The organism is Microbacterium shimangi (genome assembly GCF_043556445.1).
Classification (GTDB): Bacteria; Actinomycetota; Actinomycetes; order Actinomycetales; family Microbacteriaceae; genus Microbacterium.
This window is the reverse complement of the sequence record NZ_JBIGII010000011.1, coordinates 1-100,706: the sequence shown is the minus strand read 5'-3', so window position 1 is coordinate 100,706 and position 100,706 is coordinate 1. Positions and strand designations below refer to the sequence as shown.

Here is a 100,706-nt window from a genome sequence, read left to right as displayed (position 1 = left end):
GACACCGACGCGGTCAAGAGGGAGATGACCCTGCCGGAGAACATCCGTGACCTGGGCATCGACGAGGAGAAGCAGCTGCTCTACGTCGGTCAGCAGAACAAGAACTGGATCGTGGTGTCCATCGCGGATGCGACGTTCGGTCAGGTCGTGCGTGGTCCGTTCCCGATCATCGAGTCGCAGCGGTCGATCGATGTCGACCCGGTGAACGACTACGTCTACGTCGCCGTTCCGGCGCGCGGTGTGGAGGTCTTCCGGGCCTCGACGGGCGAGTCGCTCGGTGTCATCAACGGCACGAAAGACGCGTACTACGTCGCCGCTGACCCGGCGACCGGCACGATCGTGACGACGAAGTTCCAGGGCGTCGCGGGCAACCCCGACCTCCAGGCCTTCGCCGCGAACGACGGCTTCGACCTCCTCTGGGAGAAAGAAGTCCGAGCCGGAGCACGCCAGGTCGACATCGACAGCGAGCGCGGTCTGCTCTACGTCGGCTACACCGGCACGTCGAAAGAGAGCGGCGGATTCTCGGTGCACGCGCTGAACAGTGGCGCCCTGCTGGCCGATAAGGCCGGCCCGGAGTTCGGCAAGGACGGGTACGGCATCGCGATCGATGAAGAAGACCAGCGGGTCTTCGTCGCGAACCGCGACTTCCGCCTCAACCCCCCGGGAGAAGAGCTCGTGCCGTTCGCGGTCACCGAGAGCACCCGGGTCGCCGAGCCGGAGGCAGAGACCTTCGCCTACGAGAAGCTCGCCGACCTCGACTCGGTCATGCCGAACACGTCGACGGATGCTGCCTACAAGGCCGCTCTTCCGGCTGGTGTCGCCTACGACCAGGCGCGCGACGTGCTCTATCTCGGTGATCAGAACTCGCGTCAGATCTTCGAGATCGACCCGGACACCGACGCGGTCAAGAGGGAGATGACCCTGCCGGAGAACATCCGTGACCTGGGCATCGACGAGGAGAAGCAGCTGCTCTACGTCGGTCAGCAGAACAAGAACTGGATCGTGGTGTCCATCGCGGATGCGACGTTCGGTCAGGTCGTGCGTGGTCCGTTCCCGATCATCGAGTCGCAGCGGTCGATCGATGTCGACCCGGTGAACGACTACGTCTACGTCGCCGTTCCGGCGCGCGGTGTGGAGGTCTTCCGGGCCTCGACGGGCGAGTCGCTCGGTGTCATCAACGGCACGAAAGACGCGTACTACGTCGCCGCTGACCCGGCGACCGGCACGATCGTGACGACGAAGTTCCAGGGCGTCGCGGGCAACCCCGACCTCCAGGCCTTCGCCGCGAACGACGGCTTCGACCTCCTCTGGGAGAAAGAAGTCCGAGCCGGAGCACGCCAGGTCGACATCGACAGCGAGCGCGGTCTGCTCTACGTCGGCTACACCGGCACGTCGAAAGAGAGCGGCGGATTCTCGGTACACGACCTGGCGACGGGCGCGCAGCTGGCCGACAAGGTCGGGCCGGAGTTCGGCAAGGACGGATACGGCATCGTCGTGGACGAGGAGGATCAGCGGGTCTTCGTCGCGAACCGCGACTTCCGCCTCAACCCCCCGGGAGAAGAACTCGAGCCGAAGGCGGTCACCGTCAGCATCCGTACCGGTGACGACCAGCCCGAAGAGCCGGAAGAACCGGAAGAGCCCGAGGAGCCGACGGAGCCCGAAGTGCCCGCGGGTGACCCCTGGACGGCGACCGCGCTTGCGGCGATCCCGACCGAGACCGCCGAAGGCGCCACCGAGATCCGACCCGTCGGCTCGGCCGTCGACCCGGCGACCGGCCTGGTGTACCTGGCCGACGAGCAGCGGCCGGCGCGTGTCCACGTGATCGATCCGAAGACCGACAAGATCGTGCGCACGATGTCTGCGCCCACGACCGATCCGGTGCAGGACGGCCTGCGCGACATCGCCTTCGATGCGGCCACCGGCGACCTCACCGTCGCTTTCGGTGACAGCTGGGTGGTCATGGACGCGACGACCGGCGCCAAGGTGTCGGGCCCGTTCGCCTTCTCCTCGGGCGGGGTTCGTGGCATGGACGTCGACTTCGCTGGAGGCCGCGTCTTCGGTGGCCTCCGTGGAGCCGGATTCGATGTGCGCAACGCGTCGACGGGCGAGCTGATCCGCGCGGTCGAGGGGCCCGCGGACGGCGGAGCATGGCGCACCCACGGTGTCGCTTACGACGCGGCGAACAACCTCATCTACGTCAGCAACAGCGACACGAGCGGTTCGACTGAGGGCATCCGGGTCTACAACGGCACGGACTACTCCCTCGTCAGCAGCCTGGCGTACCCGGCGGCGGACTTCCGCTCGATCGCGGTCGACCCCGCGACCGACACGGTCGTCGTCGGTCACCAGGCCACGACCTTCGATCAGTCGGGGGTGTCGGTGTACCACGCCGACGGGCTCGGCCTGGTCGAACGGCTCGAGGAGCACCGCTACGGCAACAAGGTCTACGGGGTTTCGATCAACCCGAAGACGCACCAGCTGTACGTGTCGGCACGCGACCGCTACCCGGCGGGTCTCGTGCGGGTGACGCTTCCGGCAACGCTCCCCACCCCCGAGGTTCCGGTCGAACCGTGGGTCGCCCGCGGCCTCACCGCTATCCCGACCGAGGGCGAGGAACCGGAGATCCTTCCGGTCGGCACCGCGGTCGATCCCGCCACGGGCGACCTGTTCGTGGCGAACGAGATGCGCCCCGCGCGCATCCACGTCGTCGACCCCGTCGCCGACACGGTGAAGCGCACGATCGTCGTTCCCGAGGGGCTCACCCCCGACGGTCTGCGCGACATCGCGTACGACTCGACGAACAAGGTGCTCTACGTGGCGTACGGCAGCAACTGGGTCGTGCTGAACGCAGAGACGGGCGCCGTGGTTCGGGGTCCGTTCGCGTTCTCCGGCGGGGTGCGAGGGATGGACGTCGACCTCGAGCGCGGGCTCGTCTACGGCGGAACGCGCGGCGCCGGTTTCGACGTTGCCGATGCGACCACCGGCGAGCTGAAGCAGACGGTGGACGGAGTCGCGGACGGAGGTGCCTGGCGCACGCACGGCGTCGCTTTCGATGCCGTCAACGACCTGCTCTACATCAGCAACAGCGATGCGGGCGGCTCGACCGAGGGAATCCGGGTGTACGGCGGCGGCGACCTCGAGCTCAAGAAGCGTCAGAGCGTCGCGAGCGCTGACTACCGGTCGATCGCGGTCGATGGCGGGCTCGTCGTGGTCGGAAACCAGAGCACAACGTTCGAGCAGTCGGGGGTGACGGTGTTCACCGCCGGCGACCTCAGCCTGGTCCAGCGTCTGTCGGCGCACACCTACGGCAACAAGGTCTACGGCGTATCCATCGACGCCGACCGAGACCTGCTCTATGTGTCGGCTCGAGACCGCTACCCGACCGGTCTCATCCAGGTGACGCTGCCGAAGGGCTGAGTCACAGCACCGAACCGCCCTTCCCCGCACCGGGGGAGGGCGGTTCGCGTTTTCACCGGCGCCTAGAATGGGAGCCATGCCCCGGGCCCCGAAACTCGCATCTTTTCCGGCGATCCGCGGTGCCCTGCGGTTCTACACGATCGCGTCGATCATCACGGGTATCGGGTTGCTCCTGCTGCTGACCGAGATGGTCCTCAAGTACACGCCGTTGCACGTCGAACTCTTCGCCGGCGGGTCGGGCGGGTTCCTCTGGTTCGCGCAGACCATCCCGGGCCCGGCCTGCGAATGGTTCTCGCTGTTCATCCCGGGCGGCAACGGCTGCGAGATGGAGTCGGTCGCGCAAGACGGTTTCAACGTCTCGCTGTTCATCCTCGTCGCGCACGGCTGGTTCTACGTCGTGTACCTCTTCGCCTGCTTCCGGCTGTGGAGCCTGATGCGCTGGCCCTTCCCGCGCTTCCTGCTGCTCGCCCTGGGGGGTGTCGTCCCCCTGCTGTCGTTCTTCCTGGAGGTGCGGATCGCCCGCCGCGTCAGGACCTACCTCGCCGAACGCGAAGCGTCCGAAGCATCCGCCCCCGTCCCCGCCCCGTAACGCACATCGTGAGGGAAACCAGCACGTGACCGAACACACAGAGACTTCTCAACGCCCCGTCCTCGTCGTCGACTTCGGCGCGCAGTACGCGCAGCTGATCGCGCGGCGCGTGCGCGAGGCGGGCGTATACAGCGAGATCGTTCCCCACACCGCGACCGCCGCGGAGATCGCTGCGAAGAGCCCCGTCGGCATCATCCTCTCGGGCGGGCCCTCGTCGGTGTACGAGCCGGGCGCGCCTTCGCTCGACGCCGGCGTCTTCGATCTCGACGTGCCCACGCTCGGCATCTGCTACGGATTCCAGGTCATGGCCAAGGCCCTCGGCGGCGAGGTCGCCAACACCGGGCTTCGCGAGTACGGCGCGACGGACGCCACCATCATCACCGAGGGCACTCTGCTCGAAGGCCAACCGGCCGACCAGAACGTATGGATGAGCCACGGCGACCAGGTCTCGCGCGCTCCCGACGGGTTCGACGTGCTTGCGCGCACCGCGGCGACGCCGGTCGCGGCATTCGCGAACGACGCCCGTCGCATGTACGGCGTGCAATGGCACCCCGAGGTGAAGCACTCCGACCACGGCCAGCGCGTGATCGAGAACTTCTTGCACAAGGCCGCGGGCCTCGCCGCCGACTGGAACAGCGGCAACGTGATCGCCGAACAGGTCGACCGCATTCGTGCGCAGATCGGTTCGGCGCGGGTCATCTCGGCGCTCTCGGGCGGCGTCGACTCGGCGGTCTCTACGGCGCTCGTCCACCATGCCGTCGGAGACCAGCTCACCGCGATCTTCGTCGACCACGGTCTGCTGCGTAAAGGCGAGCGGGAACAGGTCGAGAACGACTACGTCGCATCGACCGGAGTACGCCTGATCACGATCGACGCACGCCAGCAGTTCCTCGACGCCCTCGCGGGGGTCAGCGACCCCGAGCAGAAGCGCAAGATCATCGGACGCGAGTTCATCCGCTCGTTCGAAGCGGCCGAGCGCGAGCTGGTCGCCGAGGCTGCCGCCGACGGCGAGCCCATCCGCTTCCTCGTGCAGGGAACGCTGTACCCCGACGTGGTCGAATCCGGTGGGGGCGCGGGCACGGCGAACATCAAGAGCCACCACAACGTCGGCGGGCTTCCCGAAGACCTGCAGTTCGAACTCGTCGAGCCGCTGCGCACCCTGTTCAAGGACGAAGTGCGAGCGATCGGACGCGAGCTCGGTCTTCCCGAGGTCATCGTCGGACGCCAGCCCTTTCCGGGCCCCGGCCTCGGCATCCGGATCGTCGGTGAGGTCACCGCTGACCGCCTCGAGATTCTGCGTGACGCCGATGCCATCGCCCGGGCGGAGCTGACGAAAGCCGGCCTCGACAACGAGATCTGGCAGTGCCCGGTCGTACTCCTCGCCGATGTCCGATCCGTGGGTGTTCAGGGCGACGGCCGCACCTACGGCCACCCCATCGTGCTGCGCCCCGTCTCATCCGAAGACGCGATGACGGCGGACTGGACGCGTCTGCCGTACGACGTGCTCTCGAAGATCTCCAATCGCATCACCAACGAGGTGCGCGACGTCAACCGAGTCGTTCTCGACGTGACGTCGAAGCCGCCGGGGACGATCGAGTGGGAGTGACTCGAGTTCCTTCCTTGCCGCGATCGCGTCGGGTGGGAAGAGGGTAGGAACGCGTGGGGTTTGCGGAGGCGTGGTACGTCATGCTCTCGAGCCGGCTCGTGCCGGGGCTGGACGGGGGATACACCGTGGCGGCGCTCGCGCGGGCGCGGCAGATGGCGGATGCGGGTGCCTCGCCGGTGATCCTGACCGTCGACCCGGGAACCCCCGCGGCCCACGCCGAGCATCGCTCCGAGTTCGTCCGTCGGGGCATGCTCGACGACCCCCGACGGTTGCGGAACCTCTTCGACGAAGCATCCGCCCCCGACGGAGGCGCCGCGACGTGGTTGCGTGCGGCTGCGGCGCCGGGCGACGCCGACCCTCACCTGGAGTATCGACGAGTGACGGATGCTGCCGGCCGCCCGGTCGTATCGCTCCCCGTGATCGCCGGCGACCCCGACTGGCACCTGACCACCGCACCCGTCGTGGTGCATGATGCTGACGGCGGGGCCGTCGGCGTTCTGGAGGGTTTCGGCGCGCTGTACCGCACGTGGCTCGATGTCGTCATCGCGGACCTTCGGGCGATTATCGACCGCCCGGCCGTCGTCATCTGCGAGTCGCGGCAGCTGGGCGAGCTGCTCGCCCCGTGGAACTCGCCGGAGGCTCGTGTCATCCACACGATTCACACGATCCATCTCGAGCCGCCCTTCACCCCCGATGCGCCGGTGAACCCGCTCTGGGAGCGATGGTTCTCGGTCGCCGAACGATTCGACGCCGTGCTGTGGCCGACCCCTTCGCAGCGCGACGACGTCGTCGCGCGCTTCGGCACATCGACGGCACACGCGGTGGTTCCGAACGCGGTCGCGACCGTCGCGTTCGTCGTGCCCGCGGCAGACCGCGTACCCGGACGCGTCGTCGTCGTCGGTCGCCTCGCGCCCGGCAAACGGGTCGACCTGGCGATCCGCGCGTTCGTCCTCGCCGACGTTCCCGGCGCGACGCTCGACGTCTACGGAGACGGCGCCGAGCGCGCCTCCCTGCAGCTGCTCGTCGACGAACTCGGCGCGGGGGCATCCGTGGTGCTCCGCGGATCCACCGATGACCCGGGCGCGGTGCTCGACGCGGCATCCGTCTATCTCTCCACCTCGGCGTTCGAGGGCCAGGGGCTCGCTCTCGCAGAAGCCCTCTCGCGGGGGACGCCCGCGGTCGCCTTCGACATCCGCTACGGTCCGCGCGACATGCTCGCCTCGGGTGGCGGGGTGCTCGTGCCGGACGGCGATCTCGACGCTCTCGCCTCGGCCTTGGCCGTCGTTCTCGGCGACGAGGCCCTGCGCGAGCGGCTGTCGTCCGAGGCTGTCGCCGCGGCGGGTCGGCTCGCGCCCGAGCGCGCGATGGCCGCGCTCGCGTCGGTGGTCGACGACGTTTTCGCCCGCCCTTCCCCCCGCGCGTAGCCCCCGCTCCGTCGGTCGCCCGACCCGCGCCGCACTGACTCAGGCTGAACGGCGCGGCGGGGCCGTTTTCGGGCCGATTCAGGCCGGGGGTGCGCATTCAGCCTGAGTTAGTGCACGGGGGGAGGCTCGACGGCGCCGGGCCGGGCGTTCAGCAGGCCCGGGGATCCTGCCTCAGCGGCGGGACGAAGCCCACGGGTCGTAGTCGACGAGCAGCGGCTCCTGTGCCGGACGCTCGGGCTCTGGTACGTGCTGCAGATTGACGCGCACGCGGTACCACAGCGAGCTCGACCCGCGCATGCCGTCGACCATCACATCCGCGGGGTGCAGCAGCTGCGCCACGGCAGGGTGCGACGCCTTCCAGAGCTCGAGCGCCTCGGCCGCCTCGGGTTTCGTCTTGGTGCGGGCGACCTCGATGAGTGGCATCGTCGATGCCCGGCGTCCCGAGCCGTCCGAGGCTGTCGGCGGCTTCTCCGCCGGGCCGAGATCCTCGGCGAGCTTCAGCAGCCCGTCCAGACGTCCCACGGCCTGGTCGATGCCGCGGTGCGGGTCGCCGATCTCGGCGAAACGCGCCAGCACGCTCGGGACCGTGAACTCCTCGGGTCGGCGCGAGCGCACCTCCTCCCACGACAGCGGCGTCGAGACGCGGGCGTCGGGCAGGGGGCGGATGCTGTACGCCGACGCCACGGTGCGATCCTTCGCATTCTGGTTGAAGTCGACGAACACGCTTTCGCCGCGCTCCTCTTTCCACCAGCGGGCGGTCGCCAGCCCGGGCGCACGGTTCTCGACCTCGCGCGCCAGGGTCTCGGCGGCCAGCCGCACGTCGGCGAAGTCCCACTCCGGCGCGATCCGCGCGAGGATGTGGAGCCCGCGCGACCCGCTCGTTTTGGGCCAGCCCACGAGCCCGTGGTCTTCGAGCACGTCGCGGGCGATCATCGCGACATCGACGATCTGAGCCCATTCCACTCCGGGCATGGGGTCGAGGTCGACGCGCAACTCGTCAGGATGGTCGAGGTCGTCGGCCCGCACCGCGTGGGGATTGAGATCGAGGCACCCGAGGTTGGCTATCCACGCGAGTCCTGCAGCATCCCGCACCACGGTCTCTTCGGCCGAGGTGCCTCGGGCGTAGTGCAGGGTGGCGGTGTCGATGAACTCCGGATGCTTCTCGGGCACCCGCTTCTGGAAGAACGCCTCCTCGTCGATTCCCTTGACGAATCGCTTCAGCACCATCGGGCGCCCTCCGGCACCCCGCAGCGCGCCGTCGGCGACCGCGATGTAGTACCGCACGATGTCGAGCTTCGTCAGCCCGGGCTCCGCGAACACGACACGGTCGGGGCTCGTGACGCGCACCTCGTGGCCATCGACGTCGAGCGTGGCGGCCGGCGTCTTAGAAGGGCTCATGGCAGCGAGGCTAGCCGGGGTGCGGATGCTGCGACCAGGGCTTGCGCCCCTCCCGCCCGCCACCCGACCCGCGCCACTTCGCGTCGTCCGCCGCGCATTTCGTTGGCGCGGATGACGGGAAATGCCGCGGAGGGCGGTGCCCCGGGAACGACGAAGGGGCCGCCCATCATGGGCGACCCCTTCGTGCGTGGTGCGGGCTAGTTGCTGCCGCGGAGGATGGCGATCATGCGCAGGATCTCGACGTAGAGCCAGACGACGGTCACCATGATGCCGAAGGCGCCGAGCCACGCGAAGCTGCGCTTCGCGCCGTTACGGACGCCCTGCTGGATCTGGTCGAAGTCGAGCACCAGCGAGTAGGCCGCCATGATGACGACGAGGACGCCGAGGATCAGGCCGAGGGGGATGCCGAAGATGAGCTGGCTCCGCAGGCCGAAGGCGCCGCCCGCGATCGGAACGTTGAACAGCATCAGACCAACGTTCACGAGGCTGAAGACCAGGTAGCCGATCATCGCGATCATGAAGATCTTGGTGGCACGCTTCGAGGCGCGGATCTTGCCGCTGGCGAAGAGTGCGAGGGTCACGCCGACGACCGAGAGGGTCGCGAGCGTGGCCTGGAGGACGATGCCCTGCCACTGCACCTCGAAGAAGGCCGAGATGCCACCGATGAAGAGACCCTCGAAGGCGGCGTAGGCCATGATGAGGCCCGGACGCACCTTTTTGCGCGAGGTGAAGATCACGACGAGCGACAGCACGAAGCCGACGAGACCGCCGACGAGCATCGGCAGAACCGAGGTGGGGGTGCGCGGGGCGGCAGAGATGCCGCCGAGGGTGGCGACCCAGCCGACAGCGGCGCCGACGAGCAGGATGGCGAAGAGGCCGATCGTCTTGTAGACGGTGTCTTCGTACGTCATGCGGTCGGTCTGCTGCGCGCCGGCCGACGGGGCGACGAACTTGCCCTCGAGCTCGGCCTCGGTCGCAACGGTGGGGGGCGGGGGCGGCGCGTACTGCGTCTGGCGGGCTGCCTGCGACCCGCCGGGGTAGTTCTGCGCCGCGCGGGGGTCCTGGAACGCCGGGTTGTTGAAGGCCGGATTGTTGAGGGCCACTGCTCTCACACTCCAAATTTCGGGGTAGTCGTCACAGCACCGTGCTGTAGATCAACACTAGCCGACACCCTCGTCGGCGTGGCGGGGCGGCGCTGTGAGGACGCCATGAGCGGGTCGGATGCTGCGCGTCGGTGGCGCTAGCGTGGTGCCGTGATCCGCCCTCTCGTCAACGGACCGGTCGTCATCGGGCACCGCGGTGCGCCGGGGTACCGCCCCGAGCACACGCGATCGTCGTACGACCTCGCCATCGCCATGGGCGTCGACGCCGTCGAGCCCGACGTCGTGGTGACCAGGGACGGCGTGCTGGTGGTGCGGCACGAGAACGAGATCGGTTCGACGACCGACGTCGCGCAGCATCCGGAGTTCGCCTCGCGCCGTACGACGAAAGTGGTCGGCGGCGAAGCCCTGACCGGATGGTTCACCGAGGACTTCACCTGGGCCGAACTCGCGACGCTGCGGTGTCGTGAGCGCTTGCCCGAACTCCGGCCGCAGAGCGCGGCGTTCGATGACTCCGAACCGATGCTGCGCCTGAGCGATCTGATCGACCTCGTTCAGCTGCGGTCCCGCGAACGGGGAAGCCCGATCGGGCTGGTCGTGGAGATCAAGCACGCGACCTTCTTCGCCGACGCCGGGTGGCAGGTCGAGACCCTCGCATACGACGAGCTGCATACGCGGGCGGCCGGGTTGCCGCTGGTCGTCGAGTCTTTCGAGTCGACCGTGCTCGACCGGCTGCGCGAGCGTGGGCTCGCGGCCGAATACATCTACCTGCTCGCAGCCGAAGGGCACCCGCACGATCTGCTCATGACCGCAGGGAGCGCTGCTCCGACATATGCCCAGACGGCCGAGCCCGCCGGACTCGACGGGCTCGTCGGGCGGTTCGACGGTATCAGCGTCGACAAGCGGATGATCCTCGCTCCCGACGAAGCCGGTCGAGCGACCGGGCCGAGCCGGGTCGTCGATGACGCGCACCAGCGGGGCCTGCGCGTCTACACGTGGACGTGCCGGCCGGAGAATCGCTTCCTGCTGCCGGGGTTCCGCAACCCGGGGGGAGAAGCCGCGTTCGGTCGGTTCGAAGACGAGTGGGCGGTGATCCGGGATGCCGCCGTCGACGGTGTCTTCGTCGATCACGCCGATCTCGGGGTGGCGTTCTTCCGCGGCGACTGAACCGTGCCGCTCCGGGCCGCGTCTTCGGTCCGGCGGATTCTCACTCCGAAGCGGAGGCTCCGAGCGCGCGAAAAGATGCGAGTCGTTCGACCAGTTCGGCGAGCGTCGCGTCGTCGTGCACGAGCCCGATGCGGAAGAACCCGCGCCCGCCTTCACCGAAGCCGTCGCCCGGTGCCACGGCGACCCGCTGCTCTTCACGGAGCCGGTGGGCGAACGCCCTCGCGTCGCCACCGCCCGGCACTCGCACCCAGACGAAGAACGATCCCTCGGGTTCGACAGGGTCCCACCCGGCTGCACGGAGTCCGGAGACGACCAGGTCTCGCCGTCGCTCGTACACCGCGACGAGGTCGGCCGCAGCATCCTGATCGCCGCCCAGTGCCGCCGCCGCGGCCACCTGGGTCGCGCCGAACATGGTGCTGAACGCGTGCGCCTGGTAGCGAGCCATGGCGTCGATGACCGAAGAGTTGCCGGCGGCGAAGCCGAACCGCCACCCCGCCATGCTGTAGGTCTTCGAGAGGGTCTGCAGCTCGACCGTGCTGTCGAGGTCGTGATCGGCGGTGAGGGCGGAAAGCGGTCGGCGCCCGTCGAATCCGAGTGACGAGTAAGCGAAATCGTGGATGAAGGCGGCCCCGGTGCGCCGGGCGACGGCGAGTGCCCCCTCGAACGTCGCGGCGGTCGCGAGGGCCCCGGTGGGGTTGTTCGGGTAGTTCAGGACGAGCACCCGGGCCGCGGCGACGGCGTCGAGGGCGGCGAAGCGGGGTTGGTAGGCGGGTGCATCGAGCGGGAGGGGGACGACGGATGCCCCCGCGAGGCTCGCCGCCGAGAGGTACAACGGGTAGCCGGGGTCGGGGACGACGACGTTCGTGCCGGGGTCTGCGAGCGCCAGAACGGCCGCGATGATCGCTTCGTGCGAGCCGTGGAAGATCGCGACCTGCCCATCGGGGTCGACCTCGACGCCGTGGTCGTCGCGGTAACGCTTCGCGACGGCCTCGCGCACCGCGGGTCTTCCTGCCGACGACGGGTAGCGGTGATTCGCCGGGTCTGCGACGGCCCGCTGCATGGCGGCCACGATGTGCTCGGGCGTCGGCAGGTCGGGGTTGCCCTTCGACACGTCGATGATCCGCGCTCCCGGGCGGGTCGCGAGGTGCGCGACCTCCCGGTCCATCGCCCCCCAGAAGTTGGGGGGCAGGACCTGCACGCGCTGCGCGGGCTCGAAGTCGACCATGCTCACCGCCGCCTGTAGCGTCGTGCGATCGCCGAGCCCGACATCTGGATGCCCTGGACGAGGATGATGAGCGTGACGCAGGTGAGGACCATGGCGAACCCGTCGTACCGCTGATAGCCGTACGAGAGGGCGAGGTCTCCGATCCCGCCGGCACCGACCGTGCCGGCCATCGCGGTGGCATCGATGAGACCGACCGTCGCGATCGTGATCGCGAGAATCAGCGAGCTGCGCGCCTCGGGCAGCAGGAATCGACGGAAGATCTGGAACGGTGAGGCGCCCATCGACCGTGCCGCCTCGATGACCCCCTGCGGCACCTCCAGAAGGGAGTTCTCGACGAGGCGTCCGATATACGGGGCGATCATGACCGTCAGCGGCACGATCGCCGCCCACACCCCGATGCTCGTCCCGACGAGGAGGCGGGTGAACGGCAGGATCGCGACCAGCAACACGATGAAGGGCAGCGAGCGCGCGAGGTTGACGAAGAGGCCGAGCACGATGTTCACGGGGCGGTTCTGCAAGATGCCGCCGGGCCGTGTGAGCGCGAGGAACGTGCCGATGGCGACGCCGAGGATGGCGCCGAACACGAGGGCGAACCCCAGCATCTGCAGTGTCTCGCCGATCGCCTTCACGAAGATCTCGGGGGTGATGAGGGTCCAGCGGTCACCGTTCATGAACGACCTCCTCGAGCGTGACGACGCGGGTCGACAGGTAGTCGCGAGCCGCGGCCACCCGGTCGGCGGGCCCGTCGACCTTGACGATCATCTGCCCGATGGTGTGGGTTCCCACATCGGTCATGTCGGCGTGCAGCATGTTCACCGTGACGCCCAGGTCGGTGATGAGATGCGAGACCAGCGGCTGGGTGACCTGGTCGTCGAGCAGCAGGAGACGCCACAGGTTGTCGCCTCCCACGTGAGCGACGACCCGCGGCGGAAGCCCCTGCGGCACGACGGTCGTGACGAAGTCCCGTGTGATCGACGCCCGCGGGTGCACGAACGTGTCGAGCACCGTTCCGTGCTCGACCACCTCACCGTCGGCCATGACGGCGACCTCGTCTGCGAGGTCTTTGATCACGTCCATCTCGTGGGTGACGACGAGGATGGTCGTTCCGTACTCGCGGTTGATGCTGCGGAGCAGATCGATGATCTGCACGGTCGTCGTCGGGTCGAGGGCGCTCGTCGCCTCGTCCGACAGCAGGATGCGGGGGTTCCGGACCAGCGCTCGTGCGATGCCGACGCGCTGTTTCTGCCCGCCCGACAGCTCCGACGGAAAGCTGGTGGCTTTCGAGCCGAGCCCGACGAAGTCGAGGACCTCTTCGGCGCGCGCACGGGCATCGGCGTTCGCCACCCCGTCGAGCCGCAGGGGGAGGGCGACGTTGTCGCGCACCCGCACGGTCTCGAGCAGGTTGAACTGCTGGAAGATCATGCCCGTCCGCCGCTGAGCGGTGCGCAACGCCCGACCGCGGAGCGCGCCCATGTCGACGCCCTCGACCATGACCCGCCCGCTCGTGGGCTTCTCGAGTCCGTTAACCGTGCGGATGAGGGTCGACTTGCCCGCTCCGCTGAACCCGATCACGCCGAAGATGGTTCCCGGCGCGACGTCGAGCGAAACGTCGCGCAGTGCGGCGGTGGTCGCCCCTTTCGCTCCGAACGTCTTCGTGACGTTCTCGAAGACGATGCGGCCTTCGGTCGACGGACTCACTCGAACCAGGCCGGCAGCTGGTAGCCGTCGTACTGCGGGTCGGAGGCGATGTAGTCGATGAACTCGGGGGATTCGTACGCCGCCTTGATCGCCTGTGCCCACTCGGAGTCGACGTCGTCTTCGCGGACGGCGACGACGTTGGAGAAGACGACGGGTTGGTCTTCGACGGCGAGCGCGTCGTCGTAGTCGAGGCCGCCCGAGATGATGAAGTTGCCCTGGATGGTCGCGTAATCCACGTCTTGCAGAGCCGGCACCTGCTGCGCGTTCTCGATGGGCGTGATGTTCAGGTTCTTCGGGTTCGACGTGATGATCGACAGGTCGGCCGTGTTGGGATCATCGACGTCGTCGAAGTCGATCCAGCCGGCATCGCGCAGGATGAGCAGCCCCCGATACATGTTCGAGGGGGCATTGGGCACCGTCACCGTCGACCCGTCGGCGACGTCGTCGAGCGACGTCTTCTTTCCGCCGAACAGTGCCATGCGCGGAGTGGGGACCTGAACGAGCGGAGCGTTCGTGATGCCCTCCTGCGCGTTGACGAAATCGAGATACACCGGATGCTGGATGATGTTCGCGTCGAGCTCGCCCTGCGAGACGGCGACGTTCACCACGATGCCGTCGGTGAAGTCGACGGCTTCGACCGTGTAGCCCTCGGCCTCGAGGATCGGCGCGATCCCGCCCTCGAACATCTCGCGGTACGGGCCGGGGTTGAACCCGATCTTGAGGTCGGTCTTGTCGCCCCCGGCGTCCGCGCCGCCCGAGGTGTCGGTCGAGCCGCCGCTGCATGCAGCCGTGCCGACGAGGACGACGGCGGTGAGGGCGCTGACGAGCGCTGCGCGGAAAAGCTTCATCGGGGGCCTCTGTTCGGTGGAAGTGACGCGGGTCGCCCCGGCGTGGAACCTCCGGGCGCTGACACACGGTAGCCAGCATCCGCGGCACACGCGCAGTCGCGGCGTCACAGTCGGCAACAGAGGCGGAAGGGTGGATCATCAGGGCGTGGATGGGAAACCGGACACGGGGTACAAACGAACCTGACCGGAAGAAGGACATCGTGATCGATCGCCCAGGCCTGGCCGCGTTCCTCCGACGCAGACGCGAGTCGCTGCAGCCCGAAGACGTCGGTCTGTCACGCGGTCAGCGACGGCGAACCGACGGGCTGCGCCGAGAAGAGGTCGCCGCCCTGTGCCACATGTCGACCGACTATTACGCGCGGCTCGAGCGGGCCACCGGTCCTCACCCTTCCGAGCAGATGATCGCCTCGATCGCCCAGGGGTTGCACCTGTCGTTGGACGAGCGAGACCACGTCCTCCGTCTCGCGGGGCACAGCCCGCCGCCGCGGGGCTCGGGCAGCGATCACATCAGCCCGGGGCTCCTCCGCATCCTGGACCGGCTCTCCGACACACCGGCCGAGATCACGACGGAGCTGGGCGAGACGCTGCGCCAGACCCCGCTGGGAGTCGCGCTGACCGGCGACGCCTCGGAGCGCACGGGCCCGCAGCGGAGCCTCGGGTATCGGTGGTTCACCGACCCCGCCGCGCGCGAGCCCTATCCCCCCGAGGAGCGTCATCAGCTCTCGCGGCTCTACGCCTCGGGGCTCCGGCAGCTGGTGGCGCTGCGCGGACCGAACTCCCCGGCGGCTCGCCTCGTGGCGGCGCTGCACGGCAACGCGGAATTCCGTGCGGTGTGGGACACCTTCGAGGTCGGTGTGCGCCCTCCCGAACTGAAGCGTTTCTCGCACCCCGCGGTCGGTCAGTTGGAGCTCAGCTGTCAGACGCTGCTCGACCCCGACCAGTCGCATCGGCTGCTGGTCTACACGGCCGCACCGGGAAGTGAGAGCTACGAGAAGCTCCAGCTGCTCGCCGTTCTCGGCCCGCAGTCCGTCGCTCCGTGAACCTCGTCGACGCGGGTAGCCAGGCCCTCGGTAGCCGTGGATCGGCGGGCCCTGGATGCGGGAGCGGTGCCGTTCCAGCATGGTCACACGCACCGTTTCGGTGACGCGAAACTCGACCGAAGGAACCCCATGCCTCGTGCTTACGATCTCTCCATTCCCGACCTGACCGGAAAGCTCGCCGTCGTCACCGGCGCGAGCGACGGGATCGGCACCGTCATCGCCACGCGCCTCGCGCAGGCCGGGGCCGAGGTGATCATGCCGGTGCGGTCGCAGAAAAAGGGCGAGACAGCAGCGCAGCGCATCCGCTCCGCCGTGAGTGGCGCCGCCGTGAGCACGCGGTCACTCGATCTGTCGTCCTTGGCATCGGTGGCCGCTCTCGCCACCACGCTCAACGACGAGGGGCGCCCGATCGACATCCTCGTGAACAACGCGGGGGTCATGCGTCCGCCGGAACGGCAGACGACGAAAGACGGATTCGAGTTGCAGCTGGGCACGAACCATCTCGGCCACTTCGCTCTCACCCTGGGGCTGCTGCCGCTTCTCCGGGCCGGCGGTGCCCGCGTCACCCACCAGACCAGCGTGGCGGCACGCAGCGGGGCGATGAACTGGGACGACCTGAACTACGAGAAGAGCTACGACGTGATGAAGGCCTACGCCGGGTCGAAGATCGCGGTGGGCCTGTTCGCCCGCGAGCTGGATGCGCGCAGCCGTGCGGGCGGGTGGGGGATCAGCAGCAACCTCTCGCACCCCGGAATCTCACCGACCAACCTGCTCGCCGCGCAGCCGGGGATGGGTCGCAACCGGACGCCCCCGGAGCGCCGGCTCATTGGTCTGCTCTCGCGGATCGGCATCGCCGGTACCCCGCAGAGCGCGGCGCTGCCGGCCCTGTTGGCGGCGACAGGCCCCGACTCGCGAGGCGACCAGTTCTTCGGTCCGAAGCGCACCGTCGGCGGCCCGCCGGTCGAGCAGGAGTTGTGGCGACCGCTCCGCAGCGCGGACGACGCGCGACGGGTCTGGGAGGTCTCGGAGCGGCTGGTCGGGGAGAGAATCGCCCGCTGATCGCGCCTGGCTCGGCTACGCGGCGGAGACCCGCGGTGCGAGCGTGTCGATCCTGCGGCGCAGGTCGACGTACGCGGCTTCGAATGCGGTGAGGCTCCCCACGGCGACGGGGTCGGGGACGGACCAGTGCAGGTCGCTCGCGCCCAGGTCTTCGTGGGCGTTGTCGCACACCGTGATCCGAAGCTCCCCCTCCGCCTGCTCGATCTCAGAGAGGAGCCGGGGGCGGGCGGGGGAGAGGTCGAAGCCGTGCTTCGCGGCGACCTCCACTGCTCCGGGAGCAACCGAGCGGGCGGGAACGGTTCCCGCCGACGCTGCCGGGATGGAGCTGTTCTCCCGCCATATGTGTTCCGCGAGCTGTGAGCGTGCGGAGTTCGCGGTGCAGACGAACAGCACTCGGGACGCCGCGAAGTGAGCAGGAGTGCCCAGGTCGCGAAGGTCGTCCGCGTTCAGGTGCACGTAGCTGCGTCGCCGATCGCCTTCCGACCGCGATCGACGGATCAGCGACGCGGCCTCGAGGGCCTTGAGGTGATGCGCGAGGAGGTTGGACGCCACCTCGAGCCGCACCTGCAGCTCTTGAGGGGACAGATCGCCGAGAGTGAGCAGGTCGACGATCCGCAGACGGGTCGGATCGGCGAGCGCCGCGTGGCGAGCGGCGCGCGCCTCGAGGGATGTTCGCTCACTGTTCATTGACTCAATATTGATTGAGGTAGTGTGATGCTGTCAAGCTGAGGAGCACCATGGATCACACGCATCTGATGCGCCGCGCTGTCGCCGAGGCGCTCGGGACCGGGCTCCTCGTCGCGGTCGTCGTCGGCTCCGGTATCGCCGCGTCGCGCTTGTCCCGAGATGCGGGCATCCAACTGCTGGCAAACAGCTCGGCGACCGCCTTCGGCCTCACCGTTCTGATCCTGTTGTTCGGCCCCCTGTCGGGTGCGCACTTCAATCCGATGGTGTCGCTCGTCGATGCAGTGCTCGGCCGCAGGACACGGTCCGGCCTGCCCGCGATGGAGACGATCGTGTACGTCATGGTGCAGACGGTGGGCGCGATCGGGGGAGCCGTGCTCGCGAATCTGATGTTCGACGCGCCGACCGCGTGGTCGACGACGGAGCGGGTGGGCGCGGGCGTCCTCCTCGGTGAAGTGGTCGCCACCGCCGGGCTGATTCTGCTGGTGGTCGGCTTGGCGCGCACGGGCGCCGGACTGATCGCGGCGCCGGCCATCGGGGCGTACATCGGTGCGGCCTACTGGTTCACCAGCTCGACCTCGTTCGCCAATCCCGCCGTCACAGTCGGGCGCATGTTCACCGACACCTTCGCCGGTATCGCCCCGTCATCCGCGCTCGCGTTCCTCGCCGCGCAGCTTGTCGGCGCGGCTCTCGGTGCTGCGCTCGCCGCCCTGTTGTTCCCCCGCGCCCGTGCGGGCGCGCCCACCGCGGACGACGTCGTCGTGCCGCAGACCATCTCCTGACACGAAGGACACTCATGCACATCGTCGCCATCGGTGGCAGTGACGCCGGAATCTCCGCCGCACTGCGCGCCCGCGAGCTCGATCCCACCGTCGATGTCACCGTGGTCGTGGCCGACGCCTACCCGAACTACTCCATCTGCGGGATCCCCTACTTCTTCTCCGGAGAAGTGCGGCCGTGGCAATCACTTGCCCACCGCACCCACGCAGACCTCGAAGCGACCGGCATGCGCCTGAGACTCAACACCCTCGCCACGGACATCGACGTCGCAGGCCAGCAGCTGACCGTCCGTGACGAGCGCGGTGCCGAGTCGGTCATCGGCTACGACGCGCTCGTCGTCGGCACCGGGGCACTTCCCACTCACGCGGGGATCGCCGGTCTCGATGCACTCGGCCCCGACGACGGGGTGCACGTCATCCACTCCATGGGCGACACGTTCGCGCTGAACACGCATCTCACCGAGCGGTCGCCCCGTTCGGCGATCATCATCGGAGCCGGGTACGTGGGCTTGGAGATGGCCGAGGCGTTCACCGCGCGCGGCATCGCGGTCACTCAGTTGCAGCGCGGGCCCGAGGTGCTGTCCACTCTGGACGACGAGCTCGGTGCGCTCGTGCACGAAGAGCTCGTCCGTCACGGTGTCACCGTGCACACGGGCACCACCGTCCGCGGCGTCGAGAAGACCGACACCGGTCTCACCGTGCACGCGACCCACCAGGGGGCGGAGGTGCTCCACACCGCGGATCTCGTGCTGGCGGTGGTCGGCGTGCGCCCGAACACGCAGCTGCTCGAGAGCGCCGGTGCCACCCTCGGGGCGGGGCGCGCCGTCGTGGTGGACGAGCAGATGCGAACCGGGCTTCCGGGAGTGTTCGCCGCCGGCGACGGGGTCACCACGCATCACCGCCTCCTCGGCGTCACCTACCTTCCCCTCGGCACCACCGCCCACAAGCAGGGGCGCATCGCGGGGGAGAACGCCCTGGGCGGGGCCGCCCGCTTCGCCGGATCGGTCGGAACCCAGGTCGTGAAGGTCTTCGATCTCGTCGCCTCCCGCACGGGACTCCGCCAGCACGAGGCCCTCGACGCGGGATTCATCGCGGCCACCACGCAAGCCGTCGCCGATGACCACAAGCGGTACTACCCCGGCGCTCAACCCATCAGCATCCGCATCACCGGTGACACCGGAACCGGTCGTCTCCTCGGCGCTCAGCTCGTCGGACGCCTCGGCACCGAGACCGCCAAGCGTGTCGACACCTACGCCACCGCCCTGTTCGCCGGCCTCACCGTCGAGCAGATCAGCGACCTCGATCTCTCGTACACGCCGCCGCTCGGCTCCCCGTGGGACGCCGTGCAGGTCGCGACTCAGAGCTGGTCGCGCGACACCCGGCCGACGGGAGCCCGCGCATGACCACCCCTCCCACCGTGCTGTTCATCTGCACGCACAACGCCGGCCGCTCGCAGCTCGGAGCACACCTCCTCGCCCACGTAGCGGGCGATCGACTTTCCGCGACGAGTGCGGGGACCGCCCCTGCCGAGGCGATCAACCCGGCCATCGCGGGCACCCTCGCCGAGCTGGGCATCGACACTTCTGCGGCCAGGCCGCGTGCGGTCACCGCCGAGGATCTCGCGGCGGCAGACATCGTCGTCACGATGAAGCCCGGGCTCGCGTTGCCCGGTCCGATCGTCGGCGAGCACGTGCAGTGGGAGTTCCCCGACCCGGCGAACTGGGAGGCCGACGGCGCGCGCGACCTCCGCGACGCCGTTCGCGCTGCCGTGACCAGCCTTGCGGAACGGGTCGCCGAGAACCCGGTGCCGAAGCGACGGTGACCGGCAGTGGACGCGACGGCGGGAGTCGAACCCGCCACACAGCCGGTTATGAGCCGGTGCCCGGGACCGCCCGGATCGCCGCGATGACGGTTTCACGTTAGGACCGCGCCGCGCGTCGGTCGAGGGTTGTGACCGATGATTTCGCTGGGAGTCGTCGCGTCTCGCGTCACCGCGCGCGACCGTTGTGTGCGGCACGGCATAAAATGCGCGGATGGCAACACCCGAGAACACTCTGGACGAAGTCGTCCGCACCATGATCCGCACCGCCGCGGGGCGGGTGCTCGACACGGAGCAGGCCGCGCTGGCCGACGAGCCCGACGGCGTGCACCGCCACCGCACGCGTGTACGCCGGTTCCGCAGCATCCTGGCCATGCTGGGTGACCAGCTCGAGCCCGGCCCCACGCAGCGGGTGCGGGGGCAGCTGCGGGAGTGGGGGACGCAGCTCGGAACGGTTCGCGACGCCGAGGTCGTGGCGGCCGAGACCGATGCGGCGATGAAGGCCGAGGGCATCGATGACGAGGCCCTGCGTCGCCGACTCGTCGACGAGCCGCTGGCCGAGTACGCACGGCGTCACGCGCGGCTGGTGCGACTGCGCGACCAGCCGCGGGCCGAGGCGAGGATGCGAGACCTCCACACGTTCGCCGCGCACCCTCCGCTGGTCGACACCGACCTCGACGCGGTCACGGCATTCACCGCCGTGCTGCGCAAGGAGGTGCGACGGGTGAAGAAGGCCGCATCACGCCTCGACGGATCGCTCGAGAGCCTGCATGATGTGCGCAAAGCCGGTCGCCGCCTGAGATACGCCGCAGAGGCCGTCGTCGCGGCAGGACCCGCCTCGCTCGCCGACGCTGCGGCCGTCGCAGCGAAAGCCGGATCCCACCTGCACGACGTTCTGGGAGGCCACCGTGATGCCGTCGCCCTCGCCGAGCGGCTCGACCGTGCCCGAGTGCGGGCGTCGCGCGCCGGCGAGTCGGTCGCGGGGTACGAGCGCATGATGGCCACGGCGGTCGAGCGCGCGGACGCCCGTCTGAGTCAGCTCGACGACGCCCTCGCTCAGGTGCGCGCAGCATCCGCGGCCCTTTCGTGACCCGGGTTGCGTCCACCGCGGCGCCCCGGCGAAAGGTACGGACGTCGGGGCCCCCGCCTAGACTTGGGGGGATATGACCGACGCATCCACGCCCCTCATCCTCGGCGGCGACCGCGAGCGGTTCGACAAGGCCGACCACGTTCCTCGCCCCGACGACGAACTCCTCGCCGGCCTCAACCCCCCGCAGCTCGAGGCCGTCACCTACCGCGGGCCGGCCCTCCTGATCGTCGCCGGTGCGGGCTCCGGCAAGACGAGCGTGCTCACCCGCCGCATCGCCTCTCTCCTGCGCAGCCGCGAAGCCTGGCCGAGTCAGATTCTGGCGATCACGTTCACGAACAAGGCGGCCGGCGAGATGCGGGAGCGCGTGCGCTCGCTGATCGGCAGCACGGCCGAGGGAATGTGGATCTCGACGTTCCACTCCGCGTGCGTGCGCATCTTGCGGCGCGAGGCTCAGCAGTTCGGGTTCACGAAGGCCTTCACGATCTACGACTCCGGTGATTCGCGCGCTCTGATCAAGCGCCTCGTGAAAGAGCACGAGGGTGACGCCTTCGGGCTGACACCGGCCGGCACGATGAGCCGCATCTCGAAGCTCAAGAACGAGCTGGCCGACGCCGAGTCGTATCGACGCCAGGCGAACATGAGCGACCCCGTCGAGCGCGTGTTCGTCGAGATCTTCGCCGCGTACCAGCGCGAGCTGCAGAAGGCCAACGCCTTCGACTTCGACGACCTCATCGGGCAGACCGTCTACCTCTTCCGTGCTTTCCCGCACGTGGCCGACGTGTACCGGCGGCGCTTCCGGCACATCCTGGTCGACGAGTACCAAGACACGAATCACGCGCAGTACGCGCTCATCCACGAGCTCACGCGTCCGATCGGCACTTCGGCGGGCTCAGCGACCGGCCGCCAGCCGGTCGCCTCCAGCGGCGGAATGATGATCTTCGAGGCCGACCCGTCGCCAGAGCCGGAGGACAACGGCGCGGCTTCGCTGACAGTGGTCGGAGACTCGGATCAGTCGATCTACGCCTTCCGCGGGGCCGACATCCGCAACATCAGCGAGTTCGAGCGCGATTATCCCGGCGCGAAGGTGGTGCTGCTCGAGCAGAACTACCGGTCGACGCAGAACATCCTCTCCGCCGCGAACGCCGTCATCAGCAACAACTTCGACCGCAAAGACAAGAAGCTGTGGACGGATGTGGGTGCCGGCGACCCGATCATCGGCTTCACCGGCTATTCGCAGCACGACGAGGCGCAGTTCGTCGCCGATGAGACGGAGTCGCTGCGCAAGGCCGGCATCGACTACTCCCAGATGGCGGTCTTCTATCGCACCAACTCGCAGTCGCGCGCGCTGGAAGAGATCTTCATCCGGTCGGCGGTGCCGTACAAGATCATGGGCGGCACGAAGTTCTACGAGCGTGCCGAGATCAAAGACGCCCTGGCCTACCTCGTCGCCGTCGCGAACCCCGCAGACGAGATGGCACTGCGCCGCGTCCTGAACCGGCCGCGGCGCGGTATCGGCGACGTCACCGAGACCGCGATCGCGCGTTACGCGGCCGATCAGCAGATCACCTTCCGCGACGCTCTCGCGAACTCCTCCGCGCTCGGAGTCGGGCCGAAGCTGCAAGCGGCGATCGCCCAGCTCGACGCGATCCTCGCCGAGGCGACCGCGATCATGCTGCCCGCGACCGGTGAGCTTGCGCCGCCGACGGCGGTCGCCGAGGGCCTCACGCTTCTTCTGAACAAGTCGGGCTACTTCGACGCCCTTCGTCGCAGCCGCGATCCGCAAGACGAGGCGCGACTCGAGAACCTCGACGAGCTCGTGGCGGTCACGCGTGAGTTCGCCCGCAACAACCCCGAGGGGACGGTCATCGACTTCCTCGGCGAGGTGGCGCTCGTCGCCGACGCCGATGACCTCGACGACGCGTCGGGCTCGGTCTCGCTCATGACCCTGCACACGGCAAAGGGGCTCGAGTACGACGCGGTCTTCCTCACCGGGGTGGAGGAAGACCTGATGCCTCACCGCATGTCTGCGGGCGAGCCGGGCGGACCCGCTGAAGAACGTCGGCTCTTCTACGTCGGCATCACCCGCGCGCGAAAGCGGCTCTATCTGTCGTTGGCGATGACGCGGGCGCAGTTCGGCGAGGTGACGGTCGCGATGCCCAGTCGGTTCTTGCAGGAGATTCCGGCTGAACTCATCGACTGGCGTCAATCGCCCGGCGATGTGAACTCCCGTGGAGGCTCGCGTTCACGTGCGTTGAACGCTCGTCCGTCGGGCTCGGGCGGCAGCGACTCCGGCAGCTGGGGGGCGAAGCGGTACGGCGACGATCTCGCGCCGAAGTCGACCTCGATCGACCGGTTCCCGAATCGCATTCCGGCCAAGGTGCGAGACAACGGCGACATGGAACTGGGGTCGGGCGACCGCATCCGGCATGACGATTTCGGCGAGGGGCGCGTCGATGCCGTCACGGGGGAGGGCGCGAAGCGCGTCGCCCACGTGCGGTTCGACTCGGTCGGCGCCAAGAAGCTGCTCATCAAGATCGCGCCGATTCACAAGCTCTGACCGGGGTCGACCGCGAGCCCCAGTTCGCGGGCCACCGCGGGGTCGGCGCTGAGCGCGCGAAGCAGGTCACGAGCGCTTTCGACCGCGATCTCGACGTGGATTCCTCGGCCGTCTTCGACGACGAGCCACGTCTGCGCGTCGGTGCGACGGCGGAGGAGGCCCACCTCGACCTCGATCCCGGCGTGTGCGCCGTCACCTCGTCGAACGAGGAAAGCCGTGCAACCCGCGCTCCGGTGGTCTTCGTCGGCCTCGTGAACTGTCTCCCCGTGGGGTGTGGTGCACCACACCCACGCGCAGCGCGAGGCGTCGTGACCTCCTGGGCTCGCATTCTCGTCGTCGCTCATCGCGGCTCCCCTCTCGCCGATCGACAGCCGTCACGGTGGGCGAGGTGGGCACGACCTCTTCCCCTAGTGAAGCGCGGGGTTCCGACATCGCGGTCTCGTCGACCTCGGACCGACAGGCGACATTTAAACATGCGTTTCCGGCGAGCGGTACACCCGGGGGCGACCACCGAGACGTCCCACCGTCGGGCGCGACCCGACCCCTCCTCGTCAGAGGGCGGCGGATAGGCTGGCTGCGATGGCTTTCTTCTCGCGTCGAAAGAACCCCGACCGTCCCGCGACCGCAGATGTCGACGGCGACGTCGATCCGCGTGGCGCCGCAGCTCGACCCCCGTCGACGCCACCCGACCCGGAAGCCTCCCCCGCCGCATCCGTCGGCATCTCCGTTTCCGCGTTCCGCGGCGTCGGTGCGGCTCCCGAGTCGCCGGCGTCGAATGCGCCGCCCGCCGCCCCCGCGCCGAACGTGGGCGGGCCGTCGCGCCCTCGCACGGTACCCGCCGAGGCCCCCGAGCCCACCGAGTCGATCCCCGGTGTCCACGACAACGTGCTGCTCCGCGATGCGCTCGCCGCTCTCCCCGACCCGCCGACGCCGACGTCGCTGATGAACGTGGCGCGCCAGCTGCTGCAGGGGCACCTGTACCTCCGGGTGAAGGGTGACGCGCGGACGTTGCTCGCCGAGGGGCGCGGGCTACCGCTGGCCGTGACCCGTCGTGGCGACAAGCAGCACGTGCTCGTGTACAGCTCGGGCGCGGCGCTGCAGGCGAGCGTCACGGCCGACGGCGACGCCGACACGTCTGCCGTGGCGCAGCCCGTGCTGACCGTGCTGCGGCACGTGCTCGACGGGCCCTACGACGGCATGGTGATCGACCCGTCGTCGGCGCCCGCACGCGCGGTGCTGCCGAAGCCGCTGCTTCAGCGCGCGGTCGATCAACTGCATGCGCCACTGACCCTCAAATCCCTTCTGGCCGGACCACGCGCCGACGATACGGCCGCGGCGGTCGCCGCGGCGCTGGGCGTCGCCCCGTTGTGGATCGCCGCCCGCCGCACGGACGAGGGCGGGCCCGTCGGAATCGCCGAGTCGCGCACCGCCGCCGGCGATCGGTACCTCGAGGTGTATTCGCATCCTCTCGAGGTTCTGAGCCTCGGACGCGGAGATCAGCCGCTTCCGGTCACCGTCGACCAGCTCGGGAGGGCCCTCGCGGCTGACACCGGTCTCACGGGAGTGATCGTCGACTCGGGCGGCCCGTGGATCCGTCTCTCCCGCGCAGAGTTGGCCGCTGTCATCCCCCAGGCGTAGGTCGCTTCCGTTGCCGTCGAAGGGGTGACGGATTCTGCGGGCTCGCTCTAGGGTCGGACAATGGCGTCTGCGCGCATCACCCTGACCGTTCCCGGCCCCGACGGTGAGCGCGAGGTGGGCCTTTCGAGTCCCGACAGAGTGCTGTGGCCGGAGTCGGGGATCACCAAGCGAGAACTCGCGGAGTACTTCATCGCTGTGGCCGCGCCGTTCCTCGCCGCCAACGGCAACCGTCCGGTCTCGCTCGAACGGTTTCCCGACGGCATCGACGGCGAGAGTTTCTTCTCGAAGAACCCCCCGAAGGGCGCGCCCGACTTCGTCGAGGCGGTCACCGTCACCTACAACAGCGGAAGAAAGCATCCGCAACTCGTCGTGACGGAGATCGCCGCGGCGGTGTGGGCAGCGCAGATGAACACCGTCGTCTTCCACCCCTGGGCCTCGCTCGCCGGTGACACCGACCACCCGGTCGAACTGCGCATCGACCTCGATCCCCAGCCGGGAACGGGATTTCGCGAGGTGGTCGCCGCCGCGCACGGGCTCCGCGAGGTGCTGCGCGAGGCGGGGCTCGAGCCCTGGGTCAAGACCAGCGGAAACCGCGGACTCCACGTCTTCTGTCCGATCGAGCCCACCCACGAGTTCCTCGACGTGCGCCATGCGGTGATCGCGGCCGCTCGAGAACTCGAACGACGCATGCCCGACCGCGTGACCACGAGCTGGTGGAAGGAGGAGCGGGGTGAGCGCATCTTCGTCGACTTCAACCAGGCGAACCGCGACCGGACGATGGCCGGGGCCTACTCGCCCCGCGCCCTGCCGGCGGCCACCGTGTCGACACCGGTGACCTGGGACGAACTCGACACGGTCGACGCGTCGGCCTTCACCGTGCGGTCGATTCCGGCGCGGCTCGCAGAGGTCGGCGATCCCTGGAAGGGGATGCTCGACGAGCCGAAGCCCATCGACGTGCTGCTGGGATGGTGGGAACGCGACCTGGGCGACGGCCTCGGCGAACTGCCGTTCCCTCCTGAGTTTCCGAAGATGCCGGGGGAGCCGCCCCGCGTACAGCCGTCGCGGGCCCGCCACCCCGAGCAGTCGTGAACTCCGCCGGCGAGGTGGTCGACGCGCGTCGTTCACCTCCGTGTCGCCTCTGCGACAACCGTGGTTGACCCGACGCAGGGTGAGCGCGGTAACGTGGGCCCAGGTGATGGACCGCTGAGCAACCTCGAGCGGTCGGCGCAGACCGAGAACCGGAGAGTACACATGCGGATATCAGGTCGACGAAAAGCACCGACGTTCATCGCGACGGCTCTGCTGGCGGCGGTGCTCGTGCTGCCCGCGACGGCCGCGATCGCCGGACCGACACAAGATGAAGAGTCGATGACGCTCGTCGTCGAGATTCCGGCGCGCACGCCTGCCCCGACACCCTCCGCGTCACCGACGACCGACGCTCCTCCGACTCCCACCCCGACGCCGACGGCGACATCGGGCCCCGACAACGATGCGTCCGGCGAACTGCCGCCGACAGGCGGCGAGGCCATGCTGTGGCTGCTGCTCGCCGGCGGTTCCGTCGTCGCGGTCGGCCTGATGGTCCGCAGCGTCGCCCGCGATCGTCAGTCCAACACCGCGCCCAGGTCGTAGGCCGACGCCACGTCGAGCTGTTCGTAGGTGCACGAGCGGGGTTCGCGGTCGGGTCGCCAGCGTTCGAACTGCACGGTGTGACGGAATCGATAGCCCTCGAGCTGGTCGTACTTCACTTCGAGGACGACCTCGGGGCGCAGGCGAACGAATGACACGTCTTTCGATGCCGAGAACCGCGAGCGATCCGTCTCACCCGTGACCGCGTCGCCGGCATCGTCGCGCACGACGTGGGGGGCGAGCTCGTCGATGAGCGAGAGCCGGCGTTCGTTGCTCCACGCCGCGACACCGCCGACACCCATCAGGGTGCCCTCAGCGGTGTAGAGGCCCACCAGAAGCGACCCCACGCCCTTGCCCGACTTGTGCACGCGGTAACCGAGCGCGACGACATCGGCGGTGCGGGCATGCTTGATCTTGAACATGGTGCGCTTGTTCGGGGAGTACGGCTGGGCGAGCGGCTTGGCGACGACGCCGTCGAGCCCGGCGCCCTCGAACTCTGCCAGCCAGCGACGTGCGACGTCGGGGTCGTCCGACGTGCGGGTGACGTGTATCGGCCCGCGCGTCCCGAAGTCCGGCAGGTCACCCGAGCCGTCTGCGGAGAGGGCCCGCGAAAGGCCCCCCAGCAGGTCGACCAACTCGGCGCGGCGGGTGGAGAACGGCTCGGGCTGCAGGTCGCGGTCGCCGCGCGCGAGCAGATCGAACGCGATGAACATCGCCGGGGTCTGGTCGGCCAGGAGCGCGACCCGCGACGCCGCCGGGTGGATGCGCTGCGACAACGACTCCCAATCGAGGCGTTCCGCACCGGCTTCACCCCGCGCCACGACGATCTCGCCGTCGATCAGACACGGTTCCGGCAGTAACCGGGAGAACGCCTCGACGAGTTCGGGAAAGTACCGTGTGAGGGGCTTCGCGCCGCGGCTGCCGATCTCGACGTCGGTGCCGTTCCACGACACCAGTGCGCGGAACCCGTCCCACTTCGGTTCGTAGCTCAGCCCGCCTTCGACCTTCGAGGGAGGAGGCACGTCGGGTACGGATTTCGCGAGCATGGGAGCCGGGATGTCGTACCCCACGGCGTCACCCCTCGCCACCCGCGAGCGGGACCGGATGCGCGCGCTTCTTGCGCTGGGCCCACTCGGCAGGCTCATCGGTTCCGTTCCAGACCGAGACGATGCCCCACACGACCGCGGTGAGCGGTACGGCGAGGAGCGTTCCGAGGATGCCACCGATCGCGGTGCCGCCGGCGAGGACGACGAGGATCACGAACGAGTGCAGTCGCATCGTGCGACCCATCAGCACGGGCTGCAAGAAGTTGCCCTCGAGCTGGTTCACGACGAGGACAACACCGACGACGGCCAGCGCGACCCACGGGCCGTTGGCGACGAGCGCGACGAGGGCCGCGAGGACTCCCGCCGTCACCGCACCGACGATCGGGATGAACGCCAGGAGGAAGACCAGAACCGCGAGCGGAAGGGCGAGCGGCACTTGGAAGATGAGGAGCCCGATGAAGATTCCGATGGCGTCGACGGCGGCGACCGCGGCCGTGCCGCGGACGTACGAACCGAGCACGGTGACCGTCTTGTCGCCGATACGGCGGGCACGGTCGTAGTCGCTGCCGCGGAACGGGCGGAGGACGAACTCCCACATGCGCGGGCCGTCTTTAAGGAAGAAGAAGAGGATGACGATCAGCAGGACGAAGCCGGTGACGAACGAGGCGACCGCGCTCACTCCCGCCAGCGCACCGGAGCCGAACTGGGCGCTGGTGACGAAGTCGCCGATGGCCGCGAGGGCACTGTCGATCTGGTCGGGCGGGATCGAGAATGGCAGCGTGTGGTACCAGTCCACTGCCTGCGAGAAGCCGTCCTGCGCCTGCGAGTAGAGGTCGTCCCACTGGTCGATGACCGCCCGCACCACCAGCCAGCCGAGACCGGTCAGCACGAGGACCACGGCAAGGAGCGTCAGCAGGGTGGCGATGAGAGAAGGCACGCCTTTACGCCGCATCCACATCGTGAACGGCCCGAAAGCAGAGGCGAAGATGAGCGCGAGGATGAGCGGGATCACGACGAGGGTCACCTGACGGATTCCCCAGACGATCCCCACCAGCAGCGCGACGACGATGATGATCTGCACGCCGCGCACGGCGAGACGACCGAATCCGTCGGCCCAGAGGCTGCGGGGCGGGTGATCGGTGGTGTGCTCGATGGCAGACGCGATGGCGCCCTCGTTCACGGGCTTGCGACGGAACAGACTCATGCTCCGAAGGTAGCCGTTCGGTGCTGGCGCGCGTGGGGGTTGCGGCCGGGGTGGACCGTGCTCAGGCGAAGGCGCTCATCCCCGTGATGTCGCGACCGAGAAGCAGCGCCTGCACGCTCTCGGTGCCCTCGTAGGTGTGGATGGCCTCGATGTCGGCCATGTGCTGCATCACGCCGTTCTCGAGAAGGATGCCGTTACCGCCCAGCAGGTCGCGGGCTGTCGCCGCCACCCGACGCGCCGCCCGCGTGTTGTGGTACTTCGCGAGCGATGCCTGGGTGGGCCGCAGACCGCCGGATGCTTCGAGGTCGGCCAGTCGTCGGCAGTAGAGCTGCATAGCCGTCAGATCGGCGAGCATCTGCGTCAGGCGCTCCTGGATCAGCTGGAACTTCGCGAGGGGCTTTCCGAACTGCACCCGCTGGGTCGCGTACGACAGGGCGGCCTCGTAGCACGCGGTCGCGTGTCCGAGGGCTGACCACGCGACCCCGGAGCGCGTCGCGTAGAGGACGGTCGACGCATCCTTGAAGCTCCGGCTTCCGGGAAGAACGGCGTCGAGCGGGAGCCGCACATCGTCGAGCGCGATGTGGGCCTGGTGGATGGCGCGCAGCGAGACTTTTCCGGGGATCACGGTCCCCGTGTACCCCGGCGTGGACTGCTCGACGAGGAAGCAGCGCACCGCCCCGTGCTCGGGGGCGCCCTCGTCGTCGACACGCGCCCAGACGAAGGTGATGCCGCCGGAGGCGCCGCTGCCGATCCACTTCTTGGTACCCCGGAGCACCCACTCGTCGCCGTCGCGGCGCGCCACCGTATCGAGCGACACCGAATCGGAGCCGTGATCGGGTTCGGTCAGGGCGAAAGCGCCCAGCACGGCGCCTCGCGACAGCGGCTGCAGCCACCTGTCGCGCTGAGCAGCCGAACCGAAGAGGGCGAGGGTGCGGAGCGCGAGCCCGCCCTGCACGGCCACGATCGTGCCGAGCGAGCCATCGCCGCGCGAGACCTCCATGTTGATCAGCCCGGCCGCGAGCGGGGAGGAGACAGGAAGCTCGGGATCGTCGATGCCGTCGGCGAACAACTCCAGCTCGCCCATGCGCGGCACGAGGTCGACCGGATAGTCGGCCGCGTCCCACGCCGCCTGCATGCGCGTCCCCACCTCGTCGATGAAGGTCTGCGCGCGCTTCCAGGCGTCGAGGTCGGCTCCTTCGACGTCTGCGAAGACGGCGTAGTAGTCGGTGCCCCGCCGGCCGAGCACGTCGTAGTGCGAAACGGTTTCACCGGGGAGGGAAGAAGCAGCAGCATCGCTCATGGGATCCACGCTACCGACTCGGGAGGGCGCGGGAGCGGATGCTTCGCCGCGGACGCCGTGTCAACCCACCTGCACCGTGCTGCCGGCCCGCGTTGACTGGCCGTCATGACCTCGCTGTGGACGCACGATCTCCCGCCCGTGACCGGCGCGACACTCGAGGCGGGGAGCTCTCACGACGTCGTCGTCGTGGGTGCCGGCATCACGGGTCTCTCCACCGCGCTGATGCTGGTGCGAGCCGGGGTCGACGTGGCCGTCATCGAGAAGGGTGAGGTGGCCGAACTCGCCACCGGCTCGAACACCGGCAAGGTTTCGCTGCTGCAGGGCACGACGCTCTCGGAACTCCGGCGTCACCACCCCGCGGGACTCGTTCGTGCCTATGTGGAGGCGAACCGGTCGGGCGCGGACTGGGTGGCCGACACGGCACGCGATCTGGGCGTACCCGTGGCGCGCCGCACGGCCTACACGTACGCGCAGGAGGGGAGCGGAATCCGCGCCGTCCAGGACGAGCACGCCGCGGCTGTCGAAGCGGGTCTGGACACGCGCATCGTGGGGGTCGCCGAGATGGCAGACGCCCCGTTCCCGATCACCCGGGCCGTCGCACTCGACGATCAGATCGCGCTCGACCCCGCTCGCTTCGCCCGGGCGCTCGCCGAGGCGTTCGTGGCGGCCGGCGGACGCCTGTACACGCGGACCCCGGTGCGCCGCGTCAGCGTGATTCCGCGTCCGACGGTCGAGACCGATGCGGGGGAGCTCTTCGCCGATCGGATCGTGCTCGCGACGGCGACCCCGATCATGGACCGCGGGCTCTATTTCGCGAAGACGAGCGGGCTGCGTTCGTCGTGCGTCTCGTTCCAGCTCGAGGGGGAGACCGTCGAGGGCATGTACCTGTCGGCGGATGCCCCGACGCGTTCCATCCGTCTCGTCCAAGAGGGAGAGCGCGCCGTCGGCGGCGCCCAGCTGATCATCGGCGGGGCCGGACACCCCGTCGGACGCGAAGATTCGGAGCGGGCGCTGGTGGACGAACTCGTGGCGTGGGCGCGACGATATCTTCCGGTGGGCGAGGAGACGCACCGATGGTCGGCGCAGGATTACCGATCGCACAACCTCGTGCCGTTCATCGGGACGATGCCGCGCACGCTCGGCCGGGTGAGCTTCGCGACCGGTTATGCCAAATGGGGCCTCACGAACGGGCCGGCGGCGGCGATGCGCCTCGTGTCCGAGCTGCGCGGCGAGAAGCGGAGCGCGCAACCGACCTGGATGACCGTGATCGGCACCCGCATGACGATGCCGGCAGACCTCGCCCTCGGCGCCGCGGAGAATGCGTCCGTGGCCGCGGAGGCGGCGCGCGGGTGGATAGGGGCGGAGTCGGCCCCGGTGCCCGTGCCCCGGCCCGCCGAGGGAGTCGGCGTCGTCGCCCAGCGCGGTGGACGCCCGGTGGGGGTGTCGACGGCGAACGGGCTGACGCGCGCCGTCGACGCGATCTGCCCGCACCTCGGTGGGGTCCTCGCGTGGAACGATCTCGAGTGCACGTGGGATTGTCCCCTGCACGCCTCGCGGTTCGCCGCCGACGGAACGCGCATCGAAGGTCCGGCGACCACCGATCTGCGCCGTCTCGACGGCGGTGCGCGCAAGATCTGATGCGGGGTCTTTGCGCGAGCGGGGTGAGCGCCCGCCGCATCCAGACCCGAACCGCGGTCGGGTCTGAGAGCGCACGGTAGTAGGCTGACCGATGGTCGATCTCTTGATATCAAGACGTTTCCGGCCACACTCTCCCCGTCGTCCAGCGAAGGATTCTCCGTGGATCTGTACGAGTACCAGGCACGCGATCTGTTCGAAAAGTACGAGGTACCGGTACTTGCCGGCATCATCGCCGACACTCCCGAGGAGGCGAAGGCGGCCGCTGAGAAGCTGGGCGGCGTCGTCGTCGTCAAGGCCCAGGTCAAGGTCGGCGGCCGCGGAAAGGCCGGCGGCGTGAAGGTCGCCAAGACCCCCGACGAGGCCTTCGAGGCAGCGCGGGCCATCCTGGGTCTCGACATCAAGGGTCACGTCGTGAAGCGCGTCATGGTCGCCGCCGGCGCACGCATCGCGAAGGAGTTCTACTTCTCGGTGCTGCTCGACCGGTCGAACCGCTCGTACCTGAGCCTCGCCAGCGTCGAAGGCGGTATGGAGATCGAGCAGCTCGCCGTCGAGAAGCCCGAGGCGTTGGCCCGCATCGAGGTCGATCCCATCGAGGGCATCACCATCGAGAAGGCACTCGAGATCGCGAAGGCCGGCGGCTGGGACGACGAACTCGCCCCGAAGGTCGCCGACGTATTCGTGAAGCTCTACGCCGTGTACACCGGCGAAGACGCGACGCTGGTCGAGGTCAACCCGCTCGTCCAGACCGAAGACGGTGACATCGTCGCCCTCGACGGCAAGGTCTCGCTCGACGAGAACGCCGCGTTCCGCCACCCCGAGCACGAGGCGCTCGAAGACAAGGACGCCGCCGATCCGCTCGAGGCCAAGGCCAAGGAGCACGACCTCAACTACGTCAAGCTCGACGGCCAGGTCGGAATCATCGGCAACGGAGCGGGGCTCGTCATGTCGACCCTCGACGTCGTCGCCTACGCCGGCGAGAAGCACGGCGGCGTGAAGCCCGCGAACTTCCTCGACATCGGCGGCGGAGCTTCGGCGACGGTCATGGCCGCCGGCCTCGACGTCATCCTCGGCGACGAGCAGGTCAAGAGCGTGTTCGTCAACGTCTTCGGCGGGATCACCTCGTGCGTCGCCGTCGCCGACGGCATCGTCAAGGCCCTCGAGATCCTCGGCGACACGGCCTCGAAGCCGCTCGTCGTGCGCCTCGACGGCAACCAGGTCGAAGAGGGTCGCGCGATCCTCGCCGCCGCCAACCACCCGCTCGTCACCCTCGCCGCCGGTATGGACGAGGGCGCCGACAAGGCCGCCGCGCTGGCGAACGCCTGACCCCTCAGCATCCCGGATCTAGGAACTAGGACTATGTCGATCTACCTCAACAAGGACTCCAAGGTCATCGTCCAGGGCATCACCGGCGGCGAGGGCACCAAGCACACCGCGCTGATGTTGAAGGCGGGCACCCAGGTCGTCGGCGGTGTCAACGCCCGCAAGGCCGGCACCACCGTGACCCACAAGGACGTCGACGGCAACGACGTCGAGCTCCCCGTCTTCGCTTCGGTCGCCGAGGCGATCGAGAAGACGGGCGCCGACGTGTCGATCGCCTTCGTGCCGCCCGCATTCACGAAAGACGCCATGATCGAGGCCATCGACGCCGAGATCGGCCTGCTCGTCGTGATCACCGAGGGAGTGCCCGTCGGTGACACCGCCGAGGCGTGGGCGTACGCGAAGTCGAAGGGCGAGACGACCCGCATCATCGGGCCGAACTGCCCCGGCATCATCACGCCGGGCGAGGCCCTCGTCGGGATCACCCCCGCGAACATCACCGGCAAGGGACCCATCGGCCTCGTGTCGAAGTCGGGCACCCTGACCTACCAGATGATGTTCGAGCTGCGCGACCTCGGCTTCTCGACCGCCATCGGCATCGGCGGCGACCCGGTCATCGGCACCACTCACATCGACGCGCTCGCCGCTTTCGAGGCCGACCCCGAGACCCAGGCGATCGTCATGATCGGCGAGATCGGCGGCGACGCCGAAGAGCGGGCGGCCGACTTCATCAAGGCGCACGTGACGAAGCCCGTCGTGGGGTACGTCGCAGGGTTCACGGCGCCGGAGGGCAAGACCATGGGCCACGCGGGTGCCATCGTCTCGGGCTCGGCGGGCACCGCGCAGGCCAAGAAGGAGGCCCTCGAGGCCGCCGGCGTCAAGGTCGGCAAGACCCCGAGCGAGACAGCGGCGCTCATGCGCGAGGTGATCGCCGCGCTGTAAGCAGCGCAGCGACCGACATTTCAGACGGGCGGATGCTGCGGCAGGCTCAGCGGAGACGCTGGCCACGGCCGCAGCATCCGCCCTCTCTCATCGGCGCCATAGGGTGGGAGACATGCCACTTTCCGGGGAATACCTGCCGAGTACATCTGAATGGGCGCGCACCCAGGCTGAAACCTTCGAGGCCACCGGCGGTGCCGAAGCCGCCGAGTTGCGGGGTGTTCCGATCATCGTGCTCACCTCGATCGGGGCGAAGTCGGGTGCATTGCGAAAGACCGCTCTGATGCGGGTGGAGCACGAGGGCAGCTACGCGGTGGTCGCCTCGCAGGGCGGAGCGCCGAAGGCGCCGGCCTGGTACTGGAACCTGGCGAAGAACCCGCAGGTGGAGCTTCAAGACGGTGCGGTGACCCGCGACTATCTCGCGCACGAAGCCACGGGTGAGGAGTACACCGCCTGGTGGGCACGGGCGACGGCGGTCTGGCCGGACTACGACGTCTACCAGACCAAGACCGATCGGCGCATCGCCGTCTTCGTGCTCGATCCGGTCACCGGCTGACCCGCGCGCACTCTCGCCGCCCTCGGGGGCGTGGTGTTCCGCCGTGCCGCCGCAAGACCCGCCGTCGCCGCGGGTAGGGTCGTTCGGGCATGCATCGCCTTCTCGTCGCCCTGCTCGCCGCCCTCGACGCCGTCATCGCGGCCGCGGGCGGCGTCGCCATCGTGCTCGCGCCGCTCACGCTCCTCTGGGTCGTCGGTCTCGGATCCGGGGCGGACTGGGCCGCGCTGTGGCCTGCGAGCGGTGCCGTATGGCAGCTCGGCCACCTCGTACCGCTCGCGGTCACGCTGCCGGCCGAATACCTCACCCTCACCGGTATCGACCCGGCGGCGGCGTCGTTCACCCTGTCGCTGGCCCCGCTCGCGCTCGCGGTGTTCACCGGAGCATTCGCTGCGCGCTCCGGTCGGCGAGCCGCGCAGGCCGGGGCACCGGCGACGGGGGCGGTCACCGGAACCCTCGTCTTCACGGCCCTCGCGACGGTCGTCGCGCTGACGACCGTCAACACCCTCGCGACCGCGGAGCTCTGGCGGGCGATCCTCTACCCCGCGCTCGTCTTCGGCCTCCCGGCCCTCACCGCAGCGTTCATCGAGGGCTGGCGTCTCGAAGAGCGGGGCGCGATCGCGCGCCTGCGCACGTGGACGCAGCGGGGTGCCTGGGGCGCGCTGCCCGCCCTCATCGTGCGCGGAACCGCCGTGGCCGCGACGGGGCTCCTCGGTGTCGGCGCGGCCGTCTCGGGTGTGGCGGTGCTGCTCAGCGGCGGCGAGGTGGTCGCCCTCTTCGAGGCCGCGCACGTCGACGCGGTCGGGGTCGTCGTGCTCGCCCTCGCGCAGCTCGCCTACCTCCCCACCCTGATCATGTGGGGGCTCGCGTTCGTCGCGGGCCCGGGTTTCGCGGTCGGTGCCGGCTCCGCCGTTTCGCCCGCCGGAACACAGGTCGGCGTGCTGCCCGGCATACCCGTGCTCGGAGCGGTGCCCGAGTCGTCGACGCCGTGGCTTCTGCTCCTCGCGCTTCTGCCGGTGGGTGTGGGGGTGCTCACCGGGTGGATGCTGCGCTCACGCCTGGCAGCGAGGCCGAGTGCCCTGGCTGACCACGACGGCGGGTTCGGCGTGCGTCTCGTTCTCGCGGTGGCGGTGTCGGTCGTGACGGCGGGGCTCGCCGCGCTGTTCGCCGCCCTCGCTTCGGGTTCGATCGGGCCCGGGAGGCTCGCCGAGCTCGGACCACAGCCGGGTGTCGTCGCCCTCGCGATCGGCACCGAGATCCTGGTCGGGGCCGCCATCCTCCTGCTTCTGCCGCGACGGGCCGAAGCGGCACGCAGCGCGGTGGCGACGACATCCGCCCCCGTCGAGCGCTCCGACTCCACCGCGTCAGGGCTCGACGCGTGGGAGCGGCTCGCCGCAGCGCATCCGTTCTCGTCGGCAGAGCGGCCCTTCCCGGCGACGGACCCGTGGCAAGCGCCGGGCGCGTCGAGTGGCGATGCCGAAACCGGCGCGGTGTCGTCGCAGGACGACGACGCGGGGATGCCCGAAGCCGGAGCGCCCGCCGAGCCGGGCGCCGGGCCGGGCGCCGAGAGGGACGCTGATGCGACCGAGCCGATCCCCGGGTTCGAGCGCGGGGGAGGCGCGAGTGGTGGTGCCGAGGGGGGCGACGAAACGCCCGACGGGCGTCCGCCGCACCCATCGGTAGACTGACCGGGTGCTCACGGTCGCGGTTCTCATCTCGGGCACGGGATCGAACCTGCGGGCGCTCCTCGAGGCAACGGCGGCGCCCGCCTTCCCCGCCCGTGTCGTCGTCGTCGGTGCCGACCGCGAGGCCGAAGGATTCGCCCACGCCGAGGCCTTCGGCATCCCGACCTTCCTCGTCGCGTACGAGCAGTTCGATTCGCGAGACGAGTGGGGCGGCGAACTCCTCGAGCAGCTGGCCGTCTGGAAGCCCGATCTCGTCGTGCTGAGCGGAATGATGCGTGTTCTGCCGCCCGCGGTGGTCGCCGCGTGGTCGCCGCGATTGATCAACACCCACCCGGCGTTCCTTCCCGAGTATCCCGGCGCGCACGGGGTGCGCGACGCCCTCGCCGCGGGAGCGACCGAGACCGGCGCGACCGTCCACATCGTCGACAACGGCGTCGACACGGGGCCCATCCTGGCGCAGGAGCGGGTGGCCGTGCTGCCCGGCGATGACGCGCACCGTCTGCACGACCGCATCAAACCCGTCGAACGCCGACTGCTCGTCGATGTGGTCCGCCGCATCGCGACCCGAGAACTCGACCTCGCCGCGGCCTCGGCCGCCGCCCTCGTACTGAGCCAGTCTCGACGAGACGAAGCATCCACCCCTGACAGACCCTAGGAGCCCCCCATGGCCGGACCCCGGCACGACCCCGCTCTCTACCGCGACCGTGACGTCGTGGCGATCCGCCGTGCGCTGGTGTCGGTGAGCGACAAGACCGACCTGCTGCGTCTCGCCGAGGCCCTGGCCGGCGCGGGCGTCGAGATCGTGTCGACCGGATCGACCGCCGCGACGATCCGCGAAGCCGGGCACGCCGTCACCGACGTGTCGGCGGTCACCGGGTTTCCCGAGTCGCTCGACGGCCGGGTGAAGACCCTCCACCCGGGCGTGCACGCGGGCCTCCTCGCCGACCTGCGCCTCGAAAGCCATGAGCGCCAGCTCGACGACCTCGGCATCGCGCCGTTCGAGCTGGTGGTCGTGAACCTCTACCCGTTCGTCGAGACGGTCGCCTCGGGGGCCGAAGGCGACGACGTCGTCGAGCAGATCGACATCGGCGGGCCGGCGATGGTGCGTGCGGCCGCGAAGAACCACGCGAACGTCGCCATCGTCGTCTCACCCGAGTCGTACCCGACCGTGATCGACGCGCTCGGCACGGGCGGTACGAACCTCGCGCAGCGTCGGGAACTCGCGGCACGCGCGTTCTCTCACACCGCCGCCTACGACACCGCGGTGTCGACGTGGTTCGCCGACGGCACGCTCGCGTCGGACGACCTTCCGGCGCACCTCACCATTGCCGCCGAGTGGCTCTCGACCCTCCGGTACGGCGAGAACTCGCACCAGCGCGCCGCGATCTACTCCCGCGCCGGTGGCCACGGCATCGCGCAGGCGCGACAGCTGCAGGGCAAGGGAATGTCGTACAACAACTACGTCGACGCGGATGCCGCGCTGCGTGCCGCGTTCGACATGGTCAAGCCGGCGGTGGCGATCATCAAGCACGCCAACCCGTGCGGCATCGCCGTGTCGGCGCCGAACGCCCTCGACGAGATCGCGAGCGCCCACCTGCGCGCGCACGAGTGCGACCCCGTCTCGGCCTTCGGTGGGGTCATCGCCGCCAACCGCACCGTGACCCTGAAGATGGCCGAGAACCTGCGGGACATCTTCACCGAGGTCATCATCGCGCCCGACTTCGAGCCCGAAGCGCTCGAGGTCTTCAAGCTCAAGCAGAACCTGCGCGTGCTGTGCCTGCCCGAGGACTGGGAGCGGGAGCGACTCGACGTGCGCCTGGTATCGGGTGGGCTGCTGCTGCAGGATGCCGACCGCTTTCCCGACGACATCGACTCGGTCGCGAAGGACTGGGAGCTCGTGTCGGGCGAGCGCCCGGCCGAGAGCGAGATGCAGAACCTCATCTTCGCCTGGAAGTCCTGCCGCGCGGTGAAGTCGAACGCCATCGTGCTCGCGAAAGGCTCGGCCACCGTCGGGATCGGGATGGGCCAGGTCAACCGCGTCGATTCGTGCCGTCTCGCCGTCGAGCGTGCGGGGGATCGGGCCGCCGGCTCGGTCGCCGCATCCGACGCCTTCTTCCCTTTCGCCGACGGCCCGCAGGTGCTGCTCGACGCCGGGGTCTCTGCGATCGTCCAGCCCGGCGGTTCGGTGCGCGACCAGGAGGTCATCGACGCGGCCCGCGCGGCCGGGGTGACGATGTTCTTCACGGGCGAGCGGCACTTCTTCCACTGACGCAGGTCTGCCGACGGGTCTGCGCCGGGCGGCGGGCCGGCGGGTCAGGGAGTCGGGCGGCCGTAGGTCTCGAGCAGGCGCAGCCAGACCTCGCTGACGGTGGGGTACGACGGCACGGCGTGCCAGAGGCGGGCGAGCGGCACCTCGCCGACGATCGCGATCGTGGCGGAGTGCAGCAGCTCGGCGACCTCGGGGCCGACGAACGTCGCGCCGATGATCGTGCCCCGGTCTTCGTCGACGATCGCGCGGGCCTGTCCCTCGTACGAGTCCGACTGTTCGCTGGCACCGGCGATCCACGACAGGTCGTAGTCGAGGACACGGATGCGGCGGCCGGCCTTCTCGGCGGATGCCGCGGTGAATCCGACGGACGCGACCTCGGGGTCGGTGAACGTCACCTGCGGCACGGCTTCGTTGTCGGCGGTCGCGACGTGGGCGCCCCACGGCGCATCATCGACCGTCGTGCCCTGCGCCCGAGCGGCGATGACGTCGCCCGCAGCCCGCGCCTGGTACTTGCCCTGGTGGGTGAGAAGCGCACGGTGGTTCACGTCTCCGACCGCGTACAGCCAGTCGGTGCCGCGGACGAGCAGGGTGTCGTCGACGTCGAGCCATGAGCCTGCCTCGAGCCCCACGGCCTCGAGACCCAGTTCGCCGGTGCGGGGCACCCGCCCGGTCGCGACGAGGACCTCCTCGGCTTCGACGGTCGTTCCGTCCGACAGCTCGACCACGGCGAGGCCGCCGTCGGTGCGGTGGGCCGAGACCGCATCGACACCGGTCTTCACCACGGCACCGAGGCGGGTGAGGGATGCGGCGACCAGCTCGCCGGCGAAGGGTTCGTCGTTCGCGAGCAGCCCCGAGCGGGCGATGAGGGTGACGGCGCAGCCGAAGCTCGCGTAGGCGGTCGCCATCTCGGCGCCGACGACGCCCCCGCCCAGGATCGCGAGCGACGCCGGAATCTTCTGTGCGCCGGTCGCCTCCCGGCTGGTCCACGGCGAGATGTCGCGAAGGCCCGGAATGTCGGGAAGGAGCGCCGCGGTGCCCGTGCACACGGCGACGGCGTGGCGTGCGACGAGGTCGGTCGTGCTGCCGTCGTCGGCCGTGACCCGCACGGTCTTCTCACCCGTCAGGGCGCCGTAGCCGCGGACAAGGTCGATGTTCGCGCCCTGCAGCCACTCGACCTGGCTCGAGTCGTCCCAGTCGTGCGTCATGGTGTCGCGACGGCGAAGCACGGCGGCGACGTCGAGGTCACCCGTGACGGCCTGCTTGGCGCCGTCGACCGCCTGCGCTGCGCGAAGAGCGGCTCCGCTGCGCAGCAGCGCTTTCGACGGCATGCACGCCCAGTACGAGCACTCGCCCCCGACGAGTTCGGCTTCGACGATCACCGCCGTCAGGCCCCTCTGCACGGCGCGGTCGGCAACGTTCTCTCCGACGGGTCCGGCTCCGATGACGATGAGGTCGTATTCGCGTGCGCTCATGGTCGACACGCTACCGCCGGGAGAACGGGTCAGGGCCGGGCTTGCGGATCGCCCGTCCGAGCCGCCGGCCGCACCGCCCCCGCCCACCCCGCCCGCCCCCAAGCCGCCCCCGCCCGCCCCAAAGCCGCCCCCGCCCCGCCCCCCCGTGCACTGACTCAGGCTCGATGCGCCGGCCGGCCGAACGCGGCCCCGTGTTCACGCGGAACGGCCGACCCCGGGCTGCAACGAGCCTGAGTTAGTGCGGAGGCCAGCCGACGACGCGAACCTCAAGGCACAGACCGGGTCGTCGGGCACGGGCACGGCGGTGTCCGATTTCCGCCAGCCGGTGTCGGTGGGCGGTGGCAGGCTGGGGGCATGGCCATGAGCTTCTCCGAGCGCTATCGCGTGATCCAGTCGCGTGACCGCCGCTTCGACGGGCAGTTCGTCACCGCGGTCAGCTCGACGGGCATCTACTGCCGGCCGAGCTGCCCGGCCCGCACGCCGAAAGAGGCCAACGTCTCGTTCTATGCGACGTCGGCCGCCGCGCACGAGGCCGGGTACCGGGCCTGCAAGCGGTGCCTCCCGGAGGCTGCTCCCGGCTCGCCCGAGTGGAACCTCCGCGGCGACGTGACCGCCCGCGCCATGCGCCTCATCGCCGACGGAGTGGTCGATCGCGAGGGCGTACCGGGCCTCGCCCGCCGTCTGGGGTACTCCTCGCGACACCTGACACGACTGCTGACCGGCGAGTTGGGAGCGGGCCCTCTCGCTCTCAGCCGGGCGCACCGGGCGCACACGGCACGGATGCTGCTGGTCGGCACCGATCTGCCCGCCGCCGACGTGGCCTTCTCGGCGGGGTTCACGAGCGTCCGTCAGTTCAACGAGACGGTGGGCGAGGTCTTCGGGATGCCGCCGACGCAACTCCGTGCCCGCCGCAGATCACACGACAGCACCCCGGGTCAGATCGATCTCGTGCTGCCGCATCGCGGTCCGCTCGACTCCGCCGGATTGTTCGGGTGGATGGCCGCGCACGCCATCGGCGGCGTGGAAGACGCGTCGGCGACGTCATTCGCCCGCACGCTCATGCTCGACGGCGGCCCGGCGTGGTTCGCGCTGACGGTCGACGCGGAGGGGCGGGTGCGCATGCGAGCGCGGTTGTCGCAGCTGTCCGACCTCGCCACGCTCATCACCCGCGCCCGGCGCCTGTTCGACCTCGATGCCGATCCGATCGCCGTCGATACGGCGCTGGCGCAGCATCCGCTCGTCGCCCCGCTGGTCGCTCGCATTCCCGGCGTCCGCATGCCGGGCAGCGTCGACCCGCACGAGATGCTCATCCGCGCCATGATCGGCCAGCAGATCAGTGTTGCCGCCGCCCGCACCGTGATGACTCGGTTGGCCGACGCCCTCGGCGAGAGAGTCGAGGGAGACGCCGGCACGACCGTGCTGTTCCCGACGATGGCCGCCATCGCCGAGCGGGGATACGACGTGCTCCGGGGCCCGGCGGCCCGTGTGCGGGCGATCGTCGAGGCTGCCGAAGCGCTGGCGAGCGGAGCGCTCGACCTGAGCGCGGGAGACGACGCCGTCGAGCAACGCGCGACGCTGATGGCGCTGCGCGGCGTCGGTCCGTGGACCGCCGACTACGTGCGCATGCGGGTGCTCGGCGACCCCGACGTGCTGCTTCCCGGCGACATCGCCGCGCGCGCGGGCGCCGCTGCCGCGGGCATCCCCGCCGATGCGGTCGGGCTCACCGAGTGGGCCGCGCGAGCCGCGCCCTGGCGCAGCTACCTCATGTCGCATCTGTGGTTCGCGGCTCCCGTCACCCAGGCGTGGCGCGCGACGCCCGCCTCCGTGCTCCCTACCCCCGTGCCTTCTGCCCCCGTCACGCCCGAGGAGAACCCATGACCACCGCGACGATCCAGACGATCGACACCCCCGACGGGCCCTTCACGATCCTGAGCGACGAGGTCGGCCGCGTGCTCTCGTCGGGGTGGACGGCCGACGAAGAGACCATCCTCGGGCGGCTTCCGGTGACCCGGCGTCCGTCCCAGATCGTCGAGGGGCGAACGGATGCGGCGGCTGCCGCCCTCGCTTATTACGACGGCGACGTCACCGCCATCGACGAGGTCGCCGTCGCGCAGACCGGCACGGCGCTGCAGCTCGCAGGATGGGCGGCGCTCCGACGGATCGCGCCGGGCGAACCGCTTTCCTACACGGGGTTCGCCGCGGTATTGGGGCAACCGCGGGCTGTGCGGGCGGCGGCATCCATCTGCGCCCGCAACGCCCCGGCGCTCTTCGTCCCGTGCCACCGCGTGTTCCGCACCGACGGATCGCTGGGCGGGTTCGCCTGGGGGCTCGACGTCAAACGCAGCCTGCTCGACCGCGAAGCCGCCTGGCCGGGTCGCGGGCTGTCGAGGCGAGCGGCGCGAGGGCTGTATTCTGGACGGCTGCCCGCGCGTCGGGCATAACTCCCCCCGCAAGAGCGTTGCGGCTGGGAGCACCTGTCCGGTCGTCCCCCGACGGCCCACGCACCACCGAGGAACATGACTCCCGCTACGCCTGCCTCCGAACTCTCCACCGCGCTATCCCTCGCGCGGTTGCTGCCTTTCGCGCGCCCCGTCATGGGCCGCCTGATCCTGGGTGGCGTCACCGCGCTCGTCGCGAGCCTTCTCGCGCTCGGAATCCCGCTCGTGCTCGAGGCAGTCGTCGGCGGGCCCATCGCCACCGGCGACCCGGTGCTCGTCGCGTGGGGAGCGGCGGCGATCCTCGGCCTGGGCCTTCTCGAAGCGTTCCTCACGTGGGCGCGCCGCTGGTTCGTGCTGGGTCCGTCGACGCAGGTCGAGTTCCAGATCCGCACGCAGTTCTTCGACCGGTTGCAGCGGCTTCCGGTCGCCTTCCATGATCGCTGGCAGTCCGGGCAGTTGCTCAGCCGCATGATGCAGGACATCAGCCTGGTGCGCCGCTGGCTGGCATTCGGTCTGGTCGTACTGGTCGTGAACGTTCTGACGATTCTCGTCGGGTCGGTCTTGCTCTTCAGCTGGCACTGGGTGCTCGGAACGGTCTACGTGGTCTGCTCGCTGCCGTTGTGGGTGGCGGGGTACCTCTTCGAGAAGCGCTACGGCATGCTGACCCGCCGCAGCCAAGACCAGGCCGGCGACTTGGCCACAGCTGTCGAAGAGAGCGTTCACGGGATCCGCGTGCTGAAGGCTTTCGGTCGCGGCGGTCACCAACTCCGGAAGTTCACGAGTCAGGCCGAGAGTCTGCGCGCGACCGAGCTGCGCAAGGCGACCTCGGTGGGTCTCATCAACTTCTGGCTGGTGCTTCTGCCCGATGTCGCCTTGGCGCTCTGCCTCGGCGCGGGTATCGTCCTCACCTCGCTCGGACAACTCGACGTGCCCCAGCTGTTCGCCTTCTTCGCCATGGCAGCGGTGCTGCGCTGGCCCACCGAGTCGATCGGCTTCCTCTTCTCCTTCCTGCTCGACGCGCGCACCGCGACCGACCGCATCTTCGAGGTCTTCGACGAGAAGAACACGATCGTCGACCCCGCGGAGCCGGTGCGGCTCGAGCGCGCTCGCGGCGAACTCGTGTTCGAGGGCGCGCGCTTCCGGTATCAGGATGCTGCGCCCTCGGAGCGCGATCTGCTCGACGGCATCGACCTGGCCCTCCGCCCGGGCGAGACGATGGCGCTGGTCGGTCTCACCGGGTCGGGGAAGACGACGATGACCACCCTTCCCGCGCGCCTGTACGACGTGACCGGCGGGCGTGTCACCCTCGACGGCGTCGACGTACGCGATCTCTCGCTGCGCGAGCTGCGCCGCCACATCGGCATGGCATTCGAAGACGCCACCCTCTTCTCGGCGTCGGTGCGCGAGAACGTCCTGCTCGGGCGTGAAGATCTGACGCCCGGCTCGCCCGAGGCGGAAGCCGCGATCAGCGAGGCGCTCTCCGTCGCGCAGGCCGGTTTCGTGCACGACCTGCCGAACGGCCTCGACACCGTCATCGGTGAAGAAGGGCTGAGCCTCTCGGGCGGTCAGCGTCAACGCCTCGCGCTGGCCCGTGCGGTCGCCGCGAAGCCCGCGGTGCTCGTTCTCGACGACCCGCTCTCGGCGCTCGACGTCGACACCGAGGCGCTCGTCGAAGAGGCGCTCCGCGTCGTCCTCGCCGAGACGACGGCGCTCGTCGTCGCGCATCGCCCGTCGACCGTGCTCCTCGCCGACCGGGTCGCCCTGCTCGAGAACGGGCGGGTCACGGCCATCGGCACGCATACAGAGCTGCTGCGCGGCAACGACCATTACCGCCACGTGATCTCGAGCCTCGAGGTCGAAGCCGCCGTTCGCGAGACGAACACCCGCGAGATCGAGGTGATCCGGTGAGCGCCACCGTCGCAGGAACCAGCGGTGAAGACCGCTCCGACTACACGAAGGCCGAGAGCCGCAGCATCCGCCGCCGTTCCCTGCGGCTGCTGAGCTCGCTGGTGCGTCCGGTGCGCGGCCAGGTCGTGCTCGCGGCCGTCGTGCTCGTGATCTCGACCGCACTTCGGGTCGCGGGTCCGGCGCTCATCGCCTGGGGCATCAACAACGCCCTCCCCGCCGCCGTCGAGCGCGCCGAATGGATGCCGACGATCGCGGTGGTCGGCGTCTACATCGTCGCGGGCGTCGGCGGTGCGGCACTCATCGGCTGGTACTCGGTCGTCGCCGCGCGTCTGACGCAGGCGATCATGCTCGACCTGCGCAAGCGCATCTTCTTGCACACGCAGCGACTGAGCCTCGAGTTCCACGAGTCGTACACGTCGGGCCGCATCATCTCGCGACAGACCAGCGACCTCGACACGATCCGCGAACTGCTCGACGGGGGGCTCAACGAGCTGGTGTCGGGCGTGCTCTACGGCGGCTTCACGCTGATCGCGCTGCTGCTTCTGGACTGGCAGTCGGGCCTCGTCGTGGTCGTGATGGGTGTGCCGCTGTTCTTCCTGATGCGCTGGTTCTACCGCAGCTCGCAAGGGGTGTACCGCGAATCGCGCGTCATCAGTGCCCAGGTGATCGTCAAGTTCGTCGAGACCATGACCGGTATCCGCGCGGTGAAGGCGTTCCGCAAAGAGCCGCGCAACGACGAGGTGTTCGGGGAGCTCTCCGATCAGTACCGCGATGTCAACATGCGATCGATCCGCCTGTTCGGCATCTTCGAACCGGGTCTCATGGCGGTCGCAGCCGTCTCGGTGGCGGTCGTTCTGCTGTGGGGCGGGCTCCGGGTCATCGACGGGGCGTTCGCGGTGGGAACACTCCTGGGGGCCGTCCTCTACGTCCGCAACTTCTTCTCGCCCCTGCAGGAGGTGGCGTTCTTCGTCAACTCCTACCAGTCGGCGACGGCCGCGCTCGAGAAGGTGTCGGGCGTGCTCGAGGAGGAGCTCACCGTGCCCGACCCGACCGACCCGGTCGACCTGCGGAAGGCGCGCGGACACATCCGTTTCGACGACGTCGTGTTCGGGTACTCGGACGACCGCGTCATTCTCCCCGGCTTCACCCTCGACCTGCCGGCAGGTCAGACCGTCGCCCTCGTCGGAACGACGGGCGCCGGCAAGTCGACCCTTGCGAAGCTCGTCTCGCGGTTCTACGACCCGACGTCGGGCACGGTCTCACTCGACGGCGTCGACCTGCGGTCGCTGCATCCGAAAGACCTCCGCCGAGCGATCGTCATGGTCACGCAGGAGGCCTACCTGTTCAGCGGGACGGTGGCCGACAACATCGCGCTGGGCAAGCCCGACGCGTCGCTCGACGAGATCCACGCCGCCGCGCGCGCGGTGGGGGCGGATGCTTTCATCCGCGCGCTCCCCGACGGGTACGACACCGACGTGAACAAGCGTGGTGGGCGTGTCTCGGCCGGGCAGCGTCAGTTGATCTCGTTCGCGCGGGCGTTCCTCGCCGACCCGGCCGTGCTCATCCTCGACGAGGCGACGGCCTCGCTCGACATGCCGAGCGAGCGCCTCATTCAGGAGGCGCTGCAGACGCTGCTCTCCGACCGCACGGCCATCATCATCGCGCACCGCCTGTCGACGGTAGCGATCGCCGATCGGGTGCTGGTGATGGAGCACGGCCGGATCATCGAGGACGACACCCCCGAGGCGCTCATCGCGGGCACCGGCAAGTTCGCTCAGCTCCACGCATCGTGGCGGGAATCGCTCGTCTGAGGTTCGCGGGGCGTCAGCGACCGCGCGCCCCATCGCGCGAAGATCCCCGGCGCATCCACCCCACCCGTTCACCGCCGCCTGCTATCGTTCCGCGCGTCCCTCCACCATCCGACCCGCCCCGTCGAGAGAGCGACACCCGTGAACGAGATCGACGACTATTCCGCGCACCGCGGCGGTTCGTCGACGCTGACGTGGATCGGGCTCATCGTCGGCCTCGTCATCCTCACCGTCGCCGCGGTGTGGCTGGTCAACCTCGGCTCGCTCTCGCCCACGGCCGATGCGCCACGGGTCGAGGCGCCGGCCGTCGCGGTCGAGGTTTCGGGTGAGGTGACCACCGGAGGGGGTGGGCAGGCCTCGACCACCGTCGCGCCGCAGACCGGCGAACCCGCGTCGCTGTCGGTGCGCGTCGACGCCGCGTGGAGTACGCGCGTTTCGGCGACCACCGGAATACCGCAACGCGCTCTCGAGGCCTATGCCTTGGCCGACCTCGTCGTCGACGCCGAGCAACCGTCGTGCGGCATCGGGTGGAACACGCTCGCGGGAATCGGCGCGATCGAATCCAACCACGGCCGACACGGGGGAGCGGTGTTGGGGCTCGACGGCTACCCCTCGCCGGCGATCCGCGGCCCGCAGCTCGACGGCAACGGCAACGCGGCCATCGGCGACACCGACGGCGGAAGGTGGGACGGCGACACCCAGTGGGACCGCGCTGTCGGGCCGATGCAGTTCATCCCCGACACGTGGAGTCGCTGGGGCGCCGACGGCGACGGCGATGGCACGACCGACCCCAATCAGATCGATGATGCCGCGCTCGCTGCCGCGCGCTACCTCTGCCATTCGGGCGCCATGACGAGTACCGACGGGTGGCGGGCGGCCATCTTCAGCTACAACCACCTCGACACCTACGTCAACGACGTGGCAGCCGTGGCCAACCGCTACGCGGGGGCCGCGCAGTGAGCGCCGCCGATCCGTTCCGCGTCGTGCACCGCGCGCATCGCCGACGCACGTTCGGCCTGACCGTGACGGGTGTCGTGGCAGCATCCGCCCTCGCCGCCGTGACATGGCTCGTGCCCGCGGCTGTCGCCGATCAGCCCGCCCTGGCGCCGCCTGCCGCCATCACGACTCAGCCCGTTCCGGCGCCCGAGGCCCCTGCGCCCGCTTCCGTACCCGAGGCGCCCGTCGCGGGCGCGCCCGCGCCGGAGACCGTCACGACACCGGCCGCGGTCCTCGCCGCGCCCCCACCGGCAGACGAATCGACCCCCGGCTCAGCACCGGTCGAGGCCGCGCCGTCGCCCGAACCCCCGCCGGTTGTCGCGGCGCCGGTCGAGCGCGTCATCGCGATCGACACGACGGGGTACCAGGCGGAGCTCGACCAGTGCCTCTGGGTGCGCATGAACCTCACCGGAGCCAGCGCTCCCATCGTCGGTGCGCACAACAACTGCGGCGGAGAGATCGTGCTCGACCTCGTCCCCGGCGACGTGGTCACCCTGTCGGGGCAGAACCTCGACGGACGCTTCGTCGTCGTCGGCAGCCGTGACGGTAGGCCGGGGCAGAATGCCCGCGAGGCCACCCAGGGCTTGGGCGCATCGGTGATTCTGCAGACCTGCTACTTCGACGGACCCGACGTTCGCCTCGTCGCGCTCGTCCGCGTCGTCTGACCGCAGCGGGCCTCGGTCCCGGTGCTTCGCAGCGGCTAGAGGCGCACTTCCAGCGGCTAGAGGCGCACTCCTAGAGGCGCACTTCGGCGATGACCTCGCCGTATTCGGTCTCGCCGACCGGTGTGAAGCCGACGCGCCGGAAGAACGCCTCAGGACCTTCTTCGCCGGCTTCGTAGATGACGTCGACGTGCTCCATACCGCGCGCCCGCGCCTCGTCCAGCAGGCGCTCGACCGCGTAGCGTCCGATTCCGCGGCCCTGGTCTTCGGCGTCGACGTTGATACGCCAGAGCACGGAACGAAAGTGCTCCACGGATGCTTCGGGGTCGAAGTTCGCGCTGACGAATCCGACGACCTCCTCGCCGTCGAGAACGACGCGTTGCCAGGCGGTCTGCGGGTTCACCACGGTGGCGGCGATCCCGTAGCTGAGGGGGGCGAGGAACTGCTCCTGCCCGGGCTTCAGTGACAACGTATTCACGGCCACGATGGTGGAAGCCGACAGTTCGACGAGTCGCAGGTCTGCCATGACCACAGGCTAGCCGGGAAGGGCCGCGGGCGGGTAACCAGTTGTCCGCCCGTGACAAGTATCTCGATATCAAGATAGTTTTCGGGTTGCGATAGGCTGAATCATCACCCCGCGACGCTTGACACGACGCTTGACGGAGAGACGACACGTGCCTGACTCCACCATCATCTACACCCACACCGACGAGGCTCCGGCGCTCGCGACCGCATCGTTCCTGCCCATCGTGCAGGCCGTCACGCGGCATGCCGGCATCGACGTCGAGACCCGCGACATCTCGTTGGGCGGGCGCATCCTCGCGATGTTCCCCGAGCGGCTGACTCCCGAACAGCGGGTAGGCGATGCCCTCGCCGAACTCGGCGGTCTGGCGACGCTCCCCGAAGCGAACATCATCAAACTGCCGAACATCTCGGCCTCGATTCCCCAGCTCAAGGCCGCCGTCGCCGAGCTTCAGTCGCAGGGCTACGACATCCCCGACTTCCCCGACGAGCCCGCTTCGTCTGACGAGAAAGATGCCCGCGCGCGGTACGACCGCATCAAGGGATCAGCGGTGAACCCGGTACTCCGCGAGGGCAACAGCGACCGTCGTGCGCCGCTGTCGGTGAAGAACTACGCCCGCAAGCACCCGCACCGCAACAAGCCGTTCGCCGAGGGCTCGAAGACCCGCGTGGCGACGCTCGGCCACGACGACTTCCGATCGAACGAGAAGTCGGTGGTCATCCCCGGTGACGACGTGCTCAGCATTCAGCACGTCGCGGCCGACGGTACCGTCACCGTCCTCAAGGACGCCATCACCGTTCTTCCGAACGAGATCATCGACGCCACCTTCCTGTCGGCGAAGGCGCTCGACGCTTTCCTCGCCGAGACGCTGGCTGTGGCCAAGGCCGATGACCTGCTCTACTCGGTGCACCTGAAGGCCACGATGATGAAGGTCAGCGACCCGATCATCTTCGGCCACGTCGTGAAGGCCTACTTCGCCGACGTGTTCGCGCGCTACGGCGACGCGATCGCCGCCGCCGGGCTGACGGCGAACGACGGCCTCGGCGCGATCCTCTCCGGCCTCGGGTCGGTCGACGGCGGCGAAGAGATCGCCGCGGCGATCACGGCAGACCTCGCCGGGGGCCCGCGCCTCTCGTACGTCAATTCCGACAAGGGCATCACGAACCTGCATGTTCCCTCCGACGTCATCGTCGACGCGTCGATGCCGGCACTCGTCCGCAACGGCGGCAAGCTCTGGGGCGTCGACGGCGGCGAAGACGACACCCTCGCCGTCATCCCCGACTCGTCGTACGCGAGCGTCTACCAGGCCACGATCGACGACGTCATCGCGCACGGTCCCCTCAACCCGGCGACGATCGGCACCGTGCCCAACGTCGGTCTGATGGCACAGGCAGCCGAGGAATACGGCAGCCACGACAAGACCTTCGAGATCGCTGCAGCCGGCGTCGTGCAGGTGAAGAACTCGGCGGGCGAGGTGCTGATCGAGCATGCGGTCGAACCGGGCGACATCTGGCGCGCCACCCAGACCAAAGACATTCCCGTGCGCGACTGGGTCAAGCTCGCCGTCACGCGGGCTCGCGCCAGCGACACCCCCGCGGTGTTCTGGCTCGACGAGACGCGTGCCCACGACGCGCAGTTGATCGAGAAGGTGCACACCTACCTGGCCGAGCACGACACCGACGGGCTCACGATCGAGATCCTCGCGCCGGAGGCGGCGACGAAGTACTCCCTCGACCGCATCCGCCGCGGGGAAGACACCATTTCGGTGACGGGCAACGTGCTGCGCGACTACCTCACCGACCTTTTTCCGATCCTCGAGGTCGGTACGAGCGCGAAGATGCTGTCGATCGTTCCCCTTCTCGCGGGTGGCGGTCTCTTCGAGACGGGCGCCGGCGGATCCGCTCCCAAGCACGTGCAGCAGCTCGTCGCCGAGGGCTTTCTGCGGTGGGACTCGCTCGGCGAGTTCTTCGCGCTCGCGGCGTCGCTCGAGCATCTCGCCGACCGCGCCGGCAATGCGCGCGCGCAGATCCTCGCCGATACGCTCGATGCCGCGACCGGCACGTTCCTCGAGAACGACAAGTCGCCCGGTCGCACCCTCGGAATGATCGATAACCGCGGCAGCCACTTCTACCTGGCGCTCTATTGGGCGCAGGAGCTGGCCGCGCAGACGGTGGATGCCGAACTCGCGGGGGTCTTCGCCCCCGTGGCCGAGGCGCTGGCATCGAACGAAGATCGCATCGTCTCCGAGCTCAACGGCGCCCAGGGGGCGGCGACCGAGATCGGCGGCTACTACCGTCCCGACGCCGCGCTGGTCGAGGCCGTCATGCGCCCGTCCGCCACCCTGAACGGCATCGTCGACACGATCTGACCTTGAACGACGGAGAGCGGATGCTGCGAAGCATCCGCTCTTCGGCGTTTCCAGGGTCCGCCTCGGGCTTCCCCTGTCGCGAATGGTCGCTCGGTCCCGCGTTCTGTGACAGGGGAGCGGTGGGGCTGGTGGCGGTGGCCGGTTCGCCTGTCGCGAGTGGTCGCTTGGACCCGCGTTCTGTGACAGGGGAGCGGTGGGGCTGGTGGCGGTGGCCGGTTCGCCTGTCGCGAATGGTCGCTTGGACCCGCGTTCTGTGACAGGGGAGCGGTGGGGCTGGTGGCGGTGCTCGGTTCGCCTGTCGCGAATGGTCGCTCGGACCCGCGTTCTGTGACAGGGGAGCGGTGGGTGGGGAGGGCCTGAACGACGAAGAGCGGATGCTGTGAAAGCATCCGCTCTTCGTCACCGCCGGGGGGTCGGGGTCAGCTGTGCACCCAGACCTCGGTGCCCTTGGGGGCCCAGTCGTAGAGGAACTTCGCCGAGGCCACCGGAAGGTTGACGCAGCCGTGGCTCATGACGTTTCCGAAGTTGTTGTGCCAGTAGGCACCGTGGAAGCCCTGGTCGCCGTTGAAGTACGCCACCCACGGCACGTTCTCGGTGCAATACGGGGCGCCGGGGAAGCATCCCATGTCTTGGAGCGGGTTCTTCCAGCCGATCCGGAAGTTGCCCGGCGTCGTGGCAGAACCGGGCAGGCCGGTCGACGAGGCCCAGGCGTGGATCACCTGGTCGTTCTCGTAGAGGTAGGTCATCTGCGTGCTGAGGTTGACCTCGATGCGACGCTCGGTCGCCGCCGTCTGGAACGGCGTCTCGGCGACACTCAACGCGAATGCGCCGTTGCCCTCGCCCAGCTGTGTCGCGAAGGCGGCAGCGATGCCGTCGGTCGACTCGATCGCGCGGCCCGTGACGCCCTTGACCTGCTCGAGCAGCACGCCGCCGCTCGAATCGGTGACGACCGTCGCGTTGACCGCATCGCGGTTGACGGCGGCGGAAACGCCGTCGACGGAGGGCTGGATGAGTGCGGGGTCAGCCGTGAAGGCGAAGTCGCCGCCTTCGGCGGTGACGGTGAACCACGAGGCGGCCACCGCGCGGTCGACCGGAACCGTGCGCTCGTCGCCGACGTAGAAGCCGACCGAGTCGAGAATGCCGTTGAGCGTGCCGGCGGTCGCGTTCGCCTCGTCGGTGGTCGCGAGGGCCTCGACGGGCACCGCGGTGACGTCGATCGTGGTGGTCGTCTGACCGCTGTCGAAAGCCTGCTGGAGGGCCGTCTGCACGGCTGCGAGGTCGACGCCCTCGCCGGGGACGGCGGGGGTCACGGCGAACGACGCCGAACCCGCGTCGAATGCGATCGAGGCGTTGGTCGGGTCGTCGTAGAGATCAGGGGCAGCGCTCTGCAGTGCGGTGGTGGCGGTCGACGGGTCGATCGTGACCGCGGCGTCGCTCGTGCCGGGGTACCAGGTCGAGGGGTTCCACATCGGGTTCTCGGCGAAGGCCGCGTCGGCGAGGGCCCTCGCGTCGACGTTCGCCCCGAGGTCGGCGCCCGTGACTTCGAACGTCCCGTCGGAGCTATTGAGCACGACCGTGGTATCGGCGAGACGGGCGGCGATGGCGTCGGCGGCGACACCGGCCGTGAGGCCACCCACCTGCACACCGGCGACCGATGCGCCGGGAGCGATGAGCACGAACGACGCGGCGACCAGGGCAGTCAGCGTTGCGCCGACGGGGAGTCCGATCCACAGCGCGGTGCGCTTCTTCTTCGGACGGGCCGGTTCTGAGGGGGCCCAGGCCAGCGGGGTGTGGGGCGTTCCGCCATCGCTGCCCTCGGCGGCAGACGCGTGGAGCGTCTTGTCGTCGTGGCCATCTGCGTCGGCATCCGGTCTCGTCACGAGATCCGTCATGTCGGTCACCCCCTGGTCAATCAATTAATGCTAGTTGAGGACGAGCATCAGAAGGGCAACATTCCGGTCACGGTGCGAAGCGAATCGCGCCGCTTTTCGTCCGTGTAACGGGCGTGTGAACACCGGCGGGCATCCCGGTCCGCCGCTTGCAGCAGACCTATTCGTAAGGTGTACTAACAAATATGCCCGCCCTTGCCTTCTCGCCTCGATCCACCCGCATCGCCCCGCTCGGCTTCAAGGGGGCGCGCACGCGTGGCTGAGGTGATCATCGTGCCGACCGCTGCCGACGCCGGCGCGCTCGTCGCCGGCGAGATCGCCCGCCGCGTCGCGGCCGATCCCGACGTGGTCCTCGGCTTCGCCACCGGGTCGACCCCGCTCCCCGTCTACGCGGCACTGCCAGACCGGCTCACAGGGCTGGATGTGACGCGGGTGCGGGGGTTCGCTCTCGATGAGTACGTCGGACTCGATCCGCAGCATCCGCAGAGCTACGGGTCGGTGATCGCGCGCGAAGTGACCGCGCCGCTCGGGCTCGACCCCCGTAGGGTGCGCGTGCCGTCGGGATCGCTCGACGGCATCGAGCGGGCAGGTGAGGAGTACGAGCGGGCGATCGTCGCGTCGGGGGGTATCGAACTGCAGCTGCTCGGCATCGGTACCGACGGGCATCTCGGCTTCAACGAGCCGGGTTCGTCGTTCGCGTCGCTCACGCGCGTGAAGACCCTCACCCGACAGACGCGGGAAGACAACGCGCGGTTCTTCGCGTCGATCGACGACGTGCCGCACCACTGCATCACGCAGGGGCTCGGCACGATCCTCCGCGCCCGGCACCTCGTGCTGCTCGCATTCGGTGAGAGCAAGGCCGAGGCGGTGGCGAACGCCGTCGAGGGTCCGCTGACGGCTTCGCATCCGGGTACGGCGATCCAACTGCATCCGCACGCCACCGTCGTCGTCGACGAAGAGGCAGCCGGGCGCTTGCGTTTCGCCGACTACTACCGCGATGCGTACGCGCAGAAGCCGGAGTGGCAGGGCCTGTGAAGCGCGTCAGCGCGGATTCGCGCCCCAGACGAGGGGGAGCAGCACGAGGCTGAGCGGCGCCAGGGGAAGAACGGATGCTTCGGCGGCGCTGAACCAGCGCAGCTCGTCGATCTCGGCACCCGCGGCGACGTCGGCGGGTGCGACGGGGCTCGGTACGGCGAACGCGTGGGCGACGACGGTGAAGCCGGGTTCGTTCGCCGCGGACGCGCGGAAGAGCCCGAGGGGCTCGAGGTCGGTGGGATCGACGTGCAGCCCGACCTCTTCGGCGAGCTCCCTGACGAGGGTGTCGGCCGGTGTCTCGCCCGACTCTGGTTTGCCGCCGGGCTGCATGAAGACGCTCGTGCCGCGCTTGCGGACGAGGAGCGCCCGGCCGTCGTGGTCGAGAACGACGGCGGCGCTGACGTGCACTTCGCGGGTCACGGTGCGACGCTCGCGAAGACTTTGCCGGGGTTGAGGATCCCGGCCGGATCGAACGCTCTCGCGACCTGGCGCTGGAGCTCCCACTGATCGGCGCCGAGTTCGTCGGCGAGCCAACGCCGCTTCAGCACCCCGATGCCGTGTTCGCCGGTGAGCGTACCGCCGAGGTCGAGCGCCGCTCGGAAGAGCGCATCGGCCGCGGCCCAGATGTGGTCGGGCACGCCGTCGCCGGAACCCGCGTCTGTCGTGGGGGTGAAGACGAAGTTGGGGTGGAGGTTGCCGTCGCCGGCGTGCGCGACGGTGGGGATCACGATGCCGAACTCCCGCTCGATTCTGGCGATCTCGTCGAACATGGCGGCGAGTGCGCTGCGCGGAACCGACACGTCTTCGATGAGCGTCGCGCCGAGGGTCTCCATCGCGGGGTGCATCGAGCGGCGGACGGTGAGAAGCCGCTCGGCCTCTTCGTCATCGGCGGCGACGCGCACGGTGCCACCGGCCGCGCGCAGCACGTCGACGATGGCTGCGGCCTCGGCGGCGGCCGCCGGCCCGTCGGTCTGGATCGTGAGCTGAGCCACCCCTGGCGTCGGTGCCGGGAGTCCGAGCAGAGCGTGGACGGCGACGAGGCAGGTCGCATCCATCAGCTCCATGATGGCGGGCTGCACCCCCGACGCCGTCACGGCGGCCGACGCTCGGGCGCCCGCTCGCACGTCGGAGAACGTCGCAGCGATGGTGACGATCTCGCCGGGGACCAGGCGGCGGAGCTTCAGGGTCGCGGCGACGACGACCCCGAGGATCCCCTCCGAGCCGATGACGAGCGAGGTGAGGTCGAGACCCGTGACGCCCTTGACGCTCCGATGCCCGAGCTTCATCAGCCGGCCGTCGGCGAGAACGAGGTCGACACCGAGCACCGCGTCGCGCACGACCCCGTACTTCGCGCACAGCAGGCCGCCCGCACCGGTCGCGATGTTGCCGCCCACCGTCGAGATCGCGCGGCTGGCCGGGTCGGGCGCCCACCACAGGCCGTCGGCGGCGAGCGCGTCGTTCAGTTCGGCGTTGAGGATGCCCGGCTCGACCACGGCGAGAAGATCGTCGGGGCGCACCTCGAGAATGCGGGTCATGCCGCGCACCGACAGGGCGATCTCGCCGGCACCGGCGTTCGCGCCGCCCGCGAGCCCCGTACCCGCGCCGCGCGTGACGACCGGGGTGGACGTGGCGCTGGCGATCCGCAGCACGGCCTGCACGTCATCGACCGAAGCCGCGTGCACGACGGCCAGCGGGCGCGCGGGCGCGGCATGGCCTGACTTGTCGGCGCGCGCGCCGTCGAGGGCGGCGGGCGAGGTGTCGACGCGATCGCCGAGTGCGTCTCGAAGGAGCGCGACGACGTCGCCGCTCACGCGAAGCGCCGGCGCCCGGCGAACAGGCCGCACGTGACGGCGACGATCGCGAACACGAGGCCGATCCAGATCTGACCGATGCTCCACCATGCGACCGTCGCCGCGGCGTACACCAGCAGTTCGACGATGGCGCGAACGAAGGGGTGCACCGCGAACACGGCGCGGGGCGAGACGAACAGCGCCCAGATCAGGATCGCGGCGACCGGCGCGCCGATGCCGTAGACGATGTTCCAGGGGAAAGGCCACGAGGCGAAGCCCCAGAAGGCGAGCGTGCCGAATGCGAACAGCTCGCAGAGGAACGCGCCGATCTCGGCCACCGAGGGTCGCGGCCGCATGCCCGGCTCGAGGGGCGCATCGGCGCGGACGTTCGGGGTCTCGGACATGAGCCCAGTCTACGATCCGGCGCAGAGCCGACTCCTGCGATCTGTCGGGGTCGATCAGACGGCGCGGACACCCGACGCCCACACCGCCCGCACGCGCAGCGCCGCGTCGAGCAGCACCGCGTCGGCGCGGAGTGCGGGCTTCAGACGACCGACCGTGTGACCGACCCCGATCGCGTCGGCCGGCACCGCGGTGGCTGCCCGCAGGGCTTCGGCGAGGGGCATCCCCGCCGCCACCGCGCGGCGGACGGCGGCGTCTTGGGTGAGGGTCGATCCGGCCAGTACGTCGGTGCCCGCCAGACGCGCGACCCCGCCTCGCACCTCGACCTCGTACGAGCCGAGCGTGTAGCTGGCATCGGATGCTGCGGCGGCGGCCATCGCGTCGGTGACGAGCGCGATGCGTCCGGTCGCGGCGGCCAGGCCGATGCGCAGCACATCGGGGTGCACGTGGGTGCCGTCGGCGATGAGTTCGAGGGTCACCCGGGCGTCGGCCACGGCAGCGCCGATGGGGCCGGGTTCGCGGTGGTGAAGCCCCGGCATCGCATTGAACGCGTGCGTGAGGATCGTCGCTCCGGCGTCGAATGCGCGGCGCGCGACGGCTGCATCCGCCTCGGTGTGTCCGACCGCGGCGGCCGCGCCCGCTGCGACGATCATCTCGATCGCGGCGAGGGCGTCGGGGAGTTCGGGCGCGATCGTGACCTGGCGCACGGTGCCGCGGCCGGCAGCGAGCAGGGCGGCGACGGCGCCGGGTTCGGGGGGACGAAGCGCCTCGGGGTCGTGAGCGCCCCTGCGCGCGAGGGAGAGGAACGGCCCCTCGAGGTGGGAGCCGAGCACGTCGTGGTCGACCTCGGCGAGTCCGGCGACGACCGCCACCCGGCGCTCGAGGACGTCGAGCCGTGCCGAGACGAGCGAGACGACCGCACTGGTGGTGCCGTGCGCGCGGTGCGCTCGCCGTGCCGCGCGGATCTCTTCGACGCCGTCGTCGTACGAGAAGCCGCCCCCGCCGTGTCCGTGGATGTCGACGAAACCCGGCGACAGAACGGCGCCGGGGCCCGCGATCGCCGTCGCGTCGACGGCATCGTCGGCGGGGGAGTGCCGCCAGGACTCGCCCACGCCGGTCTCGGAGACGCGACCCTCCGCCCAGCGCACCCAGGCGTTCTCGACGACGCGCCCATCGTCGATGAGTCGTGCCGAGTGAACGGTCAGATCGTCCATGCGAGCCCGTCTGTAAGGAGGCCTAACAAAAGGTGGGGTCAGCCTAGCAAGGGGTGCCGCGCGCTCGGGGTGCGGCCGACAGCATCCGGTATGCTCTGACCTGTCGCGACTGGCGTTGAGGTGGAAGACCACCGGGGAGCGACGAACGTCCCGCCTCCTGCCGGATTGCATTCGAAGCAGTGGCACCGACCGCGCGCCTGGGCCGATGTGGAAGTTCGATCAGTTCGCTCCGCGAGCCGATCGACAGCCGCAGTACATTCCCGACGTTCGAGGAGTCCGCCTGTGTCCGACCCGTCTTTCAACGCCCCCCTCTCCGAGGTCGATCCCGAAATCGCCCAGGTTCTCGACCGCGAGCTCGACCGCCAGCGCGGCTACCTCGAGATGATCGCCTCTGAGAACTTCGTACCGGTCTCCATCCTGCAGTCGCAGGGGTCGGTGCTCACGAACAAGTACGCCGAGGGCTATCCCGGCCGCCGCTACTACGGCGGCTGCGAAGAGGTCGACGTCGCCGAAGATCTCGCGATCGAGCGGGCCAAGAGCCTGTTCGGATCGAAGTTCGCCAACGTGCAGCCGCACTCCGGCGCGACGGCGAACGCGGCGGTCCTCCACGCGATCGCTCGCCCGGGCGACACGCTTCTCGGCCTCGCGCTCGATCAGGGCGGCCACCTCACGCACGGCATGAAGATCAACTTCTCGGGCCGGCTCTACAACATCGTCGCGTACGGCGTCGACCCCGAGACCTCGCTCATCGACATGGACGAGGTGCGCCGACTCGCCGTCGAGCACAAGCCGAAGGTGATCATCGCGGGCTGGTCGGCGTATCCGCGCCAGCTCGACTTCGCCCGGTTCCGCGAGATCGCCGACGAGGTCGGCGCCCTCCTCTGGGTCGACATGGCGCACTTCGCGGGCCTCGTCGCCGCGGGCGTGCACCCGAGCCCGGTGCCGCACGCCCACGTCGTGTCGTCGACGGTGCACAAGACCATCGGTGGCCCGCGATCGGGGTTCATCCTGACCAACGACGCCGACCTCGCGAAGAAGCTCGACACCGCCGTCTTCCCCGGCCAGCAGGGTGGGCCGCTGATGCACGTGATCGCGGCCAAGGCGACGGCGTTCAAGCTCGCGGCGGCCCCGGCCTTCCGCGAGCGTCAGGAGCGCACCGTCCGCGGTGCCGCGATCGTGGCCGAGCGCCTCACCCGTGACGACGTCGCCGCAGCCGGCATCGCCGTGCGCTCGGGAGGCACCGACGTGCACCTCGTGCTCGTCGACTTACGTGAGGCCGCAATCGACGGCAAGCAGGCAGAAGATCTGCTGCACGAGATCCACATCACGGTCAACCGCAACGCGGTGCCGAACGATCCGCGCCCGCCGATGGTGACGTCGGGTCTCCGGATCGGTACCCCCGCCCTCGCCACGCGCGGTTTCGGCGACGCGGAGTTCACCGAGGTGGCCGACATCATCGCACTCGCGCTGCAGCCGGGCGCCGACGTCGAGGCGCTCCGTGCCCGTGTGGCCGCCCTGACGGCGGGCTTCCCGCTGTACCCGGGACTCGTGCAGTAACACCGCGCGACGAGCGAGCCCGGTTGCCGCAGACCTATCCCTACGGGCATAGTGATATTCGGGAGCCGGGCTCCTGTCCCGTCAAAGACGACCGAGGAGAACACATGACCGCGCAGAAGCTCGACGGCAAGGCGGCAGCAGCCGAGATCAAGGCGGAGTTGCGCGAGCGCGTCGACGCCCTCCGTGCACGGGGCGTCACCCCCGGCATCGCGACGGTGCTCGTCGGAGCCGATCCCGCCTCCCAGCTCTACGTGGGCATGAAGCACCGCGAGTCCGAGGCGATCGGGATGAACTCGATCCAGGTCGAGCTGCCGGCGGACGCGACCCAGGCCGACGTCGAGGCGACGATCGACGCGCTCAACGCCGATCCGACGTGCCACGGCTACATCGTGCAGTTGCCCCTCCCGAAGCAGATCGACACCGATGCGATCCTCGAGCGGATCGACCCCGCCAAAGACGCCGACGGCCTGCACCCGACCAACCTCGGCCGGCTGGTGCTGAACGTGAACGCGCCGATCACGACCCCGCTGCCCTGCACGCCCCGCGGCGTGATCGAGCTGCTGTTGCGCAACGGCTACGACCTCAAGGGAAAGCACGTCGTCGTCGTCGGCCGTGGCGTCACGATCGGCCGGTCGATCGGTCTGCTGCTCACGCGTCGCGAGCTCAACGCCACCGTCACCCTGACCCACACAGGAACGACCGATCTCGGCTTCCACCTGCGCCAGGCCGATGTCATCGTCGCGGCGGCCGGGGTGAAGCACATCGTGCTCGCCGAGCACGTCAAGCCGGGCGCCGCGGTGCTCGACGTCGGCGTGACGCGCGAGGTCGACCCCGAGACGGGCAAGAACCGCGTCCACGGCGACGTGCACCCCGACGTCGCCGGGGTCGCCGGCTACCTCTCGCCGAACCCGGGTGGAGTCGGCCCGATGACGGTGGCGCTTCTCATGACGAACGTGGTCGAGGCCGCCGAGCGCGCGTCGGTCTGAGCCCGGGACCGATTCTCGCTGAGGTCAGGTCAGCTGTACGAGCTGGGTGATGTCGTCGAGGGGCAGAGATTCGGCGGTCGCGGTGACTTCGACCTCGACGAGGTCGGCGAAGCCCGAGGCGATGGTCAAGAAGGCGGTGTCGGCCGCGTCGCGCCCGGTCGCGATGCGCACGAGCGTCTGGCGCGGCGCCAGGGTCGTCGCATCGGCGATGCGCCACGCACCGTCGATCCAGGCCTCGGCGACGGCGTGGAAATCCATCGGGTGCAGGCCGGGGGCGTAGACCGCGGCGAGGCGGGCCGGCACGTTCAGTGCGCGCAGGAGTGCCACGCAGAGGTGGGCGTAATCGCGGCACACACCGCGACGGTCGAGCAGGGTGCGCACGGCCCCGTCGGTCGGCAGGCTCGACCCGGGAACGTAGGCGAGTTCGGTGCCGACCCACGACGACACCGACGCGAGCAGGTCGGCCGGGTCGACGATCCCCGCGAACTCGGCGACGGCGGTCGGCAGCAGCCGATCGGATTCGGCGTAGCGGCTGGGCCGCGTGTAGACGAGCAGATCCGCCTCGGTCGCGGTGGCCACGGCGCCCTCGTGCACGGTCGCGCTGTAGCGCACCTCGAGACGACCGGGTTCCACCTTCAGGCGGTGGAGCCGCGTGCCGTGGATGTCGTGGACGACGGCGGGATCGACCCGTCGACCGTCGACCGACGCCGTGAACTCCTCGGCGTAGGTCGGGTAATGGCCCGACACCGCGATCGCGAACACCAGGTCTGCCTGCCGGGTCACATCGAGCACGATCTTGCTTGTCACGTCACGTCTCATGCCGACAGCGTGGCACACCCGCGACCGCGCGGAGGCCTCTGCCGACGAAGGGGAGCCGCAGCATCCGGTCACCCCCTCGTACAGGGGCGGATGCTGTGCTGTACGCCTCGTACATCGGGGGTGTCCGACGTGCGGACGAGAATGGTCGGACCGACCGTGTGGGAGAAGACATGAGCGACCGAGAATCCGAACTGCTGGCGTCCGTGCCCGACAGGTTGTTCATCGGCGGCACGTGGCGTCCGGCCGAGGGAGGCCGCACGCTCGCGGTGCGTGACCCGGCGACCGGGGCAGTGCTCCGCGAGATCGCCGACGCGTCACCGGCCGACGGCACGGCCGCACTCGATGCGGCGGTCGACGCGTTTCCCGCATGGGCGGCGACGCCCGCGAGGGAGCGCGGCGAGATCCTCCGTCGTGCGTTCGACCTGGTGCAGGCCCGCAAAGAAGACATCGCTCTGCTGATGACGCTCGAGATGGGCAAGCCGCTCGCCGAGGCCCGCGGCGAGGTCGTCTACGGCGGCGAATTCCTGCGGTGGTTCAGCGAAGAAGCGCCCCGCGTCGGAGGGCGTTACGGCGCGAACCCCGAGGGCACCGGGCGCATGATCGTCTCGCAGCATCCGGTCGGGCCGTGCTACCTGATCACGCCGTGGAACTTTCCGCTCGCGATGGCGACCCGCAAGATCGCCCCCGCGCTGGCGGCCGGATGCACCGTGGTCGTGAAGCCCGCGGAGTTGACACCGCTCACGACGTTGCTGTTCGTCCAGCTGCTCGAAGAGGCGGGTCTGCCCGCCGGGGTGGTCAACGTGCTCACGACGTCCGCCTCCGGAGAGGTGTCGGAGCCCATCATCCGCGACCCGCGGCTGCGCAAGCTCTCGTTCACCGGGTCCACCCCGGTGGGACGCAGGCTGCTGGAGCAGGCGGCCGGCGGGGTGTTGCGGACGTCGATGGAACTCGGCGGCAACGCGCCCTTCCTCGTCTTCGACGACGCCGACCTCGACAAAGCCGTCGACGGTGCGATGGCCGCGAAGTTCCGGAACATCGGCCAGGCCTGCACGGCGGCCAACCGCTTTCTCGTGCACCGATCGGTCGCCGACGAGTTCGCCCGACGGGTCACCGAACGGGTGAAGGCATTCCGCATCGGACGCGGCACCGAAGAGGGCGTCACGATCGGACCCCTGATCGACCAGCGGGCGGTCGACAAAGCCTCGACCCTGGTCGGCGACGCGCTGGCGAAGGGGGCGACGCTCGAGACCGGCGGGTCAGCGATCGAGGGCGCGGGCACTTTCTACGAGCCGACGGTTCTCAGCGGCGTCGCGGAGGGGAGCGACATCCTGCGCGAGGAGATCTTCGGTCCCGTCCTGGCCATCGTTCCGTTCGACGACGAGGACGACGCGGTGCGCTTGGCCAACGACACCGAGTACGGCTTGGTGTCGTACGTCTACACCGAGAGTCTCGCGCGCGGTCAGCGCATGATCGAGCGGCTCGAGACGGGAATGATGGGGCTGAATATCGGGGTGGTCTCGAACGCGGCGGCACCATTCGGCGGGTGGAAGCAGTCGGGCCTCGGCCGTGAGGGCGGCGCCGAGGGCATTCACGAGTACCTGCAGACGAAGTACACGCTGACCCAGAACCCGTTCGGCTGACCCGGGACTCGAGAGCGTCACCCCGCCTCTCGCCGCCGGCGCGCTCTACCTCGTGCGAAGCCGGACCACATGACGACGACGAGCACGACGGACATGAGCGTGAGGAGCCCGCCCAGGCCCGTGACGGTGCGGCCGGGCGTGCCGTGGCCCTCGACGACGGCCGCGCTCGGATCGGTGGCGCCGTAGATGACGGTGACGCTTTCGCCGAGGGCGGGCTTCTCGTCGGGTGCCCAGTCGGCCCACACCGAATGCGAAGAACCATCGTCGGCGACGTAGTCCGCCCTGAAGTTGTGCGTGGAGGCGTCTGACCCGTCGTTCACTTCACCCACCGTGCCCGTCGTGCGCGTGCCGCTCGCGACGAGTTCGCCGTCGGCGGCGTTCATCGACGACCCGATCACCAGCATCACGGGCCCGGCGAGAAGGATGGCGACGATCACGATCGTCTGGAACACGGGGTGGTACACGAAGCTCCGGCGCGAGCCGTCGGAGTCGTAGGGCGTCATCACGTGCTCATCTCAGCACGTTTCGCCCCCGGCGACCGCCGAGGCCCGGCGGCGATGCTCGGGACGGGCAGGATAGGGCTGTGAACCGGAGCGCGACCCTCGACCGACGATTGCGGTCGCATCGTCTCATCGCGCCGGCGTCGACGGTCGTCGATGCGGCGGAGCACATGCTCGCCGTGCAGGCGCAGGAGTTCTGGGGCGGGCGGTGGGCCCTGGCCGTTCGAACGCGCGACGCGCCGACCGTCACCGAAGTCGATGGCGCCTTCGCGCGCGGCGAGCTCATTCGTGCGTGGACGATGCGCGGCACGCTCCACATCACACGCGCCGCCGATCTGGCGGGACTCCTCGCGGTGACGGCCGAGAGGCAAGTGCAGCTCGCGGCCGCTCGGCATCGCGAACTCGGCCTCGACGTCGAAACGTTCGCGCGCGCCGAAACGCTCGTGCACGCCACCCTCACCGGCGGCGGGCGACTCACCCGCGCGGAATTCAGCGCGATGCTCGCCCGCGGCGGAGTCGACCCCGAGGGTCAACGCGGCATCCACGTGCTGCAGATGCTCGCACTGCGCGGCGTCGTCGTGCTCGGCCCGGTCGTGCCGCGTGAGGGCGGGCCGGGTCGCGAGCAGTACATCGTGCTCGCAGAGGAGTGGATCACGGATGCTGCGCCGCCGACCGATCCGCTCGCGGACATGTTCGCGCGCTACATCGCCTCGCACGGCCCGGGGACGGCCCGCGACTTCGCCTGGTGGAGCGGTCTGCCGCTCGGGGTCGCGCGTGAAGCGGCGGTCGCCGCATCCGATCGAGTCGTCGCGTCGGGTGAGCAGCGCGAGGCGCACTACATCTCGACCGCGCCCGCCCCGCGTCGTGCCCGGTCGGCTCCCGACGTTCTCGCGCTCCCGCCGTTCGAGGAGTTCTACCTTTCGTACACCGACCGCACGGTCTCGTGTGCGCCGCCGATCGCCGCGGTCGTGGGGCCCGCGAAGAACGGCATGGTGCGCCCGATCCTCCTCTCGCGCGGCGAGGTCGTCGGGGTCTGGTCCCACTCGCTCGCGGTGGGTCGACATCGGGATGAGCCCGTCCCTCAACTCCTCGTGCCGGGCGGGGCGAGCGACGCCGAGGTCGCCGGAGCGATCGCGCGCTACGCCGCGTTCGTGACGGGCTGACCGCCGGCGACGCGGGTCAGTGCGCGCTGCCGTAGCGCTCGCCGACGGGAATGTCGACCGCCACCGTGTTGCCGATCGGCGCGAGTGGGCAGGCCCACATCGGGTCGTACGCGCACGACGGGTTGTAGGCGAAATTGAAGTCGAGCACGAGGGTGTCGTCCGACCCGCCGAGGTCGGCGCCTTTGATCGTGTCGAGCAAGTAGCGTCCGCCGCCGTATGTGCCGCCGGGTGCACGGCTGAGGGCATCTTTCACGGGAACGAAGATGCCGCCGCCGTACGCCGCGAGGCGCCAGACGTCGAGATCGCCGACGCCGGGAACCTCGACGCGTCCGATCCGCTCGAACGGCACTATGCCGTCGGTGCCGGTCTCGACATCCATGCGCTGCGGTTCGGCGGGCTCGATACGGCAGGTGAAGCGCCAATCGGCGTCGTAGGGCTTCACACGCAGACCGGTGAAGTCGGCGCGGTCGTTGGGCAGCAACGGAGTCGCCGGGTGCTGCGCGAACAGGTCGTCGCGACCGCGACGCCAGAGATCGTGGGCGGCGGCGAGATCGGTCGACGCGCGCACCTCCGCGTAGAGCGCGAAAACCCGTCGACGCCAGTCGAGCACTTCGAGTGCCTGCATCCCTCGACCCTAATCCTGCGCGGGCGCGTTCACTTGATGCCGCTGCGCGCGAACCCGGCGATGAAGTAGCGCTGGAACAGCAGGAACACCACGGCGATGGGTACGACGTTGATGAGGGCGAACGCCATGGTCGCCCCGTAGTCGCTGTTCGCCTGACCCTGCAGGTAGAGCAGGCCGATGGGGAGGGTGAACAGCCGGTTCTCGCGGAGGGCGATGAGGGGCCAGGCGAAATCGTTCCACGACGACAGCAGGCTCATGAAGACGAGGACGGCGATGAGCGGCTTCGACAGGGGCAGCACGATCCGCAGGAACGTCTGCAGGTGACCGGCGCCGTCGAGCCGGGCGGCCTCGAGGAGTTCTTTCGGGATGCCCAGCATGAACTGCCGCGCGAGGAAGAGACCGAAGGCCGAAGCTGCGGTCGGCAGGATCACCGCCCAGTAGGTTCCGTACAGCCCTGCGCCCGTGATGATGCGGAAGAGAGAGACCATGATCACCTGCACGGGCAGAACGAGGGTCGCGAGCGCGACGAAGAAGAGCGCCGTGGAGCCCGGAAAACGCAGCTGAGCGAAGGCGTACCCGGCGAGGAGGCTCGTCGAGACCGAGATGATCGTCACGACGACCGCGATCGCCACGGAGTTGCCGAACCACGCCAGCACCGGGAACGACGTGAACACCCGATCGAAATTCTCGAGGGTGAACTCCCGCGGCCAGAGGCGGAGGTCGCGCCCGCCGAGCAGTTCGGACCGGCTGGAGAACGCCACGACGACCATCCAGTACAGCGGCGAGATCGTCGCGAGACCCGCGACCGCGACGATGAGAGTGCGCGTGACGAGGCTGAGACGGCTCTCTCGGCCGACGCGGTCGGCTCGCCGGGGGACGGATGCTGCGCGCACGGGCGACTGCGGAGCGCTCATTCGACGACGTCCCTCGTGCGGCTGGCGCGCCACTGTGCGCCGGCGAAGACCAGTGCGAACAGGAACAGGATCATTCCGATCGCCGCGGCGTATCCCTGATCCCGCGTGACGAACCCGGTCTCATACGCGTACGTGACGAGCACCGAGGTCGCACCTCCCGGTCCGCCGCCGGTGAGGACGAACACGATGTCGAACACCTGGAACGAATAGATGACGTTCAGGACGACGAGGAAGAAGGTCGTCGGGCCCAGGAGCGGCACCGTGACATGCCGGAACCGCTGCAGGGTGTTGGCGCCGTCGAGACGAGCGGCCTCGTGAAGGTCGGGCCCGATGCCCTGAAGCCCGGCGAGGTAGATGAGCATGTTGAATCCCGTGCGCCACCAGACCGTGGCCAGGACGATGGAGAGGAAGGCGGGGGCGGCATCGGACTGCCAGGTCACCGGCGAGAGCCCGAACCCCTCGAGGAGACGGTTCAGGATTCCCGAGTTCTGGTCGAACACGAGAACGCCGATGAGAGCTGTCGCCACCCCCGACACCGCCATCGGCAGGATCAGCAAGGAACGGAACAGCGGACGTGCCGGGAGCGCGGTGTTGAGCAGGGTCGCGGCGACCAGGCCCAGGCCCATCGAGAGCGGCGTGACGATGAGGGTGAAGAGCACGGTGTTGCCCAACGCGCGCCAGAACAACGGATCGGATCCGAGTCGGGCGTAGTTCTCCAGACCGATGAACGTTCCGTCGCCGAAGCCATCGGTGCGTTGCAGACTGACGACGAAAGCCCCGACCAGCGGGACGAGCACGAAGACGAGCAGCAGCGCATAGTTCGGCGCGATGAAGCCGTAGGCCGCAAGTGCCTCGCGCCGCGCGCCGGCGCGACGACCTCGGGTGGCGCTAGGCACCGGTGGCGGCTCCGATCCCGGTCTGCAGGTTCTGGACGGTCGTCGCGGCGTCCTGGGCGCCGGTGAACGCCAGGTCGAGCTGTTCCTTCAGCACCGGGATGATCGCCGACATCGAGGGGCTCGCGACCTGGGCGACGTCTTTCGCCTGCACGGTCGAGGCCTGCGCCGCGAAGATCGGCGCGAGCTCGGGGCGCACGTCGAACTCCAGGTCGGAGTTCAGCAGGTCGCCGCGGGTGGGCAACAGCGATGCCGCGCGGCAGAACTGTCGCATCTGCTCGGCGTCGGTGGCGAACTCCAGGAACGCCGCGGCGAGCTCGGGCTGCGCGGTCTGCGCCGTGGCCACGAGGGCGTTGCCGCCGAAATCGCCGCCGCCGCGCACATTGCGCGGGGCGAAGGTGGCGGCCCATTCGAAATCGGCCGTGGATTCGGCATCCGGAATCTGGAACGCACCCGACCACACCATGGCGGTCGACTGCGAGAACCACGACTCGCTCGCGTAGCTCGATGAGGCGATCGTGTTGTTCGCCGGCACGAATCCGCGGGAGAAGAACGAGCTCGAGAACTCGACGGCCTCGCGCGCCGCGGCCGAATCGATGACCGGTGTCATCTTGTCTTCGGCGAGGAAGGCGCCGTCGGCCTGGAACAGCAGGCTCAACCACCGGGTGACGCCGTTGCCCTGCCAGTTGTAGGCCCAGGGGTAACGGTCGGCGGGAAGGGATGCCTTCAGCTGCTCGCCCACTTCGGCGAGCTGCTCCCAGGTCCACGCCTCCTCGAGGGTCTGCGGGACGCTGTCGATGCCGGCCGAGCGCAGGAGGTCGAGGTTGACCAGGATGGCGGAGGTGTCGGTGTGGTGGGGCAGGCCGAACGGCTTGTCGCCGCTCTGCACCGCAGCCCATGCCGCCGGGGTGAACTGCTCCTGACGCCCCGCCGAGAGATGGGGCGAGAGGTCGAGCAGCTGCTCACGACCGGCGTACGCGCCGAAGGTGTAATACGGCACCCGGAAGAGGTCGGGCGGGTTTCCTGCCTGCAGCTGCGCGTCGATGTTCGTGAACATCTGCTCGTAGGGAACGGCGTTGAGTTCGACCGTGACACCCTCGTTCGCGGCCTCGAAGGCGGCGATGGTCGAGCGGAAGCCGGCGAGTTCGGCATCGGTGCCCCAGGTCGTGAACGTGAGCGTGCCCTGGCGTCGCGCAGGGGCCGCGGGTTGCAGGAAGCCGCAACCTGCCAGCAGGAAAGGCAGGGCGACGGCGCCCGACCCGACGAGAAATGCGCGGCGAGAGAGAGGCATGGAAAGCTCCGTTCGGGGGCGCGGAGCCACTGCTGTGAGACTCGCGTTCCGTAAAGCTAGCGACCGGCGGCGCCGGATACACGCGCTTGACGAGAGCGCACTCGTGTGCACGGACACGCCCGGGCTGCAGCGCCGTCGTGCGCGGGCGACGGCGCTGCCGAAACCGGTCAGGCGTGCCGGTCGAGAAAGGCGTAGACCTCGGTGTCGTCCACCCCGGGGAAGTCGCCGCGGGGGAGCGGCGAGAACATGTGGCGGTGCACGCGGGCGCTGGGCCAGGCCTTGCCCGCCCACCTCGTCGCCGACTCAGCGGGAGGCCTGCGGCAGCACGACTCATCGGGGCAGTGCGACACCGCGCGCGTCTGCGTCTCTCGGCCGCGGAACCAGCGTGCGTCGTCGAAGGGCACGCCGACCGTGATCGAGAAGTCCCCGTCGGAGGTGGTGCCGGTCTGCGTCGAGCACCAGAACGTGCCGGCGGGGGTGTCGGTGTACTGGTAGTGCTCGGTGGTGCGGTTCTTCTCGGAGAAGGCGGTGCGCGCCGACCAGCGCCGGCAGACGCGCTGGCCCTCGACGGCGCCGGTGACGTCGGCCGGAAGCGGCAGCCCGTCGTTCTCGTAGACCCGCGAGATCGCGCCCGACCCGTCGGCCCGCAAGAAGTGCAGCGCGATGCCGAGGTGGCGCGTCAGCAGGTTCGTCATCCGCATGCCCGCCGCCTCGTGGGTGACACCGAACGCGTCGCGGAAATCTTCGACGGCCAGGTCGCGGTCTTTCTTCGCCTGCTGCAGGAATGCGACCGAATTGCTCTCGGGCATCAGGCAGCAGGCGGCGAAGTAGTTGATCTCGAGGCGCTGCTGCAGGAAGTCTGCGTAGTCGGTCGGCGGTCGGTGCCCGAGCAGCCGGTGCGCCATCGCCTGCAGCGCCATGGAACGCAGGCCGTGGCCACCGGGGATCGAGGCGGGCGGAAGGTAGATGCGGCCGTTCTCGAGATCGGTGACCGAGCGAGCGGAGTAGGGCAGGTCGTCGACGTAGAGCAGCTCGAAACCGAGCTGCTCGGCCATGATGCTGACGGTGCGGTGGGTGAGGGCGCCAGAGACGTGCCCGGCGCTCTTGAGCTGCTTCTCGGCGAGCTTCTCGACCTCGGGCAGGTAGTTGTCGTCGGCCCGCATGCGCAGCCGCAGCTCGGTGTTCGCACGCCGCGCCTCTTCGGGTGTGGCGATGGCCTCGCGCTCGCGTCGCTGCAGTTCGCGATGAAGACCCAGGACGGTCTCGATCGTGTCGTCGGTCATGCCCTTCGTGACTTTCACGGGCGGGAGCCCGAGCTGACGGAAGACGGGACTCGCCTGCACCCGGTCGAGTTCGATCTCGAGCGCGGCGCGACGGTTGGGCGGATCCGCCGACAGCAGCTCTGAAAGCTCGGTCGAGGTCGCGCGGGCGATCTCCTGCAGCAGCGAGAGCTTCGGTTCGCGCTTGCCGTTCTCGATGAGACTGAGCTGGCTGCCGGCGACCCCGACCTGCGCGCCGAGCTCGTCGAGGGTCAACCCGCGGGTGAGGCGCTGGTGGCGGATGCGGTGGCCCAAGGTCGACAGCTCGAACATCGGCGGAGTCATTCCTTGAGGATAGCGAAAGATGCGCGATTCTTATCAGCATCCGATCGTGAAAGTCATGGCCATAGGCGCGAATCTGGATGAAGAACCCCGTTCTGAACGAAGGAGCTCGCATGGCCATCGCCGACACCCTCACCCCTCCCTCGGTGCCCGCAGCCTCGCGGCAGCCCGCTTCGGCGTCGCCGGGCCTGGCTGAGCTGACGCTCTGGGTCGACGAGGTCGTCGCCCTCACGCAGCCCGACCGGGTGCACTGGGTCGACGGAAGCGCCGTCGAGCACCACGCGCTCATGCGCGAACTGGTCGACGAGGGCAAGCTCATCAAGCTCAACCCGGAGTGGCGGCCCGGGTCGTACCTCGCCCGCACGCACCCCGGCGACGTCGCCCGCGTCGAGGCGCGCACCTTCATCGCTTCCGAAGACGAAGCAGACGCCGGTCCGACCAACAACTGGGTCGCCCCCGACGAGATCCGCCGCACCCTCGACGGGCTGTTCGCGGGGTCGATGCGCGGTCGCACCCTCTACGTCGTGCCGTTCTCGATGGGCGCCATCGGCGGACCCCTTTCGCACATCGGCGTGCAGCTCACCGACAGCGCCTACGCCGTCGCCTCGATCGGCATCATGACGCGCGTCGGTACGGCGGTGCTGCGCGAGATCGAGAACGGCGCACCCTGGGTGCGCACGGTGCACTCCGTCGGCGCGCCGCTCGCGCCGGGGGAGGCGGATGCGGCGTGGCCCTGCAACGACGAGAAGTACATCGTGCACTTCCCCGACACGCTCGAAGTGTGGTCGTTCGGTTCGGGTTACGGCGGCAACGCGATCCTGGCGAAGAAGTGCTTCGCCCTGCGGATCGCCTCGGTGATCGGACGCGACGAGGGATGGCTCGCCGAGCACATGCTGCTCATTCGCGTGATCGACCCGGCCGGGCGCGCGTTCCACCTCGCCGCAGCGTTCCCGTCGGCGTGCGGCAAGACGAACCTCGCGATGCTCCGCCCGACGATCCCGGGCTGGAGGGTCGAGACCCTCGGCGACGACATCGCCTGGATCCGCCCCGGCGCCGACGGCCGAATGTGGGCGATCAACCCCGAGGCCGGATTCTTCGGTGTCGCGCCGGGCACGGGAGAGTCGACCAACGTCGCCGCGGTGGAGACCCTCTGGGGCAACACCATCTTCACCAATGTCGCCCTCCGCCCCGACGGGGATGTCTGGTGGGAGGGCCTCACCGACGAAGCACCCCCGCACCTCACCGACTGGCGCGGCGAGCCGTGGACGCCCGAGTCGGGGCGCCCCGCCGCGCACCCGAACTCGCGGTTCACCGTGCCCGCGGCGCAGTGCCCGCAGATCGCGGACGACTGGGAGGCTCCCGAAGGGGTGCCGCTCGACGCGATCATCTTCGGCGGGCGCCGGGCGACCAACGTGCCGCTCGTCCTCGAGGCCACTGACTGGGCGCACGGCGTGTTCCTCGGATCGACGATCTCGTCGGAGAAGACCGCCGCGGCCGAGGGCACCGTCGGCGAGCTGCGCCGAGACCCGTTCGCGATGCTGCCGTTCTGCGGATACAACATGGCGGACTACTTCGCCCACTGGCTCAACGTCGGCGAGAATCTGCGGTTCGACCGCGCACCGCGGATCTTCCAGGTCAACTGGTTCCGAAAGGGCGCCGACGGCGGCTTCCTCTGGCCGGGTTTCGGTGAGAATGCGCGCGTGATCGACTGGATCATCCGCCGCATCGACGGCAGCGTCCCCGCGGTCAGCACCCCGATCGGGCGCATCCCCGACACCGCCGACCTGAACCTCGCCGGCCTCGATCTGCCCGCCGCCGACCTCGCCCAGCTGTTCGAGATCGACCCCGCGTCGTGGCTGCAGGAGGCCGACCTCACCGAGGACTTCTACGCGAGCTTCGACGGACGCATCCCCGCCGCCCTGCAGTCCGAGCTGTCTGCCCTGCGCTACCGCCTCCGCGCTGCGTCCTGAGGCGGGCGGCGCCCGGCCGAGTGGCGGTGCGGCGCCCTGCCGTGCGGCGGTGCGGCGCCCGGCCGTGCGAGGGTGCGGCGCCCAGCCGCGCGGCGGTGCGAGCTGCACATCGGGGTGCCGCTCGTGCTGCGCGCCGCCGCTGGCGCGGCCGTCGTTCGCACTAACTCAGGCTGAGTGCGATGCCGCCGTGCAGCGACCCCCGGATTCGCGGGGAAGTCGCGACCGCCCTCATCTTTCAGCCTGAGTTAGTGCGGGGGAGGGTGGCGCCGGCGCCCGAGCGGGCCGGGGTCGGCGGGCCGGGGCGGCTCAGACCAGCAGTTGGTGCCGGGCGAGGTCCCGGTACAGGGGGGTCGACTCGACGAGTTCGGAGTGCGTGCCCTGCCCGACGACACGACCGTCTTCGAGCACGACGATGATGTCGCTGTCGACGACGGTGGAGAGGCGGTGTGCGATCACGATGAGCGTGCGCCCCGCGGCGACCGCGTCGATCGCGTCGCGCATGCGCTGCTCGTTGAGCCCGTCGAGCGACGAGGTCGACTCGTCGAGGAGCAGAATCGGCGGCGCCGCGAGCAGGGCTCGGGCGATGGCGAGGCGCTGGCGCTCGCCGCCCGAGAGCATCACGCCCGCTTCGCCGACGGGCGCGTCCACGCCGAGGGGGTTGCGGGCGAGCACGTCGCCGAGGTTGACCTCGTGCAGCACGCGCTCGATGTCGGCATCGGATGCTGCGGGCGAAGCGAGCCGCAGATTCTCGGCGATCGTTCCAGCGAGGGTCGGTGCGTCCTGCTCGACGTATCCGAGGCGGCCGCGCAGTTCGTCACGATCCAGCGCCCGCACGTCGACGCCGTCGAGGAGGATCGCCCCCTCGGTCGGGTCGTAGAACCGCTCGATCAGCGAGAGGGTCGTGCTCTTTCCGGCGCCCGAGGGCCCCACGAGTGCCACGCGCGCGCCGCGCGGCACGCGGAACGACACCCCGCGCAGTACTTCGCCGTCGGTCACGTGCGGGGTCGCCGGGTCACTCGGAAGCTCGATGGCCGTGGTGTCGAGGTGCGCGCTCTCGAGAGCGGCGATCGCCTCGGTCTCCGCCTTGCGGCGGGCAGCGACCACGTGCTCGGGGTAGGCGAAGTGCACGTCGCGGAACTCGATCGCCGTACCGGGATCACCGGTTGCGGGCAGAGCATCCTGGGCCACGCGCGCTGCGATCGCCGCGTCGTTCTGGGCCTCGACGGGCAGGTCGATGACCTCTTGGATGCGGCCGAGGGCGCCCAGCGCCTGGTTCACCGAGGTGATCGCGCCGAAGAAGGTGCCGAGCGGACCGACGAGGAAGAAGAGGAACATCACGAAGGTCACGAGCGACGCGATCGAGATCGCTCCGTCGGCCACACGGAACCCGCCGACGCCCAGGACGACGAGCAGTGAGACCTGCATGGCGACGCCCGCGATCGGCACGACGAGTGCCGAGACCTTCGCGATGCGGACCCCGATGCCGTACGCCTCAGCGGCGACGCCCGTGATCTGCTCCGCCTCGCGCTCGGTGGCGCCCGAGGCGCGCACGGTGCGGATCGAGCCCACGGCGCGCTCGACTCCCGAGGCGAGCTCGCCGACTTTCTCCTGTTGTGTCGCGGTGGCCTTGCGGATGCGCCCCGACAGGAGGGTCACACCGGTGATCGACACCCCGATGACGACGACGATGAGGACGAGCAGCACGGGGTCGATGATCGCCATGGCGATGATCGCGCCGACGAAGATCAGGGCGCTGCCGACGCTGTCGGCGAGTCCCTGGGTCAAGACGGCGTACAGCAGGGTGGTGTCGGTTCCCACGCGAGAGACGAGGTCTCCGGTGCGGCGGGCGTCGAACTCGCTGATCGGGAGGTGCAGGATCCGGGCGATGAGCTTGCGCCGACTCGAGTAGACGACGGCCGTGCCGGTGCGCTGCAACAGGTAGTGCTGGTATCCCGAGATGACCGACGACACCACCACCAGTGCCACGATCACCCACACGAGCGATCCCAGGGTGTCGCCGTTCTGCACCAGATCGATGACCTGCCCGACGAGCAAGGGCTGCGCCAGGGTCGTGGCGGCACCGACCACGCTGAGGAGGGCGACGACCACGAGCACCTTCTTGTGCTCGAACAAGAACGGCAGCAGCTGGCGGAAGCTCGCCCGGGGGCCTTCTTCGGGGGCGCGGCGGCCACGGCCGATGCGGGCGGGGGTGGACATGCCGGTACCTCGTTCGTTCGTCGTCGGGTTCGTCCCTTCGACCGTACTTCGTGCGTGCGGCCTGTCGGGTCGCTTCGGACGGGACAAGAGAGAGGCGGATGCTGCGCGGTGGCGAGACCGCGCAGCATCCGCCCCCGTTCGGCTCTACTCCGACGCGGTCGAGCTGACCCCGAGGTTCTCGTTGTAATCGAGGTCCTTCGTCTCTTTCGACAGCAGAAGCGCGATGAAGGTCAGCACTCCCATCGCCGAGAGATAGACGCCCACGAGCCAGGGGTTGCCGCCGCCGAGCTGCCACAGCCCGAGTGCGACGATCGGTGCCAGCGCGGCGCCGAGGATCGACGACACGTTGTACGAGATCGCCGAGCCCGTGTAGCGGACGTTGGTGGGGAACAGCTCGGGCAGCAGAGCGCCCATCGGCCCGAAGGTCGCACCCATGATCATGAAGCCGAGCACGAGGAACGCCTGGGTGAGCGCACCGGTGAACTTCGGGTCGGCCTGCGGCGACAGGAAGACCGAGAAGGTGAGTCCGAACACGATGATGAGACCGGTCACCCACAGGAGCAGGCGGCGCCGACCGATCGAGTCTGCCAGGGGTCCGGAGAGCAAGGTGAAGATGCCGAAGAAGATCACGCCGATGATCTGCATGATGACGAAGTCGGTGTAGCCGAACCCGAGCCCCGGGTAGAACTGCGCGGCGAACGCCGCCTCGTCGTACGGTGCGCCGCCGTTGTTGGCCGCGGCCTGGGCCGCGGCGGCCGCCGTTTCGAGGCTGGCGGCCTTCGTGCCGTACGACAGCGTGAAGTTCGTCATCAGGTAGAACAGCACGTAGGTGGCGAGCATGATGAAGGTGCCGAGGATGAGCGCCTTCCAGTGGTGACGCAGCACGACGCCCAGCGGGAACTTGCGGATCGCACCCTTCTTCTCCGCCTTCGCGAACGACTCCGACTCGACGAGCCGCAGTCGCACCCTTCTTCTCCGCCTTCGCGAACGACTCCGACTCGACGAGCCGCAGTCGCACCCAGAGACCGACGATCACCATGACGGCGGAGAAGAGGAACGGCACACGCCATCCCCACGCGAGGAACTCCTCGGAGCGCTGACCGGCGCCGTCGGGGTGCGGCAGTGCGAAGTTGATCAGGAGGAAGACTCCGTTGGCGATGATGAAGCCGATCGGGGCGCCGAGCTGCGGGAACGTGCCGTACCAGGCGCGCTTACCCTTCGGGGCATTCTCGGTGGCGACCAGGGCCGCGCCCGACCATTCGCCGCCGAGCGCGAAGCCCTGCGCGAGGCGCATCACGAGCAGCAGCACAGCCGCCCACGGTCCGAGCACGTCGAAGGTCGGCAGGCACCCGATCAAGAAAGTGGCGACACCCATGGTGAGGAGCGACGCGACGAGCGTCGCCTTGCGGCCGAAGCGATCGCCGAAGTGGCCGAACACGACAGCGCCGACCGGACGCGCGATCATCGCGGCCCCGAAGATGCTGAACGACAGCAGAAGCGCGGTCGTGTCGTTGCCGGTGGGGAAGAAGAGGATCGGGAAGACGAGGACGGCCGCGGTCGCGTAGACGTAGAAGTCGTAGAACTCGATCGTCGTCCCGACGAGACTCGCGGCGATGACCCGTGAGCGCGGGTTCGCGGGAGCCGAGGCCGTCGGAGCGGTAGGGGATGCAGAGGTGGTCACGGAAAAGCCTGTCGGTCAACGCGGAGAGACGCTCGTTCGGCGATGCGTCGCGGTGGGCGGATGGCGGCGCGGTGTCTGCGCCGGGTTCGACGCCGGGTCACCTGTGTGCGGCGGTCTGGTCGCCGACGCACGATCTCTCATCTTACGCGCGCACGACCGCGGGGTCTGGCCCGCGGAGGCCTCATGACTCGCGCGGTGCGCGCAAGACCACTATCGTGCGGTGAGTCATCGAGTCGACGGAGAATTCGTGCACACCGCTTCGTTTCTCCCGCGCCGCGCGCTGGAAGCGGCGGCGGGGGCGGTCATCGCGGTCTCGGCATTCCTCGCCGTCGTGCTGCCGCTCGCCGTGAGCGACGCCGTCGACACGCTCGCGCAGACCGCCATCGCGACGGCCCGCGGCGCTGACGTGACGCTCACGATCGGGCTGCCGGTCACCGATGACCCGGGTGAGCAAGACCGTGCCGTCCGCGAGGCCCTGGCGTCCACGCTGGGCCCGAACGGTGCGGGCCTCACCCTCGACGTGACCCGCGCCGAGCCCGATGGCGAGGGTCTCGCGCAGTGGGTCGTGCAACCCCGCGCCGACGCGGTGACGGCCGCGGCTCTGGACGCCGTACCCGCCGCTTGGCGGCAGATGCGCGCGACGCTCTCCGAAGCGGGAGCCGACCCGTCTGACACCGAGCTCTCGGGAAGCCTCGTCCCCACGGCGCTCGCCGTATCGGGCCAGGCCGGTGCGCTGCGGAGCGCGGCGCCGATCGCTCTCGCCGCCGCCGGGGTGATCGCTGCGATCGCCGCCAACGAGATCGCTCGGCTGCTGGCGGCCCGGGGCCGGCGGCGCACGAGTCTGCTGTGGTCACGCGGTGCGCGAACCCGGCGTCTGCTGAGCGACGCGACCCTTCCGAGTGCGGTGGCCATGCTCATCGGCGCCGTCGGCGGAGCGCTCGGCGGCCTGGCGGTTGCCGGGCACCTGCCGCTCGACGTCTCGCGCGCCGCGGTGCTGGTCGTGCCCGCGTTGACGGCGGCCGTCGCCATCGCCCTCGTGGCCGCCCACGCGTATTCGTCGGTGCGTGCACTCGAGAGACCCGAAACGACCGAGCGTGTTCGATCGCGCAGGGCGGTGGGCATCACCGCCCTGCTGCTGCTGGTCGCCGCCGCCCTCTTCTCGGGGTGGCAGTTGTTGCGTCAGGGTGCCGATCCGGCTCTCGAGACCGCCGGTATCGCCCCCGTGGCTTTCCTTGCACCGGCGGTGGCTCTCGTGGCGTTCGTCGTGGGGGGCGTGATGTTGCTGGCGGTCGTGCGTCGTCCGGCCGGACGGGTGGTCGGCGCTCGCCTCGGGCCCTTCACGGCACTCTGGACGCGCGGGGCGTTTCGCCGAGGCGCGATATCGGTTGCCCCGCTGCTCGTGTGTGCGCTCGCGCTGGGGCAGTTGATCGTGGCGGCCGGGTTCGCGGGGTCGTGGACCGCGCGGTACGACGCGGTCGCCGCGTCGCGCTGGGGAACCGCGCTGCGACTCGATGCGGGAGGGCTGGGGATCGACTCCGACCTGCTTCGCGCGGTCGGGGCGCTGCCGGAGGTCGAAACTGTCGCACCCATTCGTGCCACCGAAGACTTCTTCGCGGCGCAGTCGGCGTCGATCCTCGCGCTCACGGCGCCTGCCGTGGCCGAGCTCGCCGCCGGGTCCCCTGCCCAGCGCGAGGAGTGGGCGGGTGTCCTCGCGCCGTCGACGCTGCCCGGATGGACGGTCGAGGGGGGAACCACGGTCGAGCTCACCCTCACCGGAGGGGGCTCCTCCGAGGCGATGACCGCGACGGTCTTCCTCGGTGACGAGAACGGCGAAGTGGTCGAGGTCGACAGCACGGCGGCAGACGCAGCGGGAACGGCCACGGTCGAAGTGCCGGCGGATGCTGCGCAGTGGCAGCTCTTCGCCGTGCAGGTCGCCGCACCTCCGCCGGCGATTGCCGACGGCGGCCAAGGGGGCGGCACCCGTCTCACCGTCGGGCTCGAAGCGGGCGGCCGCGTGCTTTCGGTCGCCGGATGGTCCGCTGTCACGATCGGCACCCGACCCGTCTCGCTCGATCTCCAGGGATCTGGCGCGCTCGAGGTCGTCCTGCCGCCCGGCGAGGCGGGGGCGCGGTTCTTCGCCGGATTCGACGACGGCCCGTTGCCCGTCGTGGTCTCGGCGGAGTTCCTCGAGGTTTCGGGGTTGACGCTGGGCGATCGGTTCTCGTTGTCGCTGTGGTCGGCGACCGACACCACGGTCGAGATCGCCGCGGTCACGCCGGCTGTTCCGGGCGCCGCCCGCCCGGCGGCGGTGATGATCGACGCCTGGGGGCCGCTCGTCGGCGCGCTGGCCTGGTCGGATGAGCTGCCCGCCGTCACCCAGGCGTGGATCGCCCCCGCCGACGGCACCGCGGACGCGGCCGATGCGTTGGGCGAGGTCATGCCAGACGCCGTGCGCATCGATGGCACGGCGGTCGACACCGCGCGGGGCATCGTTCAGGCCGCGCCCGTCGCGATGTGGTGGGGCGCGTGGGGAACCGCCGTCCTGGCGCTTCTCGGTACCGGGGCCGTGTCGCTCGCCGCGCGCGATTCGCTCGCCTCGGAGGCGAGAGCGTTGCGGAGCATCGGCATGCGCGCCCGCACTCGCCGCGCGGCACGCGTGGTGGAGCGCACGGCGGTCGTCGCCGCGGGCCTTCTACTCGGCGGCGTGGGCGGGTGCACGGTCGTCCTCGTCCTCATTCCCTCGCTCGTTCGAGGCGCGGCGGTCAGCGAGAACATCGGCCCGGCGCTCGCGGTGATCGATTCCACGACCCTCGCGGCCTCGATCGCCGTCTTCGTCAGCGCCCTGTCCGTCGTTGTGGCGCTCGCCGCCTCGCGAGAGCCACGACCGAGCAGACCGGGCGGTGTCGGATGAGTCGCCGACTCCGCCTCCTGTCGCACCGGATAGGCCCGCATCTCGCACCGCTCGTCTTGACGGCGGTGCTCATCGCCGTGTTGGTCGCCGGCGCTTCGGGCCTGCCTCGCGCGCTCGCGATCGCCGATGACGCGCGTGTGGCCGCCGCGCTCGATTCCACGCGTTCTTCGGCCGCCGAGATCGTCCTCGCGACCGAGTGGGCAGACGCCGAAGGTGCCGACGCGATCATCAAGTCTCTGTCGGGCGTCGCGAGGTCGTTTCCGACGCGGCTGGCCGAACCCCTCGGCGGAGCCATCGGCGGGCGGGGGTGGAACGTCGTCCTCGACGCCGTCGACATCGACGAGCCCCGGCCTGGCGGCGACGTCGTCAAGCTCCGTCTCGGCGTCGACAGTGACGCGCTCACCACCGCATCCGTCATTGACGGCAATCTGCCCGCCGCCTCGAGCAGCGGCGGGCGCCTCGAAATCGCGCTCACCCGAACGGTCGCGGAAGAGCTCGGGGTCGCGGTCGGTCACGTGTTCTCGTCGGGCGGACTCGAACTCGTGGTCGCGGGCATCGTCGACCCCGCGCCGGGCGACGCCGTGGCCAGAGTCCACCGCGCCGTGTTCCTCGACGTTGCACGAGAGCCCCTGCTGAACGGCAGCACCGTCCTCACCGCGGGGGTCTGGATCGATCCCGAGAGTCTCAGCGTCCTCGATGGATTCGTTCTTCGCGCGCAGCTGACGGCGTGGTACCAGGTGTCGGCCGAGAGCCTTCGCGCGTCCGATGTCGAGGCACTGAGCACCGAACTCCGCGCGGCGGTGAGCGGGGGCGCGACGCTCAGCAATGGGCAGAGTCTGAGCGTCACTTCGCGGCTCGCGTCGATCCTCGACCGGGTCGTCGCCGCGCAGTCGAGCACCTCGGCCCTCGTCGGGCTCCTCTCCTCCGGGGCTTTCGGCGCGATCGTCGTGGCCGCGGGGATCGCGGCGGGCGCGTTCGCAGACCGCCGGGCACCGGCCAGGAGGCTCCTCGCCGCACGGGGGGCGGGCTTCACACGGTCGTTCGTCGACGGTGCCGTCGAGACGGCTGTCGCGGTGATTCCGGGCGCTGCCCTCGGTGCGATCGTGGCGGTCGCCGCAATTCCGGGGCCGGTGGGCCCGGACGCTCTCGTGGCCCCGGTCATCGTCGCCGTTGGAGCGACCCTCGGGGGTGCGTTGCTGGCCACGCCGCTTCCTCCGGCCTGGCGGCGTCCGGTCAGGGTCGGCGCCGACATCCTCTTCGCGGTGCTGGGCGTCGGAGCCGCGGTGAGTCTGACCACCGCTCGCGGGTTCGCGGCGACGGGCGCGAGCGTCGACCCTTTCGTCGTCTCGGCGCCGGTATGGATAGGCATCGCCGGGGGCATCGGGGCGGCACGGATGCTTCCGCTCGCCCTTGTCGCCGTCGAACGAGCGCGTCGTCGAACCGCGTCTGCGGCCTCGAGCGTCGCCGCGGCGTGGGCGGCGCGGCGACCCGCGGCGGTCGCCCCGCTCGTGGCCATCGTGGTGGCGCTCTCTGCGTGCGTCTCGTCGCTGGTCGTCGGTCAGACCCTCGCCGATGCCTTGACCGTTGCGGCCCGGGATTCGGTCGGAGCCGACGCTCGCATCGTCGGCGGCGAGCCCTCGCTCGACGCCGTCCGTTCCCTCGCGGGGATCGAGAGCGCGGTCACGGTGTCGACCCTCGATGCCGCACGGCTGACCGATGACGGCAGGTCGCGCGCGGCCGAGATCTTCGCCGCCGACACCGCCGCACTGCACCCCGTGCGTCCAGACCTGCCCGTGCTGCAGCCGGGCGAGGTCGCCGCCGCCCCGTCGCTGTCGGACGCGCTGAGCGGGGCGGTCGAGATCGGCGGGGCGGGGATCGCCGCGGGCGAGAGCGAGGGAGTGGACACCGGGGGAGCGAGCACCGTCGCCCTGAGGGCGCGCATCGTCGATGCGTCGTTGCCCGTGCCCGACGGCCGGTGGGTGCTCGTCGATGACAGCACGCTCGGCGGACCGATCGTCGGGCGGTCGAGCTTCATTTTGATCCGCTTCACGAGTGATCCGCCCGCCGATGTCGCCGACCGGCTGCGCGAGATCGCCGGACCCGATGCGACCGTGCTCGTGGTCTCGGAAGAGAGGGCGGCGGGGGCAGCTCGTCCCGCCGCCGTCATGCTCACGGGGGTGCTTCTCGCCGGCGCTCTCATTCCGATTCTGCTGGCGGCACTGGCTGTCGCCGCTTCTGTCACCGCGGGTGGCGCCGAGCGCGCGCGGATGCGGGCGGTGTTGCGCCTCCTCGGACTCCCACCGCGTGGGCGGTCGCTCCCTGTTCTGTGGCAGGTGGTCCCCGTCGTCCTGGCGGGGTCCCTCGCGGGAGGCGTCGTCGGCATCGCCGTCTCCGCCCTGATCGCCTCTGTCGCCGACGTCACGCAGGTCGCGGGCGCCGACCTCGCCCTCCGCGCAGCGCCCCCGTTCCCCTGGGCGGCCGTGGCACTCGCCGTTGCGGGCGGCGCCGTCTTCCTGACCGCATCCGGTCTCCTCGCCTCTCTCCCCGGTGCGCGGCGATCCCGCCGTGCACCCGCCCGAAACGGAGCAGCTTCATGATCACGCAGCATCCGCATCTCATCGAATGCACCGACGTCGTGCGCATCTACCGGGGCGCGGGCGTCGAGGTGCAGGCCCTTCAGGGGCTGAACCTGCGGGTCGAGCGCGGAGAGCTCACTGCCATCGTGGGCGCGTCGGGGTCGGGCAAATCCACCCTTCTCGGCATCTTGTCGGCCCTCGACGTAGCCAGCGCCGGAAGCGTGAGGGTCGGCGAGCACGACTTGATGGCGATGAATGCGGCCGAGCGCGCCAAGTACCGCCGTGAGACAGCGGGGTTCGTGTGGCAACAGACCGCCCGCAACTTCATCGAGGGGCTCACGATCGTGGAGAACATCGAGCTGGCCGCGTCGCTCGCGTCAGGGGGGCGTCGCCGCCGCGCGCAGGCGGTGCACGATGTCGTCCAGCTTCTCGGCATCGCCGATGTCGCCGAACGCTCGCCCGCTCAGGTCACGGGCGGCGAGCGCCAACGGGCCGCCATCGCCGTCGGGCTCGTGAACCACCCCGAGGTGCTGTTCGCCGACGAGCCCACCGGTGAGCTCGACGAGCGCAGCTCCGAGCAGGTTCTCGCTGCGATGCGCGCGGTCAACGCCGAAAGCGGGGTGACCGTGCTCATCGTCACGCATGATCCCGACGTCGCCGATCACGTTCGCCGAACGGTGCAGATTCGAGACGGACGCACCTCGACCGAGGTGCTGCGCTCGACGCGCGTCGACGAGGGCGGGGTCGAGCGGGGTGTCGCCGAGGAGTTCGTGGTGCTCGACCGCGCAGGTCGGCTTCAGCTTCCCCACGACCAGCTCGCTCGCCTCGGCTTGCGCGACCGGGTGCGCCTCGGATTCGAGGAGAGGCATATCGAGATCCACCCCGGTACCGACGCGGCAGACGGAGACGTGCGATGAGCGGCCCGGTCGTCCGCGCAGAAGGGCTGGGCCGCACCTACGGGAGCGGGCCCACGCGGACGGTGGCGCTCGCCGAAATCGACCTCGAGGTGTACGCGGGCGAGGTCGTCGTCGTCCGCGGCCCGTCGGGGTCGGGGAAGACCACGCTTCTCACCCTGCTCGCGGGCCTCGACGTCCCCGACACGGGAACGGCATGGATCGACAAAGTAGAGCTCGGGACCGCAGCGGAGCCGGAATCGGCACGGGTGCGGACCGAGACCCTCGGGTTCATCGCGCAGGATTTCGCGCTCATCGAGATGCTGACCGCGGCCGAGAACGTCGAACTGCCGTTGCGGATCGCCCGCACCCCCGTCGCCGACCGCGACGCGCGCGTGGCCGAAGCCCTCGGCGCCGTGGGACTCACCCCGCACGCGGGCCAGCGCCCCGACCAGCTCTCGGGCGGGCAACAGCAACGCCTCGCCATCGCCCGTGCGCTCGTGCACCGCCCCCGTGTGCTCCTGGCTGACGAGCCGACGGCGCAGCTCGACAGCGCGAGTGCGCTGACGGTGATGCAGCTGATCGCCGAGCGGGTGCACCGCGAGAACATGGCCGCGGTGGTCACGACGCACGATCCCGAACTCACGCGCATCGCCGATCGGGTGATCGAGATCCACGGTGGCCGATTCGGCCCCGCCGCTCCGGCGACGTCGCGAGCAGAAGCACGAAGAAGGCGGATGCTGCGCGGAGAAGCGCCCGCGTAGCATCCGCCTCCCTTCGGGTCAGATGCCCCGCAGGTCTCGCAGCACGAGCGCAGTGCGCACCGCAGCATCCGCCGCTTCCGCGCCCTTGTCTTCTTTCGAGCCTTCGAGTCCGGCGCGATCCAGTCCCTGCTGCTCGTCGTCGAGGGTGAGCACCCCGAAGCCGACCGGGCGCCCCGCGTCGATCGCCACACGGGTCAGCCCGTCGGTGGCGGCCGAAGAAACGTACTCGAAGTGCGGGGTGCCGCCGCGGATGATCACGCCGAGCGCGACCACGGCGTCGGCACCGCCCTCGAAGGCCGCCTTCGCGGCGACGGGCAGCTCGAACGATCCGGGCACCCGCACCAGTCTCCAGTCGGCGCCGGCCGCATCGAGCACCCGTCGCGAACCCTCGATCAGACCGTCGGTGATCACGTCGTGCCAGGTGCCGGCGATGACGACGACCGTCAGCCCCTCGGCGCGCAGTTCGGTGGTGGTCGGTGCTCCTTTGCCGCTCATGAGCCGGCTCCTTCTTTCATCTTCTCGAGGGCATCGCTCAGGTCTTGCTCGGCGATGATGTGCCCCATGCGATCCCGCTTGGTCGTGAGGTACTGGTGGTTGTTCGGGCCGACCCCCACGAGGAGCGGAACCTGCTCGACGATCTCGAGTCCGAGGTGCCGCAACTGCGAGACCTTGTCGGTGTTGTTGGTCAGCAGGCGCACCCGCTCGATTCCGAGGTCGGCGAGAATACCGGCGGCAGCGGCGTAGTCGCGCGCGTCGGCCGGGAGCCCCAGTGCGAGGTTCGCATCGACCGTGTCGAGCCCGCGCTCTTGCAGGCTGTATGCGCGGAGCTTGTTGATGAGGCCGATGCCGCGGCCCTCGTGCCCGCGCATGTAGACCACGACCCCGCCCTCCTTGTCGATGGCGTCGAGCGCCGCGTCGAGCTGAGGACCGCATTCGCACTTGAGGGACCCGAACGCCTCGCCCGTCAGGCATTCGGAGTGCACGCGCACGAGCGGAGCCTCGGTCGACAGATCGCCCGAGACGACCGCGATGTGGTCGGTGCCGGTGACGCGATCCTTGTACGCGAGAAAGCGGAACTCGCCGTGCGACGTGGGCACCTGTGCCTCGGCGCGAAGACTCACCCGGCGTTTGTGCCGGTCGGTGGATGATGCCGTCGCCGGGGCGATCTCGTCGAGGTGGGCGATGAGCTGCTCGATGGTGATGACCGGGATGCTGTCGCGCTCGCCGAGCTCGATGAGGCCCGGCAGACGCATCATGCTGCCGTCTTCGGCGACGATCTCGGCGATCGCGCCCACGGGAGAGAGTCCCGCGAGCTGCATGAGCTCGACGGCGGCCTCGGTGTGCCCGCTCCGCTCGCGAACACCGCCCTCGACGGCGCGAAGCGGCAGGATGTGGCCCGGCCGGTGCACGCTGGTCGGAACCGAAGCGGGATCGGCGAGCACGTTCAGCGTGCGCGCCCGGTCGGCCGCGCTGATGCCGGTCGTGACGTTCGTGGCGGCATCGACGCTGACGGTGTACGCGGTGCCCCGAGCGTCTTGGTTCACCTCGACCATGGGCGGCAGATCGAGCCGGTCGGCCCACTCGGCGGGCATGGGAGCGCAGATGAAACCACTCGACCAGCGCACGGTCCACGCGATCCACTCCGCCGTCGCGCGCTCGGCCGACAGCACGACGTCGCCCTCGTTCTCGCGGTTCTCGTCGTCGGAGACGATGATGGGCCGCCCGGCGCGGAGCGCGTCGAGAGCCTCGGGGATGGTGGCAAGGCTCATCGGGAGCCTCCTTCGTTCGAGGATTCCGTGGGTGAGGAGAAGGCGAGCAGGCGCTGCACGTGGCGCGCCAGGATGTCGGTCTCGAGGTTGACGGGGTCGCCGGCCTTCGCCCCGCCGAGGGTTGTCGCCTCGAGGGTCTCGGGGATCAGCGACACCTCGAGCCATTGCGCCGCTTCGTCGGCGGCGCTCACGGCGCTGACGGTCAGAGAGATGCCGTCGACCGCGATCGAGCCCTTGTCGACGACGAGCGGTGCGAGGGCGGCGGGAATGCCGATACGCACGACGCGCCACTGCTCGCCGGGGCGCACCTCGAGCACCTCGCCCGTGCCGTCGATGTGGCCCTGCACGATGTGGCCGCCGAGACGCCCGTGGGCGGCGGTGGCACGTTCGAGGTTGACCGGGCGCCCCGCGGCGACGCCCGCGAGGGTCGACATGTCGAGGGTCTGCTTCATCACATCGGCGGTGAACCAGTCGGTGCCCTGATCGACGACCGTGAGGCAGACACCGCTGACCGAGATGGAGTCTCCGTGCGCCGCATCCGACACCGCTTTGGGGGCGTTCACCGTCAGGCGCACGCCGTCACCCGAGGGGGCGACCGCGGTCACCGTGCCGATCTCTTCGACGATTCCGGTGAACATCAGACGACTCCTTCAGCGGCGGGGTGGGCGACGACGAGAAGGTCGGGGCCCAGGGGTGTGACGGATGCGACATCGAGGCGTCGCTGGGATGCGATCGTGTCGACGCCCAGGTAGCGAAGGGCCGGACGGTCTCGGCCTTCGGTTCCGGAGCCCAGCAGCGTCGGGGCGACGTAGACGAGGACCTCGTCGACGAGGTCTGCGCGGAGGAATGCGGAGGCGATCGTCGGACCGCCCTCGACGAACACCCGCTGCACTCCGAGTTCGCGCAACTCCTCGAGCAGCGAAGGCGCGTTCGGGCTCTCACCGCCGAGGTTCTCGCCGGAGCGATGCAGGACGGATTTCGGATGCTGCCGCACCGCGGCGTCGTCGGGAATGGCGCGGGCGCCGAGCACGACGGGGATAGGCTGCGCGTCGTAGAGCGACCCGTCGGGCCGCCGTGCGGTGAGGGCGGGGTCGTCGGCGAGCAGCGTGCCGGTGCCCACGACGATCGCGTCGGCCTGTGCACGGCGGCGGTGCACGTCTTCGCGGGCAGCGGGCCCGGTGATCCACCGGCTGGTGCCGTCGGCGGCGGCGGCGCGGCCGTCGAGGCTCTGCGCCCACTTGACGGTCACGTGCGGACGACGCAGTCGCTGCACCGCGAGCCAGCCGTCCAGCAGCGTCCGTGCGTCGTCGGCGAGCACGCCGCCCTCGACCTCGACACCGGCGGCGCGCAGGCGCTCCGCGCCGCCGGCCGCGGGAACGTTCGGGTCGGCGATCGCGTAGACGACCCGTTCCACGCCGGCGTCGAGAAGCGCGACGGCACAGGGACCGGTGCGGCCGATGTGATTGCAGGGCTCGAGCGTGACGATCGCGGTCGCACCGCGCGCTTCACCCTCGGCGAGCTTCGACAGTGCGTCGACCTCGGCGTGCGCCGTGCCGGCGCCGCGATGCCACCCTTCGGCGAGCACGTCGCCAGCGGGGGAGAGGAGGACCGCTCCCACCTGCGGATTGACGCCTCGGGGTCCGCGCCGGGCAAGGCTCAGCGCATGGCGCATAGCCTCGAGCTCGGCGGTGGTGGCCATCGGTCTGTCTTCCTTCCGGCGAATCCGGGTAGGAAGAAGGGACAGCACGGCGTACCGTGCGTGCTTCCTCCCATCCGGACTGACGACGATCTCTCGTCGCATCACCGTCGGTCCCGGAATCCCACCGGATCAGCCCGCAGCGCCCTCTCGGGCATTGCGGGTTCGCGGACTGTCACCGCCGGTTCGGATTCTCACCGACCCCGGAGCACGTGTGTGTTGCTTGCGATTCTAGTCAACGCCCCCCGGCAGGATTCATTCCCGCCGCCCGGCGTCACTTCAGTAGCCGCGACAACCGTCGGTCGGCGAGGATCTTCCCGCCGGTCTGACAGGTCGGGCAGTACTCGAGGGAGTTGTCGGCGAAGAACACGCTCTTCACCTCGCCCCCGCAGACGGGGCACGCTTCGCCACGTCGCCCGTGCACCCGCATGCCGCGTCGCTTCGCGTCTTTCAGGTCGGCCGGAGGCTTGCCGGCGGCGGTCGTGATGGCCTCGGTCAGCGTGTCGACCATTGCGCGATAGAGGTGGTCGACCTCATCGTCGGCCAGGCTCGCAGCCAGGGCGTACGGAGACATCTTCGCGGCATGCAGGATCTCGTCGGAGTAGGCGTTCCCCACCCCCGCGATGATCGACTGGTCGCGCAGGACGCCCTTGATCTGTGTGCGGCGGCCCTCCAGCAGCGCCGCGAACGCGTCACGGTCGAAATCCGCTGCGAGCGGGTCAGGCCCGAGCCGGGCGATCCCGGGCACATCGGCGGGGTCGCGCACGATGTACACCGCGAGCGACTTCTTCGTTCCCGCCTCGGTGAGGTCGAAGCCCGACCCGTCGGCGAGCCCGACGCGCAGCGCTATCGCCGACTTCCCCGGGCGGATCACCGTCGCGGGCAGCGTCTCGTACCAGCGCAGCCACCCGGCTTTGGCCAGGTGGAAGACCAGATGGGCCCCGGCGTCGGTGGCGATGTCGACGAACTTGCCCCGCCGTTCGATGCCCGTGACCGCGGCGCCTTCGAGTGCCGAGGTCGGGGGGTCGTAGGTCTTGAGTGCCGAGATCGCCGTCACGGTCGCCCGCGTCAGCTGCACCCCGATGACGCGCCCGCGGAGAAATTCGACCAGGCCCTGAACTTCCGGCATCTCCGGCATGCGCCCATCCTCCCACGCGGGGCGGCGCCCGGGCGGGCGGGGCGTCGGGTTCCGCCCGGCTTCGCAACCGTACTCAGGCTGAAATCGCGCGCACGACGATCGGGCCCCGTGATTCCGGGGCTCAGGCCGACTCCCGCGCCATCGAGCCTGAGTTCGTGCGGCGCGAGGATGAACACGGCGGGTACGCCGAACCGGGGCGCACGCCGCGGTGCGGGCCCAGCCTCCGCACCCGATGCATCAGACGCGGCGGAGGAGGCCGATGCGGTCGTAGACGTCGGTGAGGGTGCGGTCGGCGACGGTGGCGGCGCGCCCGGCATTCTCGGCCAGCACGCGATCCAGCTCGGCCGGGTCGTCGAGCAGCTGCAGGGCACGGGTGCGCACCGGCTCGAACTCCGCGACGACCACCTCGGCCAGCCCCTTCTTGAAGTCTCCGTAGCCGCGGCCGGCGTATTCGTCCTCGAGCGAGGCGATCTGCCGACCGGTGAGCGCGGCGTAGATCACGAGCAGGTTCGACACCCCGGGCTTGGCCTCGCGGTCGAATCGAACCACGCCCTCGCTGTCGGTGACCGCGCGCATGATCTTCTTGGCGCTCTTGGCCGGCTCGTCGAGCAGCCACAGCACGCCGGCATCGGATTCGGCCGACTTCGACATCTTCGCCGTCGGATTCTGCAGGTCGTAGATGCGCGCGGTGTCGCGCTGGATCACCGGGGTCGGCACCGAGAACGTCGGCCCGTAGCGGGTGTTGAACCGCTCGGCGAGGTCGCGCGTCAGCTCGACGTGCTGCTTCTGGTCGTCACCGACCGGAACGACGTCGGTTTGGTAGAGCAGGATGTCGGCGGCCATCAGCACCGGATAGGTGAAGAGCCCGACGGATGCCGCATCCGCCCCGTTACGTGCCGACTTGTCTTTGAACTGCGTCATGCGTCCGGCTTCGCCGAACCCGGTGATCGTCGACAGGATCCACGCGAGCTCGGCGTGGGCGGGCACGTGGGATTGCACGTACAGCGTCGACCGCGACGGCTCGATGCCCGCGGCGATGTACTGCGCGGCGGTACGGCGGGTCTTCACGCGGAGCTCGGCCGGGTCGTTCGGAACGGTGAGCGCGTGCAGGTCGACGACCGAGAAGTACGCGTCGTAGGAGTCCTGCAGATCGCGCCACTGCATGAGCGCCCCGATGTAGTTGCCGATCTGGAGCGAATCGGCCGAGGGCTGCATGCCGGAGTAGAGGCGCGGTTTGGTCACTGCCCAATCTTAGAGCGGGCGGATGCTGCCCGCCCCCGCAGCAGCCCGCTGCACCCGTCGCGTCGGCGGCCGCGCGGTGCGAGGGTTCGTGACGCATGCCCGGAGCGGTCGGCCGTCGTCTCCCCGCCAGTCCCGGTGCCGGCGTCGCGGACCCTCACACCGCTCCATGGGCGTCAGAGACCAAGGGTGTAGTCGGCGACGACGGGGGCGTGGTCGCTCCAGCGTGTGTCCCACGACGGGGCGCGGCCGATGCGGTAATCGGTGACGCGCGCCGCCATCGCGGGAGTGGCGAGGTGGTAGTCGATGCGCCACCCGGTGTCGGTGTCGAACGCTTTGCCGCGGCTCGACCACCACGTGTACGGGCCGTCGACCTCGCCGGCGTGGCGGCGGCCGATGTCGATCCACCCGAGTCCCGTGCCGACGCTGCCGTCGACGCCCGTCACCGGGGCACCGGCCGCACCGAGGAAGCGGTCGAAGTACGCGCGTTCGCGGGGGAGGAAGCCGGCCTTCTTGACGTTGCCCTTCCAGTTGCGGATGTCGAGCTCCCGATGCCCGACGTTGAGGTCTCCCATCACGAGTGCGAGTCGGCCGTCGGCCGCCAGCTCGGGCAACTGCTTCTCCATGGCGTCGAGGAAGCACCACTTCGCTTCTTGCTTCGGGGTGCCGACCTCGCCGCTGTGCACGTACGCGCTGACGATGGTCACGGCCTCGCCGTCGATGTCGAAGTCGGCTTCGAGCCAGCGGCCCGCGGAGTCGACGGAGTCGGACCCGAGAGCGGTGCGGACCGCGACACTCGGCGCGCGGCTGGCGATGGCGACGCCCGCCCGCCCCTTCGCGAGCGCCTCGTCGTTGACGATCTCCCACCCGGGAAGCGACGCACGCAGGTCGTCGGCGGTGGCTCTCACCTCTTGGATGGCGAGGATGTCGGCGTCGGCGGTGGCGAGCCACTCGTTCATGCCGTTGCGGGCGGCGGCGCGAACGCCGTTGACGTTGATGGACACGATGCGAACGCTGCGAGACACGTCCGTCAGCCTAACGAAGGCCTCCGACACCGGCGCGGCGGTCGAGACCGGGGTCACACACCGTCTCGTAATGCCGCAGCCGGTTCGATCCGCGTCGCCCGACGAGCGGGGGCGAGGCCCGCGAGAAGCCCGACGAGGGCGCCGGCCGCCGCCGCCGCGAGCGCGGCGACGATGTCGATCACCGGCGTCCACCCCTGCACGAGCGAGACGACCGTCACCGCCGCGACGCCGAGCGAAGCCCCGATGAGCCCGCCCAGCAACCCGGTGATCGAGGGCTCGAGGATGAACTGCATCCGAATGTCGCGGTCCTCCGCGCCGAGTGCTCGCCTCAGGCCGATCTCTCCGGTTCGCTCGGCGACCGAGGCGAGGGTGACGTTCGCGATCCCGATTCCGCCGCCGAGCAGGGCCAGAAGGCCCAGGACGAGGAAGACGAGGTCGACGTCTGCGGTGACGGCCCGTCGCAGCTCGGAGGGGGGAGGCGGAGCGACCACCGAGAAACGTGCGGGGTCGTTCGGGTCGAGGGCGATCGGCACCTGCCGGGCGATCGTCTGCCCCGAACCGGGCGTCACGCGCAGATCGAGGGTGGCCGGTGCCCGTAGGCCGAACACCTCCTCCGCGGTCCCGAGGGGGATGATCACGCTGTTGAGCAGGATCGTCCTCACGGTCACCGCGTCGACGATGCCGATGACGGCGAAGGGGATGCCGCGGAGGAAGACCGTGGGCTGGTTGTCGACGCGGTGCACGTTCAGCCGCTCCGCGGCGCCGGACCCCAGCACCACGACGCGGTCGTGCCGGGTGGCGTGCCCGCCGTCGAACATGCGGCCCTCGACGACGTGACCCCCGACGGTGTCGAGGAGGCCCGCGCTGCTGGCAGCGATCGTCGGCGTGAACGGGGTGGGCTGCGATGGATCGTTGACCGCAGCCGTCGTCACCGACCCCGGTGGGGTGTCGATCTCGCCGAGAAGAACGGCCGCCTCCACCCCCGCGAGCTCGCGCACCCGCTCGACCGATGACCAGGGGAGCGCGGCCTCGGACGCGGGCCCCCCGGGAACCGAGCCAGCGGGCTGCACCGTCGCGTGGGTCGCCGTCACTGCATCGAACTGATTCGACAGATTCCTCGCTGACGTCTGGGTGAGCCCGATCGTCGTGACCAGCGACGCGACGCCGATGACGACGCCGACGGTCGTCATGACCAGGCGCCCGGGTTTCGCGTCGAGACCGGCGAGCACCTCCGCGACGAGGTCGGGGGCGGAGAAGCGATCGGGGTCGCGAGGCCGGTCGCGTCGCCGGGCGAACCCGCGGGGGAGCGGAAGATTGCGGATGGTCATCGGATCTCCTCGAGTCGGCCTTCGGTGATGCGGATGCTGCGCGCTGCCCGTCGGGCGACCTGCTCGTCGTGCGTGATCACGAGCAGGGTGAGGCCGTCGTGGTGCAGTTCATCGAAGATCGAGAGCACCTCTTCGGAGGTCTCCCCGTCGAGGTTGCCGGTGGGCTCGTCGGCCAGTAGAACGGCGGGCGCAGCCGCGATCGCCCGGGCGATCGCGACGCGTTGCCGCTCTCCGCCGGAGAGTACCGGCGGGAGGAAATCCGTTCGGTGGCCGAGTCCCAGCCGAGACAGGACCCGCCGTGCGCGCTCTTGTCGTTCGTGCCGGGGGGTGCGGTTGTAGAGCATGCCCATGAGCACGTTGTCGAGCGCGGAGCGGGACGCAAGCAGGTGGAACGACTGGAAGACGAAGCCGATCTCGCGGGCGCGCAGCCGGTTGCGTTCGCCCGGGTCGAGGAGCGTCGTGTCTGTACCGTCGAGCGTGTACTCGCCCGCGGTGGGCTGATCGAGTAGCCCGAGGATGTTCAGGAGGGTCGACTTTCCCGATCCGCTCGGCCCCACGATCGAGAGGTACTCGCCGCGGTCGACGGAGAGGTCGATGCCGGTGAGGGCGCGAACCTCGGTCGGGCCGCTGAATGAGCGCGCCACCCCTGCGAGGCGGAGGAGTGGCGCGCTCACTCGCCGACCACCACCCGCAGCTGCGCCGTCAATTCCGTTTCGGCAGAGGTGATCTCGACGAAACCGTCTGCGGCGAGACCCAGCTGCACTTCGACCAGCGACGTCTCGCGCTCACCATCCCGCGCGACCTCGATGCGAGAGGCTCCGTCAGGCCCTGTGCTGAGCGCGGCCACCGGTACAGCCCACACCTCTCCTTCTGTGGACTCGATCGGCACGGTGACGCGGACGTTCTGTCCGGCGAGGGCAGCCAGCTGCTGCTCGTCGCCCTGCGGGGTCACCGAGAACGTGACCCCGCCGGTGCCGGTCTCCTGTTGGTCTGCGTCGTCTTGTTCGGCGTTCGACGCGCCGTCGACGACGCTCGCGCCGATTTTCGAGATCGTGCCGGTCAGTGATGTGCCGTCCGCCAGAGTCAGCGTCACCGCGGCGCCGACCGCGACCAGCCCCGCTTCGCTCGTCGCGAGGTCGCCGTCGACGGCGAGCGTCGCACCCGACATCGTCATCGCCGACGCTTCGAGTGGTCGACCCTTCACCGCTCCGACCGTGTCGACACGGCGGGGGAGTCCGGGAACGAAGGCCACTTCGCTCGCCGGCAGGAAGACCTGGCCCTCCGCCCGGGCACGTTCGAGCCGCGCCCGTGCCTGGTCGGCGTCAGCGCGCGCCGCGTGGAGCGCCGCCGCCTCGACCCGCTCGTCGGGTTGAGCAACAGCTTCGTCTCGACGAGCCTTCGCCACCGTCAACGCGTTCTCGGCCGTGGCCACTTCCGCGGCGACGCCGCCCTCGTGTGCGGTCGCCAGGCTCGACTCCGCCTCACGCACCGCGGCGTCGGCTTCTGCTCGCTCGACGGCGCTGGCCCCGGCGCGCACGGTGCTGAGATCGCGCTCCGCGCTCAGAACGGCGAGATCCGCGGAACGGACGGCGGACTCCGCCGACGAGAGCGCATCCGCGGCATCCTCATCGGCGAGGGGTCTGTCGTAGCCCACTCGTTCGTAAAGCGCGTCGATCGCGCTCGCTGTTGCGGCGTCGAAGGTCGCGCTCGCGGCGTCGCCCGGGTCGATGCCGAGCGAGGCGAGCGCACTCTTCAGCGCCGCGACGTCGGCTCCGGTCGTTCCGACTCGGAGGTCTCGATACGAGGGAACATCGCCGGGGAGGGCGATGACGGGGCGCCCCGCGATCTCGAGCAGCACGCTCCCTCCCTCGATCGTGTCGCCCACCCGGGGCACACGTCCCGAGACTGTCGCCGTTCCCGGGAGCAGGGAGGGATCGACCGTGAGGTCGAAAGCATCGGCGAACGCCGCCGTACCCCGCGTGCGGATTTCATTCACGATGATGCGTCTTTCGATCGGAATCGTGATGGGTCCGGCCTCCACTGCGGCGGTGGCGCCCGCATCCTGCGACGAGATGACAACGGCGCTGGCGACGCTTCCGACGATCAATGACGACAGCGCGGTGGCGGCGAGAAGCCAGACCGAGCGGCTGCGCCGCAGAAGCGGAAGCCATGACCCCGTCCCGGTTCCGCTGTCATCGTCGCTCACTCGCCTTGCTCGCTCTCGGCGAGGAGGATCTCGAGCTCGGCGCGGTTCTGGTCGAGGAACGTCGTCTCCGCGGCGATCCTCACCTGTCGCATCCGCGCGTCGTAATCCGTCTCGGCGCGGCAGTCGAAATCAGCCAGCGCGACCTCGACCTCAGCGGCCAGAGCGGCTGAATCGACCTCTCCCGACGCGGGACCGTCGCCCGCCACACTGAGCGAGGTGGCGGCGTCCGACGGGGTCTTCCACCCGGGGCGGCCGCCCGCGGCCATGCAGTCAGACCAGTCCTCACTTGCCGCGATCGCGTCTGGATCGGCGGGGATGAGCTGACCCCACATCTGCTGGAGCGCCTCCGTCAACGGTTGCCACCGGTCCGCGAGCGACAGCGGTTGCTGGCCGTCCGCCGTCTCGCCGTAGCACCCGGTGAAGTCGCCCCCGTCGTTCTCGTCGCCCCAGAGCGACAGGTAGTAGGCCTCGCTTTCAGCCGCGGACAACTCGGCGACGTAGCTCGCGTTCGGGTCGGCGGCATCGACCGCGGCCTCCTTCTCCGGTGTCCATGCGTTGATGCCGTAACCGTTCTGTTCCACCCACTCGCGCGACGATGTGTCGGAACCCTGGAAGGCCTGGTCTGCCGCCACGAACGCCGCGCCCCTCGGGCTGTATTCGAATCCCGCTTCGGTCATGCACGCGGCGATGATCTGCTCGTCAGCGAGGAACTGCTGCAGGTACTCCTCATCGGAGATGCGGTTGTACAGCACGTCGAGATAGGGGTCGAGGGGACTGGGGGCCTCAGCGCCGGGGACGTCGATGCCGTCGGATGACGACGGGGTGGGGAGCGGGGCGGAAGGGCTCTCCGACTGCGTGGCGGTGCAGCCGGAAAGCAGAATCGGGACGACCAGCAATGCCGGAACGAGATGACGCAGACGGGCGCTCAGCATGGGGTTTCTCCTCGGGATGGATCCCCGGTCCGCCGGTGGAGGAGGGGATGCCCCGACGCTAAGGCGGCGTCTTACCTCGCCGCATCGCCTGTTCGGGCGTGATCCGCAGGGGCGCGTCGGCCGATCGGGCGACCGGGCGCCTCCCCTGTTCGGCCGATGCACGAGCGGTCACCGGTGCGTAACGTGGGGCGGGTGAAGCGATTGTTCCGGGCGGGTGGTTCGGCGTGGGGTGACGTGACCCTCGCGGCCGCGGCGCTGGGCGTCAGTCTGGTGATGATCTCGATCGCACTGACCACCGTCTGGTTCCCCTTCAACCCGGGCGAGTACATCTTCGTCGCCGCGTTCGCCGCCGCGTGCTGGCCGGCATCGCGCTTGGCGCCTCGACTCACGCTCCTCATCGCAGGCTGCGTGGTGGGCTGGCCGTGGTGGTGGTTCGATGTTCCGGAACTGCGGCTGCTACCGCTGATCATCGTCGCCTTCCGGTGCGCCGTTGCGGGTGTGTCGCCGTTCCTCGTGGGCGCGGTGGGTGCCGCCGGGGCGGTCACCGCGTTGATCCCCGGCGTGTGGACGTCCGTGAGCAACCTCGCCCAAGGTTACGAATCGGTTCTCATCGTCGTCGACCCGTCCCGCCTGATCATGACGATCGTCGTTTTCGACGTCGTCGTCGTACTGGGATACACGATCCGGGTGCAGCGGCGCTCGGCGACAGAACTCCGGGATCGCAACGAGCAGCTCGTCGCACTGCGTGACGTCGACAGGGAGCGAGTCGCAGAACAGGTGCGCACCGCCATCGCGCGCGACATGCACGACGTCGTGGCTCACCACATCAGCGCGATGGTCATCCGCGCGCAGGCGGCCGACCGAGTAGCCGAGGTCGACCCCGGCCAACTCCGCGGAGCCGTCCGGGCCGTCGCCGCCGAGGGGAGCGAAGCGCTCGCGTCGATGCGACGTCTCGTCCACGTGCTCAACGAGAGCGACCACCGTGCGGCGGTCGACGACCGCCCGTCTTTCGGTGAAGCGGTCGAGCGGATGGCCGCGCGGCTCCGTGACGGCGGCATCGAGGTCGACGTGGCGTCGGATACCGGTGGTTCGCCGGAGTTCGTCGAGGCGGCCGTCCTGCCGATCATCCAGGAGGCGCTCACGAACGTCATGCTGCACGCGGACGCCACCCGCGTGACCGTCGCGCTCGCCCCCCGTGGGCACGACCTCGAGCTGATCGTCTCCGACGATGGCCGTGCCGGCTCTTCTCCAGGAACGGGCGGTGGGCACGGGGTGCGGGGCATGAGTGAACGAGCGGCGGCGCTCGGGGGTTCGCTCACGTCCCGCCCGCATCCCGACGGCGGTTGGCAGGTGCGCGCGCGGCTTCCGCGGAATCCCGCGCCGGCGCGCTCATGACGGTCGAGCGCACCCGTGTCGTGGTCGTCGATGATCAGCCCATCGTCTCAGCGGGACTCAAGATGATGATCGATGCCGAGGCCGACATGGAGGTCGTGGCGACGGCGGGAGACGGAGCGGCTGCGGTCGAAATCTGCCGACGATCCACCCCCGATGTGGTGTTGATGGACATCCGCATGCCGGTCATGGACGGTATCGAAGCAACCCGCCGCATCTTGGCACAGGGGTACGCGTCAGCTGTCCTCATGATCACGACCTTCGGGGACGAAGAATATGTCTTCGAGAGCATGAGAGCCGGCGCGTCCGGGTTCATCCTCAAAGACGCCGGCGCTGACCTCATCGCCGCCGCATTGCGCAGCGCGGTACGCGGCGACGCCCTGATCGATCCCAGCCTCACCCGGGCACTCCTCGCCCGTCACGCGCGCACCCACCTCACCGGCGTGCCGTCCGGCGACGTGGCCTCGCAGCTGAGTGCCCTCAGCCCCCGCGAACGAGAGGTACTCGCGGCCGTGGCTCAGGGGTGGTCGAACCGGGAGATCGCCGCACGGTTGACGGTCACCGACGCGACGGTGAAGACGCACCTGAGCAACCTCATGCCGAAGATCGGTGCGCGCAGCCGCGCAGCCGCCGCCGCCTTCGCCTACGAGAGCGGCTTTCTGCGCCCGTCGTGGATGGACGACTGACAGAACCGCCCGTCAGTCCAGCAGCACATCCGAGCGGTGCGCCGGTGCGGCGGCGACCAGCGCGGCGAGCTCTTCGCGAAGACGCCGCACCTCGCGTCCGGTCCACCAGCGCGAGTACCAGGGGGCTTCCGCCCATTCGTCTTCGGCGTCACGCAGCCGCAACTGCGCCGCCGTGACGAGGGCCGCGTGTTCTTCTGCGCGGCGTTCGTCCGCCGATAGGAGCGACAGGCCGCGGTCGCCGGCGGCCACGGCGATCCACGCGGCCGCGACGAGGATCACGATCCCGTTCAGGCGGAACCACAGCAGGAACCCGATGAAGATCGCGAATGTCGCGAGCAGCGGATTGGTCGGCGAGTAGACGAACAGAAAGCCCGCGCCGATCTGCAGCAGCACGATCGCGCCCCCGCCGAGGAGGGATCCCGACCAGATGCGTCGCCAGGTGAGGGAGGCACCGCTGAGGAAGCGGAACATCGACGCGAGCGCCAGGGAGTTGAGCCCGAACGCCACGACGAGCGACAGCAGGCGCGTGGCGGTTCGCACCCAGACCGACTGGCCGTCCCATCCGAAGAGCGAGGAGATCAGCTCGATCGCGCCCGACGAGATGAGGCCGAGCAGGGCTCCCGCGATCAGGGCGACACCGAAGAGAACGGCGGCGGCGAAGTCCCGCGCCTTGAGCAGCACGTAGCTGCGGCGGTCGAACGGCAGGCCGAACGTGTCGCGCACGGCGCGGCGGGCGTAGGTGACGAATCCTATGGCGGTCCAGATGACGACCACGCCGGCGATCAGACCGGTCACGGTGAGCAGGCCCGTGCTGCCTTCCGCCACGGCTTGAACCGCCTCGGGTTTCACCAGCCCGTTCTCACTGATGATCTGCGGGATGTAGCGATTGATCAGGCCGATCAGGGCCTGCACCGCCGCCTCGCTGCCGCCGAGCCAGAGACCCGCGGCGGCGAAGGCGAAATAGATAACCCCGAAGATCGCGAAGAGCGACTGGTAGCTGATGCCGGCCGCGAGGAGAAACCCGTTGTGCTGCAGAAAGTGGCGCCACACGCGCACCGGAAACCAGGCCAGGGTCTTTCTTGTGAGCCGTGTGGCCTTCTCGATCGGCTCATCGAAGCGCTCGCGGAGCCCGTGCGGGCGCTCCTCCGATGCTTTCGACCCCGTCACCGGCTCAGACTATCGAGTGGCGTCCGGCAGACGGATACAGCCCGCTCTCCGCGAGCATGGTGTCGCCTCAGCGTGTCAGCGGCCGCCGCGAAGAACGGCCTGCTTGACCTCGGCGATGGCCTTGGTCACCTCGATGCCGCGGGGGCATGCCTCTGAGCAGTTGAAGGTCGTGCGGCAACGCCAGACGCCCTCTTTGTCGTTGAGGATGTCGAGGCGCACGTCGGCCGCGTCGTCGCGCGAGTCGAAGATGAAGCGGTGCGCGTTGACGATGGCCGCGGGACCGAAGTACTGACCGTCGGTCCAGAACACCGGGCACGATGAGGTGCACGCGGCGCAGAGGATGCACTTCGTCGTGTCGTCGAAGACCTCGCGGTCGACGATCGATTGGATGCGCTCCTTGCCGGGCTCGGCCTTCGTCTTCGAGATGAGGAACGGCTGAACGTCACGGTAGGAGGCGAAGAACGGCTCCATGTCGACGATGAGGTCCTTCTCGAGAGGAAGACCCTTGATGGCCTCGACGTAGACCGGCTGCGAGATGTCGAGGTCTTTGATCAGCGTCTTGCAGGCCAGACGGTTGCGGCCGTTGATGCGCATCGCGTCGGAGCCGCAGATGCCGTGCGCACACGAGCGGCGGAAAGACAGCGAACCGTCGACCTCCCACTTGATCTTGTGCAGGGCGTCGAGCACGCGGTCCGTCGGGTACATCTCGACGTCATAGTCGACCCAACGCGGTTCGGCGTCGACCTCGGGGTCGAAGCGACGCACGTTGAACGTGACGATGAACGACTGGATGCCGGTGTCGACCGGAGACTCTTCGACCCCCGACGGGGCATTGGTCGTGTCGATGACTGTCGAAGCCATGGTCAGTACTTCCTTTCCATGGGCTGGTACCGCGTGATGACCACGGGCTTCCAGTCGAGGTCTATGTGGTCGGAGGCGAACGACGAGTGGGGGTCGCCCGTCAGGTACGCCATCGTGTGCTGCATGTAGTTCTCGTCGTCGCGCGTCGGGAAGTCGTCGCGCATGTGACCACCGCGGCTCTCTTTGCGATTGAGAGCGGAGTAGACGACGACCTCGGCGAGGTCGAGCAGGAAGCCGAGCTCGACGGCCTCGAGCAGGTCGGTGTTGAAGCGCTTGCCCTTGTCGTCGACGTGGATGTTGTTGAACCGCGTGCGCAGGTCTTCGATCACGGTGAGCATCCGCGTCAGCGACTCCTCGGTGCGGAACACCTGGGCGCCCTTGTCCATCTCGTCCTGCAGGGTCTTGCGGAGCACGGCGATGCGCTCGGTGCCCGGGTTGGCGCGCAGGCCCTCCATGAGCTCGCGCACTTCCTTCGACGGGTCTTCCGGCAGCGGCACGAACTCCGCGGTCTTGACGTACTCGACCGCGTTGCGGCCTGCGCGCTTGCCGAAGACGTTGATGTCGAGCAGGGAGTTGGTGCCGAGCCGGTTCGACCCGTGCACCGAGACGCACGCGCACTCGCCGGCGGCGTAGAGGCCGGGGACGACGGTGGTGTTGTCGGCGAGCACTTCGGCCTTGACGTTGGTCGGGATGCCGCCCATCGCGTAGTGCGCGGTGGGCATCACGGGAACGGGTTCGACGACCGGGTCGACACCCAGGTAGGTGCGCGCGAACTCGGTGATGTCGGGGAGCTTCGTCTCGAGCACCTCGGCGCCGAGGTGGGTGCAGTCGAGCAGCACGTAGTCGCGGTGGGGGCCCGCGCCGCGGCCCTCCGCCACCTCTTGCACCATGCAGCGCGCCACGATGTCGCGAGGCGCGAGGTCTTTGATGGTCGGGGCATAGCGCTCCATGAACCGCTCGCCCGAGGCGTTGCGAAGGATCGCTCCCTCGCCGCGCGCACCCTCGGTGAGGAGGATGCCGAGGCCGGCCAGGCCGGTCGGGTGGAACTGGAAGAACTCCATGTCTTCCAGGGGCAGGCCCTTGCGCCAGACGATCCCGACGCCGTCACCCGTGAGGGTGTGCGCGTTCGAGGTCGTCTTGTAGATCTTTCCGAAACCGCCGGTCGCGAAGATGACGGCCTTCGACTGGAAGACGTGCAGCTCGCCGGTCGACAGCTCGTAAGCGACCACGCCCGCGACCTGCGTCGCGCCCGCGTCGTCTTTCACCGTGATGAGGTCGAGCACGTAGAACTCGTTGAAGAAGTTGATGCCCAGGCGCACGCAGTTCTGGAACAGCGTCTGGAGGATCATGTGGCCGGTGCGGTCGGCGGCGTAGCACGATCGACGCACGGGGGTCTTGCCGTGATCGGCCGTGTGCCCGCCGAAGCGACGCTGGTCGATCTTGCCGTCGGGCGTGCGGTTGAAGGGCAGACCCATGTTCTCGAGGTCGATGACCGCGTCGATCGCCTCTTTCGCGAGGATCTCCGCAGCATCCTGGTCGACGAGGTAGTCGCCGCCCTTGACGGTGTCGAACGTGTGCCACTCCCAGGAGTCCTCTTCGACGTTGGCGAGGGCTGCCGCCATGCCGCCCTGCGCGGCACCGGTGTGCGAACGCGTGGGGTAGAGCTTCGAGATCACCGCGGTCTTGGCACCGGGGCCCGCTTCGATCGCAGCGCGCATTCCGGCACCGCCGGCGCCCACGATCACGATGTCGAACTGGTGGTAGTGCACGCCGTCTCTGATGACGGAATCCGAGGTGGTCTGAGTGCTCACGAAGAGATGCCTCTGTTATCGGGGGAGTGCGGGCGAGGGAAGGTGAGGGTCATGCCGCGAGGCACGAATCCCACAGGATGCTGGATTCGGTGACGCCGATGCAGGGGTCGAAGGTGAAGACCACCAGGGTGCCGAGCAGAATGAGGAACCCGGCCGAGATGAAGAGCGATGAGACCAGGATGCGGCGGATGAGCGGCGTGGCGACGTAGTCGTTGACGATCGTGCGCATGCCGTTCGCGCCGTGGATGAGAGCGAGCCACAGCATCGCGACATCCCACCACTGCCAGAACGGCGAGGCGAGCTTGCCGGCGACGAAAGCGAAGTCGATCTGGTGGATGCCGTCGTTGGTCAGCAAGTTCGAGAACAGGTGACCGAAGATGAGAATGATCAGCAGCACGCCCGAGGCGCGCATGTAGATCCATCCCCACTTCTCGAGGTTGAAGCCCTTCTTGCGGACGTACGGGCTGCGCGGCGCGGCGAGGTCGGCGGTCGTCATCACTCACCGCCCATGTTCGAGAAGACGTTGATGAGGTGTCGCGGCGCGAAGCCGAGCATCGTGACCACCCAGAGTCCGAGCACACCCCACCAGAGCTGACGCTGGTGGCGGGTGGCCCACGACCACATGTCGACCGCGATGATCCGCAGGCCGTTGTAGGCGTGGTAAGCGATGGCCCCGACGAGGGCGACCTCGCCGAGACCCATGATCGGGTTCTTGTACGTGCCGATGACGGCGTCGTACGCCTCGGGGGAGACGCGGATCAGCGCCGTGTCGAGGATGTGAACGAGGAGGAAGAAGAAGATGGCGATACCGGTGATGCGGTGGAGAACCCACGACCACATCCCCTCGTTGCCGCGGTAGAGCGTGCCGCGAGGAACTTTCGAGGTGGTCTCGGCTATCGACGGTGTGACGCGTGCAGGTGCTGACACGGTCGTCCTCCCTGATCGAACACGGTTTCGGGGCTGATCGATGCCCCCGTCGGGGCGACCCCGGACGGCGCGCGAGCGCCTCGCAATTCTATTCGGCGGTCTCGACGCGCGCCCCTAAGGCCCACCTAAGTCTCTCGATATCGAGAGAAAGACGACGGCGTGGGAGCGACCTCGACGATGGGCGTCGCGCGGGCTCACCGCTACCCTGAGCGCATGGCTTCTCACCCTCTCGATGACTTCTATGCCGTGATCCCTGCTGGGGGTATCGGTAGCCGGTTGTGGCCGCTCTCGCGCGCGGAGGCCCCGAA

83 protein-coding genes, 1 tRNA gene, 1 pseudogene and 2 riboswitches are annotated in these 100,706 nt (G+C 69.6%); of the genes and pseudogenes, 41 read left to right on the top strand and 44 right to left on the bottom strand.

What is annotated here, in order from left to right:
* Positions 1 to 24 precede the first annotated feature (24 nt).
* The 4 genes from ACFXQA_RS15235 (at position 25) to ACFXQA_RS15220 (ending at position 7,036) form a co-directional block, all read left to right on the top strand.
* The gene (locus tag ACFXQA_RS15235; protein ID WP_394520739.1) at positions 25 to 3,417 is read left to right on the top strand and encodes a hypothetical protein; all 3,393 of its coding nucleotides are present in this window, start codon (positions 25 to 27) and stop codon (positions 3,415 to 3,417) included.
* A gap of 76 nt (positions 3,418 to 3,493) precedes the next feature.
* A complete protein-coding gene (locus ACFXQA_RS15230) occupies positions 3,494 to 4,006 on the top strand; it encodes a DUF3817 domain-containing protein (protein ID WP_394520738.1) in 513 nt (170 codons plus the stop codon).
* A gap of 25 nt (positions 4,007 to 4,031) precedes the next feature.
* Positions 4,032 to 5,612, top strand: coding sequence for a glutamine-hydrolyzing GMP synthase (guaA, locus tag ACFXQA_RS15225; RefSeq protein WP_394520737.1), 1,581 nt, complete (start codon positions 4,032 to 4,034; stop codon positions 5,610 to 5,612).
* 53 nt (positions 5,613 to 5,665) lie between these two features.
* Entirely contained in the window at positions 5,666 to 7,036 is a 1,371-nt protein-coding gene (locus ACFXQA_RS15220) for a glycosyltransferase (RefSeq protein WP_394520736.1), read from the top strand.
* Between the two features lie 171 nt (positions 7,037 to 7,207).
* Here the strand turns inward: ACFXQA_RS15220 and ligD (ACFXQA_RS15215) are convergent, their stop codons facing one another.
* Positions 7,208 to 8,434, bottom strand: a complete 1,227-nt coding sequence (gene ligD, locus ACFXQA_RS15215) for a non-homologous end-joining DNA ligase (protein WP_394520735.1) — start codon at positions 8,432 to 8,434, stop codon at positions 7,208 to 7,210.
* Between the two features lie 197 nt (positions 8,435 to 8,631).
* On the bottom strand, positions 8,632 to 9,537 hold the full coding sequence (locus ACFXQA_RS15210) for a Bax inhibitor-1/YccA family protein (RefSeq protein WP_394520734.1): 906 nt from the start codon (positions 9,535 to 9,537) through the stop codon (positions 8,632 to 8,634).
* A 150-nt stretch (positions 9,538 to 9,687) separates the two neighbouring features.
* Between ACFXQA_RS15210 and ACFXQA_RS15205 the strand changes: the two genes are divergently transcribed.
* Positions 9,688 to 10,701, top strand: coding sequence for a glycerophosphodiester phosphodiesterase family protein (locus ACFXQA_RS15205; protein WP_394520733.1), 1,014 nt, complete (start codon positions 9,688 to 9,690; stop codon positions 10,699 to 10,701).
* Positions 10,702 to 10,741: 40 nt separating this feature from the next.
* Here the strand turns inward: ACFXQA_RS15205 and ACFXQA_RS15200 are convergent, their stop codons facing one another.
* Genes ACFXQA_RS15200 through ACFXQA_RS15185 form a run of 4 tightly spaced genes read right to left on the bottom strand, consistent with a single transcriptional unit; the run spans position 10,742 to position 14,472 of the window.
* A complete protein-coding gene (locus tag ACFXQA_RS15200; RefSeq protein WP_394520740.1) occupies positions 10,742 to 11,926 on the bottom strand; it encodes an aminotransferase class I/II-fold pyridoxal phosphate-dependent enzyme in 1,185 nt (394 codons plus the stop codon).
* A 2-nt stretch (positions 11,927 to 11,928) separates the two neighbouring features.
* The gene (locus ACFXQA_RS15195; RefSeq protein ID WP_394520732.1) at positions 11,929 to 12,597 is read right to left on the bottom strand and encodes a methionine ABC transporter permease; all 669 of its coding nucleotides are present in this window, start codon (positions 12,595 to 12,597) and stop codon (positions 11,929 to 11,931) included.
* Positions 12,587 to 13,624 (bottom strand): methionine ABC transporter ATP-binding protein, encoded by a 1,038-nt coding sequence (locus tag ACFXQA_RS15190; RefSeq protein ID WP_394520731.1) that lies wholly within the window; start codon positions 13,622 to 13,624, stop codon positions 12,587 to 12,589. Before ACFXQA_RS15190 ends, ACFXQA_RS15195 begins: the two co-directional genes overlap by 11 nt.
* A complete protein-coding gene (locus ACFXQA_RS15185) occupies positions 13,621 to 14,472 on the bottom strand; it encodes a MetQ/NlpA family ABC transporter substrate-binding protein (protein ID WP_394520730.1) in 852 nt (283 codons plus the stop codon). Before ACFXQA_RS15185 ends, ACFXQA_RS15190 begins: the two co-directional genes overlap by 4 nt.
* Before the next feature lie 200 nt (positions 14,473 to 14,672).
* Between ACFXQA_RS15185 and ACFXQA_RS15180 the strand changes: the two genes are divergently transcribed.
* Positions 14,673 to 15,512, top strand: a complete 840-nt coding sequence (locus tag ACFXQA_RS15180) for a helix-turn-helix transcriptional regulator (RefSeq protein ID WP_394520729.1) — start codon at positions 14,673 to 14,675, stop codon at positions 15,510 to 15,512.
* Between the two features lie 129 nt (positions 15,513 to 15,641).
* Positions 15,642 to 16,571, top strand: coding sequence for an SDR family oxidoreductase (locus tag ACFXQA_RS15175; protein WP_394520728.1), 930 nt, complete (start codon positions 15,642 to 15,644; stop codon positions 16,569 to 16,571).
* Positions 16,572 to 16,586: 15 nt separating this feature from the next.
* Here the strand turns inward: ACFXQA_RS15175 and ACFXQA_RS15170 are convergent, their stop codons facing one another.
* A complete protein-coding gene (locus tag ACFXQA_RS15170) occupies positions 16,587 to 17,258 on the bottom strand; it encodes an arsenate reductase/protein-tyrosine-phosphatase family protein (RefSeq protein ID WP_394520727.1) in 672 nt (223 codons plus the stop codon).
* Positions 17,259 to 17,308: 50 nt separating this feature from the next.
* Here ACFXQA_RS15170 and ACFXQA_RS15165 point away from each other — a divergent pair, with 50 nt between their 5' ends.
* Genes ACFXQA_RS15165 through ACFXQA_RS15155 form a run of 3 tightly spaced genes read left to right on the top strand, consistent with a single transcriptional unit; the run spans position 17,309 to position 19,856 of the window.
* Positions 17,309 to 18,037: an aquaporin gene (locus ACFXQA_RS15165; RefSeq protein ID WP_394520726.1), complete on the top strand. Its 729-nt coding sequence runs from the start codon at positions 17,309 to 17,311 to the stop codon at positions 18,035 to 18,037.
* A gap of 14 nt (positions 18,038 to 18,051) precedes the next feature.
* Positions 18,052 to 19,437 (top strand): FAD-dependent oxidoreductase, encoded by a 1,386-nt coding sequence (locus ACFXQA_RS15160; protein WP_394520725.1) that lies wholly within the window; start codon positions 18,052 to 18,054, stop codon positions 19,435 to 19,437.
* Positions 19,434 to 19,856 carry an arsenate-mycothiol transferase ArsC gene (locus ACFXQA_RS15155; protein ID WP_394520724.1) on the top strand — a complete coding sequence of 141 codons (423 nt, stop codon included), beginning with the start codon at positions 19,434 to 19,436 and terminating at the stop codon, positions 19,854 to 19,856. The genes ACFXQA_RS15160 and ACFXQA_RS15155 overlap by 4 nt, the downstream gene beginning before the upstream one ends.
* Positions 19,857 to 19,863: 7 nt before the next feature.
* Here ACFXQA_RS15155 and ACFXQA_RS15150 read toward each other — a convergent pair.
* A tRNA-Met gene (locus tag ACFXQA_RS15150) sits at positions 19,864 to 19,939 on the bottom strand.
* A gap of 128 nt (positions 19,940 to 20,067) precedes the next feature.
* Between ACFXQA_RS15150 and ACFXQA_RS15145 the strand changes: the two genes are divergently transcribed.
* Positions 20,068 to 20,943, top strand: a complete 876-nt coding sequence (locus ACFXQA_RS15145; protein WP_394520723.1) for a CHAD domain-containing protein — start codon at positions 20,068 to 20,070, stop codon at positions 20,941 to 20,943.
* Between the two features lie 73 nt (positions 20,944 to 21,016).
* Entirely contained in the window at positions 21,017 to 23,500 is a 2,484-nt protein-coding gene (locus ACFXQA_RS15140) for an ATP-dependent helicase (RefSeq protein WP_394520722.1), read from the top strand.
* Here the strand turns inward: ACFXQA_RS15140 and ACFXQA_RS15135 are convergent.
* Positions 23,488 to 23,844: a hypothetical protein gene (locus ACFXQA_RS15135; protein ID WP_394520721.1), complete on the bottom strand. Its 357-nt coding sequence runs from the start codon at positions 23,842 to 23,844 to the stop codon at positions 23,488 to 23,490. The two genes, ACFXQA_RS15140 and ACFXQA_RS15135, sit on opposite strands and share 13 nt — an antisense overlap.
* A gap of 235 nt (positions 23,845 to 24,079) precedes the next feature.
* On the opposite strand from ACFXQA_RS15135, the gene ACFXQA_RS15130 reads away from it, so the two are divergent.
* The 3 genes from ACFXQA_RS15130 to ACFXQA_RS15120 all read left to right on the top strand — a co-directional run bounded on the left by ACFXQA_RS15130 (position 24,080) and on the right by ACFXQA_RS15120 (position 26,767).
* A complete protein-coding gene (locus ACFXQA_RS15130) occupies positions 24,080 to 25,138 on the top strand; it encodes an SseB family protein (RefSeq protein ID WP_394520720.1) in 1,059 nt (352 codons plus the stop codon).
* 60 nt (positions 25,139 to 25,198) lie between these two features.
* Complete coding sequence (ligD, locus tag ACFXQA_RS15125; protein WP_394520719.1) at positions 25,199 to 26,227, top strand: non-homologous end-joining DNA ligase; 1,029 nt, start codon at positions 25,199 to 25,201, stop codon at positions 26,225 to 26,227.
* A 162-nt stretch (positions 26,228 to 26,389) separates the two neighbouring features.
* Complete coding sequence (locus ACFXQA_RS15120; protein ID WP_394520718.1) at positions 26,390 to 26,767, top strand: hypothetical protein; 378 nt, start codon at positions 26,390 to 26,392, stop codon at positions 26,765 to 26,767.
* Here ACFXQA_RS15120 and ACFXQA_RS15115 read toward each other — a convergent pair.
* From ACFXQA_RS15115 to ACFXQA_RS15105, 3 genes are all read right to left on the bottom strand, one after another.
* Positions 26,740 to 27,834, bottom strand: coding sequence for an ATP-dependent DNA ligase (locus tag ACFXQA_RS15115; protein WP_394520717.1), 1,095 nt, complete (start codon positions 27,832 to 27,834; stop codon positions 26,740 to 26,742). The genes ACFXQA_RS15120 and ACFXQA_RS15115 overlap by 28 nt on opposite strands.
* Positions 27,835 to 27,838: 4 nt before the next feature.
* Complete coding sequence (locus ACFXQA_RS15110; protein WP_394520716.1) at positions 27,839 to 29,014, bottom strand: AI-2E family transporter; 1,176 nt, start codon at positions 29,012 to 29,014, stop codon at positions 27,839 to 27,841.
* Positions 29,015 to 29,075: 61 nt separating this feature from the next.
* Positions 29,076 to 30,314 (bottom strand): acyl-CoA dehydrogenase family protein, encoded by a 1,239-nt coding sequence (locus ACFXQA_RS15105; protein ID WP_394520715.1) that lies wholly within the window; start codon positions 30,312 to 30,314, stop codon positions 29,076 to 29,078.
* A 105-nt stretch (positions 30,315 to 30,419) separates the two neighbouring features.
* Between ACFXQA_RS15105 and ACFXQA_RS15100 the strand changes: the two genes are divergently transcribed.
* The 7 genes from ACFXQA_RS15100 to purH all read left to right on the top strand — a co-directional run bounded on the left by ACFXQA_RS15100 (position 30,420) and on the right by purH (position 38,715).
* On the top strand, positions 30,420 to 31,952 hold the full coding sequence (locus ACFXQA_RS15100) for an FAD-dependent oxidoreductase (protein ID WP_394520714.1): 1,533 nt from the start codon (positions 30,420 to 30,422) through the stop codon (positions 31,950 to 31,952).
* Positions 31,953 to 32,111: 159 nt separating this feature from the next.
* Positions 32,112 to 33,275 (top strand): ADP-forming succinate--CoA ligase subunit beta, encoded by a 1,164-nt coding sequence (gene sucC, locus ACFXQA_RS15095; protein ID WP_394520712.1) that lies wholly within the window; start codon positions 32,112 to 32,114, stop codon positions 33,273 to 33,275.
* A 33-nt stretch (positions 33,276 to 33,308) separates the two neighbouring features.
* The gene (gene sucD / locus ACFXQA_RS15090; RefSeq protein WP_394520711.1) at positions 33,309 to 34,211 is read left to right on the top strand and encodes a succinate--CoA ligase subunit alpha; all 903 of its coding nucleotides are present in this window, start codon (positions 33,309 to 33,311) and stop codon (positions 34,209 to 34,211) included.
* A gap of 112 nt (positions 34,212 to 34,323) precedes the next feature.
* A complete protein-coding gene (locus tag ACFXQA_RS15085) occupies positions 34,324 to 34,764 on the top strand; it encodes a nitroreductase family deazaflavin-dependent oxidoreductase (RefSeq protein ID WP_394520710.1) in 441 nt (146 codons plus the stop codon).
* A gap of 89 nt (positions 34,765 to 34,853) precedes the next feature.
* Positions 34,854 to 36,449 carry a cell division protein PerM gene (locus ACFXQA_RS15080; protein ID WP_394520709.1) on the top strand — a complete coding sequence of 532 codons (1,596 nt, stop codon included), beginning with the start codon at positions 34,854 to 34,856 and terminating at the stop codon, positions 36,447 to 36,449.
* A 4-nt stretch (positions 36,450 to 36,453) separates the two neighbouring features.
* Positions 36,454 to 37,101 (top strand): phosphoribosylglycinamide formyltransferase, encoded by a 648-nt coding sequence (gene purN, locus ACFXQA_RS15075; RefSeq protein ID WP_394520708.1) that lies wholly within the window; start codon positions 36,454 to 36,456, stop codon positions 37,099 to 37,101.
* A 9-nt stretch (positions 37,102 to 37,110) separates the two neighbouring features.
* Complete coding sequence (purH, locus tag ACFXQA_RS15070) at positions 37,111 to 38,715, top strand: bifunctional phosphoribosylaminoimidazolecarboxamide formyltransferase/IMP cyclohydrolase (RefSeq protein ID WP_394520707.1); 1,605 nt, start codon at positions 37,111 to 37,113, stop codon at positions 38,713 to 38,715.
* 44 nt (positions 38,716 to 38,759) lie between these two features.
* Here the strand turns inward: purH and ACFXQA_RS15065 are convergent, their stop codons facing one another.
* A complete protein-coding gene (locus ACFXQA_RS15065; RefSeq protein WP_394520706.1) occupies positions 38,760 to 40,187 on the bottom strand; it encodes a dihydrolipoyl dehydrogenase family protein in 1,428 nt (475 codons plus the stop codon).
* A gap of 354 nt (positions 40,188 to 40,541) precedes the next feature.
* On the opposite strand from ACFXQA_RS15065, the gene ACFXQA_RS15060 reads away from it, so the two are divergent.
* From ACFXQA_RS15060 to ACFXQA_RS15035, 6 genes are all read left to right on the top strand, one after another.
* The gene (locus tag ACFXQA_RS15060; protein ID WP_394520704.1) at positions 40,542 to 42,065 is read left to right on the top strand and encodes an AlkA N-terminal domain-containing protein; all 1,524 of its coding nucleotides are present in this window, start codon (positions 40,542 to 40,544) and stop codon (positions 42,063 to 42,065) included.
* Positions 42,062 to 42,628 (top strand): methylated-DNA--[protein]-cysteine S-methyltransferase, encoded by a 567-nt coding sequence (locus ACFXQA_RS15055; protein ID WP_394520703.1) that lies wholly within the window; start codon positions 42,062 to 42,064, stop codon positions 42,626 to 42,628. Before ACFXQA_RS15060 ends, ACFXQA_RS15055 begins: the two co-directional genes overlap by 4 nt.
* A gap of 75 nt (positions 42,629 to 42,703) precedes the next feature.
* Positions 42,704 to 44,533 (top strand): ABC transporter ATP-binding protein, encoded by a 1,830-nt coding sequence (locus ACFXQA_RS15050; RefSeq protein WP_394520702.1) that lies wholly within the window; start codon positions 42,704 to 42,706, stop codon positions 44,531 to 44,533.
* On the top strand, positions 44,530 to 46,344 hold the full coding sequence (locus ACFXQA_RS15045) for an ABC transporter ATP-binding protein (protein WP_394520701.1): 1,815 nt from the start codon (positions 44,530 to 44,532) through the stop codon (positions 46,342 to 46,344). Before ACFXQA_RS15050 ends, ACFXQA_RS15045 begins: the two co-directional genes overlap by 4 nt.
* 138 nt (positions 46,345 to 46,482) lie before the next feature.
* Positions 46,483 to 47,301 (top strand): lytic transglycosylase domain-containing protein, encoded by an 819-nt coding sequence (locus ACFXQA_RS15040; RefSeq protein WP_394520700.1) that lies wholly within the window; start codon positions 46,483 to 46,485, stop codon positions 47,299 to 47,301.
* Entirely contained in the window at positions 47,298 to 48,002 is a 705-nt protein-coding gene (locus tag ACFXQA_RS15035; RefSeq protein WP_394520699.1) for a hypothetical protein, read from the top strand. The genes ACFXQA_RS15040 and ACFXQA_RS15035 overlap by 4 nt, the downstream gene beginning before the upstream one ends.
* Positions 48,003 to 48,072: 70 nt before the next feature.
* Here ACFXQA_RS15035 and ACFXQA_RS15030 read toward each other — a convergent pair whose 3' ends face one another.
* Positions 48,073 to 48,525: a GNAT family N-acetyltransferase gene (locus ACFXQA_RS15030; RefSeq protein WP_394520698.1), complete on the bottom strand. Its 453-nt coding sequence runs from the start codon at positions 48,523 to 48,525 to the stop codon at positions 48,073 to 48,075.
* 148 nt (positions 48,526 to 48,673) lie between these two features.
* Here ACFXQA_RS15030 and ACFXQA_RS15025 point away from each other — a divergent pair, with 148 nt between their 5' ends.
* Positions 48,674 to 50,890, top strand: a complete 2,217-nt coding sequence (locus ACFXQA_RS15025; RefSeq protein ID WP_394520697.1) for an NADP-dependent isocitrate dehydrogenase — start codon at positions 48,674 to 48,676, stop codon at positions 50,888 to 50,890.
* A gap of 419 nt (positions 50,891 to 51,309) precedes the next feature.
* Here the strand turns inward: ACFXQA_RS15025 and ACFXQA_RS15020 are convergent, their stop codons facing one another.
* Positions 51,310 to 52,782, bottom strand: coding sequence for a L,D-transpeptidase family protein (locus ACFXQA_RS15020; RefSeq protein ID WP_394520696.1), 1,473 nt, complete (start codon positions 52,780 to 52,782; stop codon positions 51,310 to 51,312).
* Positions 52,783 to 53,034: 252 nt separating this feature from the next.
* On the opposite strand from ACFXQA_RS15020, the gene ACFXQA_RS15015 reads away from it, so the two are divergent.
* A complete protein-coding gene (locus ACFXQA_RS15015) occupies positions 53,035 to 53,814 on the top strand; it encodes a glucosamine-6-phosphate deaminase (RefSeq protein WP_394520695.1) in 780 nt (259 codons plus the stop codon).
* A gap of 6 nt (positions 53,815 to 53,820) precedes the next feature.
* Here ACFXQA_RS15015 and ACFXQA_RS15010 read toward each other — a convergent pair whose 3' ends face one another.
* Genes ACFXQA_RS15010 through nagA form a run of 4 tightly spaced genes read right to left on the bottom strand, consistent with a single transcriptional unit; the run spans position 53,821 to position 57,220 of the window.
* On the bottom strand, positions 53,821 to 54,234 hold the full coding sequence (locus tag ACFXQA_RS15010) for an NUDIX hydrolase (RefSeq protein WP_394520694.1): 414 nt from the start codon (positions 54,232 to 54,234) through the stop codon (positions 53,821 to 53,823).
* Positions 54,231 to 55,625 carry an FAD-binding oxidoreductase gene (locus ACFXQA_RS15005; RefSeq protein ID WP_394520693.1) on the bottom strand — a complete coding sequence of 465 codons (1,395 nt, stop codon included), beginning with the start codon at positions 55,623 to 55,625 and terminating at the stop codon, positions 54,231 to 54,233. The genes ACFXQA_RS15010 and ACFXQA_RS15005 overlap by 4 nt, the downstream gene beginning before the upstream one ends.
* Positions 55,622 to 56,008 (bottom strand): YrdB family protein, encoded by a 387-nt coding sequence (locus ACFXQA_RS15000; RefSeq protein WP_394520692.1) that lies wholly within the window; start codon positions 56,006 to 56,008, stop codon positions 55,622 to 55,624. The genes ACFXQA_RS15005 and ACFXQA_RS15000 overlap by 4 nt, the downstream gene beginning before the upstream one ends.
* 54 nt (positions 56,009 to 56,062) lie before the next feature.
* Positions 56,063 to 57,220, bottom strand: a complete 1,158-nt coding sequence (nagA, locus tag ACFXQA_RS14995) for an N-acetylglucosamine-6-phosphate deacetylase (protein WP_394520691.1) — start codon at positions 57,218 to 57,220, stop codon at positions 56,063 to 56,065.
* Positions 57,221 to 57,315: 95 nt separating this feature from the next.
* Positions 57,316 to 57,430: riboswitch (ZMP/ZTP riboswitch) on the top strand.
* A gap of 72 nt (positions 57,431 to 57,502) precedes the next feature.
* Between nagA and glyA the strand changes: the two genes are divergently transcribed.
* Positions 57,503 to 58,777 (top strand): serine hydroxymethyltransferase, encoded by a 1,275-nt coding sequence (glyA, locus tag ACFXQA_RS14990; RefSeq protein WP_394520690.1) that lies wholly within the window; start codon positions 57,503 to 57,505, stop codon positions 58,775 to 58,777.
* 104 nt (positions 58,778 to 58,881) lie between these two features.
* Positions 58,882 to 59,763 (top strand): bifunctional methylenetetrahydrofolate dehydrogenase/methenyltetrahydrofolate cyclohydrolase, encoded by an 882-nt coding sequence (locus ACFXQA_RS14985; protein WP_394520689.1) that lies wholly within the window; start codon positions 58,882 to 58,884, stop codon positions 59,761 to 59,763.
* A gap of 24 nt (positions 59,764 to 59,787) precedes the next feature.
* Here ACFXQA_RS14985 and ACFXQA_RS14980 read toward each other — a convergent pair whose 3' ends face one another.
* Positions 59,788 to 60,582 carry a transglutaminase-like domain-containing protein gene (locus ACFXQA_RS14980; RefSeq protein ID WP_394520688.1) on the bottom strand — a complete coding sequence of 265 codons (795 nt, stop codon included), beginning with the start codon at positions 60,580 to 60,582 and terminating at the stop codon, positions 59,788 to 59,790.
* 170 nt (positions 60,583 to 60,752) lie between these two features.
* Here ACFXQA_RS14980 and ACFXQA_RS14975 point away from each other — a divergent pair, with 170 nt between their 5' ends.
* Positions 60,753 to 62,222: an NAD-dependent succinate-semialdehyde dehydrogenase gene (locus ACFXQA_RS14975; protein ID WP_394520687.1), complete on the top strand. Its 1,470-nt coding sequence runs from the start codon at positions 60,753 to 60,755 to the stop codon at positions 62,220 to 62,222.
* A gap of 17 nt (positions 62,223 to 62,239) precedes the next feature.
* Here ACFXQA_RS14975 and ACFXQA_RS14970 read toward each other — a convergent pair whose 3' ends face one another.
* Positions 62,240 to 62,725, bottom strand: a complete 486-nt coding sequence (locus ACFXQA_RS14970) for a DUF3592 domain-containing protein (protein WP_394520686.1) — start codon at positions 62,723 to 62,725, stop codon at positions 62,240 to 62,242.
* Positions 62,726 to 62,805: 80 nt separating this feature from the next.
* Here ACFXQA_RS14970 and ACFXQA_RS14965 point away from each other — a divergent pair, with 80 nt between their 5' ends.
* Complete coding sequence (locus ACFXQA_RS14965; protein ID WP_394520685.1) at positions 62,806 to 63,885, top strand: winged helix DNA-binding domain-containing protein; 1,080 nt, start codon at positions 62,806 to 62,808, stop codon at positions 63,883 to 63,885.
* Between the two features lie 16 nt (positions 63,886 to 63,901).
* Here the strand turns inward: ACFXQA_RS14965 and ACFXQA_RS14960 are convergent, their stop codons facing one another.
* The 5 genes from ACFXQA_RS14960 to ACFXQA_RS14940 all read right to left on the bottom strand — a co-directional run bounded on the left by ACFXQA_RS14960 (position 63,902) and on the right by ACFXQA_RS14940 (position 69,212).
* Complete coding sequence (locus tag ACFXQA_RS14960; RefSeq protein ID WP_394520684.1) at positions 63,902 to 64,510, bottom strand: DUF1684 domain-containing protein; 609 nt, start codon at positions 64,508 to 64,510, stop codon at positions 63,902 to 63,904.
* Positions 64,511 to 64,539: 29 nt separating this feature from the next.
* Positions 64,540 to 65,424 (bottom strand): carbohydrate ABC transporter permease, encoded by an 885-nt coding sequence (locus ACFXQA_RS14955; RefSeq protein ID WP_394520683.1) that lies wholly within the window; start codon positions 65,422 to 65,424, stop codon positions 64,540 to 64,542.
* On the bottom strand, positions 65,421 to 66,320 hold the full coding sequence (locus ACFXQA_RS14950; protein ID WP_394520682.1) for a carbohydrate ABC transporter permease: 900 nt from the start codon (positions 66,318 to 66,320) through the stop codon (positions 65,421 to 65,423). Before ACFXQA_RS14950 ends, ACFXQA_RS14955 begins: the two co-directional genes overlap by 4 nt.
* Positions 66,313 to 67,608, bottom strand: a complete 1,296-nt coding sequence (locus tag ACFXQA_RS14945; RefSeq protein ID WP_394520681.1) for an ABC transporter substrate-binding protein — start codon at positions 67,606 to 67,608, stop codon at positions 66,313 to 66,315. The genes ACFXQA_RS14950 and ACFXQA_RS14945 overlap by 8 nt, the downstream gene beginning before the upstream one ends.
* Positions 67,609 to 67,775: 167 nt before the next feature.
* Positions 67,776 to 69,212, bottom strand: coding sequence for a helix-turn-helix domain-containing protein (locus ACFXQA_RS14940; RefSeq protein ID WP_394520680.1), 1,437 nt, complete (start codon positions 69,210 to 69,212; stop codon positions 67,776 to 67,778).
* A 110-nt stretch (positions 69,213 to 69,322) separates the two neighbouring features.
* On the opposite strand from ACFXQA_RS14940, the gene ACFXQA_RS14935 reads away from it, so the two are divergent.
* Entirely contained in the window at positions 69,323 to 71,179 is a 1,857-nt protein-coding gene (locus tag ACFXQA_RS14935) for a phosphoenolpyruvate carboxykinase (GTP) (RefSeq protein WP_394520679.1), read from the top strand.
* A 306-nt stretch (positions 71,180 to 71,485) separates the two neighbouring features.
* Here ACFXQA_RS14935 and ACFXQA_RS14930 read toward each other — a convergent pair whose 3' ends face one another.
* Both ACFXQA_RS14930 and ACFXQA_RS14925 read right to left on the bottom strand, forming a co-directional pair.
* A complete protein-coding gene (locus ACFXQA_RS14930; protein ID WP_394520678.1) occupies positions 71,486 to 73,396 on the bottom strand; it encodes an ABC transporter ATP-binding protein in 1,911 nt (636 codons plus the stop codon).
* 144 nt (positions 73,397 to 73,540) lie between these two features.
* Positions 73,541 to 75,077 (bottom strand): annotated as a pseudogene (locus tag ACFXQA_RS14925) (MFS transporter).
* Between the two features lie 220 nt (positions 75,078 to 75,297).
* Between ACFXQA_RS14925 and ACFXQA_RS14920 the strand changes: the two are divergent.
* The 4 genes from ACFXQA_RS14920 to ACFXQA_RS14905 are packed head-to-tail and all read left to right on the top strand — an operon-like array spanning position 75,298 to position 82,221.
* A complete protein-coding gene (locus ACFXQA_RS14920) occupies positions 75,298 to 77,988 on the top strand; it encodes a hypothetical protein (protein WP_394520677.1) in 2,691 nt (896 codons plus the stop codon).
* The gene (locus tag ACFXQA_RS14915) at positions 77,985 to 80,585 is read left to right on the top strand and encodes an FtsX-like permease family protein (protein WP_394520675.1); all 2,601 of its coding nucleotides are present in this window, start codon (positions 77,985 to 77,987) and stop codon (positions 80,583 to 80,585) included. The genes ACFXQA_RS14920 and ACFXQA_RS14915 overlap by 4 nt, the downstream gene beginning before the upstream one ends.
* The gene (locus tag ACFXQA_RS14910; protein WP_394520674.1) at positions 80,582 to 81,481 is read left to right on the top strand and encodes an ABC transporter ATP-binding protein; all 900 of its coding nucleotides are present in this window, start codon (positions 80,582 to 80,584) and stop codon (positions 81,479 to 81,481) included. Before ACFXQA_RS14915 ends, ACFXQA_RS14910 begins: the two co-directional genes overlap by 4 nt.
* A complete protein-coding gene (locus ACFXQA_RS14905) occupies positions 81,478 to 82,221 on the top strand; it encodes an ABC transporter ATP-binding protein (RefSeq protein WP_394520673.1) in 744 nt (247 codons plus the stop codon). Before ACFXQA_RS14910 ends, ACFXQA_RS14905 begins: the two co-directional genes overlap by 4 nt.
* Before the next feature lie 18 nt (positions 82,222 to 82,239).
* On the opposite strand, the gene ribH is transcribed toward ACFXQA_RS14905, so the two are convergent.
* The 11 genes from ribH to ACFXQA_RS14850 all read right to left on the bottom strand — a co-directional run bounded on the left by ribH (position 82,240) and on the right by ACFXQA_RS14850 (position 93,554).
* Positions 82,240 to 82,716 (bottom strand): 6,7-dimethyl-8-ribityllumazine synthase, encoded by a 477-nt coding sequence (ribH, locus tag ACFXQA_RS14900; protein ID WP_394520672.1) that lies wholly within the window; start codon positions 82,714 to 82,716, stop codon positions 82,240 to 82,242.
* Complete coding sequence (gene ribA / locus ACFXQA_RS14895; protein WP_394520671.1) at positions 82,713 to 83,990, bottom strand: GTP cyclohydrolase II; 1,278 nt, start codon at positions 83,988 to 83,990, stop codon at positions 82,713 to 82,715. The genes ribH and ribA overlap by 4 nt, the downstream gene beginning before the upstream one ends.
* On the bottom strand, positions 83,987 to 84,628 hold the full coding sequence (locus ACFXQA_RS14890; RefSeq protein WP_394520670.1) for a riboflavin synthase: 642 nt from the start codon (positions 84,626 to 84,628) through the stop codon (positions 83,987 to 83,989). Before ACFXQA_RS14890 ends, ribA begins: the two co-directional genes overlap by 4 nt.
* Positions 84,628 to 85,689, bottom strand: a complete 1,062-nt coding sequence (ribD, locus tag ACFXQA_RS14885; RefSeq protein WP_394520668.1) for a bifunctional diaminohydroxyphosphoribosylaminopyrimidine deaminase/5-amino-6-(5-phosphoribosylamino)uracil reductase RibD — start codon at positions 85,687 to 85,689, stop codon at positions 84,628 to 84,630. The genes ACFXQA_RS14890 and ribD overlap by 1 nt, the downstream gene beginning before the upstream one ends.
* Positions 85,690 to 85,746: 57 nt before the next feature.
* Positions 85,747 to 85,901: riboswitch (FMN riboswitch) on the bottom strand.
* A gap of 59 nt (positions 85,902 to 85,960) precedes the next feature.
* The gene (locus tag ACFXQA_RS14880) at positions 85,961 to 86,824 is read right to left on the bottom strand and encodes an Fpg/Nei family DNA glycosylase (RefSeq protein ID WP_394520667.1); all 864 of its coding nucleotides are present in this window, start codon (positions 86,822 to 86,824) and stop codon (positions 85,961 to 85,963) included.
* 237 nt (positions 86,825 to 87,061) lie between these two features.
* On the bottom strand, positions 87,062 to 88,066 hold the full coding sequence (trpS, locus tag ACFXQA_RS14875) for a tryptophan--tRNA ligase (RefSeq protein ID WP_394520666.1): 1,005 nt from the start codon (positions 88,064 to 88,066) through the stop codon (positions 87,062 to 87,064).
* A 173-nt stretch (positions 88,067 to 88,239) separates the two neighbouring features.
* Positions 88,240 to 89,088, bottom strand: a complete 849-nt coding sequence (locus ACFXQA_RS14870) for an exodeoxyribonuclease III (RefSeq protein WP_394520665.1) — start codon at positions 89,086 to 89,088, stop codon at positions 88,240 to 88,242.
* A gap of 53 nt (positions 89,089 to 89,141) precedes the next feature.
* Complete coding sequence (locus tag ACFXQA_RS14865) at positions 89,142 to 90,416, bottom strand: ABC transporter permease (RefSeq protein ID WP_394520664.1); 1,275 nt, start codon at positions 90,414 to 90,416, stop codon at positions 89,142 to 89,144.
* On the bottom strand, positions 90,413 to 91,090 hold the full coding sequence (locus ACFXQA_RS14860) for an ABC transporter ATP-binding protein (protein ID WP_394520663.1): 678 nt from the start codon (positions 91,088 to 91,090) through the stop codon (positions 90,413 to 90,415). The genes ACFXQA_RS14865 and ACFXQA_RS14860 overlap by 4 nt, the downstream gene beginning before the upstream one ends.
* Entirely contained in the window at positions 91,087 to 92,622 is a 1,536-nt protein-coding gene (locus tag ACFXQA_RS14855) for a hypothetical protein (RefSeq protein WP_394520662.1), read from the bottom strand. The genes ACFXQA_RS14860 and ACFXQA_RS14855 overlap by 4 nt, the downstream gene beginning before the upstream one ends.
* Positions 92,619 to 93,554 carry a hypothetical protein gene (locus ACFXQA_RS14850; RefSeq protein ID WP_394520661.1) on the bottom strand — a complete coding sequence of 312 codons (936 nt, stop codon included), beginning with the start codon at positions 93,552 to 93,554 and terminating at the stop codon, positions 92,619 to 92,621. The genes ACFXQA_RS14855 and ACFXQA_RS14850 overlap by 4 nt, the downstream gene beginning before the upstream one ends.
* Positions 93,555 to 93,746: 192 nt before the next feature.
* Here ACFXQA_RS14850 and ACFXQA_RS14845 point away from each other — a divergent pair, with 192 nt between their 5' ends.
* Complete coding sequence (locus ACFXQA_RS14845) at positions 93,747 to 94,949, top strand: sensor histidine kinase (RefSeq protein ID WP_394520660.1); 1,203 nt, start codon at positions 93,747 to 93,749, stop codon at positions 94,947 to 94,949.
* On the top strand, positions 94,946 to 95,632 hold the full coding sequence (locus ACFXQA_RS14840; protein WP_394520659.1) for a response regulator transcription factor: 687 nt from the start codon (positions 94,946 to 94,948) through the stop codon (positions 95,630 to 95,632). Before ACFXQA_RS14845 ends, ACFXQA_RS14840 begins: the two co-directional genes overlap by 4 nt.
* A gap of 12 nt (positions 95,633 to 95,644) precedes the next feature.
* Here the strand turns inward: ACFXQA_RS14840 and ACFXQA_RS14835 are convergent, their stop codons facing one another.
* The 5 genes from ACFXQA_RS14835 to sdhC all read right to left on the bottom strand — a co-directional run bounded on the left by ACFXQA_RS14835 (position 95,645) and on the right by sdhC (position 100,398).
* The gene (locus ACFXQA_RS14835) at positions 95,645 to 96,799 is read right to left on the bottom strand and encodes a YihY/virulence factor BrkB family protein (protein ID WP_394520658.1); all 1,155 of its coding nucleotides are present in this window, start codon (positions 96,797 to 96,799) and stop codon (positions 95,645 to 95,647) included.
* 75 nt (positions 96,800 to 96,874) lie between these two features.
* Entirely contained in the window at positions 96,875 to 97,660 is a 786-nt protein-coding gene (locus ACFXQA_RS14830) for a succinate dehydrogenase iron-sulfur subunit (RefSeq protein ID WP_394520657.1), read from the bottom strand.
* Positions 97,661 to 97,662: 2 nt separating this feature from the next.
* Positions 97,663 to 99,471 (bottom strand): succinate dehydrogenase flavoprotein subunit, encoded by a 1,809-nt coding sequence (gene sdhA / locus ACFXQA_RS14825; protein WP_394520656.1) that lies wholly within the window; start codon positions 99,469 to 99,471, stop codon positions 97,663 to 97,665.
* Between the two features lie 49 nt (positions 99,472 to 99,520).
* On the bottom strand, positions 99,521 to 99,967 hold the full coding sequence (locus ACFXQA_RS14820) for a succinate dehydrogenase hydrophobic membrane anchor subunit (protein ID WP_394520655.1): 447 nt from the start codon (positions 99,965 to 99,967) through the stop codon (positions 99,521 to 99,523).
* Positions 99,967 to 100,398 (bottom strand): succinate dehydrogenase, cytochrome b556 subunit, encoded by a 432-nt coding sequence (sdhC, locus tag ACFXQA_RS14815; RefSeq protein ID WP_394520654.1) that lies wholly within the window; start codon positions 100,396 to 100,398, stop codon positions 99,967 to 99,969. Before sdhC ends, ACFXQA_RS14820 begins: the two co-directional genes overlap by 1 nt.
* Positions 100,399 to 100,706 lie beyond the last annotated feature (308 nt).

Bases quoted from the DNA above. Each gene is read 5' to 3' on its own strand.
- ACFXQA_RS15235 (WP_394520739.1), top strand. From the start codon at position 25: ATGACCCTGCCGGAGAACATCCGTGACCTGGGCATCGACGAGGAGAAG.
- ACFXQA_RS15230 (WP_394520738.1), top strand. From the start codon at position 3,494: ATGCCCCGGGCCCCGAAACTCGCATCTTTTCCGGCGATCCGCGGTGCC.
- ligD (WP_394520735.1), bottom strand. From the start codon at position 8,434: ATGAGCCCTTCTAAGACGCCGGCCGCCACGCTCGACGTCGATGGCCAC.
- ACFXQA_RS15200 (WP_394520740.1), bottom strand. From the start codon at position 11,926: ATGGTCGACTTCGAGCCCGCGCAGCGCGTGCAGGTCCTGCCCCCCAAC.
- ACFXQA_RS15195 (WP_394520732.1), bottom strand. From the start codon at position 12,597: ATGAACGGTGACCGCTGGACCCTCATCACCCCCGAGATCTTCGTGAAG.
- ACFXQA_RS15185 (WP_394520730.1), bottom strand. From the start codon at position 14,472: ATGAAGCTTTTCCGCGCAGCGCTCGTCAGCGCCCTCACCGCCGTCGTC.
- ACFXQA_RS15175 (WP_394520728.1), top strand. From the start codon at position 15,642: ATGCCTCGTGCTTACGATCTCTCCATTCCCGACCTGACCGGAAAGCTC.
- ACFXQA_RS15170 (WP_394520727.1), bottom strand. From the start codon at position 17,258: ATGAACAGTGAGCGAACATCCCTCGAGGCGCGCGCCGCTCGCCACGCG.
- ACFXQA_RS15165 (WP_394520726.1), top strand. From the start codon at position 17,309: ATGGATCACACGCATCTGATGCGCCGCGCTGTCGCCGAGGCGCTCGGG.
- ACFXQA_RS15160 (WP_394520725.1), top strand. From the start codon at position 18,052: ATGCACATCGTCGCCATCGGTGGCAGTGACGCCGGAATCTCCGCCGCA.
- ACFXQA_RS15155 (WP_394520724.1), top strand. From the start codon at position 19,434: ATGACCACCCCTCCCACCGTGCTGTTCATCTGCACGCACAACGCCGGC.
- ACFXQA_RS15145 (WP_394520723.1), top strand. From the start codon at position 20,068: ATGGCAACACCCGAGAACACTCTGGACGAAGTCGTCCGCACCATGATC.
- ACFXQA_RS15140 (WP_394520722.1), top strand. From the start codon at position 21,017: ATGACCGACGCATCCACGCCCCTCATCCTCGGCGGCGACCGCGAGCGG.
- ACFXQA_RS15135 (WP_394520721.1), bottom strand. From the start codon at position 23,844: ATGAGCGACGACGAGAATGCGAGCCCAGGAGGTCACGACGCCTCGCGC.
- ACFXQA_RS15130 (WP_394520720.1), top strand. From the start codon at position 24,080: ATGGCTTTCTTCTCGCGTCGAAAGAACCCCGACCGTCCCGCGACCGCA.
- ligD (WP_394520719.1), top strand. From the start codon at position 25,199: ATGGCGTCTGCGCGCATCACCCTGACCGTTCCCGGCCCCGACGGTGAG.
- ACFXQA_RS15120 (WP_394520718.1), top strand. From the start codon at position 26,390: ATGCGGATATCAGGTCGACGAAAAGCACCGACGTTCATCGCGACGGCT.
- ACFXQA_RS15110 (WP_394520716.1), bottom strand. From the start codon at position 29,014: ATGAGTCTGTTCCGTCGCAAGCCCGTGAACGAGGGCGCCATCGCGTCT.
- ACFXQA_RS15105 (WP_394520715.1), bottom strand. From the start codon at position 30,314: ATGAGCGATGCTGCTGCTTCTTCCCTCCCCGGTGAAACCGTTTCGCAC.
- ACFXQA_RS15100 (WP_394520714.1), top strand. From the start codon at position 30,420: ATGACCTCGCTGTGGACGCACGATCTCCCGCCCGTGACCGGCGCGACA.
- sucD (WP_394520711.1), top strand. From the start codon at position 33,309: ATGTCGATCTACCTCAACAAGGACTCCAAGGTCATCGTCCAGGGCATC.
- ACFXQA_RS15085 (WP_394520710.1), top strand. From the start codon at position 34,324: ATGCCACTTTCCGGGGAATACCTGCCGAGTACATCTGAATGGGCGCGC.
- ACFXQA_RS15080 (WP_394520709.1), top strand. From the start codon at position 34,854: ATGCATCGCCTTCTCGTCGCCCTGCTCGCCGCCCTCGACGCCGTCATC.
- purH (WP_394520707.1), top strand. From the start codon at position 37,111: ATGGCCGGACCCCGGCACGACCCCGCTCTCTACCGCGACCGTGACGTC.
- ACFXQA_RS15065 (WP_394520706.1), bottom strand. From the start codon at position 40,187: ATGAGCGCACGCGAATACGACCTCATCGTCATCGGAGCCGGACCCGTC.
- ACFXQA_RS15060 (WP_394520704.1), top strand. From the start codon at position 40,542: ATGGCCATGAGCTTCTCCGAGCGCTATCGCGTGATCCAGTCGCGTGAC.
- ACFXQA_RS15055 (WP_394520703.1), top strand. From the start codon at position 42,062: ATGACCACCGCGACGATCCAGACGATCGACACCCCCGACGGGCCCTTC.
- ACFXQA_RS15050 (WP_394520702.1), top strand. From the start codon at position 42,704: ATGACTCCCGCTACGCCTGCCTCCGAACTCTCCACCGCGCTATCCCTC.
- ACFXQA_RS15030 (WP_394520698.1), bottom strand. From the start codon at position 48,525: ATGGCAGACCTGCGACTCGTCGAACTGTCGGCTTCCACCATCGTGGCC.
- ACFXQA_RS15020 (WP_394520696.1), bottom strand. From the start codon at position 52,782: ATGACGGATCTCGTGACGAGACCGGATGCCGACGCAGATGGCCACGAC.
- ACFXQA_RS15000 (WP_394520692.1), bottom strand. From the start codon at position 56,008: ATGTCCGAGACCCCGAACGTCCGCGCCGATGCGCCCCTCGAGCCGGGC.
- nagA (WP_394520691.1), bottom strand. From the start codon at position 57,220: ATGGACGATCTGACCGTTCACTCGGCACGACTCATCGACGATGGGCGC.
- ACFXQA_RS14985 (WP_394520689.1), top strand. From the start codon at position 58,882: ATGACCGCGCAGAAGCTCGACGGCAAGGCGGCAGCAGCCGAGATCAAG.
- ACFXQA_RS14980 (WP_394520688.1), bottom strand. From the start codon at position 60,582: ATGAGACGTGACGTGACAAGCAAGATCGTGCTCGATGTGACCCGGCAG.
- ACFXQA_RS14975 (WP_394520687.1), top strand. From the start codon at position 60,753: ATGAGCGACCGAGAATCCGAACTGCTGGCGTCCGTGCCCGACAGGTTG.
- ACFXQA_RS14970 (WP_394520686.1), bottom strand. From the start codon at position 62,725: ATGACGCCCTACGACTCCGACGGCTCGCGCCGGAGCTTCGTGTACCAC.
- ACFXQA_RS14960 (WP_394520684.1), bottom strand. From the start codon at position 64,510: ATGCAGGCACTCGAAGTGCTCGACTGGCGTCGACGGGTTTTCGCGCTC.
- ACFXQA_RS14955 (WP_394520683.1), bottom strand. From the start codon at position 65,424: ATGAGCGCTCCGCAGTCGCCCGTGCGCGCAGCATCCGTCCCCCGGCGA.
- ACFXQA_RS14945 (WP_394520681.1), bottom strand. From the start codon at position 67,608: ATGCCTCTCTCTCGCCGCGCATTTCTCGTCGGGTCGGGCGCCGTCGCC.
- ACFXQA_RS14940 (WP_394520680.1), bottom strand. From the start codon at position 69,212: ATGACTCCGCCGATGTTCGAGCTGTCGACCTTGGGCCACCGCATCCGC.
- ACFXQA_RS14935 (WP_394520679.1), top strand. From the start codon at position 69,323: ATGGCCATCGCCGACACCCTCACCCCTCCCTCGGTGCCCGCAGCCTCG.
- ACFXQA_RS14930 (WP_394520678.1), bottom strand. From the start codon at position 73,396: ATGTCCACCCCCGCCCGCATCGGCCGTGGCCGCCGCGCCCCCGAAGAA.
- ACFXQA_RS14915 (WP_394520675.1), top strand. From the start codon at position 77,985: ATGAGTCGCCGACTCCGCCTCCTGTCGCACCGGATAGGCCCGCATCTC.
- ACFXQA_RS14910 (WP_394520674.1), top strand. From the start codon at position 80,582: ATGATCACGCAGCATCCGCATCTCATCGAATGCACCGACGTCGTGCGC.
- ACFXQA_RS14905 (WP_394520673.1), top strand. From the start codon at position 81,478: ATGAGCGGCCCGGTCGTCCGCGCAGAAGGGCTGGGCCGCACCTACGGG.
- ribH (WP_394520672.1), bottom strand. From the start codon at position 82,716: ATGAGCGGCAAAGGAGCACCGACCACCACCGAACTGCGCGCCGAGGGG.
- ribA (WP_394520671.1), bottom strand. From the start codon at position 83,990: ATGAGCCTTGCCACCATCCCCGAGGCTCTCGACGCGCTCCGCGCCGGG.
- ACFXQA_RS14890 (WP_394520670.1), bottom strand. From the start codon at position 84,628: ATGTTCACCGGAATCGTCGAAGAGATCGGCACGGTGACCGCGGTCGCC.
- ribD (WP_394520668.1), bottom strand. From the start codon at position 85,689: ATGGCCACCACCGCCGAGCTCGAGGCTATGCGCCATGCGCTGAGCCTT.
- ACFXQA_RS14880 (WP_394520667.1), bottom strand. From the start codon at position 86,824: ATGCCGGAGATGCCGGAAGTTCAGGGCCTGGTCGAATTTCTCCGCGGG.
- ACFXQA_RS14865 (WP_394520664.1), bottom strand. From the start codon at position 90,416: ATGACCATCCGCAATCTTCCGCTCCCCCGCGGGTTCGCCCGGCGACGC.
- ACFXQA_RS14850 (WP_394520661.1), bottom strand. From the start codon at position 93,554: ATGCTGAGCGCCCGTCTGCGTCATCTCGTTCCGGCATTGCTGGTCGTC.
- ACFXQA_RS14840 (WP_394520659.1), top strand. From the start codon at position 94,946: ATGACGGTCGAGCGCACCCGTGTCGTGGTCGTCGATGATCAGCCCATC.
- ACFXQA_RS14830 (WP_394520657.1), bottom strand. From the start codon at position 97,660: ATGGCTTCGACAGTCATCGACACGACCAATGCCCCGTCGGGGGTCGAA.
- ACFXQA_RS14820 (WP_394520655.1), bottom strand. From the start codon at position 99,967: ATGACGACCGCCGACCTCGCCGCGCCGCGCAGCCCGTACGTCCGCAAG.